Here is a 115,343-nt window from a genome sequence, read left to right as displayed (position 1 = left end):
GCTTCAAACGATGAAAAAGATTTTGAATATTATAAAAATATTACACAATACGCCCAGAGTAAAGGGATGAAATTTAATATTTTAAATCCGGGAACAAGTGTAGACAGTGTGTATATGGAAGGAGATATCGCATCTGTGGTTGTTATACGTGAAACTACATATACAAAGGTTGTAGAAACAACAAATCTCCACCAACCCACTGAATATACAAAAAAAGCACTATTGCTTTATAGCTCAGATCAAGAGAATATGGTACAAAAAGTGTGTAGCTATGCTCTTGAACATAATTTTGAGTATGTTTATGCAACAGATCATGGAATTACCGATGATCGATGGGACTCTTTATCGAGTTATGTCAACGAGCTCGCTGTGTTGATCTCAAAAGGGTGTAAAAATTAAGAAGCAGGTGTAATCCTTGCGCTTATATTATCTTCATTAAATTTAAATTCATAGGTGTTATTCTCTGATGTTGTGTAAGAGATCACCGACTGGTTACATAGATCGGTTTTACCAGAATTTATTCCCTCTTTTAGTATAGAAGGCAAAGTGTTTTTCAAGATCTCTTTATTGGATGCACCCATTGCGTGATCGAGGTTTTTAATAAGTTTACCGTCGACTTGATCTTCACTCTCAATTGTCATAAATGTGTAAGGGCGATCATGCTCTTTAAGATGATTGACATATTCTAACTTATCATCATAAGGTGCTATATATTGATCATATTTTGAATGATACGAAAAATATGATGTTTTTGATTTGTATTTATTTAACATAGTATCCAGATGTGAAGGGTTTGTTAAGTCCCTTATCTCATAGGCAGAATCTGAAAAATGGTTTTTAGATTGAGGATCTTTCGTCCAATGAGTGAATGTATATGACGATAATGTGAAATTTGGATATTTAGTCTTTAGTTCAGATCTGGTAATGTCGTGTTCTTTGCCTACAATATACTTTAGAGGAGGTTTTACGTAGCAAGAGTTGTCTATGATAAAATCAAACGTGTTTGGAGCTAGTTTAGCTAACAAGTTTGCTATATATCCTCCATGTGAGCTACCCATAGCAATGATCGGTGCTTTTTCGATAAGTTCGCCGTAGCCTAAAGATTTTAAATCATATAAAACACTCAGGATGTCTATAGCTTGTAAGATACCGAAGTTCTGGTATTCATTCTTAGCAGGATAAAGAGTAGCGCTGATAATCTCTTCATTATCCTTGGGAAGCGAACGATTTAATGCTAGAAGAATAGACTTAACACTTAAATCGTTTTCATCTAAGATGACATTGTATTTTTGAATGAGATCTATGAGTCTTGCTCCGTCTCTTTCATCAAAACTGATAATAGCACCGTTAGAAGGTCTTGAAAAGATAGCATGATACTCTACAAAAACTGCAAGTAGCCCATACTCCTGCGCAATATGTGTTAAGAGATTTTTCTGATACTCTACGCTCGCATCTTCACCAAATCCGGGAATGACAAATATGATGCCGTTATGTTTGTTGTCTGTTCTATACGAGATATGATACGTGAGCTTACTCTCTCTTTTTATATTTAGCTCAAAATCATCATGTCCGGTAGTTTGAAAGGTTTTAAACTCTACCACATCAACCTCCTATATATTTTCTAAGGAATAATACTATGATTTTTATGAATTAGACAAATAAGCAGGATCTATTAAGCGCAAAGAGTGGTATGAAACTTCTTTGTGGTAAACTTTCAAGAATATCAAGAAAATTAAAAATAAAGAAGTGAATATGGAAAAAATTACAAAAAATACACTTGTATCTATCTCTTTGAAGTTAGCAGATGAGAAGGGTAACATCTTGGATGAGAGTGATGAGGTGATGTACCTTCACGGTGGTTATAATCAGATATTTCAAAAACTGGAAGATGAATTAGAGGGGAAAAAAGTTGGTGATACTTTTGACCTTTTACTCGCTCCTGCAGACGCTTTTGGTGAGTTTAACGAATCTTTAATGGTAAAAGAGTTACTAACGGATCTTCCAGAAGAGATTGCTGTTGGAATGGAGCTTGAAGGTGAAGATGAATCAGTCGTTTTCGTTGTTGAAAGTATAGATGATGAATATGCAACACTGAATGCGAACCATGAACTTGCAGGAATCCCTTTAAGAGTATCTGGTGAAGTTTTAGAGATGGAACACCTTTCAGATGCTGGAGTAGAAGAGATACTCAATATGGAACATGAACACTAGAGTATTTTAACTCCCTTCTTTTAACACAGAATTTTTTATGCTTAAAATTCCTATTTTGGTGATATAATTTCTGCAAAAAATATACGAGGAAAAAGATGGCTAGAACAAGAAGATGGTCTGTTTGTGACGATAGTAATAAATGGGGTGTTGAAAAGAAGAAAAACAAGCCTAAAAAAAGTAAGTGGTCTGTTTGTGATCAAGGTAATAAATGGAGTATTGAAAAAAAGAAAGATTAGTAGTCTTTACGCAACAGAGTATTTATGAAGATATTTTGTTGCGACCAGAGTGTTTTGATTCATACATTTTTTCATCAACTCGTTTCAATAAGCTTTTACGAGATTCATCTTTCTTGTACTCAACAACCCCTAAGCTGATTGTTATATGTCCTACATCTTTGAAATGATGAGAAGCAACAGCATCTCTTATCCTTTCCGCAACTTCCAGAGCATTAGATAAGTTGGAAAACGGTAATAAAATAAGAAACTCTTCGCCACCGTATCGACCTATCTTGTCGATTTCCCGAATTACCCCACTTATAACTTTTGTAGTTTCTTTTAATACATAATCTCCTACATCATGGCCAAAGTTGTCATTTACATTTTTAAAATGGTCAAAGTCGTACATAATTAGGGATAAAAATTCCTCTTTACGTTTAATACGATTGATCTCTTCTTCAATCTGTTTCATGATGGAGTAACGGTTGTATACATCTGTTAAAATATCTGTAGTGGCAAGCTTTTCAAATTCAAGTTTTTTTTGCTGGAGTGCTTTTTCTGCATTTATTCTACTTGTAATATCTTCAAGGATCCCCTCTATCCATAACAGATTGCCTGAACTGTCATGAACAGCATGATCGGCTACCCTTATAAAGCGTTCCTCTTTGCTAATGGGGTGAATAAATGACATCATTGTCAGATCAGTGGTTTGTTTTCCTTGGTAATAGGCATCGAGACTTTTTGCACCTATTTCTATGGAGTCACCGGTCCACTCTAACATATTGTCAAAATTTTTTCCAAGAACATCTTCCGGAGGAGTTCCGAGTATATTCTCCATATTTTTACTAAAGTAGACAAAATTAAAGTCTGCATCCATGCGGTATGCAAAAAAGTTTTCCCCTAAATCTTCAACAATAGACTTATATTTTTCTTTCGCTTCAATAAGATTTTGCTGCTGTTTACGAAATCTTAGATAAATAAAAATGATTAAAAAAACTAAAACAAGAATAATATATATCATTTTATTTCCTAATTATAATTAGAAAACATTATAGCTAAAATAATTAGGAAGTAAAACTTATCGGTTATCCTACTTTATGCATAGGATGCTTGTATGGAGAGGGGTTGAGGGCTTTATAGATTAAGCCTCCGAGCGCAAAGAGTACAACAACTGCTATAATTATTTTTGTTAACATAAAAACACCTTTTTTATATATCACATAAAGACATTATAACAAATTGTTGCCTGAGTAATTACTCTTTTGTTTTAAAATCTGCAGGGTCTTTGTACTCTATGGTAGGTAAAAAGTATGCAGTAAGTAAAAGAACTGTACTAAAGATAGCTACTATCACAAAAGAGTAGTCTGAGAAAAAATCTATGACCTGATGTGCTCCCATGTATGGTCCCATAAACTCTTTGATCGATGGATAAAGAAGTGTAAAAACTGCTCCGCCTGTCATACCCCCGAGAACTCCTACAAAGGCATCAACTCTTCCTTCCGATACCGATACAAAAAAAGCAGAAGGGCATTTTCCAAGAATTACCAAACCGATTCCAAAAATGATGGCACCTACAATAAGCCCCGTAAGAAAAATCGGTTTTATCGAGAAAGTAGCGTAACCGTTTTGTACCAAAAAGTAAAATCCGACACTAGAGAGTGCTACGGTTGTCATTGCCATACGTGGAACCAAAGTGTCTTCAAAGATCATAAATCCGGCCATTTTCTCAAACTTATCTAGCCTTGAGTATAAAATAATAGCTCCGAAAACAAACCCTATAAAAAGCACAAGCCAAACGGAACCGTGGTTGCCGTTTGCCACTATCTCAAACATCTCTATAACTCTATCTATCATTTTTTACAAACCTTTCTTTTATAAAAAAATCTCCCCGTGATTACACCTGTTCCAAGTGCAAATACCGCAAAGATAATGCCGCTTATGGCTAACTGGCTCCCTCCTGAGAGTATATGTCCTGCGTTGCATCCTCCCGCAAGTCTAGCACCGAAAACAAGTAAAAATCCGGCAATGAAGCTCCAAATCATACGTGATTTTACAGAGCTGTTTTTTCGCTCTTTCCAAAGTGTCGGTATATAGCTGATATGAAATGTTTTTGTAACAAACACAGACATAAATAGTCCACCGAAAAATACACCGATCAGCATAACACCTTCCCAAGCTCCCGATTTTTCTATCTCAGCGGTATAGATGTAATTCTCTGCATCGAGTCCAAAAACTACAGTTGAAAGGTAGGCCATACCCGTTGAAGCGCCTATAGGGCGGTCAGCACCTATCTCTGAAAAACTAAAAAAGAATAGCAAACTCATAGCTATTCCACCGATCCACCATGGTATCTGTCTAGGCATAATAACTCCTAATATATTTATTTTGTAAAGTGTAAAGTATTACTTAACGTTTTTGAATTATATATGAAGATACTTAATGTAGTTTGAATAAATAATAGTTTGTATTTTTACTCGTCTTTGATTCACAAATTCCAGCAATAAATTTCACTGAAAATATGCTACACTGATAGATATACAATATATTATAAATGCAGGAAAAGAGTATGATAGTTCCGGAGCATCCTCATTGTGAAACTGTTGAGTCGTTGGCTCAAAAGATGGAAACATCAAAACAAGGGTTAAGTCATTCGGCTGTAGAGAAAAATCTTTCTATCTACGGCTTCAATGAGATTACAGAAAAAAAACATAACCTATTTACACTTTTTTTAGCGCAGTTTAAAAGTCCTTTAGTGTATGTACTCGTAGTTGCTGCCATACTCTCTTTTTTTTTAGGAAATATACACGAAGGGTTGCTTATATTTCTTATTATCCTGATCAATTCATTGATTGGATTTTGGCAAGAAGTCAAAGCGCTCTCATCGATCAAAGCACTTCAAAAACTGACCGAAAGTAAATCACAGGTTAAACGTGAGGATGAAATATTTGCAATCTCATCTTCAGAGCTTGTACCGGGAGATGTGGTCATCTTGTCTGAAGGCGATATTGTGCCTGCAGATATACGTCTTTTTGATACTAACGGACTGGTGATTGATGAATCAATTTTGACAGGGGAATCTGTACCTGTACAAAAAGATGCAAACTTAACATTACCCCAAGAAACACTTCCCTATGAACTTGATAATATGGCACTCTCCGGAACAACTGTTACTAAGGGTAGAGCAGAAGGTTTTGTCATCTTTACCGCTCACAATACTTATCTTGCATCTATTGCAGGCAAAGCAGAGGAAGAATCACCAGAAACACCTTTGACAAAAGCACTCGAAGTTTTTATTAAAAAACATATGGTTATTTTACTTACAATGATCGGCTTTACTGCTATTATTGCCCTTTGGCAAGGAAGAGCGTTAATTGAGGTTATCTACCTCGTCATTGCCGAACTGGTCTCTGCCGTACCGGAGGGTTTGCCTATTGTGGTAACGCTGGTGCTTACCATTGGTGCGATCTCTCTTAGTGTAAGGAAAGTCTATATCCGCCATCTGCCCTCTGTTGAAACTTTAGGAAGTACTACGGTTATCGCATCTGATAAGACGGGTACTATTACACAGGGAAAACTGGAGGTAAAAGATGTTTTCTATCTTCATGAGACCTTTTCACAAACCGTTTCAGCACTTGCAAATGAATCGATAGAGGGGGAGGGGGATCCTGTAGATACCGCTCTTGCTCTGTGGGTAGGTAAAGATTATGACACCATTAGAGAAAAATACCCGCGTGTCAATCTCTATCCTTTTGATACAAAGCATAGATTGATGGCAAGTTCCAACATGATCAAAAAAGAGCATAAGATCTTTGTAAAAGGTGCTTTTGAATCGCTCAAACAGTTTGCCACTAATGAGGATGATTTTGAAGTTCTTGAAAAAGAACACGATAAGTTGGCATCTAATGGTTTAAGAGTTATTGCATTGGGTATCGGGGAACACACAACAGACGATATTGCTAAATGGGAAATTGAGATCGTAGGTCTGATTGGCTTTTTGGATCCTCCAAAAGAGGGTGTTTTAGAGGCTGTTCAAACGGCACAAAAAGCCGGCATCAAAGTGATGATGATCACAGGTGACAATGCTCTGACTGCCGCAGCTGTTGCAAAATCTGTCAATATCTACAAAGAGGGCGATCTGGTTGTTACCGGAAAAGAACTCAACGATATGGATGATGATGCATTAGTGAAAATAGTGCCAAAGGTCACTGTCTGGGCGAGGGTGCTTCCTGAACATAAATACCGCATCGTTAAGATATTGCAAAAAGAGGGAGAGATAGTTGCTGTAACAGGGGATGGTGCAAATGATGTCCCTGCACTAAAAGCAGCAGATTTGGGCATAGGAATGGGAAGTGGTACTGACGCTGCAAAATCTACCGCAAAAATGGTACTTGCTGATAATAATCTCTCTGTCATTGTCGATGCGATCAAGCAGGGTCGTACCATTGCCAGTAATATTCGAAAAGCGATCTATTTTCTCGTTTCAACAAGTTTGGATGAAGTTATTCTCATCACTGCTGCTATCTTAATGGCATTGCCCTTACCGCTTTATCCTGTACAAATTTTATGGATTAATCTTGTTTCAGATAGTGCGCTGGATAAAACCTTCCCCTTTATGAAGGAGGAGGGAGATATGATGAATAGGGCACCCACTAAATTGCACGAGCAATTTTTAGATAAAATACAACTATTACGTGTCCTTTATGCAGCATTGATTATCAGTGCAGGTACACTCTTTATCTATATATGGATGCTGGATCACTACGGTGAAGAAAGCGCAATCTCCACACTTTTTACCGCCTTTGTTATTGCTACATGGATCAACGGATTGCAATCTCTTAAAGAGCATGAGCCGTTTTTAAAAAATATTAAAAAGTCACTACAAATTAATCCCTATATATTTTATGGAATAGGTATAGGATTTGTACTGCAGTTATTCGCGATCTATGTACTTTCAGATCTTTTTCATACACTGCCGCTCAATGAAGAGTCACTTACAATGATCGGATTATTGGCACTATGGATATTCAGTATGATCGAAATTCGTAAGTGGGGTGAATATTTATGGCGAAAACGTATGGATAGCAGAGGATAAATACTGATTTTTAGATATATAATTATTAGTTTATTAGGCAATTTATGGGCACATTAAGTAAAAATAGTTAGTAAAAAGTAAAGTGTTTAGGGGTTTAAAAAGAAGTGGCTCCGGATACTGGATTCGAACCAGTGGCCAAGTGATTAACAGTCACCTACTCTACCGCTGAGCTAATCCGGAATGTATAAAGTTTAATTTTTTTGTGATGGTGGACCCTCTGGGATTCGAACCCAGGGAGGTATGACCCTCGCCGGTTTTCAAGACCGGTGCTTTCGACCAACTCAGCCAAAGATCCACGTATGTTTGAAAGTTTGATTATTTAACTGGAGGTGCCACCCAGACTCGAACTGGGGATAGCAGCTTTGCAGGCTGCGGCCTTACCACTTGGCGATGGCACCAGTTTCAGTTATCATCAATGGTGCCCGGGGCCGGACTCGAACCGGCACAGTATTGCTACCGGGGGATTTTAAGTCCCCTGCGTCTACCAATTTCGCCACCCGGGCATCGTGAGTGCATTCACAGTTTAACAATCTAAAATGGAGCGGGAAACGAGGTTCGAACTCGCGACCCCAACCTTGGCAAGGTTGTGCTCTACCACTGAGCTATTCCCGCAATTTTGTAGTCACTATTTGTTAGTGAGCCGGAATTATATCTTTTTTTTTCTTGTTTGTAAAGAGTTTTTATAAAAAAATTTAAAAAAATTGCAAAAAGATGCTATAATCCCATTTAGATAAACTATATATATAGGGATTTTTTATGAGAAGTGATACTATCAAAAAGGGGTTTGATAAAGCTCCACACCGTTCACTGCTTCGTGCAACGGGTTTAAAAGATGAAGATTTCGATAAACCATTTATCGGAGTTGCAAACAGTTTTATAGATATTATTCCAGGACACTTCTTCCTACAAGAGTATGGCCGCATAGTAAAAGAGGCTATACGTGAGGCTGGTGGTGTTCCTTTTGAATTTAACACCATCGGTGTTGATGATGGTATCGCTATGGGGCACGACGGTATGCTTTATTCACTACCGTCTCGTGAGCTAATTGCTGACTCGATTGAGACAGTTATGAATGCTCACAAGTTAGATGCAATGATCTGTATCCCTAACTGTGACAAGATTGTACCGGGTATGATCATGGGTGCATTACGTGTAAACGTTCCGACAGTATTTGTTTCTGGTGGACCTATGAAAGCGGGACATAAAAAAGATGGAACTCCGATCGACTTAGCAACGGCATTTGAAGCAGTTGGAAAATTTAACGACGGTAAGATGACTGAGGAAGAACTTTACGAGATCGAATGTGAAGCTTGTCCTTCAGGTGGTAGTTGTTCAGGTATGTTTACTGCAAACTCTATGAACACATTATCTGAAGCTATGGGTATTGCACTTCCGGGTAACGGAACTATTTTAGCGATGACTCCGGAGAGAATCGAACTTGTAAAACAAGCGGCTAAACGTGTTGTTGAGATGGCTAAAGCTAATGATCCGAAGTATAACCTTAGAAATGTATTAAATGACAAAGCTATCCATAATGCATTTGTTGTAGATATGGCGATGGGTGGAAGTTCAAATACGGTTCTTCACCTTTTAGCGATCGCAAAAGAGGCTGAAGTTGATTTTGACATTACTAAGATCAACGAGATCAGCCAAAAAGTAGCACATATTGCAAAAATTTCACCGTCATTATCAACTGTACATATGGATGATATTAACAAAGCGGGTGGTGTTAATGCAGTTATGAAAGAGGTAAGTCGCCGCGGTGATGATCTTTTATTCCTTGACAATTCAACTGTAACTGGTGAGACTTTAGGTGAGAGAATTAAAGATGCGGAGATCAAAGATACTTCGATAATTCATACAAATGAAAACGCTTACTCTCAAGTGGGTGGTCTTTCTATCCTTTTTGGTAACTTGGCAGAAGAGGGTGCTGTTGTTAAAACTGCAGGTATTGCACCAAGCATGCGTCAGTTCAAAGGAAAAGCTATCTGTTTTAACTCACAACCAGAAGCGATCACTGGAATTATGTCTCATAAAGTAAAAGCGGGTGATGTTGTAGTTATCCGTTACGAAGGACCAAAAGGTGGACCGGGTATGCAAGAGATGTTAGCACCTACTTCACTTATTATGGGTATGGGACTTGGTGAATCTGTTGCGTTAATTACTGACGGAAGATTCTCAGGTGCTACTCGTGGTGCTTCGATCGGTCACGTTTCTCCGGAAGCTGCTGAAGGTGGTTTAATCGCTTTAATTGAAGACGGTGATGAGATCGAGATCGATGTTGATACGCATAAATTACAATTAAATGTAGATTACGAAATTTTAGAGCAAAGAAGACTTCACTTCAAACCGTACAAAAATGAAGTAAAATCTAAATGGCTAAAAAGATACCAACTGTTAGTATCAAATGCAGCAAACGGTGCTGTTTTAAAAACTGAACTTTAGAAAGGGAAAAAATTGAACGCAATAGCAATAAAACACAATGACGAAATCATAGATTTGCAAACTGCTAAAGAGAAAGGTTTTGAGGGTGAGCAGATTCATCTTGATAACTCTGCGGATTCTTTAGAGGTACTTCGTCATTCAACAGCACACCTTATGGCGCAAGCTATCAAGTCACTCTACCCTGATGCTGAGTTTTATGTAGGGCCAACAGTAAATGAGGGTTTTTACTACGACTTTAAAACATCGGCAGAGATTGGTGAAAGTGATCTAAAAAAGATTGAGAAACAAATGCTCTCTTTCGCAAAGAAAAAGTATGAGATTGAAAAATATTCAATCACAAAAGAGGAAGCTCGCAAGAAGTTTGAAAACGATCATTTAAAACAAGCTGTTCTTGATATGATCCCAAGCGATGAAGTTTCTATCTATAAACAAGGTGAGTTTGAAGACCTTTGTCGTGGTCCGCACTTACCAAACATCGGTCTTATCAGAAACTTTAAACTGACAAAGATCTCAGGTGCTTACCTTGGAGGAGATTCTAAAAACGAGATGTTAACTCGTATCTACGGAATCGCTTTTGCAACGAAAGAGGAGCTAAAAGCATATCTTGATATGATGGCTGAAGCTGAGAAACGTGACCACCGTAAAGTTGGTGCAGAGATGAAGCTTTTCACATTCCGTGAGGAAGTTGGAGCAGGTTTCCCGATCTGGCTACCGGCTGGTGGACGTCTTCGTGCAAGATTAGAATCTTTACTATTTAAAGCACACCGTAAACGTGGGTATGAGCCTGTTCGTGGTCCGGAGATGTTAAGAAGTGATCTATGGATGACATCTGGACACTACCAAAACTACGGTGAAAATATGTACTTCACAAACATCGACGAGATCGAGTTTGGTGTAAAACCAATGAACTGTGTTGGTCATATTAAAGTATATGAAGAGGACTTACACTCTTACCGTGATCTTCCACTGAAGTTTTTCGAGTATGGTGTAGTTCACCGTCACGAAATGACAGGTGCGCTTCACGGACTTTTCCGTGTACGTGAGTTCACTCAAGATGATGCACATATCTTCTGTACGTCTGATCAGATCGAAGAGCAGATCATTGAAGTTGTTGATTTTGTAGATAAGATCATGTCAACTTTCGATTTTGACTACAAAATGATGATCTCAACTAAACCTGAAAAAGCTGTTGGTGACGACGCTGTTTGGGAAACTGCGGAAAACGCACTTAAAACTGCAATGGAGAAAAACTCTCTTCCTTATTCTATAGATGAGGGCGGCGGAGCTTTCTACGGTCCGAAGATCGATATTAAGATCACGGATGCGATCGGACGTGAATGGCAATGTGGTACTGTTCAACTTGACTTTAACCTTCCGGCACGTTTTGAGTTAGAGTACAACGGTGAAGGAAACGAGAAGATCCAACCGGTTATGATTCACCGTGCTATTCTTGGTTCATTCGAGCGTTTCATCGGAATTTTAACTGAACATTACGCGGGTGAATTCCCAATGTTTATTGCTCCGACACAAGTTGCAATCGTTCCTGTAGCAGAAACACATAAAGATTATGCTAAGGTTTTATCAGATAAACTTATTGACATAAATGCCGATAGTGAGATATATGGTAAGAACGATTCTTTAAACAAAAGAATCAGAACAGCGGAAAAAACGCGTGTACCTATGATCGTAGTTATCGGGGATGAAGAGATAGAAAATAGAACTGTTTCTATCCGTGATAGACGTACAAGAGAACAGTACAGTTTAAGTGAGGAAGAGTTCCTTCAACTGATTCAAACTAAAATTAATGAGGTAAATTTTTGAATAAAAAGACAGACCGTGTCATAATGAACGACGATATTCGTGTTCCTGAGGTAAGATGTAACTTAGATGGTGGAGAATCTTTAGGGATAATCTCTACAGATGAAGCAATGGAAAAAGCAAATGAGTTAGGATTAGATTTAGTTCTAATCGCTCCTCAAGCAAAACCACCGGTTGCTAAGATTATGGATTATGGTAAATTCAAATACCAAGAAGAGAAAAAACTCAAGGAACAACGTAAAAACCAAGTGAAAATCGTTGTTAAAGAGATCAAGCTTTCTGTAAAAATTGCCGACAATGATGTAGCATATAAAGTAAAACATGCTAGAGAATTTTTAGAAAAAGGGTATCACGTAAAATTTAGAGTATTTCTAAAAGGTCGTGAAATGGCTCACCCAGAAGCTGCCAAAGAGGTTCTTGAACAAGTGTGGCCAATGGTTGAAGATATTGCAACTATGGAAAAACCACCTAAGTTCGAGGGTCGCTATTACAATATGTACGTAGTACCTAATAAAAAATAATATTTAGACTACAAAAGTAGGGGAAAACTCCTCTGCTTTCTTCCACTTTTTATTCTCATTTTACAAAATCGTAGTATCCTTTAATATTAAACTAACGCAACGTCTAAGGAGATTTAATTATGATAAATATAAAATCATGGTCAATCAGCAAAAAAATACATATCCCTCTTATTCTTTCTATGTTTATCGGAACAATAATTATCATTGTGAATGTTTTTTATTCTATGGCAGACTTAGAAAAAGATGTATACAGTAATGAATCAAAGGCATTAACAACCCTTTTTGATGAGGCACTTGATACAAAGAAAGATATTGGAATTACCAATGCTATTAATATTTCTCAGAACTACAGTGTTATTAAAGCTTTAGAAAATAATGATAGAACAATAGCGATTCAAGGTTTAGAAGATTTTTCTAAAGAGTTTAAAAAAAATACAAAGTACAAAAACATTAAAGTGCATGTGCATGATGCAAATTTACATAGTTTTTTACGTTCATGGAAACCTGAAAAGTACGGTGATGATTTAAGTGGTTTTAGAGAGACTATAAAAAGTGTTAAAGCAAAAAAAGAGCCTCTTGTAGCTATAGAATTAGGGCGAGCAGGGCTTGTACTACGTGGATTGTCTCCAATTATAAACGGTGAAAAATATTTAGGTTCTGTAGAGTTTATGCAGGGGTTAAATTCTATTGTACGATCTGCAAAGAAAAATTATGGTTACGATATAGCAATCGTGATGAAAAATGAGTACCTTTCAATTGCAAGCTCTTTAAAAAATGCAAAAAAAGTTGGAAACTACACACTCGCTGTCAATGAGAAAAATATTGACCCTGCATACCTTTTGGATCTGGAGAATGTTGATTTTACGGGAGATAAAGCATTTACAATTACTGAAAATTACTTTGTAATCTCAAAACCGATTCAGGATTTTTCCGGAAATACAGTCGCATACGCTTTAATTGGTGACAATGTGGCAAATGTAAATAAGGTGATTTCGCAGTCTAAAGATTCTTTACTGAGACAAGTATATATTATCTTAGTTATTGATATTTTAATTTTACTCTTTTTAATAATGGTGATTAAAAGATCTGTGACAGACCCTATAAAGCATTTAGATGTTGTAGCGAGTGAATTGGCACAAGGTGATGCTGATTTTTCAAAACGCTTACCGGTAAACAGCAATGATGAACTTGGACATGCAAGTCAAAGTTTTAATGCTTTTATTGACAAAGTTGAGAAACTGGCAGAAGAAGCGCAAATGAAAGCAAAAGAAGCTGATAATAAAGCGCAAGAGGTTATAGATATTATGGATAAAAGTCAACTCAATGTTGATTTAGCCCATAAAATGATCAAAGGCTCTGTAGATAACTCAAATAATTTACGAACAAGTTTACAAAACAATATTGGTGCAATTAAAGAGGTAAATGCTCTTAATAATGACAACTCGAAAGTAATTGCCGATGTGACATCAACAACCGATGAAGTTATAGATACAATTGCGAACATTACAGAGATGATCGGTCATACAAGGGAATCGTCTGAGCAGTTGACGACTAATGTTCAAGAGATTTCAGCTGTAACGGCTCTTATTAAAGATATTTCAGACCAAACAAACCTCTTGGCATTAAATGCAGCAATTGAAGCAGCTCGTGCAGGTGAGCATGGACGTGGTTTTGCAGTGGTAGCCGACGAGGTTAGAAAACTTGCAGAACGTACTCAAAAAGCAACGGCAGAAGTTGAAGTAAATATCAATATACTTAAACAAAACTCCGTAACTATGGAAGAGAACAGTGAGAAGATTCAAGGCTATGCAGATTCATCTCAGGAGAAACTTGATCAGTTTAGAGATATCTTAGCAAAACTGATAGAGAATGCAAATACTATTAAAGATGAAAACAATATTGTTGAACAAGAGCTGCTGCTTAGTTCAATGAAACTTGATCATATCATTGTGAAAAATAACGGCTACGACGCTATATTTCAACGTAAACCTTCAGATTCTATAACAGATCACACTATGTGTAATTTAGGAAAATGGTATGGTAATGAGGGAAAAAATACATTTGGAAAAAATCAAAACTTTATTCAGATAGAGCAACCGCACCGTGCAATTCACGAAAATATTAAAGAGGTTATGAACCTACTTAAAGATAAAAATGTAGATAATGAAAAAGTTAAAAAGCTATTTGAAGAGATGGAGGGTGCTTCATCTGAGTTATTTAAACTTCTAGATAGATTACATAGAGGATAAACAGAGCAAAATGCTCTGTTAGCAAATACTGCTAAAGAGCAATCTTTGCTTTTAGATCATCTTCGCTTAGTTGCTCTTGATGATATTTTATAACTACAACTTTTTCCGTTTCATTTATAAACCACTCAGCAATATGTTCACTCTCCAAACTTTCCAGTTTATCAAAGTTCACTTCATTTTCAGGTGTAATAAGGTGAGAGTATTTGATAGGGTTTTTCATTTTAATCATAGTAAAAAGAAACCATACCAGACCGATAGCCCCGATAGTCATCCCAAGAGTCTCACGAGAACTTACATCTAAATAAAGTCCTGCAAACGTACCACCAAGGAAAGTCATAAAATACGCAGCCGAATTTGAGATCCCAAGTGCTGCACCTTTTTGGTGTACTTTTGCAAATTTAGAGATCATAGATTGAACCAACGGTTCCATCATATTAAATGCTATAAAGAACATAATAACAGCTGCTACAAATACAGAGCTTGAAGTTGTTAGACCCATCATTAAAAATGAAGCCGTAAAAAGCACAATGCTTACCATAAAGATCTGTTTAGGAATATTTCTTTTCTCACCAAAAACAGCAGCCGGTCCCATTGCTAAAATACCTGCAATCATAGCCGGAACATAAACCATCCAAAGTTCACTTTTCTCCCAGTTAAAACCGTATTCAGGTTTTGTTAGAAATACAGGGATAATAACAAACGCAGCAGTCATTAAACCTTTTTGCATCGCATTGATAATGATCATACCAAGAAGGTTTGGATCTTTTACAATATCTGCAGTTTTTGCATCTTTATGGTAGATATGTTTGATCTTCGGCGGTGTCGGTACCTTTGTAAAAAGGATAACAATAGAGATAACCGCTAAAATAGCAGTGATTAAGAAGATTGTATCGATTCCGAAACTTGATGCCAAAACAGGTCCAAGTGCCATAGCAGCGGCAAAACTCATTGCGATGAATCCACCCATGATAGCCATCGCATGGCCACGAGTTTTCTCTTCAACAAGGTCTGCAATCATAGCAGTAACAACAGCACCGATAGCACCTGCACCCTGTAAAAAACGCCCTAGCATCAACATATAGATATCATCAGAATATGCACAAATAAGTGAACCGATTAAAAAGATAAGCAGACCAAAAAGGATAGTCGGTTTTCTTCCGATCTTATCACTCATAGAACCAAACGGTACTTGGAAAATAGCTTGTGTTAAAGCGTATCCCCCAACGATAACACCCACTAAAAACGGAGTAGCACCTTCTAGGTCGAGTGCATAAACAGAAAGTACGGGAAGTACTAGAAATAATCCTAAAAATCTAAGGAATAAAATCGACGAAAGGGGTAAAACCTTTTTAAACATAATCAATCCTCTTTATAGTATAATTCCGAAATTATATTAGTTATTTATAAATATAAGGAAAAGTTTTGAAACTAGTACTAGCAACATCCAACAAGGGTAAAGTCAGAGAGATAAAAGAGTTATGTAAAGAGTTTGAGGTTGTTCCTTATACAGATCTAATAGAAGCGTTTGAGATCATTGAAGATGCAGATACTTTTAAAGATAATGCATTGATCAAAGCAAGAGCGGTATATGAAGCTCTGGGTGACGAAGATGTAGTGGTGATAGCAGATGACAGCGGCATTAGCGTAGACGTACTTGACGGGGCACCGGGTATCTACAGTGCAAGATATGCAGGCGAAGATGCAAACGACAAAGATAATTTGTATAAACTGATCGAAGATATTAAAGCAAAAGGTGTAACATCATCACCTGCACACTATACGGCTGCGATCGCAATTGTGACAAAAAACAAAGAAAAAACAGTACACGGATGGATGTACGGAACTGCAATAACTGAAGCTATCGGTGACGGCGGTTTTGGATATGATCCTATGTTTATACCTGAGGGGTTTGACAAAACTTTAGGTCAGTTAGATGATAATATAAAAAAAGAGTTGTCGCATCGTTCTAAAGCGTTGAAATTAGCAAGGGTAGTGTTGCAAAATTTATAAAAATCTGCAACCTACTTTTTGAAAAGATTTTTCTATTTTTTCTAATAATGAATGTAAACGAGCGTTACATTTTTTAAGTCTTTGCATAAGATCCTCCTATGTATGTTAGAGAATCAGCAAAATTAGTTCCAAAGTAGTAAAATCACTCCAAAAATGATTCTATAAACTCCAAATGCTACGAAGGTAAAACGCTCTAAAAATTTTAAAAAAAGTTTGATTGTAAGATAAGCTACAAAAAAAGAAACTACAAATCCGACAGCTAAAACTTCCAAGTTTGCCGATGAAAACTCATGATAGTGTTTGAGCAGATCGTATGCAGTAACGGCACTCATTACAGGAAATGCAAGTAAAAAACTAAACTCTGCAGAGGCTTTACGGCTAAGACCTACAAGTAAAGCACCGATGATTGTGGAACCCGCACGGCTAGTTCCGGGAATAAGTGCAAATACCTGAGCAATACCAATAATCATCGCTTTTTTCAGTGAGACTTTTTCGACGTCGTCGATAAGGTGCTGCTCCTGAGGTATGTAAAATTTTTCTACGATTAAGAAGATAATTCCCCCGATAATAAACATCGTTGCTACGACATTTACACTAAAAAGTTCTTTGATTTGATGGGAGAAAAGAAAACCTACAGCTCCGATAGGAATAAATGCTAAAAATACTTTTGTCCACAGGTCGATTTTTTTGATTGTGAACTTCTCTTTGTAGTTTAAAACTACTGCGAGAATTGCAGCAAATTGGATGATCACTTCATATGCTTTAGTAACATTTGTTTGATCGATTCCAAGCAGATCACTTGCAACTATAAGATGCCCTGTTGAAGAGATCGGTAAAAACTCCGTAAACCCCTCTATTATGCCCATTATTATTGATTGAAATATATCCATAGGCGTAATTCTATCATAGGAAAGATACAAAAACTTTTTTCTAATTATAATTTTAAACTTATTTGGATATAATTCGAGGTTTTATTTGTAAACACTAAAATGTAGGAAAATATATGTTACTTTTTACACCTGGACCGACTCCAGTACCACAAAATGTTAGAAATGCGATGGCTGAGGAGACAATCCATCACCGTACACCTGAGTTTGAAGCAATTTTTGAAAAAACTCGTAAACATCTTTTTAACCTATTTAATACTGATGAAGTTATTATGCTTTCATCGAGTGGAACGGGTGCTATGGAAGCTGCAGTTATCAATCTGTGCCATAACACTTTACTCAATGTAAACTCTGGAAAGTTTGGTGAGCGTTTTGGAAAAATTGCCGTAGCTCACGGGCTTAAACAAGTTGAAATCGTAAATGAGTGGGATACACCTGTAAGTGTTGATGCAGTTGTTGAAGCTGTAAAGCAAAATTCAGATATCGATGCTATTGCCGTACAGATAAGTGAATCTGCGGGTGGACTTCGTCATCCTGTTGAAGAGTTGGCAGCTGCTGTAAAAGCCATCAATCCAAACATCATGATTATTGCTGACGGTATTACTGCTGTTGGTGTTGAGAAAATTGATGTAACGAATATTGATGCACTTTTAGCGGGAAGCCAAAAAGCATTAATGCTTCCTCCGGGACTTTCTATTTTAGGTCTTTCAAACGGTGCAATCGAGAAAATCGGTGCGGGACGTGGATATTACCTGAATTTAGCAAGTGAGATTAAAAAGCAAAAGCAAAATACAACTGCTTATACTGCAGCTACTACACTTACTATAGGTTTACTTGAAGTTTTAGAGACTATTGAGGCTGACGGTGGCATTGAAACATTATATGAAAGAACAGCTGTACGTGCAGAGGCTGTAAAATCTGCACTTCAAGCATTAGGTTTACACATATATCCAAAAGTACCTGCAATGTCTATGACAACTATAGATGATGAAAATGCTAATGAGATTAGAAATATCCTAAAAAATGATTATAAAGTGAACGTTGCAGGCGGACAGGATCATTTAAAAGGTAAAATTTTTAGAATTAACCAAATGGGGCTTATTAATGATTACGAGATGAGCTGGGTTGTTAATGCAGTAGAACTTGCACTTGACAAACTAGGTCGTCGTAAATACGATGGAACGGCAAATAAAATTTTCAACGAAGTAACATTTAAGCTAGGTAAGTAATGATTTTAGAACACGAAATACCAAACGGTTCGAAACTTTATTTTGGTCAATCTGCAAAAATAAAACGTCACATCGAGAAAGTAGCGAGTGACGTTTTAGATGCAAAAGAGTATGAAGAGATAGTTACACCTGTTTTTTCATATCATCAACATCAATCGATCGCGGATGAAAGAGAGTTAATTCGTCTTAATGATGAGAAGAATAATGCGCTTTCTCTTCGTGCCGATTCAACTATTGATGTTGTACGTATTATTGAGAAAAGACTCGGCTCTAACACAACTCAAAAGAAGTGGTTTTATATTCAACCGGTTTTTACATACCCGACTACTGAGCAATATCAAGTGGGTGTTGAGTATATGGGTGAGAGAAATCTTGCTTCGGTCCTCAATATCGCAACTGAGATTTTTGAAAAGTTAGAAGTAAAACCGCTTGTACAGATCTCAAATATGAAAATTGCCAAAATAATCAATGGGATGTTTGACGAATTATCGATCGATGATTTTAGACATATCAATATTGATAAGTTTTTATCGCTTGGTATTGAGTGGTTAAATAAACTAGTATATTTACAACATGTAGAGCAGATTGATGAAGTGATTGAAATCGTTCCTGAGCCAATTAAAGTGGAACTTGAAAAGATGAAAGCACTTTGTAAAGATATGCAATATACACATACAGTGCTAGCACCTATGTATTACGCAAAAATGCTTTATTATGATGAGCTGTTTTTTAGAGCAATCGTAAATAACGAAGTGTATGCTCGTGGTGGAAGATATAAAAATGAAGATCTGACTTCTGTAGGTTTTGCAATCTATACAGATACAATTTGTGAAGAATTAAGTAAAGGGAAATAATGAAAGCTGATGTAATTGTAGGAATACAATGGGGAGATGAAGGTAAAGGGAAAATAGTTGATAAACTTGCTCTTGAATACGATATGGTTTGTAGAAGCCAAGGTGGTCACAATGCAGGTCATACTATCTGGGTTGACGGTGTAAAATATGCACTTCACCTTATCCCGTCTGGTGTACTTAACCCTAAAGCTATCAATGTAGTTGGAAACGGTGTAGTACTTTCACCTGAGTCTATCATCAAAGAGATGGAACAGTTTGAAAACTTAGAGGGACGTCTTTTTATCTCTGATAAAGCGCATTTAAACCTTTCTTACCATGCTTTAATCGACCAAGCAAAAGAGCGTCTTAAAGGTGATAAAGCTATCGGTACTACAGGAAAAGGGATCGGGCCGTCTTACTCTGACAAGATCAACCGTATCGGTCACCGTGTAGGTGAACTTTTAGATCCTGAAGCATTATGTACAAAAATTTTAGACTATTTTGCACAAAACAAACCTATCTTTGATGTTATGGATATTCATGCTCCGGCACGTGAGGAACTTTTAGCTGAACTAAACGGTTTTAAAGCGAACCTTGCTCCGTATATTACAGACACAACGCAGATGTTATGGAAAGCGCTTGATGAAGATAATCAAAAAGTTCTTTTAGAGGGTGCTCAAGGTACTATGCTTGATATCGATCACGGTACATACCCATACGTAACTTCAAGTTCAACTGTAAGTGCAGGTGCTTGTACAGGTTTAGGGATCAACCCTAAAGATATCGGTAAAGTTACAGGAATCGTAAAAGCATACTGTACACGTGTAGGAAACGGACCGTTCCCGTCTGAAGACTTAGGTGAAGACGGTGCTAGACTTGGTAAACAAGGGCATGAGTTCGGAACAACTACAGGTCGTGCAAGACGTTGTGGTTGGTTCGATGCAGTTGCAACTAGATACGCTTCACGTTTAAACGGTTGTGATGAACTTGCACTTATGAAACTTGACGTTCTTGACGGTTTCGATGAAGTAAAAGTGTGTGTAGCATACGAATACAATGGTAAAGAGATTGACTATGTACCTGTTGATCTAGAAAACGTTACACCTATCTACAAAACATTTAAAGGGTGGACAAACTCTGTAGGTGTTAGAAAGTTTGAAGATCTTCCGGCTTCTGCACAAGAATATGTAAAAGTTATCGAAGAGGTAGCAAAAACAAAAGTTGGTATAATATCAACATCACCGGAAAGAGACGATACAATAATCTTATAAGGAATTTGCGATGCGGACACGATACAGCTCTTTAGTCAATGTGAAAAAAAACATTATGCAAAAGAGTGAACGTGTTCTCCAAGCAAAAAATGCCGCACTTCAAAATGCCAAAGAAGCATTACAAAACTCTTTAAACGCACTCAACGAGATTCAACCCCCTCAACATGGAATAATTGCCGACTTTCTTTCAAACAGAGCACTTTTAGATTCCGGTCGTTCTGTAATTCATCATAATGAAGAGTGGGTTGCATATGCTACACATGAAGTAGCCGAAGCAAAAGAGCAACTTAAACGTGATATGATAGAATATGAAAAGTATCAATATCTGGAGCTTCAAGAGATAGAGGCGATCAAGAAAAAAGAGAAAATTAAAGAAGCCAAAGAGTTAGATGAGGTGGCGCTCATGACATTTACGAAGAGAGAAAGGTCAGCATAGTGAGATTTTTATTAGTTTTATCGATCTGTTATACATTTATTTTTGGACTAGAAACAAGTGACAGACTTTTTGAATGTACAGAGATATTTAAACAAAGAAAGAGTGAACTCCTTGTTGAACTTGAACGTATAGATGAACAAAAACAAGCATTACAATCTCTCAAAACTGCAACAGAAGCATTATTAAAAGAGAAAGAAACAAAACTGAATCAACAAGAAGAGGAAGTTAATAATAGACTTGATGAGATTAAAAAAAGAGAAAAGAGTATTAAAACAATGCTCGACCGTAATGAAAAAGCATTAGCTGAATTAAAATCGATAAAACTCGGAAAAGTTTCACAAACATTTGCAAAAATGAAACCCGCTGCTGCAGCCAATATTTTGGGAGATATGCAAAAGGGTGAAGCTGTAAAAATCTTGCAATCTTTAAAACCTCAAATTCTTGGAAAAATACTTAGTAAAATGGAAGCAAAAAAAGCTTCGGAATTAACACAACTTTTAGCCGAATAATCAAATTTTTACCTAACTTATTGTAAAATTGCTAAATTTATTAAAGAAGTAGGTCATTCATATGAAAATATCACTAAAAACTATCCCCCATATATCGAATAAAATAGCAATTGATCTAAATAGAAGTGGTGTTGTGACTATGACTAAAGGGCTTGAAGCTGTAGCAAACGAAGCTCAAAAAGTGTTTGAAACAAATGTTAAACAAGAGATGGCGCTTGAAGAAAAAGTAAATGAGATGATTGATGCTAACGAGGAAGAGATCGAGTTCATGTTAGCTGATGAGCGTCAACTTTTCTTTATGATCAAGAAAAAACTTGCTCCTCAGTTTGACGTTATTTTAGATTATGATGAAAGATTTTCAGATATCTCACATAAGATTTTAGACGAACTGTACGAAGAGGATCTGATTCACTTCGATGTATCTGAAAATCGTATCAAAAATATAATTTATAACTCAATTACGTCGTTTATCGCAGATACTTCAGAGATTCAAGATGCTGTAATGGATAAGATCCGTTCGTATAAACGTAAGTTTATCCCTGGGACTGATGAGTTTGAGATTTTATATGAAAAACTTTACAAAGAAGAACTTTTAAAAAGAGGTATGGAGTAAAAAATGGCAGAATTAAAAAAAGTATATATCTATCTTGAGAATGGAACATACCTTGAAGCGAAGAGTTTCGGTGCTTCAAAAACAGAAGTTGGTGAAATAGTATTCAACACTTCAATGACTGGATATCAAGAGATTATGTCTGATCCGTCATATGCAGGTCAATTTGTAACATTTACAATGCCTGAGATCGGAAACGTTGGTGTAAACGATCAAGATATGGAAAGTTTAAAAGCACATTCAAAAGGGATGATCGTACGTAAGTATCAGCCAAGATACTCTAACTTTCGTGCTGAGGACTCTCTGTCTAACTTCTTAGAAAAACACAATGTTATGGGAATCTGCGATATCGATACAAGATTTTTAACTAAGATGTTAAGAGCTGAAGGTGCTATGATGATGATTGCATCGACTGAGATCAGCGATAAAGATGAGTTAAAAAAAGTTCTAGCAAACTCTCCTCGTATCGAAGATGTGAACTACATTGAACAAGTAAGTACAAAAGAAGCATATCAACACACTACAAGTACTTATGCTGCAAGAGAGTTCAAATATGATGATGCTCCAGAGCAACAAGCAAAGATTGCAGTAATCGATTTCGGTGTAAAAAGAAATATCTTAAACGAGATTGTTTCAGCAGGGATTGGTGTTGAAGTTATTCCAAATGACTTTATTGCAGAAGACCTAATTGAAAAATACAACTCTAAGCTTATTGACGGTGTATTTTTATCAAACGGTCCTGGTGATCCGTTAGTACTTAAAAAAGAGCAAGAGCAGATCAAAAAACTGATCGCTGCTAAAGTACCAATGTTCGGTATCTGTTTAGGACATCAACTTCTTTCTATTTCACATGGATACGATACATTTAAATTAAAGTTCGGTCACCACGGTGGTAACCATCCTGTAAAAAATGAAAAAACTGGTTTTGTTGAGATTACTGCACAGAACCATAACTATAATGTTCCGGATAACATTACAGAGATTGCAGAAGTTACACATACAAACCTTTTTGATGGAACAATCGAGGGGCTAAAATATAAAGATGAACCAATCTTTTCAGTACAGCACCACCCGGAATCAAGTCCTGGTCCAAAAGAGAGCAGATACATCTTCTCTGAATTCCTTTCACTCATTAAAAGATAAGTTTATTAAAAAAACTTATCTTTCCCCAAAAGATTAATTATACCTTAACCATTTCTAAAATTTCTAAAGTAAACAAAAAGTTAATAAATTGTTACAAAAATGTTAAGTTTAAGATAATTTAAACATTTGTATTGTTAATATACAGGTGTTAATTGGCTTAATTTTTTAAAATTAAGCTTAATTGCTTTGAATCTTAAGGAGGCTATATATGGAGAATCGTCCATTAGAGTACGACTACACGGTTGCAAAGATGTTTATGCTTACTACAGTTCTTTTAGGATTTGTAGGGATGCTCATCGGTGTAATTTTAGCATTTGAACTTGCATTTCCTAGTATTAATACTATTTTAGGAAGTGGTTTAGCTGAATACACTAACTTTAGTCGTCTTCGTCCACTGCACACTGATGCAGTTATTTTTGGTTTTACATTAAGTGGTATTTTTGCTACTTGGTATTATGTTGGTCAACGTGTACTTAAAGTATCAATGGGAGAATCTAAATTCTTAATGGCTATTGGTAAACTTCACTTCGTGTTATACCTATTAGTAGTTGTTGCTGTTGTTGTATCACTATTCGCTGGTGTAACAACTTCTAAAGAGTATGCAGAATTCGAATGGCCGATTGATATCGCTGTTGTTGTTGTATGGGTACTTTTTGGTATGAGTATTTTCGGTCTTATCGGTATCCGTCGTGAGAAGAGTTTATATATCTCTATCTGGTACTACATTGCTACTTTCTTAGGTATAGCTATGCTTTATCTATTTAATAACATGGAAGTTCCAACTTATTTCGTATCTAACGGAATCGGTGCATGGTATCACTCAGTATCTATGTATGCTGGTACAAATGATGCGTTAGTACAATGGTGGTATGGTCACAATGCGGTTGCATTCGGTTTCACAGTGCCTATCGTTGCTATGATTTACTACTTCTTACCAAAAGAATCTGGTCAAGCGGTTTATTCTTATAAACTTTCTTTACTTTCTTTCTGGGGTTTAATGTTCGTATATTTATGGGCTGGTGGTCACCACTTATTATATTCAACTGTTCCAGACTGGATGCAAACTATGGGTTCAATTTTCTCTGTAATCCTAATTCTTCCATCTTGGGGTTCTGCTATCAATATGCTTCTTACAATGAAGGGTGAGTGGCAACAAGTTGCAGCGTCTCCACTAATTAAGTTTATGGTTCTTGGTTCTACATTCTATATGTTCTCAACTTTAGAAGGTCCGATTCAAGCGATTAAATCTGTTAATGCTATTGCACACTTCACTGACTGGATCGTTGGTCACGTTCATGATGGTGTTCTTGGATGGGTTGGATTTATGATTATGGCTGCGCTATATCATATGGCTCCACGTGTATTTAAACGTGAAATCTATTCTAAAAAATTAATGGCTGCACAATTCTGGATCCAAACTTTAGGTGTTGTTTTATACTTCACTTCTATGTGGATTGCAGGTATCACTCAAGGTATGATGTGGCGTGCTCACGATCAATTTGGTAACTTAGCTTACTCGTTTATTGATACGGTAACTGTTTTACATCCATACTACACTATTCGTGGTGTTGGTGGTTTATTATACTTAGTAGGTTTCGTAATGTTTGCTTATAACATCTACAAAACTATGTCTGCTCGTCCAGTTGAAGAGACTGAGCTTAAAAACGCTTCGCCTATGGGCGCTTAAGAGAGGGAGGATTATATTATGTTTCATTGGTTAGAAAAACACCCGTTCTTATTCGCGGTAGGTGTATTTGTTGTAATCGCTTTTGCAGGTTTAATCGAAATCGTTCCAAACTTTGCACAAGCTTCTCGTCCTGTAGTTGGTACAGCTCCATATTCTACTCTTGAATTAGCTGGACGCCACGTGTATATCAAGAATAGTTGTAATGCTTGTCACTCACAACTTATTCGTCCTTTTAAAGCTGAAACTGACCGTTACGGTCACTACTCTTTAAGTGGTGAGTATGCATACGACAGACCATTCCTTTGGGGTTCTAAAAGAACTGGTCCGGATTTAATGCGTGTTGGTAACTATAGAACTACTGACTGGCATGAACACCATATGAAAAACCCTGAAGAGGTTGTTCCTAAGTCAATTATGCCGGCTTATCCTTGGATGTTTGAAAACAAAGCTGATATAGATACTGCATATGCAGAACAACTTACTGTATCTAAAGTTTTCTCTGTTCCTTATAACAAAGCAGTTCCAACTAAAGACGGTTCTGTAACTGTTAAAATGGGGAAAGATTTAGCAGATGCAAAAGCGATGGCTTTAGAAGAAGCAAAAGTTATTGCAGCTGATATGAAAGATCCAAAAGTTAAAGCAGCTGTAGCAGCTGGTGAAATTCCAGAGATCGTTGCATTAATTGCATATTTAAATAGTTTAAAATAAAGGGTTTAGTGTGGATATTGATACACTTCAGGGGTATGCTTACTTCTTCTTGACAGTATTTTTAACGGTAGGTTTATATGCATATATATACCATTTGTATAAAAACAAAAAAGATGAGTCAGGTGTTGACTATGAAGAGTATGGCAATATGGCACTTAATGATGATATAGATGACACTCCGGTGAAATCTGTATCTGACAAAAAAGATAAATAGGAGAGATATATGAATAAGCTAACGCTTGGGGGAATTATCTTTGCTGCTCTTATGTTATTACTAACATACCTATCTGTTGGTGGTTCTAAGGGTGGACTAAATGATGATATCGTCAACATGCTTGCTGCTGCTGGTGCAGTTGCACTTGTAATAATCACAGTATTTGTTGTTATTAAGTATGTTCGCCAAATGCAAACTGATACTGCTACAGGTGAGCTAGCAGAAGAGTCTTGGGATGATATCGGTGAATATAAGAACCCAGTTCCAATGGGTTGGGCTATTATGTTCATGGGAACTATCATTTGGGGTATGTGGTATTTTGTAGCTGGTTATCCAGTAAATGCATACTCTCAAATCGGTGAGTACAATGAAGATGTAAAAGTACATCAAGATAAGTTTGAAAAGAAATATGCAGATATTAAAGGGAATGAACTTATCAAAATGGGTGAATCTGTATTTATTGCAGAGTGTAAAGTTTGTCACGGTGCAGACGGTAAAGGTTTAGACGGTAAAGCTGCTAACCTACACGAAAGAATCACAGCTGAGAATGTTAAGCATGTAATCGAAAACGGTTCTGCATTTGGATTACTTGGTGAAGGTTCTATGATGCCTAACAGAGATGGTTTATTTAACGCTAACACTAATGCAAACATTACAGATGCAGAGATTGAAGCTGTTTCAAAATATGTAGCTAACGGTATGCAAGGTGAAGGTGCTGACGTTTTTGCTGGTACTTGTGCAATGTGTCACGGTGCTGATGGTAAAGGTGTTGAATATATGGGACCAAACATCGCTGTATTTGATTCTGCTTTAGTTGTTAATGTTTTAGCTCATGGTAAAAAAGGTGCTATCGGTGCTATGCCATCATTTGCTAGATTAAATGACAAACAAAGAGAAGCTGCAGCTGCTTACATTAGTGCAGGATTACCTGATACTGATGATTTAGAAGGAGAATAACATGAATGAGAATAGAAGTGTTTTCGCTCTTGACGGTGTAACAGGTATGTTGATTGCAACTGTACTACTTCTTAGCATTTTAGTGTTTTTAACGGTAAATGCTATTAGTGTTCAAAACGCAAACTCTAACAACTTTTACAAAATTCAAAATGAAACTGAGATCGGTTCTGGTATAGGTTTTGGTGAAGGTCACACTACATCAAAAGCTGAAGACCATGTCGTATCAGTTCCAGTAAAATAGGAAAAGGGGTAGAAAATGGAAAAAGTAATTTCATGGAGCCTTGTAATTATGGCTGCTTATACACTTTATGCTGTTGTAACTCCTAACCATTTATATATTGGCTAGGAAGATTCTTTGAGAATTTTAGCAAGAGGGCTTTTTGCCCTCGTCCTCACAATTTTATTTCAATCACAACTTTTTGCAGAATATTTATATAAAGATGAGATAGTTCATCGTGAACCGTTTACAAAAGATATAGAACTGCTAGGATCTGAACTCTACACAAAAACAGGTATTGCACTTAAACTTGTAATGTTAAAAGAATTACCGAATAAGCAAGATATGTATAAGTATGAACAAGAACTTCTTGCTACATTTAAAGAACCTACAATACTTTTGGTGTTTTCAGAGATGGATGCACAGGTTGATATACAAGTAAATGATAACACTTTATATAAGTATTTTCATAGAGATCAGGTGCTTAGCCCTGTTTCCTCTGCTGTACAGGCTTTTTTAATAGCTATAGTATATGCAGATAGCTGGGAGCACTTTAACAAGCTACGTAAAGATTACGGTGGAACTATTTTACCTCTTTTAGCCGGAAAAGCTAAAGATGAACAGATAGTAGGAAAGTATGCGGCATCAATGTATAATGGTTACCTTGATGTTGCACATCAAGTTGCAACTTCTAAAGGGGTTACACTCGAGAATGATCCTGGTGATGCAAACCAAGAGACATTGTTCTGGGTAAAAGTGTTTTTCTACGGTTTTGTTTTGTATGGTATAGTTCTATATATTAGAAAAAAAATAGAATTAAGAAGGCTGAAAAATGGCGAAACTAAGTAGCGGTAAAATCTGGCCATATATACTTGGCGGCTCGATTACACTAGTTTTCGGAATGTGTGTAGCAACTATTATGGTTACAAGCAAGGCTGATATTCAAGAAAGCAATGCATATATGAGCAAATATCAAGAAGCTGATGCAAGAGCAAACGAGTTTATCAATGCACAGATCAATTTTGATAAAAAATACAATATTGAATATGTAACTGAAAGTATTGGTGTTGATAAACCGCAGATAAAATACAAAGTTACAGATAAAAGTGGAAAGCTAATAGATAACGCAGAGATTATTATAGATATTAGTCGTCCGGAGACTGAAAAGTTTAATCAGCTTTTAGAGACTTTCACAGTACAAGAGGGTATTTATACGTTTGAAGGTGCTACATTTCCAAAAGTTGGTGTGTGGAACATCATCGCTCGTGTGCAAGTTGGAGATGATTATAGATTTTACAACTTAAAAGCAGATACTCGCATAAAAGAGGTATTTGAATTTTAACTATGGATAATAGTACCGTAGTTTTCTCCTCTTCTCGTGCTATTAGGCACGAGCAACTCAAAAACAAAAATCAAACACTTTTTCTTCCTGACTATATAACGATGAGTGAATTTATCTCAAAGTTGTGTATCGTTCAAGGATATAAGTATATCGATGATGACAGTCGTATATTACTGCTTCTGCAGGCTTCTGACTTTCAGGAGTTCTCAAAACTCCAAATAGAGCGTAACTTCTTCACATTTACGAAAAACAGCTCCTATATATTTAAATTTTTTGAAGAGCTGAGTGCCGAGCTTTATGACATCAAAAAACTGCGTGATGCCGACTTGTATGCAGAGTATGAGGAACATATCACCATCTTAGAAGAGCTCTACAGACGTTATGAGCTTTTGTGTGATGAGCAGAAGGTGTTAGACAAGATCTTTTTACCGAAGCTTTACAAGTTTAACACTGCATACGTAAAAGATAAAGAGAGTATAACGATATATCTCGATGGATATCTTACAAATTTTGAGATCTCACTTCTACAACAAGTTGCTACGATCTCGAAACTCAAGATAAAGTTTTTTGCCACACCGTTTAATACAAAAATGCAAGAGCAGTTTGCAGAGTTTGGCTTTGAACTTGAGATAGGGTATGAGTATCTTTTAAATATTTCTACACAAGAGATACTTTCACAAACAAAGATTGAGAAGATCGATGCTATCTCTTGCGAGAGTTTTAGTGAAGATATCTTGCAGGTCGCATTTATTCAAAAAAAGGTGTACGACTTTATACAAAAGGGGTATGAACCTGAGAAGATAGCTGTGATACTTCCGAACGAATCTAAAGCTGAGCTGCTAAAAAGCTTTGATCGAAAATCTAACTTTAACTTTGCAATGGGAACATCTTTTAGAAATTCAAAGATATATACCCTCTTAGATGCAAATATAAAAGCGTTAGAGCAAGATTCACAAGAGAATATACATAGAAGTAAAAGATTCGGCAAAGAGCTCTCAGACGTAATTATAGAGATGTACGGGGCACGTGACAACTTTACACTCTTAGAGGAGTGTTTTTATAAGCTGCGTGAGTTTATAACAGATAAGACGGAGCTGAAGATCTACGACAAAGAGCTTTACACTTTTTTAAAGGTGCTCCCTTTTATGAAAAACATGGGTTCAAAGTCGATTCTGAACCTTTTTATGCAGCGCCTGGCCAAAACAACCATAGATGATGTACGTGGTGGTAAAATAACGGTTATGGGTGTTCTAGAGAGCCGCGGTGTTGCCTTTGATGCTGTAGTAATAGTTGACTTTAACGAGGGGAATGTTCCGAAAAAGAGTGACAAAGATATGTTCTTAAACACTAACATCAGAGAAAAGGCATCACTGCCAACAATGTCTGATCGGGAAAACCTTCAAAAACACTACTACAATATGCTTCTTATCAATTCCAAAGAGGTTGCTATCTCTTATGTGAGTGCAAGCGATACAAATCCGAGCCGTTTTTTAAAGCAGTTGGGGATAAAAGAGAATAAGCTTTACGATGAACATAGTTATGCACAGCTTCTTTTTAGTAAACGTACAGCACCATTTACAGAGTCAAAACCATTTGTAGTGCCATATAGTTTTCATGGGCAAAAACTCTCAAATACAAAACTCAAAACTTACCTAACGTGTAAGAAGAAGTTTTACCTAAACTATATTCTCAAACTCCAAGATCATAAGATCCCAAAAGATATTCCTGAGGAGTATGAGATCGGAGAGCACGTACACCGTGCTTTATGCAATCTCTACACAAAAAAAGATCATTATTTAGATGTTCAAGAGTTGCAACGTGACCTTGAAAAAGAGCTTGATAATGTGTGTGAAGACAGCGAGTTTATCCGTTATCAGATCGCACTGCAAAAAAGGATACTAGGAAAGTTCTGCGAAGTGGAGATAGAACGTTTTAAACAGGGTCAATATGTGTTTAAAACGGAGGAGCCGCTTGAGCTTGAATATGACGGGCTTATCCTTAGCGGTGTGCTTGACAGGGTTGATCAGAGCGAAGAGGGTGTAAGCGTACTTGACTATAAAACAGGTTTCTACACACTTTACAATAAAAACAACGTCACCGAAGCAACGGATTTCCAACTGGAGTTCTACTACCTTTTAGCAACAAAACTCGGACGTGTAAAACAGTGTGCCTTTTACGATCTCAAAGAGGGTAAAGTAGTAGAGGAACTGTTTTTAGAGCAGAAGATAGCACTGCTACAGTCGCATATACAAGACCTGCTACAGGTAGAAGATATAGAAGTCAAAGAGTGTGAAGATCCAAAAGCGTGTCAATATTGTGCGTATAAAATTTTGTGTGATAGAGAGTAGAGATGAGTAATTTTATCAATAACCTAGCCTACGAAGCAAGTGCGGGAAGCGGAAAGACTTTTATGCTTGTTGTGCGTTATCTCTCTTTGCTTTTCAAAGGGGCTGAGGCTTCTAAAATCTTGGCACTTACCTTTACAAACAAAGCGGCATCGGAGATGAGTGAGCGTATTGTGGAGACTCTCGAAGAGCTTGAAAAGAGAGGGGAGCTTGCCGAGATCGCAAAAGTTACCGGTTTTTCCAAAGAGTATCTTTTAGAGCATCGAACACAGATTTTAAAAGAGTTTTTAAATGCAAATACTAAGATCATGACGATTGATAGTTTTTTCACTCACATACTTCGTAAGTTCTCTTTATACGCTTCGTTGATGCCGGACTTTACTACCGCTTCTGCACAACATGAACATAAACTGATGAGCCGTTTTTTATCTGAAGTAAGTGTTGCAAATAAAAGAAATATCTTGATCGATCTCTCTCTTGAATCGAAAAAAAGGGTGAGTGATATCTTTACCCTTTTAAACCAGTTTTACGAGAAAAAAGAGGAGCTAGCAAACTTCTCTTACAGAAAATCGTTCGATAAGAGTTATGAGGCAAAAGCACTTGAAGCATTGTCAAATATTCAAAAGATCGTAGCAGGGTGTAAAGGGGCTTCGGCAACTCTGCAAAAAGCGGTGAATGTTGAGAGTTTTGAAGCACTGATTAGTACCACTTGGGTGTATCAGGAGACTTTGGAGTACTGGGTATTTAAAAAGTGTTATATTCCGGAGATGGATAGCAATCTGCAGGTGATCCAAGAGGCTATACAGGAGTATTTTCGCCAGAAGGAGCAGAACTTCTTTTACGCTTTAAACGAGCTGGTAGAGCTCTATAAAAAATCGAAAAAAGCGCTCTATATAGATGACAGTGAATTGAGCTTCTCAGATGTAACGCTGTTGGTCTATGAGATTCTCCACCGCTTGGATGACAGTGAATTTTTATACTTTAGACTAGATAGCACAATCGAGCATATGCTCTTAGATGAGTTTCAAGATACCAGCATTATCCAGTATGAGATCTTAAAACCGCTTATTAATGAGATCACATCGGGAACCGGTGTCTCGGAAGAGGGAAGCTTTTTCTTTGTAGGGGATGTGAAGCAGTCTATCTATAGATTTCGCGGGGGAGTTTCAGCACTCTTTGGCGAGGTGGCAAAACAAAACTCTACTCAGGTGGACAAACTCCGTGTAAACTACCGCTCACAAAAAGAGGTTGTGGAGTTTGTCAACAATACTTTTCTAGAAAAAATAAAAAACTATACCCCGCAGCTTGTTCGTGCTGAGGCTATGGGTGGCTATGTTTCGATCAAAACCAATGATGAAGTTTTAGATGAGGTGCTTGAGCAGGTAAAACATCTCATGTCGTTAGGTGCCGATCGTGATGAGATTGCAATTTTATGTGCAACAAATGGTGATGGGGAGGCGGTGAAAAACCTTCTTGACGGTAATGGAATAGATGTCGTAACCGAGACGACGACAAAACTTATCAATCAGCGCAGTGTAAAAGCTGTATTGGAGTACCTGAAGTATCTCTATTTTGGAGAGGAGCTTTACAGACATAACTTTTTTGCTTTGATTGGACGTGAGCTTGAGGTGATCGAGAAAGTTGATTTTAGCAGAAATACACTTTTGGATATTATTAAAAATGTTATAGACAAATACCAACTTTTTGAAAACGATTTTCACCTTCTTCGTTTTATGAGTGCCGTGCAAAACTACCAAGATATAGAAGCGCTTCTGTTTGAGTATGAGCGTTTGGATGTCTCGGCTGCTGCAAGTGACATCAGCGGTGTGAGAGTGCTTACTATTCACAAGTCAAAAGGTTTGGAGTATGAGCACGTGATCGTGATGGACAGACTTAAAAAAGCGCCCCCTTCGCGTGATAGCATCATTTACAAATATGACGGTATCAACTTACAGAGTATCTATCTGAGAATAAGCGGCAGAGACAAGATCGATCTTGATTATGCAGAAGCACTTGCACGTGAAAAAGCCCTGATCGAAGAGGATAGTTTAAATGCCCTCTATGTTGCTTTTACAAGGGCACGTGAAAACCTCTTTATCGTGAAAAAAACTAAAGATTCGCTCTTTGATCTTTTAGAGTTGCAAGATGGCTCTTTCGGTGAACTTCGCTGCGAGGTGAAAGAGAAGAAAAAAGAGAAGCAGTACGGGTTATTTCATTTTAAAGATCTCTACTACGGTACACAAGCGGAGATCCTAGCTTTAGAAGATGAAAAAGAGGAAGATCTGGCAAACATCAACTTTGGACTTGCAACGCATTACACTTTGGAGATGTTGGAGTCTTTTGATGAGGTCTCAATAGCGTCTGCTTTAGATATGTGTGCAAACAAGTTTGGATTTGCTCTGGAAGAGGGTGAGTTTAGCGAGATTGAAAGAAGAGTAAGAGCACTTGTACAAAACAAAGAGTTTTTAGAACTGGTTGATGGGAAGTGTCACAAAGAAAAAGCTTTCAAGTACAAAAACAATCTCCGCTACATCGATCTCCTTGTGAAAAAAGAGAACTCATGGGTAATCATCGACTACAAAACGGGTGAACAGTTTGAAGATGAGTACAAAAAACAGGTCAAAGGGTATATGAGAGCCGTGAGTGAGATCACCAACGAAAAAGCTGAAGGGTACCTGTGTTACCTTTTAGGTAACGGAATCAAGCTTAAAAAAGTTTAGGCTTTAATAATCGGCGTAAACGCTTTTGTACTTACGTTGATCGCCTGACCGATGGTGAGATTTTTGATCTCCTCATCACTTACAACCACCTCTACTAGCTGTTGTCCGATCGAGATAATGGCAATATTTATAACATCCACTTTTATGATATCTAAAAGCTCCCCGTCAAAAGAGAACTTTGCACTTCCTGTAGTTTTAAGGAGTATCTCTTTTGGCGAGCCGTCATTTATAACTTTTCCCTCATTTAAAACAATTACACGAGAGGAGAGACGGTAGATCTCACTTGGATCGTGGCTTACCATAATCGTAGTAATATTGAACTCTTTATGGAGTGTGAGTATCTCGTTTTGCAGTTTTGTTCTCATAGCGGGATCAAGTGCGGAGAGCGGCTCGTCAAGAAGTAAAATCTTCGGTCTGCTCATAAGTGAGCGGCAAAGCGCAACGCGCTGTTTTTGTCCGCCGCTGAGTTTATGTGGCAGCCTGTTTTTAAGTTCAGTGAGTTCAGTTACTTCCAAAAGATGCTCTGCAAGGGCTTTGTCTTTGTTTACAAAGAGTAGATTTTCCTCTACAGTCATATTTGGAAAAAGGGCATAGTCTTGAAACACAAATCCGATCTCTCTTTGCTGAGGGGCAAGATTGTTTTTACGATCGAGCCAGATATTCTCATCAACTGTAATATTTCCCTCTGCTTCTTCAAGACCGGCAAGGATTCTAAGCAGTGTAGTTTTTCCGCTTCCGCTTTTACCGCTTAGGGCTATAAACTCACCCTGTTTTATGTGAAGGTTTACATCAAGGCTCATATCTCCCGAAGCACCTTGAAGTTGTTTTGTTATATCTATTTTTACCATTAATGAATACCGATCTTGTTTTGATATCTGCGATTGAAAATATAGACACTTAAAAGTACACAGAAACTGATAAATACCATAATTGCCGAATAGACGTGTGCCATTGAATAATCCATAACCTCTACCATCTCATAGATAGCTACAGATGCAACTTTCGTCTCACCGGGAATACTTCCCCCAACCATAAGTACAACACCGAATTCCCCTACGGTATGGGCGAAGGTTACTATGACAGCGGTAAGAAGTGCCGGTTTGATGTTTGGCAAAGCGACACGTAAAAGAGTTACTGTCTTACTTTTTCCGGCTATATAGCTTGCTTCGATCATGTTTTTATTAAGGCTCTCAAATCCCCCTTGAAGCGGCTGAACCATAAACGGCAGAGAGTAAAAAGCACTTGCAACCACTAGACCGGTAAAAGAAAAAACAAGTTTTATATCAAAAACATCCTCAAAAAATGTACCGATAGGTGAATTGTGTGAGAGTGCTACGAGTATGTAAAATCCTAAAACTGAAGGTGGCAGTACGATTGGTAAAGCGGTTAAACTTTCTAAAAAAGGTTTGAATTTTGAACGTGTTTGTGAAAGATACCAGGCAAACGGTAAGGAGATCAAAAAAAGTACCAATGTCGTAATAGCTGCAAGTTTAAAAGAGAGTATAAACGGCTCTAGATCAAGCTCATATAGTAAGTTCATATTTTATAGTACCGATGAGATAGAGAGGTCACTCTCGTTAATAAGTGCAATAATCTCTTCTCCCTCTTGTAAATTCATCTGTTTTGCTTTGTGTGTTGTAATTAAAGTCTCAAATTGGTAGTCAAAAAAACTAAGTTTAACACTTGTTAAAATCTCTCCAAATTCGATAGATGAGATCTGCGACGGCAACTGATTTGAGATACTTATCTCTTCTGTACACTGCTTAGTTAAAGTAACGTTTGACGGTTTGACGCAGAGTTTTACCTCTGCTCCAATCTCTACTTCATCGCCTAACTCTAAAGAGATCATAGATAGGTTATGCCCTTGAAACGTTAAGTTCACAAGGTGTAAACTTTGTACCGACTGTATATCTATGATCGTTGCGATGAAGTCACTCATAACTGTTCCTCTAAAAAGTGTAGTTAAACTCTAGTCTTGAATCTAAATAGTCAGATGTTGCACTGCTTGGCCCCACAAAGTCTCCGTAACCAAGTCTAACACGGTATTGGAACTCAGGAGCCGATTCTAGGTTTTTAACATACCCGAAATAGTAATAGACTCTGTCTTTTCCGGATTTATCTTGATCACCATCTATGTATAATACAGATGTTTGGATAAATCCATCTTTATAGATACCTGTTTTGTTCGCACCTTTTACAAGCTCAATTCTATAACTTTTTGTATTTGCAGTCCAGTTATAGATCCCCATACTTCTAGTATAACCCGCTGTAGGGAACCCTCTCCATGGAGTTACAAGATCAGCTTTATCTAAGATATTCGTATACCCAAGATTAATTTTGTAGTCACTAACATTTGCTACAACTCTTGCTGCAATCATCTGTGCATCTAGTGAGTTTGGATCTTTATATCCCGTTGTAGTTCCAGAAAGTGCAGCTCCACCTACAGCACCCGCACCGTTATCGAACTGTTGTATGTATCTTACGCCCGGAGTGATTGAAAAACCGTCTAGATTTACTTTGTAGTTTAGTTCACCCATAGCTTGTGATAAAAGTTCAGGTACTGCATACGCAGCAAAATTTACTTGTAGATTTTCTACAGAATTATTTTGTCCATCTATTACAAGTAAAGGAGCCTCTGTATTTTTGTCTGCAGCCTTTAATGCCGTATATGTTAACCCTTTATGCATAGCAGAGTCATCATTTCCATTCCATTCAGGTCTTGTATAAGAAGAGAGGTTTGCATCTCCATACATTAAAATAGAGTGTGAAGTTTGATGGTCACGAAGTTTTTGTTTTGCTAAATATGCAAGTTTGATTTTTGTATCTTTTAAATCTTGTGATTCTAAAACTACACCGTCAAAACTGTTTGGGATCATTTTAGTATCGTTTGATTTTGTATAGAAAGTTTCAACAAGCTGACGACCAACTGTAAGTTTTGTTTTTGAAACTGTGTAAGCGATATTTGCCTGAGCAAAAGCGTATAAAGTTTTACTGCCTGTATTTACATAGTTAAATCTGCTTAATAGGTCTTTTGCCGGTCCGAGTGTATTAATATTGCTTTCATTTTCGCTAAAAAATGCACGAGAAGCATAGCCCCCAACCGTAAAATCGAAACCGTTGTAGTTGGCACTTTTGTAAATAAGACTTGCACCGATAGCATTAACTAAATATGAGTTTTTATCTGAATCGTCGTAACGGTAGTAGAAGTTATTGTTTCTTAATCTTCCGTAGAAATTTCCCTCTTTGAACATATCTTGGATATTTTCTACATTCTTTTGTTGATCAAGATAAACTACTTGACCGTTTGCTTTAATCGCAGATTTTTGAGTCTCTGCCATAAGTGCAGGTGTAGTTAAAAGCCCAAAAGTAAGCGATAAAAGAGTGTACTTTTTTAACATAATATTACTTTCCTTTAATTTTAAATAACAAAATTGATTTCAAATTATACAAAAGTTCTACTGAAATGAACATTATATCTTTTATTACATAACGATGATTTTGTTTCATTTATGGTAAAATTCCAAATCCAAAACTTTTGCCTCAAACATTAAAATCTTATAAAAACCTTAAATTAAGTAGAATATAAGTTTATCCAGCTATACTTCCACCACTTAAAATATAAACTTGAAAGGTTCAAGAATGAAATTTACTAAAATTGCTTCTGCTGAACAAATCGATCAAAAATGGGTTTTGATTGACGCAGAGGGTAAAACATTCGGTCGTTTAATCAGTGAAGTAGCTACAACTCTTCGTGGTAAAAACAAACCATGTTATACTCCAAATATCGACTGTGGTGACTACGTAGTTATCATCAATGCTTCTAAAGTAAAATTTAACGGTTTAGGTAAAATCGCTAATAAAGAGTACCACTCTCACTCTGGTTACTTCGGTAGTACAAAAAGTGTTAAAATGACTGAGCTTTTAGAGAAAAACCCTGAGAAACTATATAAATTAGCTACTCGTGGTATGCTTCCTAAAACTAAGCTTGGTGCAAAAATGCTTAAAAAATTAAAAGTATATGCAGGTGACCAACATCCTCACACTGCACAAATTGCTAAGTAAGGATTGATATATGGCAAATAAAATATATGCAACTGGTCGTCGTAAAAGCTCAATCGCTAAAGTTTGGTTAACTCCAGGTAGCGGTAAAATTACTGTAAACGGTCTTTCTTTAGACGCGTTTTTAGGTGGTCTTGAGGCGAAAAAACTTCGTGTTAAACAACCATTAAACATTACTAAACAAGACGGTGCTGTAGATATCGTTGCTACTACTTTAGGTGGTGGTTTCGGTGGTCAAGCTGACGCTCTTCGCCACGGTATTTCTCGTGCATTAGTAAAATTTAACCCAGAGTTAAAAGCTATCCTTAAACCTGAAGGTATGATGACTCGTGATTCACGTGTTGTTGAACGTAAAAAGCCAGGTAAAAGAAAAGCACGTCGTTCTCGTCAGTTCTCAAAACGTTAATCGTTTTTTCGAGAAAACTTTTCTTACAATCTATCCAGAGTTTTTCTCTGGATACTTTCTTTATTCTTCTAAAATATAAATCACATTTTTTCAATTTTCACTATCTTTAAAAACTTTTGTATATAATGCTCGCAATAAAATATAAAGGTTTAGTATATGAAAAAAGTTTCGATACTCATCGTATTAGTTATTGGTGTTTTAGCCACTTTACCAATCATTGGAAATAAGTATGTCAGCTCTACGATGGATGAAAGAGTTAATGAACTTAAGAACCATGGTTTAGAAGTGAAAGAATCACTAGAAACAAGTTCCTATCTTACAACCTCTAAACACTACGAATTTTTACTTCAAGATTCTGCAAAATTTATAGACTTTTTAAACCAATATGCTACAAACCAAATACCCCCTTATGTAGATTCTTTGATCAACGGTGTAGTAGTCGGTGTAGATGTCGAGCACAGTAATATTCCTTTTTTTAGCACAATAGCACTAGATATCTATCCTATAGATTTTTCTGAAAAAATGATGGAATCTTTGAAAAAAAACGATATAAATTTTTATAAACAGCTTGATAGCTTTCTTGCGACTAAAGGTCTTAGTTACCATATGAACTATCATCTATCAAGTGAGCAATTTGACGGTTACATTAAGGATATTGAACAAACATTCAAAGCAGAAGACGGTACTACGTTAACACTCTTTTTAAACGACACAAAGTTTGATGGAAAAGGGAGGTTGATAGCACCTCAAAGTTCACTTTTTCATATAGGAAAACTCAATCTTAACATTGTAGATAAAAGAGATAAGTTTGTATTTAACGTGGAAAATTTTCAGGGGAGTTCAGATTTTACATCTAAAGCAACTTACAATACGGATCTAAGTGTGAAAAACTTTAAATTTATTGTAGATGAAAAAAATGATGCTCTGTATATGAACGTAAATGACTTCAGTGGAAAGTTTGCTTCTGATGATCAAGGGGAAAAAACTAAACTTTTTGGAACTTCGGCCTTTAAAGAGATGACTATAGAAGGTTCTGAACTTGACTTGGCAGTTAAAGAGTTTAAATATGAATTTGCACTCTCACAACTTGATAAAGAGTTGTTTGATAAACTGCAAACATTAGTGGCTGACCAAAATGTAAAAACAGGTCGTACAACGTCAAAAGAGATCGAGAAGGTGATAATCGATCTGTTCTCAAAAGGTTTAGAGTTAAATATTAAAAATATCTCTGTTGATGATATTATCTATAACAAAACTAAGGAGTATAAAGGGTTTAGTTTTAACTCTCTTGTAAACATTAAAGCAGACCCGGATCTTGCAGTAAAAATGAAACAAATGCCGATGGATGCTTTAAATAACATAGATATGAGTTCTGAACTGGTACTTTCAAAAGAGCTCTATCAAGAGTTGGAAAATAAAGGGCTCAATATATATACATATGCGGAAGTGCAAGAGAATAGTGTGAAGTTTAAATCAACCTATAAAAACGGACAACTTCTTGTGAACGGGAAACCGATTAACTAAATATGAAATTTCTTTTTGCGCTTCTAATCACTTACAATCTTTTCGCATCGACTTTGCATCTTGCAACGTCGGCAAATCCTTCAAGATTAAATCCTCTGCTAGCAACTGATTCAAGCTCGGGAGAGATAGCGGGATTTATTTTTAACGGTCTTGTAAAATATGATAAAGACAACAAAAACATCATTGGAGACCTTGCAAAAAACTACTACTTTAAAGATGATAAAACTTTAGTATTCGAGTTAAGAAAGGGTGTAAAATGGCATGACGGAGAAACGTTCAGTGCTAAAGATGTGTTGTTCACTTACGAGACTCTGAACTCGGACAAGATCTCTTCGCCGTACAGTTCAGGATTTCGTTTTGTAGAGAATGTAAAAATTCTTGACGATTACAGAGTTGAAGTGCATTATAAAAAACCCTATTTTAAAGCTTTAGAGACTTGGATGATGGGGATTATCCCCGAACATATTTTAAAAAATGAAAAAAATATGATGAGTTCCAAGTTTAATACAAATCCGATAGGAACAGGTCCGTATAAACTTGAAAAGCTAGAGTTCTCAAAAGATATAGAACTCAAAGCATTTGATGAGTATTTTGAAGGCAGAGCAAAGATAGATAAAATTGCTTTTCATGTGATCGCAGATTCGATGACAAGTTTTTTGATGTTGAAATCTTCAAAGCTCGATCTCGGCTCACTTGAACCTATGGCGTATGAGAGACAGTTAAACAAAGAGTTTTTTAACAACTTTAATATTTATGAAAAAATTTCACTCTCATACACCTATCTCGGATTTAATCTGCGTGAGAAAAAGTTTCAAAATCCGGATGTGAGAGAGGCGCTCTCTTTAGCGATAGACAGACAGGAGCTGGTAGATATACTTTTTTTTAAACACGCAAAAGTTTGTACGGGACCGTTTCTTCCTGGAAGTGCAGCTTTTAATCCGGATGTAAAAGCACCGAAGCAAGATATACAAAAAGCAAAATTATTGCTTAAAAAAGCGGGCTATGATGCAAACAACCCTTTTACGTTTGAGATAGTAACTTCAAACTCAAGCAAGATCAGACCATATGCGGCAGAGATTCTCCAGCATCAATTAGCTCAGGCGGGAGTTATTGTAAAGCTTAGAGTTATGGAGTGGCAGGCATTTTTAAATACAGTTGTATTTCCACATAAGTTTGATGCCGTACTTCTTGGCTGGGGACTCTCACCGACTCCTGATCCGTATATGTTCTGGCATAGTGATAACGATAAAACAGGTGGATTTAATCTTGTAGGTTACAAAAATAAAAAGATAGATAAGATGATCGAAGAATCTCAGGCTATGGTTGATCGAGAAGCATTGGCAAAAAAATGGCAAGAGATGTTCTCGATCATTACCAATGATAATCCCTATCTATTTTTATATATCCCAAACTCCATAACTGCAGTCAATAAAGATATAAAAAATATAGAGCCTGCCCTTAGCGGAATATGGCACAACTATATCCGATGGGAAAAATAAGAGTTTTTTAATCATAATTTCACTAAAATCGCCGCTTTTAAATGATACAGGGGAAAGAATGAATAAAAAACTATTAGGTAGTTTACTGGTTGCAGGAAGTTTATTGAGTGCAAACGAAGTAAACAGTGTAGAGAAGATGTTTACAGAGGGGAAAGTAAACGCTAACGTAAAATACTACTACATTCAGACAGATAAAGATTTTGCATCGGCTCCGAGTACATCGGCTAATGCAAACTCGCTGGGCGGTAAGTTGACTTATGAAACGGCACAGTTAAAAGGTTTTAGTGCAAAAGCTACTTTTATGACTACAAATGCTTTTGGACTAGATGGTAGTGTTGATACTTCAATTCTAGGAAAAGATAACGGTGTCTATTACAATGATCCAAACAGAGCAGATGACTCTTTCTCAGTACTCGGTGAAGCGTATATCAAGTACACATACGACAATTTAGCATTTACATTTGGTAGAGAGGTAATGCATTCACCGTTAATAGATGCTAAAGAGGTAAGAATGCTTCCTTCTGCCGTTGAGGGTGCGTTTATAGACTACAAATTAAACAATGAGATAGCACTCGGTTTCTCTTACCTGGATAAATTTAAACAAAGAACATCGGATAGATTTACAAATATTGTTGAACATGCTTTGGGTGCAGACACAATGGCAGTAACAGGTTCTGATAATGGGAATGTGTATATGCTTGACGGTATATATAAAACAGATGCACTTGAAGTAAGAGCGTATGAGTATTATGCACCTGATTTTATGAACTCTATCTATGTAGATGCAAAAATTACACATAAATTTGATAATGTTGCAACTACATTGGCTGCACAGTACATCAACCAAATGAGTGTTGGGAATGCGGATGATTATTTTGCGGCAAACCCAACGTATGCTGATGGAAAAATAAATGTAAATGCTTTTGCTATCAAAGCAACTGCAAAAATTGATGAGTCGGCATTCACACTTGCTTATTCAAATGTTTTAAGAGATGAAGGTTCTCACGACTCTTTAGTATTGCCATGGGACGGTACACCGCTGTTTACAAATATGATCACATCAAACGACCTTTTCCAATCTATTTACGGTTCTGCTTTGAAAGCTGACAGTGTGTATATCGGTGGTTCACAAGGGATTAAGATGGCATATGCGCAAGGTTTTGATTTTACAGGTTATAAAGGCTTTTCAACAACTTTTTCATTTTTAAATACTACAAACTCAAGAGCAGGCTTTGATAAAGATCAAAGAGATTACAATGTAGTTCTTGGATATAAATACGATACACATTTCTCTTTAGCGCTTAAAGGGATCTGGGTAGATAACAATACGGGTGCTGACAAAGATGGAAGTGTTACTCAGATCAAACAATTAACGCAATACAGAGTGATTGCAAACTACCAATTCTAATATGATTATACTTTTCGATTTAGACGGAACCCTTATAGATTCAACAGAAGCTATTTTAGAGGGGTTTCACCACTCATTTGACTTGCATAACCATCCACATCCGAGTGATGAAGAGATCAAAGCGTTGATAGGCCATCCTTTGGATGTAATGTTTAGTGATTTAGGTGCACCGCAGGAAAGCATTTGGGATTTTGTAGACTCTTATAAAGAACATTATCGAAAGATATCTACACTTAAAACAGAACTTTTACCACAGGCACGAGAAGCTGTTGAGCTGGCAAGTGAATTTGCAGAGCTCGGCATCGTAACCACAAAAACGGGAAAATACTCTCAAATATTGATGGAACATTTTGGAATTATGGATAAATTTCAAGTTTTAATAGGACGGGAAGATGTTCAAAATCCAAAACCTCATGCCGAACCGATTCAAAAAGCTTTAGAATCTTTTTCAAATCTTAAACAAAAAGATATTTGGATGATTGGTGATACTGAACTCGACCTTATCAGTGCAAAAAATGCTTCTGTAAAAAGTATAGGAGTTTTAAGCGGATATGGAGAAAAAAACACACTAATTAAACACACTTCAACGATATTTAACACCACATACGAGGCAATAGAGTACTTAAAGGGTATAAAATGAAACACTATTACCTTGTAAAGTAATCTATATTATATTATCAAGCTATATTTAAGTGCATCTTTTCTAAAATACTACCATCTAAAAGTATAGAGAAAATCACATTTCTCGATAAAGATTAAGGAGAATTTATGCTAGAAATCAGATGGCATAGTCGTGCTGGTCAAGGTGCTGTTACAGGTGCTAAAGGTTTAGCGGACGTAATTTCTACAACTGGTAAGCATGTACAAGCATTTGCATTCTATGGTTCAGCTAAGCGTGGTGCTGCAATGACTGCGTATAACCGTGTTGATGATGAGATGATTATGAATCATGAAAAATATATGGAACCTGATTATGTTTTCGTGATAGACCCAGCATTAGTTTACACATCTGATGTGACTATTAACCACAAAGATACAACAAAATATATTATTACAACTCACATGACTACAGAAGAGTTAAAAAAGTCTCAACCAAAACTAGCAGATAAAGAAGTTTATACTGTTGACTGTATTAAAATAGCACAAGAGACTATCGGTCGTCCTATTCCAAATACACCAATGTTAGGTGCATTCATGAAGATTTCTGGTATGTATGATATAGAATTCTTTAAAGAGAGTATGCAAAGAATTCTTGCAAAACTACCACAAAAAATTATTGATGCAAATATGATCGCTATTCAGCGCGCATATGACGAAGTAAAGTAAGGAGCGTATAATGGCAAATACAGGTTGGAATGAATTTGAAATAGGAGCTATGTTACGTTCTTTTGACGGTGGTATCGATGATATTGCCGGAACGTTACAAGAAGATCGTAATTATTCACAAAACAACTCTTTCTCTGCATCTGTTGCAGACTGGAGAATTGAAAAACCGGTTTTCAACAAAGACTATTGTATAGATTGTCAATTTTGTTGGATCTACTGTCCAGATATCTCTATTATTTCAAGAGATAAAAAAATGGTTGGTGTAGATATGGACCACTGTAAAGGTTGTGGTATATGTGTTGAGGTTTGTCCAACAAACCCTAAATCACTTTTAATGTTCCCAGAGCACGCAGACGAAGAGACTGAGATTGCTAGATGGCCAGAGAAAGAAACTAAGGAGAAATAGATGGCATTTGATAAAATGGAATTAAGAGACATTGAAGTATGGGATGGAAACTTCGCTGCTGCTCAAGCAATGAGACAATGTCAAATCGATGTTGTTGCTGCGTATCCTATTACTCCTTCTACTCCAATTGTTGAAGGGTATGCAAAATTCTTAGCGGATAACTACGTTGAGGGTGAATTCGTTATGGTTGAATCTGAACATGCAGCTATGTCTGGATGTATCGGTGCTGCAGCTGCGGGTGGTCGTGTTGCTACTGCAACATCTTCTCAAGGTTTTGCACTAATGGTAGAGACTTTATACCAAGCGTCTGGTATGCGTTTACCAATCGTTTTAAATGTTGTTAACCGTGCACTTGCTGCTCCGCTTAACGTAAACGGTGACCATTCAGATATGTACCTTGGTCGTGACTCTGGTTGGATTCAATTAGATGCATACTGTCCACAAGATGCATATGACTTAAACTTCATCGCTTTTAAAGTTGCTGAAGATCACGAAGTAAGACTTCCATGTATGGTTCACCAAGATGGTTTCATGACTTCACATACTGCACAAGGTGTAAAAACTTTAACTGATGATCAAGGGTATAACTTTGTAGGTGACTTTAAACCTATGAATGATATGCTTGACTTTGAACATCCTGTAACACATGGTGTACAAACAGAGGAAGATTGGCACTTTGAGCATAAAGCTCGTCAACACAATGACCTTATGACTAAAGTACTTCCTAAAATTCAAACTGCATTTGATGAGTTTGAAAAGTTAAGTGGTCGTAAATACAACATCGTTGAAGAGTACGATATGGCTGATGCTGATGTAGCAGTTGTATGTATGGGTACTTCAGTTGAAACTGCTCGTGAAGTTGCAACTGAGATGAGAGCAAAAGGTATCAAAGCTGGTGTTGTTGGTATCAGAGTTATTCGTCCATTCCCATTTGAGCAAATTAAAGATGCATTAAAAGATGTAAAAGCTATCGGTGCATTAGACCGTTCATCTCCAAATGGTGCTCCAGGTATGTTATTTAACGAGATTGCAGGTGCATTATTCAATGCAGACACAAATGCTTTACTTTCTGGTTATGTATATGGTCTTGGTGGTCGTGACTTAACAAAGGCACATTTAACTGATCTCTTTACTGAACTTCAAGCAAACGTTGATGCTGGTAAAGTTACAACTCCATTACAACAGTTTATCGGTGTTCGTGGACCGAAACTATCATTTTTATAGGACGTTATCATGAGTGAAATGAAAAAAATTAAAAACTTAAAAGAGTTCTCAACTTCTGCAGACAGATTTGAAGGTGCAAACCTTCTTTGTCCTGGTTGTGCTCACTCTATCATCGTTCGTGAAGTTTTAAATGCTACAAACGATGACTTAGTACTTTCAGCTTCAACTGGATGTCTAGAAGTTTGTACGGCAGTTTATCCGTATACTTCATGGGATGCTTCTTGGATCCATATCGGTTTCGAAAATGGTTCAACTGCAGTTGCAGGTGCTGAAGCTATGCATAAAGCACTTGCTCGTAAAGGTAGACTAAAACAACCTGATCGTAATCCTAAATTCGTATCTTTCGCGGGTGACGGTGCATCTTACGATATCGGTTTCCAATGGATCTCTGGTTGTATGGAACGTGGTCATAACATCATGCACGTTGTACTTGACAATGAAGTATATGCAAATACTGGTGGTCAACGTTCATCTTCTACACCAATCGGTGGTAGTACAACAACTTCACCTGCTGGTCGTGTATCTTACGGTGAAAAACAAAACAAAAAAGATATGGTATCTATCATGGCTAGCCACGGTATCCCATACTCTGCACAAGTTGCTCCAAATAAATGGAAAGACATGGTTAAGAAAATCCAACACGGTTTTGCAGTAGATGGACCGGTATTTATCAATGCTGTTTCACCTTGTACAACTGAGTGGAAATTCGATCCAAAAGATACTATGTACTTAAGTGACTTATCAACTGACTCATTAGTGTTCCCACTGTATGAGATCATTGATGGACATGAGTTAAACATCACTTACCGTCCTAAAAATGTTGTACCTGTTGAAGAGTATTTAGCGGCTCAAGGTCGTTTCAAACACCTTTTCAAAGATGAATATAAACACCTTATCAAAGAGTGGCAAGAGAGAGTTGACAAAAACTGGGCGTATTTAAACCGCCGCGAAGAAGCTAGAGTTTAAGAAACTCATAGCTTCACAGCATCTTGCACTAAACTCTGAAATTGACGTACTTTTAGTACGCCTTCATTCAGAGTTTTGCACAATCTACTGCAAATCAATAAGTTTTTAGATTTCTAACAAACTCCTTCCATTTTTTAATAACTTTTTCAAAATTTTCTTTTTTTCAACTTTTGTATTATAATATAGCAATAGCTCCGAATGTAATGGAGGGTTTTTATGCTAGATATTATTTTATTGCGTATTGCTAAAAGTGCGATCATATCCCGGTTGGATCCCAGTTATAGTTTTGATAAAGAAGCTGTAGTTAAAGAGTATCCCTATTTAGAAGAAGAGGGTGCTTGTTTTGTAACACTTCACTACGATAAACAGTTGCGTGGTTGTATAGGTTCTATCATTGCATATCGTAGTCTTATGGATGATATAGTCCAAAATGCCCTTTCTGCTGCTTTTGGTGATCCAAGATTTTCCCCTTTAAGAGTAAGCGAACTCGATGCATTAGATATTGAGGTCTCCGTCTTAACTCCACCAGAGATAATAACTTACAGTGACTATGATGATCTAGTCTCAAAAATCGTACCGCATAAAGATGGGCTTATTCTTCAAGGGGGAGGATATCAAGGAACATTTTTACCCCAAGTATGGGATGATATTCCAAGACCTGAACAATTTTTAGAACACTTATCGTATAAAGCAGGGGGAAATCCCTCGATCTACCAACAACATCCGACAATGTACAGATATCATGTTGAAGCAATAGAGGAGAGATACGATGCAATATTACCGTTATAAAGATGACCACTCAATCACTTGTGTATTATGTAAACATTACTGTACTCTAAAAGAGAATAAAAACGGTATATGCGGGATAAATTACAATATTAACGGCGAGCTTGTAAATGCTACTTATGGACATCCAAGTGCTTTACATGTCGATCCAATTGAGAAAAAACCGCTATACCATTTTTTACCGGGGAGCAGATCGTTATCCCTTGGAACTGTCGGATGTAACTTTCGATGTCCGTTCTGTCAAAATTATGATATCTCACAAACAACACAAATTAATGAAGCTGTCAATTATTCTCCAGAGGATATAGTTGCTTTAGCACTGGAACACAAAACAGAGAGTATCAGCTACACTTACAACGAACCTACTATCTGGTACCCTTATGCAAAAGATATCGGTGTATTGGCAAAAGAGAAAGGTTTAAAGAACGTATTTGTATCAAGCGGTTTTGAATCGCATGAAGTTTTAGAAGATATGCGTTCATGGGTTGATGCTGCAAATATTGACCTGAAAAGTTTTTCTCATGACTATTATAAAAAAGTTCTCAAAACAAATCTTGACGGTGTTTTGGATTCCCTTGTGGAATTTGCAAAAAGTGAAATCTGGCTAGAGATCACAACATTACTTATTCCGGGAGTTAACGATAGCGATGAGGAGATAAATCAAATGGCAGAGTTTATCTCCTCAAAATTAGGGACAGCTATACCATGGCATTTCAGTGCATTTCATCCCGATTATAAAATGTTGGATACTCCGAGTACCCCGATAGAGACATTACAAAGAGCAAGAGATATTGCACATAAGTATGGGATAAAGTATGTCTATCTGGGAAATGTAATAACTGACGGCTCTACTTACTGCCCTGCATGTGAGGCAAAAGTGGTGCAAAGAGATGGTTATTTTTCAGAGATAGTCGGACTGGAAAATTCTCGATGTAGTAGTTGTGGAGAGTTAATAGAGGGAGTTTGGCAATGAATAGAGAGATGAGTGTCAATGGAAGTTTTTATCCTGCCAATGCAGATGAGATACAAAAATATTTTGAGTATTTTACTAAAATGTACGATGATAAACATAGCTTGCCAAATATAAAAACTCGTACAGTCATAGTGCCGCATGCCGGGTATGTATTTTCTGGATATACTGCAAATATAGCTCACAGAATGCTGGAACATTCGGGGATAAAAAGATTCGTAGTTATAGGCCCGTCTCACAGAGTGGCTTTTCACGGAGTAAGTATGTGTCCGTATGAAAAGTATGATACACCTTTTGGTAGTATAGAGAGCGATCAAGAGATTGTAAACATTTTACAAGAAAAGTTACAACTCTCATTTTTTCCTCAAGCACATCATGAACATTCAACAGAGGTGCAGTTCCCGTTTTTGAAATATTATATACCGGATGTTAAAGTTGTCGAACTAGTGTACTCTAGTGCATATTCAGATACAATTTCCGAGATCATAGATCTGCTCTTAAAGCAAGATGATATAGGTGTGATTATAAGTACCGATCTTAGCCATTTTTATACTCTTGCAGAGGCAAATACTCTTGATCAGGTATGTGTAGAAGCGATAGAAAATTTAGATATTACAAAACTACATCAAGGGTGTGAAGCGTGTGGTATGATAGGTGTCGAGGGGATGATTAAAAGCGCAAAAAAATCAGGAATGGCCGGGCATATCTTAGATTATAGAACAAGTGCCGAGATGAGTCACGATGAGCAAAGCGTAGTTGGATATGTTAGTGCTTATTTCAGCTAATTAATTTCAAAGATCAGAATTATAAATCTAAAACTCGGTAGAATAGCGAAATAAAATCGTATAAAATTAAGGAAAAAATTATGCCATTACTAGATTCATTTACAGTTGATCATACAATTATGCCTGCACCTGCCGTTCGCCGTGCAAAAGGGATGAAAACACCTTCAGGTGATAAGATTACAGTTTTTGACCTTCGTTTTTATAAACCAAATGTCGATAAGATGGACGGAAAAGGGATCCATACGTTAGAGCACCTTTTTGCAGGATTTATGAGAGATCATTTAAATTCAAAAAAAGTGGAAATTATCGACATCTCGCCAATGGGTTGTAGAACTGGTTTTTATATGTCTGTAATAGGGACTCCATCAGAGAAAAAAGTTGCAAAAGCTTGGAGAGAATCTATGGAAGATGTACTCAACGTGAAATCTGAAAAAGATATTCCGGAATTAAATGTATACCAGTGCGGTACATATAAGATGCATTCACTTAGAAATGCAAAGAAAATCGCTGCTGATGTATTAAGTCATAAAATTGGTGTAATGGACAACGACAAGTTGAAATTAAACCTTAAAAAAGTAGGAAAAAAGTAGATGTATGTTTTAGTTCCAATGGATAGTGACGAGGTTCAAGAAGCTTCCCTTGTAAAAGTTGCCGATGCAAAAGTTTGGGCACAGATACTGATCGAAGAGGGTGAAGTAGTAGAGATACTTCACGCCGATGAATTCGATAAGTTTGACAATCTTTCTGAAGCGGTTGTCCTAATAAATGATTTTGAGAACCCTATGCCGTTTTTAGAGTACAACATGATGCCTCTTGTTGCACATACTCAAAGAAGTATCGACGATATAGTTGAAGCTTATCTTTTCCGTGAACTTCACGATATGGCGGTTTAAAGGTTATTTTGATGGAACTCGAACAGTTTCTAGAACTTTTTAACCCGCTGCCTGGTAACTGCTATATGCAGGTTACCACACAGCCCGATCAAACAACAACGGCTCTTGGTGAACTAATGAAAAATGTCAACGGTGAGCTTAGAGTTGTTTACTACACAGAGGATCAGGAACTATTTGATAGCTTAGATGTTGAGAAGAAACAACAAGTAGATAGTTTTGCAAAACCTTTTCGAGCTTTGCCCCGTGATCACGATATGATAATCTTCAAAGATATCTTCAATCAACATTTACGACCCGAGCAGATACTTAAAACTGCCTATACAACCTTAGCAAATGCTGCACATATTATTATTATGGAGAAAAAAGGGACAATGGCTATCGAAGAGACTATAGAGTTACTTGATAAGTTTGAATTTCGTTCACCTAACTATATTGAAAACGTTGTTGAAGGGTACGATCTTGTAATGGCTAAGAAGCTTCATATGTGGGGTAATGGATTATAAAATTTTTTAATTTTATATATGATAGAATTGTTAGACATTAATACAAAGAGAATATATGAACTTCTTCAAGAACACCAAAAATCCTTACATCTTATTTTTTAAAATTTTGGGTTCAATTCTCACTATTTCACTCTTTATATATTCAATTTTTCTTTACAACTCTTATCTTTCAATCGTTCGTGAAACAGACAATCTACTTGATACGGTTTTAAAACAAAAATCAAAAAATATTACAGCTATGCTTGCACATATTGAGATGGACCTTGACTATATGGTTGAGTATGCAGAAAATAAAATAAAAAATGACGACCCTCAATTTACTAAGAAGGTAGAAACTAACTTTTTCCTGTTTGCAAAAAATCATCAGCACTACCAACAGGTGAGATACTTAGATTTAGAAGGAAAAGAGTTAGTCCGGGTTGACAGAATCAACAATCAAGTTGTTAGAAAAAAAGATCTGCAAGATAAAAGTTCAAGATATTATTATATCGAAGCGACAAAGTTACAAAAGGATGAGATCTATGTTTCACCATTAGATTTAAATATTGAATATGGTCAGGTTGAAGTGCCATATAGACCGATGATCCGATTTGCTGAACCGGTTTTTGTAAATGGGATGAAAAAAGGGTATATAGTTGTAAACTATTGTGCAAAAAACCTTTTGGAGGATATTAAAAAGTCAGATGAACATCTAAACAATATATTGCTAAACAAAGATGGATACTATTTGATTGGACTTGATTCAAATAAAGAGTTTGGATTTATGTTTCATAAGGGCGAAAACAGATTTTCAGATGATTATAAAACTGCATGGAATCAGATCTTACAAGGTGAAAAAAGCGTATTGGAATTTGATAATAAATATGCGCATTATCTCACATACGATCCGGTAAGTGTAATCAGCCCAAAAAGATCGATAGCAAGTGATAGAAAGTGGTACTTGATCGCATATCATACATATGAAGGGATGTGTGATGAACTGTGCAATATATTTAAATTAAACCTTATTTTCCTCATACCTCTTGTATTGATAGAAGTTTTTATCTCTTTTATTTTAACTAGATTAAAAATAAGAGATATGAAAGCACAAGAGTCTATTTCAGAACATCAGGACAAGATAGAAAATTTAGTAGATGAACAAAGAGATTTATTGTCGTTATTTGACATCGGTGATTCTACCTTGTTTAAATGGTGTAATGATGAGGAGTGGAGTGTCGCCTATGTATCTAAAAATATTGAACAAATGCTTGGATATACACAAAAAGATTTCTTTACTAAGAGAGTGACATATTTGGACTGTATTTATAAAGATGATTACAACAGGGTCGCTCAAGAAGTTGAGAGTGCAGAACAAAAGAAGCTTGATTTTTTTACACATGAACCGTATCGTATAGTGACAAAATCTGGTGAAGTAAAGTGGGTAGTAGATTATACAGTGGTAAAAAAAGATGAACAAGGCAATATTGAGTACTTTATAGGGTATATATCCGATATTACGCAGATGGTTGATGCTCAGCAAGAGATGCAGCATAAACTTCAGGATGTTATTGATACGCAAAACTCGATAGTAATATTGACTGACAGTAAAGAGCTTAAGTTTGCAAATAAAACATTTTTAGAGTTTTTCGGCTATGAGAAAATGGAGGATTTCCTCAAAAAATATAATTGTATATGTGACAGATTTATAGAACAAGACAGCTTCTTTCATTTAGGTAAGGTGAAAGAGGATGAAGAGAACTGGATTGAAAGTCTTTTAAATCTTAGCGGACGACAAAGGGTTGTATCCATGTTGAACTACAGTGTTGAACCGCACGCCTTTGCTGTTTCCATAAACAATTTCGGTGAGAACGAATATATTGTAAATTTCATCGATATCACAGACAGTATGGTAGAAAAACTCGAACTCAAAAAAGAAGCAAATATCGATGAATTGACGCAGCTTTATAACAGAATCTATTTCAATAAAAATATAGAAAATATTTTACAAGTGAATAAAAAACATGAATTCAAAACGGGAATAATCTTTTTCGATATAGACCACTTTAAAAATGTAAATGATACTTACGGTCATGATGCCGGAGATGAAGTTCTGCAAACAGTTGCAATGCTTGTAAAAAAACATACAAGAATGGATGATAAAGTTATAAGATGGGGTGGTGAAGAGTTTATAGTAATTAGTGCTGTAGAACATGAAGAGTCACTAGCTCAGATAGCGGAACATTTAAGAGTTGTGATTGAGGAGTATAACTTTAATAAAGTTGGTTCAGTTACTTGTAGTTTCGGTTGTCAAATGTATGATGAAGGAAAAGATATTTTAGAGACTATTAAAAAAGCTGATGAGAAGTTGTATTTTGCTAAAGAAAACGGTAGAAACAAGGTTGTGTTATAATGATTATATATAGAAATCTCTCTTTTTAAGGTGTACAATGAAAAAACATATACTCTTCATTCTCATTTTCTCTCTTCAGCTTTTTGGTTTCTCCACATCAAACGTACAGTTAATGTATGGAACTTTTAATGGCAACAGTTATGTTTTTGATACAAAAAACGGTGGTAAGACAACAATTACATTGGAGCATTACAGTGCATTTGAATATGGGGATGTTTATGCGTTTTTGGACTACTGTATTGCCGATGACAGATTTAAATACCATGATGATAAAACAAGTGAGTATGGAGAGTTGTCACCAAGGTTAGACTTAGGTGCACTTACTTCATCGGATTTGAGCTTTTTATTTGTAAAGAAAGTGTTTGCCGCATTTCAATACAACACGGACTTTCATGATTATAAAGCTTACCTATACGGTATCGGAACAGCTTTAGATGTTTACGGATTTGATTTTTTCAATGCAAATCTTTACCAAAAAGATCAAGTACACGGAGATAATGTGTATCAGGTGACACTGTCGTATCAGACAAAAAGTTTTTTCGAACTCTTTTATATCAATGGCTTTACCGACTACACAGAGAAAAACTTATTGAGTCAGAATCAGTTCCTTCACCCTTTTGGCGATAATCTCTCAGCCGGTGTGGAGTGGCATTATTATACGCAAGACCCGGATATTACATCAAATGTGTTCCAGGTGATGCTCAAATACAAATGGTAAACTTTACTTCACACTAAGCTTCATATGTTATATTGAAGGAAATTTTGGAAAGGATTGTATTTGAAACGGATAGTATTTAAAGTTGGAAGTAGTGTTTTAACGAATAGAGATGAAGTAGCAAAAGAGAGGATGTTAAACCTTGTAGCTTTGATCGCAGAAGCGAGAAAAGAGTATGAAGTTATCTTGGTTACTTCGGGTGCAGTCGCTTCTGGATATACGGCACTTAAACTTGATAGAAAAAAAGCAGTAAGTAAAAGAGTATTGGCATCGGTAGGGCAACCTATACTTATGCATAGTTATAAAAATAAGTTTGATATTTTCAATGTCGATATTGCACAGATACTTTTAACGGAAGAGGATTTTGACTCTCGAGTACATACAAAGATTTTTCAAGATATTATAGACAGTGCATTACGCAACGGGATATTACCGATTGTAAATGAAAACGATATTTCAACTATTCCAGACCAGCTTTTTGGAGACAATGATCAACTTTCAGCACATGTTGCACACTATACAAACGCAGATGCACTCATTATCCTTAGTGATATTCAAGGCTATTATGATGCAAATCCAAAAACAAATCCGGATGCAAAAATTTTAAAAGAGGTGAATGAGATCAATGACTCGGATCTTGAACAAGAACACTCTCCAAATAACGAATTCGCAACAGGCGGTATTGTAACAAAATTAAAAGCGGCAAAATATATTATGGATAAAGGTCGCAGTATGTTTTTATGTAGCGGATTTGATCTTAGTGCAGCGAGAGATTTTCTATTTAATAATGAGTATGAAAGCGGAACTCTATTTCAAAAGAAATAGAGTTATAGAAGTTATTCTTCGATTTGCTGTTGTTTGACAAGCTCTTTAAGGGAATGTCTCATATCAACAAATAAGTAAATGACGTAAAACATAACAATAAGATATGCACCTCCACCAATAATAACCCCTAGCCCTGCAAAAAAACTTGTTGTAAACATTGTACTGACGCCACCAATAAGAATCATAGTAGCAAGTAATATGAAAAAAATACTTAGAAGAAGCTCCCCTGAATTTAAAACAAATGAACGTATCATTTTATCCCTTTTGTGTTAAGATATGAATCTATATTATAAAAACTAATCTTATTTTTTTATTAATATTAAAGAACAATAGATAATAATTTTGTGAATGGGTAGGAAATGGGTATATTTAATGATGACAATCATCAATTAGTTTTAAGTGAGGATGGAAGTTATACGGCATATTCTAAAGAGTATGATGAACACTATCACTCTACTAAAGACGGAGCACTCAAAGAGAGTTTTAAAAAGCATATTATTCCCGCTTTTGAGCTTTTAAAAGAGAAAAAAGAACTCCATATCTTAGATATCTGTTTCGGGCTTGGATTCAACACTTTGGTAACACTTTTATACCATCAACAAAACAATTTAGAATCAAAACTTTTTATCTATTCTCCCGAGTTAGATAAAGAGCTTGTACACTCTTTGAAAAACTTTACCTATCCGGAAGAGTTTGAGCCTTTTAAAGAGATCATTGTCAAGTTAAGTGAAACCGGAAAGTATGAAGATGAAAACTTTTGTATAGAGGTGTTTTTAGGAGATGCCAGAGAGTATGTGAAAAAATTTGAAAACAGATTTGACATAGTGTACCAAGATGCTTTTAGTCCATCAACAAACCCTTTTCTTTGGACACAGGAGTATTTTGCAGATATTGCAAAAGCGATGAAGAAAGATGGGGTTTTAACTACCTATTCAATGGCTTTAAAAACACGTTTAGCTCTTTACAGAAACGGTTTTAATATCTATATAAACAGCGGTGAAGATTTTAGGGATGCAACACTTGCCTCTCTATCCGAGCTCAGAGGGTATGAGAAAGTGGATATGGAACATAAAATTAAATGCAACCCGGATGTTGAACCTTTAAGAGACTAGATGAAATCTTTTTTAGCTTTTTTCTTACTTGTTACTTTATCGTTTAGTGCAGAGATAGAAGTACAAGATGTAAGTAAAGCTAATATCAACTCCATTTTAATCTTCTCTTCACAAGAGGGACTTAACTCGGGAATATACCACTTTAACAAAAAAGGGATCTCCCTACATACCTATCATCTACCTTTAAAATACCATTTCCCATCAAATACAAACTGGAACTATTTTATAAATGGGGATCTTAGTTTTAGTCGGGCATATGTAAGTGAACATACTGTAGAACCTATCACAACGGAGATAGCTAAAGATACAAGTATAGAGACCTATATAGGCGGTATTGGCGGAGGCGTAAGATATACTTACAAAGAGGGGTTGAGCAGTACCTTTGGTTTTGAAGTATTATGGTCTCGTACAGGAATAAAAATTGGCCAGATAGATGCCGAGCAAACAGTAAAGAATCTGCTTGATAATAACTTCAATAACCATATAACGTATAAGTTTAAATCAACTCTCGATTATTTCCGCATTGTAAATGATTTTAAAATTTATGCAGATCTACAGTATAGGTTGTATGAGACGAAAACAGACTTCTCTTTTGATCAATTGAGTGACTTTAGGAGTGAGTCTTCGGTGATAAGCATCTCTACAGGTTTTGAAACACCGAGGCTTGTTAATTTAGGTACAAACTATTTTACACTTGAAGGGCGTATCCATGAACACTTTTTATTTGGTACGGTAGCAAATACTACGGCGGTAAATCGCTATACAAGTATGAGTAGTGCACTCTATTTGTATGTGCCGGAGCATCTAAAATATATTGAAAGGTTTTTTATAGAGATAAGTTCTTCCCAATCTGAGGCTTTGGAAGCGTACAATATTGGTATTGGCTTTAGTGTAGATTTTTAGGAGTTAATCACCTCTAAGAACTCTTCTCCGTATTGGGTGTATTTTTTCAGCCCGATTCCGTTTACTTCAAGCATCTCCTCTTTATTTGTAGGCATCTCGTTTGCCAGATGTTTTAGTGTTTTGTCACTGAAGATGATATATGCAGGGACATCAAGTTCATCAGCCAACTCTTTTCTTTTGTCTCGAAGTTTTTCAAACAATTCCCGATCGTAGTCAAACTCCTCTTCAATCTTCTTCGCTTTTTGTTTCTCAAGTACATTGAGTCGTGAGGCTTTGATTGTTACGAGTTGAAGCGACTTTAATACATTGACGGCTACATTTGTCAGTTTAAGTGATTGAAACTCCCCAAGGGTGATAATACCAAGCTCTAAAAGGCGCTCCACGATCACAAACCACTCTTTTTTGCTGAGTTGTGAGCCGATGCCGTAAACCGAGAGTTTATCAGCTTTATTGGCTAAAAGCTTCTGCTCTGTTGAACCGCGAAGTACATCGATGATGTAGTTTTTTCCAAATGTCTGCTCGGTTTTGTAGATACAGCTAAGAAGCATCTGTGCCTCTTTTGTTATGTCTCGGCTTTCATCATCACTCAAACAGTTTTCACAGCGATCGCCGCACTCCTCGATCGAGTCTTCAAAGTAAGAGGCGAGTTGTTGATGGAAACAAAGCTCACTCGTTGCGTACTTGTAGATAGTATCTATCTTTTCGCCGAGGTGTTCTTTATATCTCTCATCGGTTATCTCATCAAGATAGCGTTTATGTTGCATAATGTCACCGGCATTAAACAGCAGTAATACTTCCGAGTTTTCCCCATCACGTCCTGCACGTCCTATCTCCTGGTAGTAGTTCTCCAGAGATTTCGGCAGACTCATATGCACTACAAAGCGAATGTCGGCTTTATCGATCCCCATTCCAAATGCAATAGTCGCCACCATAATATTGACACGATCATTGACAAAGAGTTTAAAGTTCTGCTCCCGTATATGTTGCGGAAGTCCTGCATGGTAAGGGAGTGTTTTATATCCGGCCTGATTGAGCTGGCTGCTTAGATCTTCCGCTTTTTTTCTGGAACTTACATAGATGATTCCCGATTCATTCTCATGATTCAGCAGAAAGTTTTTTAGCTGAGCCTGTCCGTTTGAGATCCGTCGCTGAGCCGAGATAAAAAGGTTTTTACGAAAGATCTTCCCTTTGAGCAGCAGCGGATTTTTAAGTTGCAGTTCTCTTAAAATATCCTCTGTTACATGGTTGGTTGAGGTAGCTGTAAAAGCCGCAATGGTAGTGGAGGGAAAGTTGTTTTTTAACTGTCCTAAAGAGCGGTAATCATCACGAAATTCATGTCCCCACTGTGAGATACAATGCGCTTCATCGATCACGAAAAAGTTGATGTTGATATTTCGAAGAATCTCTAAAGTGTGCGGATTGTTCAGTCTCTCGGGTGAAAGATATAAAAACTTTAACTTATTGGCATAGAGATCGCGAATAGTCTCTTCAATCTCTTCAAAATTTTGAGCCGATGAAAACATAGCTGCGGGGATATCTTGTGCATGAAGTGAAGCGACCTGATCTTGCATAAGTGCGATCAGAGGCGATATAACAATTGTTACACCGTTCATCATCATAGTTGGGAGTTGATAGACTAAACTTTTTCCCCCGCCTGTTGGAAGGATCATAAGGAGATCGCGACCATTTAGAATGGCATCTACGCCTTCCTCTTGCAGTTCTCTAAAGCTGTTATGCCCAAAGAACTCTTTTAAAACCTGTTGCTTCATCTAGTAAAGTGCAGTTATGGAATCAACCTTATCCCAAGTAAGATCGTGAGCTGAGGTTTGGTGTTTCATGATGTGGGCTATATAGCGTGCAAACATATCGGTCTCAACATTTACACGTGAGCCTTTTTTATAGTTTTTAAAGAGTGTCTCTTTCATCGTATGTGGAATGATAGTCAGACGAAATGAATCAGCGAAAACTTCATTGATCGTAAGGCTTACACCATCGATCGTGATCGAGCCTTTTGGAACGATGTAGGGGATGAACTTTTTGTCGAGTTTGATGAAAACATCGTAAGAGTTTCCATTGTCTTTTACTTCAGAAACTTCTCCGATCGTATCGACATGCCCTTGAACAATGTGCCCTTCAAAACGATCACCCATCGCCATTGCAGGTTCTATATGTACTTCGTTTTTGTAGTTTTCGATTGCTAGAAGTTTTTGGCTCTCCGGGCTTAGTTCTACACAAAAGCCGTCATGAGAAGTTTCAACTACCGTTAAACAAGCCCCATTGATCGCAATAGAATCACCAAGTCCGGCTTTGTGTTTTGCACGGATGCACAGCTTGCTTCCTACAAAACTTTTAACAGTTGCAACTTCTCTGATTAGACCTGTGAACATACTTTCCCTTTTTTTTACTTGCCCCTAAAGAGGCTTTTAGATTTTTTGGCAACTTTTTGAAAGGCTCAGACCGAAGGGAGGATTTGACCTTGAAAAAAGTTGTTAAAAAACCGAACCCTAAAAGACTATCTTTCCGTCTTCTTGAAGACCTTTAATGATCTCTTTTGCACGTTCATGCCCTTTGTAAGCAGCTTTACGGCAATAATCAAGTGCTTTATCGTGATCTTGTTCACACCCGATCCCTTGATCGTATAACAGACCTAAGTTGTAAAGCCCTTGTGCTAAACCACCCTCAGCAGCGCGTGAGAAACAGATGAAACATCTTGCATCGTCTTGCGCAACACCCTGACCGTCTTTGTAGAGTGAGCCAAGATTGTTAAAAGCTTCTAGATGTCCGCGTTTTGCCGCTTCTTCATACCAAAAAGCCGCTTCTGAATAGTTCTGAACACATCCAAGACCACGCTCTAACATAAGTGCCGTTTCGTATTGCGCCTGTGGAACTTCACGAATAGCAGCTTCCATGAAAAGCTCGTGTGCTTTGAATTGGTCGTGCTCAACACCGCCTAAACCGTTTGCATACAAAATACCGAGGTTAAAAAGTCCATAAGGTTGTTTTGCATCAGCCGCTTTTGTGTAATACTCAAGTGCTTTTGCATCGTTTTGTTCACAACCTTGTCCCATCTGGTACATATACCCGAGTGATGCCTGTGCGTTTGGATCGCCTTGTTCTGCTAAATCACTATATAGTTTAAATGCCGTTTCATAATCTTTTGCATTATAAGCGTTGTGTGCGTTTTGTATCATTTCTTTTCATTCTCTGTTCGTATATTTTGTCTAAAGGTGGTTTGATTCCCTTTAGCATTTGCTTTTGCTTTTCTAATTTTTTCTAGCAGGTTCTCTTTTGTTTCGAGTCTGTTATCTCTTAGTTCAAATTCAGTCATACCGTCAATCTCGGCATCGTATTCTAGAATTTCCGGTTTATAATCTTTAAATAAATCATCACTCATCTTAAAAACCCTAATTAGTTTAGTATTTATTATGCAAATGATACTTAAAAATGATAAAATTCCATTTAAAATTAATGTTTAAGTATGATTTAGAACCAATACTTCATATCAGTATTTCTTCTAAATTGTACAATGAGGGTGCTTATGGAATATGATGTAATCGTTGTCGGTGGTGGTCACGCAGGTATAGAAGCTGCATTTGCCGCTGCTCGTATGGGAAATAAAACTTTAATGGTTTCGATGTTGGCTGAGAATGTTGGAGCTACTTCGTGTAACCCTGCCGTAGGTGGACTTGCAAAAGGACACTTGGTTCGCGAGCTAGATGCTCTTGGCGGTGAGATGGGGCTTATCACTGATGAAGCGGGTATACAGTTTCGTATTTTAAACCAGACAAAAGGGCCTGCAGTTCGCGGTAGCCGTGCTCAGATCGATATGGACAAGTACCGTGTGATCGCTAGAAACAAGGTACTTCACGAGCCAAATCTGGATCTTGTACAAGAAACGGTTGAGTCTTTAATTATCGAAGATAACGAAGTAAAAGGTGTGGTTACACAACTTCTAAATGAATACAGAGCAAAAAAAGTGATCATCACTTCGGGAACTTTCCTAAACGGTGTAATCCACATCGGTGAGACGAAACAGGTTGGTGGACGTTTCGGTGAGAATGCATCTGTGGGTTTAAGTGCATCGCTAAAAGAAGCTGGGCTTACTATGGACAGACTAAAAACGGGAACATGTGCGAGAATCGACAGTTCAACGATCGACTTTTCGGTAATGGAGGAACAAGGCGGGGATGAGCTGCCAAATCCTTTTTCGTTTAGAACAGATCGCGAAGAGTTTAGAAAAACAAAAAAACAACTTCCATGTTTCATAGCTTATACAAATGAAGAGACACACAACATCATCGAGTCAAACTTCTACCGTGCACCGTTATTTACAGGTCAGATCGAGGGTGTAGGGCCGAGATATTGTCCATCTATTGAAGATAAGATCAACCGTTTCCGTGACAAAGATAGACACCACCTTTTCATAGAACCACAAACTGCGGACAATACGGAAGTATATGTAAACGGTATGAGTACATCGCTTCCGCCAGATGTTCAGCGTGATATGATCCACTCTGTAAAAGGGATGGAAAATGCGAAGATCGTACGTTATGGATATGCTATTGAGTATGACTTTGTTGATCCGAGAGAATTAAAGCATTCACTTGAAACAAAGAAGATCAAAGGGCTTTATTTAGCGGGTCAGATCAACGGTACGACTGGGTATGAAGAAGCGGCGGCTCAAGGGATGATGGCAGGTATAAATGCAGGACTTTCACTTCAAGGAAAAGAGCCTTTAGTACTTCGTCGTGATGAAGCGTATATCGGTGTTTTAATTGACGATCTTGTAACCAAGGGTACTAAAGAGCCGTACAGAATGTTTACGTCTCGTGCAGAGTACAGACTTCTTTTACGTGAAGAGAGTGCAGATACAAGACTTTCTCACTACGGGCATGAGTTAGGTCTTTTAGATGATGAAACATATGCAAAAGTACAAAAGAAAGATCAAGAGATCAAAGAGGGGTACAAGCTTTTAGAGGAGACTCGTTTTACTCCAAATAAAGAGTTCAATGCACTTCTAGACTCTATGGGTGAAGAACCGATCAAAGATGTTTCAACGGCACAACAACTTGTAGCGCGTAAAAGCTTCGACATCGAAAAGATGATCAAAATCGTTCCTGAACTTGATAAGTATGACGAGTACATCAAAGAGGAGATCCTTGTTGAGGGGAAATATGCCCGCTATATCGAGAAACAGAGTGAAGAGATCGAGAAGATGAAAAAATATCTGAAGATCAAGATCCCTGATAACTTTGACTTTACGAAAGTAAGCGGTTTAAGCAAAGAGATCCAAGAGAAACTTGCAACATTCAACCCGCCTACATTACAAGCTGCAATGAACATCAGCGGGATTACACCTGCAGCTATTGAGATACTTCACATCTACATTAAAATGGAAGCTAAAAAACAATAAACTAGGAGAGTAGTCATACCTCTCTCCTGAAATATTTTATGCTTTATCACATCTGAAAAAATCAAGTTTTTGTTCAAGAGTGATCGCATCATGGGAAAGATTGTCTGATATCTCAGAAACTGTTTTGACCTCTGTACGATTATCTTTCGACATATCTGCTATTTGTGAAACTTTTTCTATGACATCTCTGATTTGTTGAGTCATTGCTTCTGTATTTTGAAGGCTTTGTTGGCTTACATCTACATTGACTACAAGTGAATTCATTGCCGTATCTATACGTTTTTCAATCTCTTCGCTTCTTTGTGAAAGAGTTCCTATATCTTTTGCATTTGATACCATCATTTCCGAAGCATCTGATATTGCCTGAATCACTATGCTGATGGTTGCATTGATCTCGCTTAGACTTTTTTGTGTACGTTCTGCAAGTTTTCTCACCTCGTCTGCAACCACGGCAAATCCACGTCCGTGTTCACCGGCACGTGCTGCTTCGATCGCTGCATTGAGTGCTAGCAGATTTGTCTGATCTGCTATGTCAGAGATGATGGATAACACTTCGTTAATACTTTTTGCATCAGAAGTAAGCTGATCGAAATGGCTACTGAGTTGAGAGCTTAGTTCTGTTGAGACTTGAACATCTGTTGCTATATGTTCGGCAATCTCACGTACACTTGTAAGTTCTTCTTGCGTCTCTTTAGATGTATTTAAAGAATCAACAGCAAGACGTATGGTTTCATCTAATGATGAAGCTATGTTGGATGCGGTTGTGTTTGTATCGATCGCTAAAGTATCTGATTTGTTGAGTTGTTCTGTAAGTGTGTGAGCTGCATTTTTTAGAGTATTTGTAAGACCTACAGTCTCTTTTGTTATATGTTTTGTCCCTGCAATCGTGTCTTGAATTTTTTCTATAAAACGGTTAAGGAAATTGCTTGCGATCCCTATCTCATCATATTTATTTTGAATCGGAAGACGTTTTGTAAGATCCCCCTCACCATCGGCGAGATCGTGAGAAACCTCGCTGAGTCTGTCTATAGGCTTGAGAATAGTGATACCCGTAGAGTAGTTAATCGCGATCAAAATTCCTACGAGTATTGAACCCAGGATAGCAAACCATAAAAAGAAAGTATTTTTTAGATCGTCGTAGTAGTCAGCTTTGTTAACACCTGGAATGACCCATAGACCCCATTCTGGAAGATAGCGATACCCCACAATTTTCTCCTGACCCGTTGTTGCCGATACATATTCAAAAATGCCCCCTTTTTTATCGTTTCTGATATGATCAACATAATCTTCACCTTTGAGTGATTTTCCCTCTTTTTTCGGATGTACTATAAGTTTCCCTTCCTCATCTATCATATACACGTATCCGCTTTTCCCGATACTGATGTTATGTACGGCATCTTTGAAATTTTTGTGTTTGTAGGCTTCAGAGTCGACTTGTGATATATGATGCATCATTTGCTCTAGCGAATCGGCTATAGTATTGATGTCATTGTTCATGATCGTTTTGATCGACCCCATAGCAATAAAATAAGCTACAACGACACTTATAAAGATAGCTATGACGGAGGCAAAGAGATTGAAGATATATTTGCCTTTAATGGTTCTAAGAGAGTTGATAATAAACATTTATATTTCCTTTTATGATTTTTACATTAAGTATTTTTGCACATAAGTGTTGCATCTATGTTGCGGCCATTGAAAAACTTTGAAGCGAGGTATATACGGCACCGCCAGGATGGCGTATCTCACTTTGCATTAACTCCGGTGTTGTTGAAATGCTGCCGAGTTCTTCATCTTTATAACTCGCGACCATCTGTTTAAAACCCTCTATATCTGTAATACTTTTCACTCTCATAAGGGTGACATGGGGTATAAACTCTTTTGTCTGTGGCAGCGAGAATTCTTTAGCGATAGCCTCGCTCAAACTCGCGAGTCCCATCACTTCGCTTTTTATATATAATATTTTATTTTTTTCAAAATAGCCCAAACCTGACAAATGTAGTTCCGGTACGGGGGTAATTAACGGCGGCAGCTTTTCAAGGAGCTCTTCTATGGTGAACTTATTTCCGAAATAGTTGAGCGTAATATGCAGATTTTCCTCCGCTACCCATCTCCCTTTTAGAAGCCCTGAAAAATCGGACTGTATTTTGTCATAGTCGTATAGTTTGGCTTTTAAAGCTAAAAATAGAGGTTTCATACCCTTTGCACTTTCGAGATAGTTTATTGACCCATTATAGCAAAAAATTACTCTGATTCTTTTTTTTTAATATTCTACAAAATATAAAAGATCAAGTATAATATCACCTTCATAAAAGGCACGAAACAAATGAATAATGAAAAACAAATTATCGATCTGTTGTCGCAAATAGGGAAGCTGCTTTTACAACACGGTGCAGAGACTGACCTTGTTGAAAGAAGTATTAAAAAAGCTGCATCGAACTTAGAGTATCAAGACCTTGAAATACTTATTCTTCCAAATGTGATTTTACTTAGTTTACCATCTAACGGAAAGGTTTACAATACTAAGCTGCAAAAAGCAGAGAGACAAGACGTAAACTTCTCTGCACTGGATAAAGTAGAATCTATGGTTGAAAAGATAAACCCAACAACCAATATTGCAGAGTTTATCAATCAACTCAAAGAGGAAAATAGTTTAAGCCCTATGTACCCATATTACCTGCGAAATATCATGGCTGGTATCGGGTGTGGTTCATTCAGTTTACTTTTTGGCGGTGACCTTTATATCTTTATTAGTACTTTTATAGCTTCATATCTAGGGTTTTATCTCAACGGTTTTTTGTTAAAACGATATTTTAATCCTTTCGTTGTTATCATTGTCGTCTCTTTTGTCACGACAATAATTTCCGGTTTTTTAACTCTTCATAATGATATATCGCATATTGCAATCTCATCATCAATACTATTTTTAGTTCCGAGTGTTGCGTTTATAAATTCAGTAAACGACCTTACTAAACGACACTATACAACGGGGCTTATAAGAGGATTAAGAGGAGTGATAATTTCATCTGCTATAGCGATAGGGATATCTTTGGCGTTAAATATTTTAGGTGTGGAGAAATTTCTATGATACTTGATATTATCATCGGTTTGTTTGTTTCATTGTCTTTTGCAATTCTTTTCAATGCTCCCAAACGTTCATTAATCCCTATCGTTGTTCTTGGGATTGGAGCTGTATTTATTAGAAAATATATGTTGTTTTATGGATATAGTTTAGAGTTTTCAACTTTTGTGGCAGCATTTTTCATAGGCTCTGTAGGTATATATTTCTCTAACAAACAAAGTGTTCCTGTTTTAGTCTATGCAATTAGCAGCTCAATAGTCCTAGTCCCTACAATCAATGCCTATAAAGCGATGATGGGATTCATACAGATATCTACCCATCAAATTACCAATCAGGAGGTCATTATTCAAACTATGCATTATGGACTCAGAACATGGCTGATGTTTGGTGCTATTACCATTGGAATTGTACTGCCTACACAGTTCATTAGTAAATATAGATTTAAAATACTTTAATAATCGGATTCTTTTTTTAGTTTCAACATTAAGGTATGGAGTTCAGTTATATCTTTTTGAATCCCTAAAAAGTATTTGAGTTCTAAAGTGTGTTTATCGAAAATAGGGGATATTTGCACTTCATTATAGATCAGATTCCCGTTTTTATGATAGTTACGTAAAACTGCAACTACTTCTTTTTGGTTTCTAAGAGCTTCTTTGATCTCATCTCGAGCACTCTGATCTCTGTCCTCACCTTGTAAAAACCTGCAGTTTTTCCCTATAACCTCTTCAGGGGAGTATCCAAACATACTTGCAAAAGCTTCATTTACGTAAATAATGGGATTATCGGGTTGATTTGGGTCGGTAATAGTAATACCGTTTTTCGCTTGATCGAGAATATCTAAAAGGTACTCTTGGAAATCTGGAGTCGGTTCTCTATATTTTTCTAAAGAGTAAAATCCCCCATAGTGATTAATAATATTGAGACAAGGTAGTTTATTTCTTAAATTACTAATAAGAGAACGGATAGCTTTGTTTGTAAACTCTTTTGAGTCATCTTTAAATACAAAGTCAAATATCTCTATGTCTTTAAGCGGTTTACCCCTATAGTAGATGAATAACTTTAAACAACGTGTTTTATTTTCAGATAGAGGTATTACAACACGATCAAGATAAACAACTTCCTGATGCGGGTCCCAATAACAGTTTTGAGCAAGTTTTATAAAGTTTCTTTCTTTCATAAAGTGATTGTAACACAAAAGTTTCTAAAAGTGTCCAAGAAGTGTCTATCACTTTTTTGTAATATATGAAATAGTAACTAATAGTGCTTAAAACCCCTAAATTATAGGGCTTTTTGTGTGAACCTTTTTTATTTGGAAGTTCTTTGGAACATATTTTTAAATAGATCCTTTATAATGCCTAAAATATTATTTTCTGTGTGTTAACTGAATAAAACAGTAGATTTCTTTTTCTTGATCTAAATCAAGAATTTTAGAAGATAAAGTTGTTAACCTAAAAACTATGATAGAGAATAGATAAGGAGTATAAATGGGTGAATATGTATTAAAAAGCGATGACTTTTTGGTTTCCCAGACAGATGAAAAGGGGATCATATTATTTGCGAATGATGACTTTTGTAAAATAGCCGGTTATACACTTGAAGAGCTTGTAGGTAAAAATCATAACATTGTTCGACATCCCGATATGCCTAAGGCTGCGTTTAAAGATTTATGGAGAACCGTTCAACGAGGAGAAGTATGGACAGGTTATGTAAAAAACAAAACAAAAGATGGCGGTTATTATTGGGTTTTTGCAACTGTCTATCCAATGAAGGACCCTGCTACAAAGAAAACACTCTATATGTCTTGTAGAAGAAAACCCTCAGAAGCAGAGATAGAAGCTGCCGAAAAACTTTATAAGACATTGGATTAAGGATATTTAGATGAATAGTATGCAAAAAAATATAGCTATAACAGTAATGTTTATACTTACACTAGGCTCTTTATTCTTTGTTGAGTCAAACATCATTCAAGCGGTTTTAACGGTTGTGACTTTTATTTTAGTTATTGCCCTCTATTGGCAGAGAAGTAATAGTTCAAATGATATACTCGAAAACAAACGCTTAGAGTTGTTAGAACTGATGGAGTTTAAAAGAAATCAGGTTGATATTAATGAAAATGCAATGCATAAAGCGGAACAAAACTTCAATAAAATCATAAAAAGATATCAAAATGCAGTTCTGAAAGATACAAGGGTTGCAGGAGAGATGGTTTTACTTGCCGATAAAGTTGCAAAAGGACATTATTCATGTCGTATAGATGCAGATACTGATACTCCGTATGTACACGTGCTTAGAAACAGTATGAATAATATGCTGGATGCTTCAGAGCAAAACTTAGATAATGCGATAAATACACTCAAACAGTTTTCGCGAGGAAGTTTTCAAGCCCGCAGTGAAGTGCATGTTGAAGCAAAAATGGCCGAGCTTTTAAACAATGTGAACTCTTTAGGGGAAGCGCTGGAGACTATGCAGCAAAAAAATGAGGATTCTAACAAACAGATTATAGAATCGGCAAATACCTTAAACAGTACGATTGAAAACATTACTAATACAACTATAGTAGACTTTAAAAACATGATTCACGATATTGTGGAAAGGATTCATAATGTTTCTCAAAAAGAGAACGAGATGGTGGGTGCTTTACAAGAACTCGTGCAAAATGCCAATGAAACAAAAGTTATTTTAGAGACTATAGGTGATATAGCAGAACAGACAAATCTACTTGCATTAAACGCTGCGATCGAAGCTGCACGTGCAGGTGAACACGGTAGAGGTTTTGCAGTCGTTGCCGATGAGGTAAGAAAACTTGCAGAGCGCACGCAAAAAAGTTTAGCCGAAACTACGGCAACTACAAATGTTCTTATTCAGTCAATTTCTGATAGTTCAGATTCTTTAAATAAAAATGCTGACGATGTTAACAGCATCTCTGACGATATTAACGGTGTTAGCAATAAAATGGATGAGATTATCGATATTTTAAATAAATTGAATGATTAAAAACAAAGCGTTCTCAAATTGTTGTAAAATAACTTTATGAAAACGATAAAATTTGAAAACAAAGAGATAATTCCAAGCAAGATAGTGTGCATAGGGCGTAACTATGTTGAACATATCTATGAACTTGGCAATGAGATTCCTGAATCTATGGTGGTTTTTAACAAGCCCCATTCTGCACTTTCAAAAGAGCTTTACTATTTTAGTGAAGATACCCGGTTTGAAGGGGAGATCTGTTTTTTGATCGAGAGCAAACAGATATCCGGAATCGGTTTTGGACTTGACCTTACAAAGGCGGATATTCAAAACAAGATGAAAGAGAAAGGGCTGCCGTGGGAGCGTGCAAAAGCGTTTGACGGCTCGTGCGTTCTTGGACATTTTGTAGAGTTTAGAGGGGATGTGAGACAACTCCGTTTTGAGCTTTATATAAATGATGAACTGCGTCAAGAGGCAACATATGATCTTATGATCTACAAACCAGACGTGATGATCGAAGAGATCGATAGTTTCATGAGCTTAGAAGACGGCGATATAATTATGAGCGGTACACCAAAAGGGGTCGGTAATTACGAAGTAGGGGATCTCTTTAAAGGTGTGGTTTACTACAAAGATAAGGTGTTGGTAGAATCTTTTTGGAGAGTTAAAAGCCTTTAAAGTCACCATTTTGTTTCTATTTCATTATCTTTGATCGACTACACTTGTTGCATACCTTTATGAAACAGGAAACAAAGATATGAATAAAAAAATAATAATTTTTACAGTATTACTAACAAATATCACTTTCGCTTATGCTCTGCCGGTTGAGGTAAGAGTAACAAGTGAAATCTCCGAGAGTAGAAAAAGTTCTGAATCTTTAGCGAGCATGAGTATTGAAGCACTTCATGAAAGAGGTCTTGAAAAAGATGCTGCACAGAAGAAAGTTTTAAAATCTCTAAAACACGGTGAACATCTAAGTCACATTATGGCGCAAAATATTATGAAGCATTTTGATGAGATAGAGCATAACGATATCGTTTCACATATCTCCGATGCTGCTTTGTTTGGAAAAAGTGTTGATCTAAGCTCATATGAGCATCTCATCTCATTTGCACAAAAAACTAAAAAAATGGTTTTAGATCAAGGGAGTTTAGAAAAGCTTGAAAAGATCTCCCTTGAAAATAAACGTTTTGTAAATTTAGCCTAAATACTGTGCAAACTGCTGTTCAACACCTTTTGGATCGTGAGTAAGTCCCTCTTTGATCATTTTAGCAAACTCGTCAGGATAGATCTCCTCTTGATCTGCTGCAAGTGCCGAGATGATCTCCTCAGCGATAGAAGCAGGTGAGGCTTTAGGCATACCTTCATCCGGTGTCATTTTAGTATCTATCGGTCCAGGTAATACTTCTAAAACACTTATCCCTTTTAAACGCATATGTCCTCTAAGTGCTTGTGTTAATGAATGCAATGCACTTTTAGAAGCAGAGTAAAGCCCCATAATAGGGAAATTACATAGTGCTAAAATAGATGTAATGTTTACGATAGCACCGTTTTCATTGATCTTGTCCGCTAAAAGTTGTGTTACTTTTAATGTCCCTTGAACATTGACCGTAAAATCGCTGTTATCGTTTTCAAAGATTGTTTTACCGCTGTTAACACCTGCATTGTTAATAAGCAGATCAATCTTTTCAACAGATGCCAAGTTCTCTTCTAACATTGCATGATCGCTCAAGTCTAATTGAATAACTGAAATTCTATCTGATAACTCTTCTAAAAAATGGTTACTTTGTAAATCTCTTACTCCGTAATAAACCTTTGCTACGTTGTTGTCTAATAAAGCTTTTACGATAGCTTTTCCTAAACCACCATTTGCACCTGTAACTAAGGCTGTTTTATTTGTTAAATCCATTTTATTTTCCTCTTTGTCATTTCGTGTTAAGCTTTGAAAGTATAGAATAAAATATAAATTATGTCAACTAGGTTTACAATGTCTTTATGCTTTTTATCATTAGAAACAGGAAAAATTTTTAACAAGGTGATCTTGCAAAGGTTGCAGGAAAAGGGCTTTGATGGGCTTAGCGAAGCTTTGATTACACTTTTTCCGTACATCGATCAAGCACAAAAGATCTCGAGCTCGGAACTCTCACGCCAAGTAGGCTATTCAAGACAAGCGATGCACAAAAACATCAAAAAACTTGAAGAGCTTGGATATATTACTCATAAGTTGGAGAATCAAAAAGAGAAAATGATCTCTTTTACTTCAAAAAGTGAAGAGCTGATGCAAGAGGCAAATAAGATCATAGAAGAGATCGAGAATGGTTTGAGTGAACTTATAGGTAAAGAGGAACTGGAAAACTACAAGAGTAACCAAGCAAAAATTTATGCCTCGCTAAACTCTTTATTGTGATGAGAACTTACCCCATAGGGTAAAGAATCTCATTGTGTACCGCATCACACGCTGCAAGTATCTCATCGTTTAATATAATATCCATCGCATCTAGCGCAGGGTCTAATTGCTCAGGTGTAGTTGCACCGATGATCGTAGATGCCACAAAGTCAAACTGTTTTGACCAAGCCGTTGCAAGAGTGACCGGATGTAGGTCAAAGTCTGCCGCAATTTTCAGATATTTTTGCGTTGAAGCAAGTGTTTTGTCATTTAAAAAGCGATGTGCCATAGTTCTGAGTCTTGAATTTGGAGATTTTACATAGTTTGCAAATCTTCCGTGAACATCACCACCTTGATTGTATTTACCGCTTAGTACTCCGCCTGCAAGAGGTGAATAAGATAAAAGCGAGATCTGCTCTTTACGTGCAACGGTTGCAAGTTCATCCAAGAAACGGCGGTTTAAAAGTGAAAAGTTGTTTTGGACCGATTGAAATCTTGCATACCCTTTATGCTCCGATGTCATAAGTGCTTTTGTCGTGCCGTAAGCTGTATCGTTCGATGTCCCGATGTAGCGAACTTTTCCCGCTGTTACAAGACGATCAAATGCTTTTAGACTCTCTTCGATAGGCACAACAGTATCGGGCCAGTGCATTTGGTAGAGATCGATGTAATCAGTTCCGAGTCTTTTTAAACTCCCCTCAATCCCACGTTCAATATGAAAACTGTCAATTGCAGTAAGTCCGTGACGAACAGGTGGCGTATACCATCCATTTGCAGCTCCTGCTACTTTTGAAGCGAGTATGATACTTTCACGCGGTTTTGTTTTGAGCCAGCGTCCGACAATCTCCTCTGTAAGACCTGCTAGTTTTGCATTTGGCGGGATAGGATAAAGTTCTGCAGTATCAAAAAAGTTTACGCCTCGATCATACGCTTTATCCATGATCTCAAAGGCTACTTTTTCATCGGGTGTTTGAGTACCGAAAGTCATGGTACCCATACATATAGGACTTACTCTTAGACCGCTTTTCCCAATATATCTATATTCCATTATTATTTTCCTTTGGATATTTTTTATTTTTTGATTATTATATCAAATATAGTACGTTAGAAACAGTTACTAAGAAAGGGCGTATATGCACATCAAATATATTGGACCAAAACCGTTGATCTCTCATACGGGGATCACTTTCGACAGAAACAAAGAGGATAAATTTGTATATTTAAACATTGCCGTACAGTTTATAAAGGCAATAGACCATGAATATTATGAGGATAGAAAATATATTTATAACATGAGCAGTCCCCGTTTATCTAACGATCAGCTTGAAGATGAGATCAAAAAATGTTGTAAAAATTATCAGCAGTTGGTAGATCATCAGGAGCACACTATTGAAGATGAGGTAGATGAGGAGCTTGAGCGCGCACGTGAAAACCTGACACTGAACTCTATTGAAAGGGAAGTGTTAGAGAATAATATCCGTATAATGCATGACTATCTCATACAACGCTCGATTAATAAGGCTGTATATTACTGTGTTATAGAGAGATTGGCGGAGCTTGTAAAAAAAGATAATCTTGATTATATCGTAGCTCCGATGTTTGAAACTTTTGTCCATGTATTGCATTCTGTAGAAGGGGTACTTGCTGAACAAAAATTTCCAATAGATACAAATTTGGAGATCTTCGAAGAGAACTCACAGCTGTTTGTTAAACTAGATATCATCAATCACTAACGATATGGAAAAGTTTTTAAAAGAGAGTGAGTATGTTGATTTCTCAGAACCAAGCGTAAAAGCACTGGCACAAGAACTTTCTCAAGGTTTAACAGAGGATGAGGAGATTGCAAAAGCCTGTTTTTTATATGTACGAGATGAGATCCATCATAGCGGGGACTATAAAGATGAGGTTACAACATATAAAGCAAGTGACGTTTTAAAATACAAAACGGGCTGGTGTTATGCAAAGAGCATTTTACTTGCAGCACTTTTACGGGCAAACGGAATCCCTACGGGGTTTTGCTACCAAAGACTTTCATGCTCTGAATATGTGCCAGATATCTATTGTCTTCACGGGCTCAATGCTATATACTTGAAAAAGTACGGCTGGTACAGAGTCGATGCACGGGGAAATAAAGAGGGTGTAGATGCACAGTTTATTCCGCCAAAAGAGCAGTTGGCATTTGAAGTACAACCTCACGAGTACGATATGGACGAGATCTATGATGAGCCTCTCGATGTTGTGATCGAGGCTTTGCAGAAGTATAAAACTTATGATGAGATGATTCATAATTTTCCGGATATTAAAGGGTAAAATATATTCACAAACAAGAATCTTTTTTATTAACAAATGTTAATGACATTCTATGAAGGATTGAGTTAAAATATTTTTCAAAAAAGAAAAAGGCTACCTATGAAACTTAAGAATATTTATCAAACACAATTTTGTAAAGTAGAATATCTTAAAGAGTATAATGGAGTGTTTTGTATTTGGCAAGGATTTTGTCAGGGAGATGAATATAAAAAACCTTTGGAGTTTGGACTAAAACTGCTTGAAGAGTATAGTGCAGATACCTGGATTACAGATACTGCAAAGGGGTTTGAAAATACTACAGAGGATACTACGTGGTTAATAGAGGAGTTTATTCCGAAAGTTCAGAAAAGTTCTTGTGAGCGAATAATCTTTTTGATCGATAAACAAAGCCCTTTACAAGATGAAATAAAAGCTCAAGAGAAGATTTTATCGCAATATTTTGAAGTACAACTGCTTAGTAAACTCTCAGAATACGAAAGAAGATGGAAGTATGAAATTGACGATGTAGATTTTCATGAGCTTTCATATCTGTATAAAATAGCACCGCTTGGTGAGAAAAAGCCTGATGATTTAAAAACTGTTTTTTCAAATAGCCGTTATAAATGTTTTTTGTATGAAAACGGTATGCTTATAGCAGTAGGCCGAGCACTTGCCGATGGAATTGATGCCTCATATATCTGTGATGTAGCAGTAGATCCAGAGTATCAGGGTAAAGGATTGGGAAAAGCAGTTGTAAATAAACTGTTAAAACTGAGTGAAGGGCATAAGAAAATTATTTTATATGCTTATCCGGGGAAGGAACCTTTTTATACAAGACTAGGATTTGCCAAAATGAATACGGCAATGGCTATTTTTAAAGATCAAGAACAGGCTTTTGAGTGGGGTTTGGTAAGTAGGGTTGAAGACTTAGATTAAACACACGTGTCAAATTATGGTATATTCCATTTTCAAAAGAAAAAAACTCAACAGGTAATTAGCTAAACAATGAAACAAAACATAAAAAAAATTATTGAAGTTGGAATAGACCAAGAAACAGATTCGTGGTTATCTGGAAAGATAAAACTTGTAAACATCATTTCGCTTTCAAATTTTACATTTATACTGAGTATGATTCTCTTTGATCTCTTTATAAACAAAACCCACTATCTCTCGATCGTACTTGTCGGAGTCAGTCTTGTTATGTTGGTTCCCTATTATTTAAACTACAAAAAACAGTATATTGCCTCACGGATCGTTTTTCTTACTTTTGCCTATATATCTATTTGTTTTTTAGCTATCGTATTTGGTAAAGAGTTTTATTTTCAGTACTATTTAGTGCCGGGTGTCGGTATGTCTTTGATCTTTTTCAGAGATGAGATAGGAAAGAAAAAGTGGTTGTTCACATTTGCGGGGATACCGTTATGGATATTTTTGGAGATCTGGTTTGCAAACTATCCTGCTTTAATTACGCTTGATGGAGAGTATGTAAGTATTATCTCATATTTTAGTAGTTTTCTTATTTTTGTGACGGCAATTTTGATGTTTGGAACTTTTACCCATGAGAGTGACAAACAACTCAAAAACATCTCTATTATGAATAACAAGTTGAAACATTTGGCACACATAGACCCTCTGACAAATCTTTATAACCGCCGTTTTGTAAATGAACAGATGGCTTACCATTTTGATATAGTCAAGAGTCAAAACAGTTTTCTGGGCTTAACGATGTTTGATGTAGATTTTTTTAAAAAAGTAAACGATACTTACGGACATGATGCGGGTGACAAAGTTTTACAAATGATCGCTAAATTAGCAAAGGAAAATTTTAGAGAAACGGACTTGATTGGAAGAATAGGTGGTGAAGAGTTTTGTATTGTTTTTACAAATACAAATGAAGATAACGTTTTGAAAATAGTTGAGAGATTTCGTAAAGCCATTGAAGAACAAACCGTCTTTTATGAAGAAAAAGAGATCAAGGTTACATCTAGCTTCGGCATTAGTTATATCTCTAAAGAGATTAACAGTTTTGAAGAACTATTTAAAAATGCAGATGAAGCATTGTATGAAGCCAAAAGAAGCGGAAGAAACCGTATTTGTGTATATAAAAGTTAAAAGTGTTTTAAATAGAGATGCAAAAAGTTTATAGAAAAAGTGAAGTCCATACATTCTGTCATACTAAACACCCATATGAGCCTTTCAACATTGCAGAGGCAAAAACACTGATCGTCGGTAATACTCCTCCTGCTCGTTTTGCAAAAAAAGAGTTCCAGGAAGGGGATGTAGATTGGTATTACGGCAGTCGATATAATGCCTTTTGGAACATACTGGAACAGAGTTGTAAATGTGAACAGCCGTTAAGCACAAAAGAGGAGAGACAAAACTTTTTCTTAGAAAATGAGATTGGGATTTTCGATACGATCGAAGAGTGCAGCCGTGCAAAAGGGTGTGGGGCAAGTGACGGTGATCTTTACAACATTGTTCTGCTCGATGTATTGACACTTCTAAAACAGAACAAACACAAAATGATTCGCCTTTTTTTCTCAGGACGTTTTGTAGCCGAACTTTTTCAAAAAGCAACAAAGACTAAGTTTGACTTGCGCTCTCGAGAAATGCAAAAAATTGAATTAGATAATAAGATGCTTGAACTCACAATTCTTTACTCCCCTTCGCCATCTTGGGCAAGAGGTTTGCCTGAGGCAATCAGAAAAGACCCGAAGAAAAACGAGATACGACTAGAGCAGTATAGACATATTTGTAAATGTTGAAAACCCGTTTTTAGTTATCTTCGATAGGACGGTAAGGGCTTTCGTGTCTAGCAGCTTTAAAGCCGTAGTTTACAAAAGCATGGAGCGTTTCATCATGGCGTTTTATCAGTTCACAAATCTTCTCATCATCTGCAGTGAGTGTCACTTTGATCCCGTCATCAAGCATAGTAGAGTTCATTTGTATCTGCTCTCTGTGATCAAAAAGCTCAATAAAGAGCGGGTCCCATGAACGAATAGCTCGATTACCATCAAACCTTTTTTTCATCCCCATGGCATGTTCTTGGAGTATTTTTATGAGGTTTTCATCTTTAGAGGGGATTCGGGTAATTGTCTCGATCCCATTTTCTAGTTCTGTGGTTGTGCGCTCTATCTCTGTATGACGCTCTAAAAGTTCATGATAAAGTTTTTCGTCTGCTAAATGTGCAGCATCTCTACCGCCTCTGCCTCTTTGAAAAACTTTTGCCTTTTTAAATTTTGTAAAATCCACTGCCACTCCTTTTTACGAGCAATCATTGTAGTGCAAGAGTGATTAAAAGCCTATAAACTTGTTACACTTAGTGTGTTATTATTGTAAGTGAATAGTATATTTAAAAGGTGGTTGCTTGAAACGATATTTACTTTTTGGTTTTTCTATATTTAGCTATCTTTTTTCAATAGCGACCTTGTCTCTTTTGATCTTGTGGGTCTATCCGTGGGGTTTTCTCCCTCACTATATAGATATCGGTATCGATTCATCTGTATGGTATGCAGTAATGTTTGATGTCGGATTGTTACTTCTGTTTGGATTGCAACACTCATTAATGGCGAGAGATTTTTTCAAAGAAAAGATTCTGGCAAAATTTCCTCACTCTTTTAAAACATCACTTTACGGGGTGGCTTCGGCAATCTGTCTGTTTTTACTCATCTATTTTTGGCACCCTATAGATATTTTAATATGGGATTTTAACGAAGGTTTTTTCTTTTGGTTTTTGACGGCTGTTTATTTGTTTGGATGGTTTTTTGCTTTCATATCTACCTTTTTGATCGATCATTTTGAGCTTTTCGGACTCCATCAGGGGTATAGGGTTTTTAAATCTATTCCCGAACCAGAGAGCTGTTTTCAAACAAAGTTTTTTTATAAATATGTCCGTCATCCAGTACAGCTTGGAACACTCATAGGGCTTTGGGCAACTCCGAGCATGAGTTACGGGCATCTTTTAATGAGTGTCGGCTTTACTGTTTATGCCGTCATAGGGCTTTATCTAGAAGAGAAAAGTTTAGTGAAAACCTTTGGAAATGAGTATAGGGATTACCAGAAAAAAGTACCTTTTTTGATCCCGTTTACAAAACCTCATAGTTAAATTTGTATACAATAACTAAATATAAGGAGTTACGATGAAAAAAATTATCTTAATGCTACTAGTGAGTGTTTCTTTCGCATTTGCAGAAGGTTTTACACTTCATAGCGATGAGTTTAGCGGACAGTTGAGTAATGCACAGGTTTTTAACGGTTTTGGATGTACGGGAAAAAATATTTCTCCGTCACTGAACTGGGAAAATGCCCCTAAAGGGACAAAAAGTTTTGCGATCATGATGTATGACAAGGATGCTCCAACAGGCAGCGGATGGTGGCACTGGATCGTTGTGGACATCCCTAAAGATCTAACAAGTTTAAAACAAAACAGCGGTAATGTAGCTTTAGACCTTATGCCAAAAGGTGCACTTCAAATAAAAACAGATTACGGTGTAAGCGGTTTTGGCGGTGCATGTCCACCTGTAGGTCACGGTTCTCATCAGTATGTAATTACGATATATGCTTTAGATGTAGACACACTGGGAGTTAAAGCAGATGCATCACCTGCGCTTGTGGGATATATGGTAAATGCACATACAATAGCAAAAGCTTCTGTTGTAGCATATTTCAGCCGTTAAAATAAAAAGGGGAGCTTATAGAGAAGTACTTATAATATTATGGAGTCGGCATGAACCCTGTAAAAGTAGTCAGAGAAAAAACAAAAAAATTAACCGATTTGCCAAATATCGGTACTTCAATTGCCAAAGAACTCGAATCTATCGGCATAAAAACTCCCGATGATCTTAAGGGAAAAGATCCTAAGAAGCTTTACGATCTTTTGTGTGAACAAAAAGCTTCCAGACAAGATCCGTGCGTACTCGATGTCTTTATGTCAATCACAGACTTTATGGAGGGTGCCGAGCCGAAAGTGTGGTGGGCATACACAGATAAGCGAAAAAAAAGATGGAAATTCTAATCTTTTAAACTTAGCAACAGGGGAGTAGTTTTCGTTTTTCATATCTCCTATAATACCGCTAGCTTTTAAAAAGAGGAGAGTCAATGACAACTCAGGAGAGTTACATACGCAGTGTATATAAAGTGGTTTTTTTCATTGAAAAAAATTACGCTGAAAACCTTACACTTGAAGAGTTGTCGACTGTCGCAGGGTTTTCAAAATATCATTTTCATAGAATTTTTAAATCTGTCATGGGTGAGAATGTAGGCGACTACATACGAAAAATTCGTCTGCAGAGTACAATTGTAAAATTTAAGATGGATAAAAACATTACTCAGATAGCTATGGAAAGCGGTTATGAAACTAACGCCTCTTTTTCAAAAGCGTTTAAAAAACGGTTTGGGTTTACTCCAAGGGAGTTTGCTAAAAAACTAGAGATAAAAAAAGGAGCGGTAATGGTAACACCAAAAATAGTTGAAACAGAACCTATAAATGTTCTTTTTGTGAGAGCAAGAGGCGAGTATATGAGTTCCGCAGACACAGCTTGGAAAAAGATGGTAGAGTATATAACAAAGCATAATCTTTTTTTAGATGTAGCAATAAGATACGGGATCTCTCATGACAATCCAAATGTGATCGAGGCTGAAAATTTACGCTATGACGCCTGCGTGGAGTTTAAAGAAAAATTACCGAATATTGAAGGCGAGATAGCACATAAGCAGATTGCAGGGGGAAAATATGCCGTATTTACGCATAAAGGAGCTTATGCAAAGCTTGGGGAGACTTTTGCAGAGATAGGGACATGGATTGTAACAAACGGCATAGCTTTACGCGATGAACCACAAGTACAAAAATATATGAACCTTGATCCAACAACTCTACAGGAAGAAGATCTTCGTACAGAGATCTATGTGCCAATAATTTAAGCATCTATTCATTTGTTCATATGTTAGAATAAAACATATTTCTCTATAAAGGGGAAAGGATGTTAGCAGAGAATATAAAAGCGATTTTATGCGATATCGGCGGGGTATTGTATGTCGGTAATGAGCCGATCGAGGGTGCCATTGAAGCCGTGAAAAGGATAAAACAGAACTATCCGATCCGTTTTCTTACAAATACGACACAAAAAACAGGTCCGCAGGTTGTAGAAAAACTGCGCGGACTTGGGTTTGAAATAGATACAGAAGATGTAATAACGGCACTCGATATGACGAAGATGTTTTTAGAAGAGCAAAAAAGCAATGCCGACTTTCTTCTTACCGACAACGTAATGGGATTTTTTGACTCACTGAAAAACTACGAGAAAAAATATGTAGTTGTCGGTGATGCGCAACACAACTTCAGCTATGAAAACCTCAATCATGCTTTTCGTACTTTGCTCAAAGGGGCAAAGCTTGTAGCTGTGGCAAACAATCGCTATTTTAAAGATAGTGATAATGAACTGAGTATGGATGCTGGGTGTTTTGTGAGTGCTTTGGAGTATGCCAGCGGGCAAAAAGCAGAGGTGTTAGGCAAGCCGTCCAAAGAGTTTTATGAACTTGCCTGCCAATCTTTAGGGGTAAATCCGTCTGAATGTATAATGATCGGCGATGACATCGAGGGTGATATACACGGTGCACAAAATGCGGGCTTGCAAGCAGCACTTGTGAGAACAGGTAAGTTTCATGAGTCTGATCTGCAAAAAGGTATAATTCCTGATCTGATTTTAGATTCGATAGCAAGTTTATAAAAGGATTGAGCAGAATGATTTTGTATATACACGGTTTTGGAAGCAGCGGGCAGGGCGGTAAGTCCAGATTGTTTAGAGAGTATTTTAGAAGTAAAGGTGAAAAGTTCTTAGCACCTTCACTTTCGTTTATCCCGGAACTTGCGATCTCAACTTTAGAGGAGATTATAGAGGTGTGCAAAGATGAGGAGATCACTTTAATGGGCTCATCGCTTGGCGGCTACTATACGATCTATCTGAGTGAAAAGTACAACCTCAAAGCAGTTCTCATCAACCCTTCGATCAAACCCTATGTAACACTTAAAAAAGTGCTGGGAAACAATGCAAGTTTTTATAACGGCAACTGTTCGTTTAGCTGGGACGAAGAGCAGGTTGAGAGTTTGAAAAAATTCAGCGTAGAGGTGAACAACAAAGAGAACTATTTTCTTCTGGCAAGAAAAGGGGATGAGGTGTTGGACTATAAAGAGGCTGAACAAAAACTCTCAGGAGCAAAGATGATCATCGAAGATGGCGGTGATCACGGCTTTTTAGATATTGACAGACATTTTGAAACTATTTTGGAGTTTATAAGAGAGTAGAGTTACCTACACTGGGTAAGTCCCTCTTTAAAGCAGTCGCTGTAACGTTTTGCTGTCTCTATCCTCTCTTTTGTTTGCGGGTGTGTTGAAATATACTCGCTAAAGTGCTCCTCTTTAAGACTTTGCATCCTTTTAGTAAGATAGCAGTTCATTCTCTTCATAATAGTAGCAAAGGCGATCGGATCGATGCGGTTTTTGAGCATCAGGTCAAAGGCAAAGCGATCGGCATCACTCTCATGTTCCCGTGAATACTGAAGATTTAGAAGCATTGAACCAAGCCCCACTCCCATATCCGCAAAACCGTTAAGATCACCCAAAGCAACCATTACGCTCACAGAGATAAAAGTACCCTCGATTAGCATCTTGAGCGAATCCCTGTGTACAATGTGTCCCACTTCATGATATATGATGGAATCAAGCTCCTCATCACTGCTGCACAGCTCAACAAATTTATCGGTAAGTATAATCTCACCGGAGGGTAGCGCCATCGCATTTGGAATAGAAAGGTTTCCATCTTGTAAAAGCCGGAAGTTGAGGTGATAGTTAAAGTGCTCTTTTTCTGGCAAATTCGGAAGCAGGTCGGTTTGGAAATGTTTACGAATATCTTCTTGCTGCGCTAATGAGATTTTTGAGGGTTTAAAAAGGTACTTATCAAGAGCATCCATCGTATGTTCACTTAAAACTTCGTTTGTTTTCAGCGGCAGGGCGTAAGCTATTTTCTCGCTAAAGTAGGGTATACCTTTATCTACAAATATATAAATACTTACGATAAGGATCACGATAGAGATTAATACCCAATGGAGATTCGATTCTAGTGAATGCAAAAGACGGTTTGCTCTTTTATGTTTTGTAAAAAGGGTATCTATAAGATCGTGTTGATCACAGGTAAATATGGAACCATCTTCAAGAGTGATTTTTCTTGTAATATTCCCCAGTCTGTCATCGAGTTTTAAGTGCTCAATCAGACCGCTGTAGTGCACTTTTTCATCTATAATGAGTGTGTAGTTTTCTGCATCTGTTTGTAAGATAGCGCTATGTTGCGTAGCGCTATCTTTTGCATACCAGTAACCATTTAGTTGCATCTTCCTAGAAACCTAAACCAACATCAATATCGAACGCATCACCTATCTGATCTCCGAGTGAAGATGTCTGTGTCTGGTTCTCTGAGATATATTTATCAAACCCTGTTGACGTGTCTACATAGGTATTAGCAAGTACTATTTTTGCGATTCTCACCTTTGCCCAAGGCGCTCCAAATCCTAACGTAAGAAGGATAAGAAAAAAGTTTGAAACCGTTACCCACATAAACGGTAAAGCTTTGAGTGTAGATGAAAAACCGATACTCTCATCAAAAAGAGTGTTCTTATAAATATATTCACGGTTTGCGGCAAATGAGTACGCCATCGTAGCAACCATTACAAGTATCATTCCTCCGTAAATGGCACCGATTAAAGCCACAATAACTCCGGAGTTTTGCGGATCACCGTTTTGTTTCATGCTTGCTGATATCTCCTGCATAGTCTCTACACCTATAAATGTTGCAGTAAATACACCTACAGCAAGAAAAAGAGCAATGGTAAGTGCGAGGCCTATACCCAGAGTTTTTGCAGTGATTTTCATAAACTCTTTGAGCTCAATAGTAGTGGAAAATTTTCCTTGTCCGTAACTCGCGTTATTTATGTAAAACTCCGAATTTCTTTTTTTCAAAAATGCGATTGCGTAGATCATAAAAAAGAAAATACCGACAAGTCCTATAAGACCAACAGCTATATGGAGTGCAAACAATAAACCAACTGCAAACATAACAAAGATAAAACCAATATAGAGCCCCATAGGGTAGAGTAAAAAGTTCAAATAAGCATCCGAGAAGTTTTTCTCAAAACTAAAACGGACGTTTGAGAAGCTTGTCATTTTGAGATTGAACATCATACTTTTAACGATCACCCAAGGGATCAAAACAAACAGACCAAGAAGAAATAAGGCTGCTGCAGGTGGAAAAAATTTGGTAAAGATGACGTAGATGATGAAGAGTACCAGTGCTATAAGGTAGCTGAAAAAGAGTTGTTTTCCTACTGCATGGTATTCGAAATTACGATCTCCTAAAACAGAATTTCCGTAAAAGTATCTGTTGCGTCTTACCTTTGCCCAAGGGTAGTAAAGCCCTAATGTCAGGACAATAAGTACAAGGTTTACTATCCATATTTTGAAGTACTCAAAGCCGCTTCCTTGAAATTTTAAGGGTTTCATATTGCTCTCCTAAAACATTTAAAGTTTTTGAGTGTAGCATAAAAATATTTAATTTTGTTTTTATTAATTATCTTTGGCAAGCAGTTTGGTTAAATTGAGTCTAAAAGTTGTCCCTTTATTGAGCTCACTTTCTATCTCGATCTCCATACCTAATTCTTGGGATAATTTATTGACAATATGCAGACCTATCCCTATCCCTCGTTCATGCTCTTTATAAAATCTGTCAAATATCTTATCCGGATTTTTTATCCCTTGCCCGGTGTCTTTGAAGGTTAAAACACCTTTTTCATAAGTGACAAATACCTCTCCGTTTTCTTTGTTGTATTTTGCAGCGTTTGAGAGGAGGTTGTCTACAATGCGCACAAAAGAGTCTTTATGGGTGTTGAGCTGTTGGGTTGTGAGTGAGGGATAAAAACGGATTGTCGAAAAATTGTTTTCGAGCATTGCTATTCTCTCCTCTACAACCTCTTTTAGGTCAAAAACCTCTTTTTGGCTAGAGTGACTTTTTAGGTATGCACGCAGATTTGCCTGCAGGTTCAAAATGTTTTGTACCGCATTTTCTATACGTGTAATCTTCTTTGACTCACCAAACTCGCTTTTTAACATAGAGGTGTTGAGTCTGAGTGTTGAGAGGGGTGTGTTAAAGTCATGGAGTATATCTTTTACAAACTCCTCTGTCAGTTTGAGAGCATCTCTTAGCGGTGCCAAAGTGTAAAAAGCAAAAAGAAGAGAGAGTAACAGTACTATGATCACTACGAAGAAAAACTCCAGTAAAAGTTTGTTTTTTAAATTTTCAAGTTCTTTTTCATATTTACTTTTTTGCAGATAAATTTTCAGAGCATTTTTTTGTGAACCGGGAATGAGGAAGTAGGAGCTGAGCTTATCATCCTCTTTGTGAAGTTTATAGAGCTGCTCCTCTTTGAGCGGTGCAAAATCGAATTGATATTTTGTGCATTGAAGATTAAAGCTGCACACCTTCATCTCAGACAAGATAGTTTCGTCAAGTACGGTGATATCTTTTTTGTATTCAAAGAAAAAAAGTGCGCCAAGGAGGGTTGTGATCGAGAGAAAAAAGAGTAAAAAACTTCTAATAAGTGCTTTGAGTTCAACTTTTTTCAACTATGTATCCCACCCCGCGAATATTTTTTATAGCTAAGCCCGTTGTTTGTTTGAGTTTGTTTAACGCTACCCGCAAAGCCGTATCGGACGGCTGTGTCAGTTGATCGAGCAGGATTGTTTTATCAATCACCGAGCCTATGTTGTGCATAAAGAGATCACATAATCTCTCCTGCACCTCACCTAGTTGTACAATTGTATCATCTTTGTAAAGTGTTTTCGTATCCGGGAAAAATTTTAAATTTTTGTACGAAATAGCTTTAGTGGTTTGTGCAAGTTTTGCTTTGACTCTTATGAGAAGCTCTTCTGGGAAAAACGGCTTTTTCAGATAATCATCCGCTCCAATCTCAAAAGCTTTCGAGATAGAGTTTAGATCAATCATTGCACTGATAAATATAGTCGGTGTAGTATCGTCTGCATTGCGTAAACTTTCTAGCAATTCAAGTCCGTTCATATCCGGGACATTGATATCGAAGACATAGAGTTCGTACTTGTTATCATAACTGGCATCGATTGCATCGTTGCCGTTATGAACAAGCTCAACACTGTATCCGTTCTCCTCAAGCAGTTCGGCAAGGGTAGATGCCAGTTCTCTGTCATCTTCAAGGAGCAGTATATTTTTTTTCATAATCTTTAGCCTAAAAAAAGTATCCCAGTTTTACAGCAAGATAGCTTTGACTCGCACTGTCGCTAATCCCGTAAGCATACGAAAAAGTTGAGAACCAGTTTTTGTCTATACTGTAGTATCCGTAGAGCGATGCAGTTTTAATATCTTCTGCACCCACATAGATACTGTCACTAATATTGTATGCACCGCTTAGGTATAACTTACTTGTAACATTATATCCAACACCGGCACTGTAACCATTTGTATCTTGGTATGTCACATTGAGTGTAGCATCACTGTAATCATCATCGTTGATCATTGTATATGTATAGCCGCCAAAAAGATTATATTTATCTATTTTGTAGCTGAAGTTAATACCTGCCATGTAGTCTGTGTTGTTATTGTTTAATGATGTATCGTAAGTCGGCAGTATAACCCCTGCTGAAAATCGGATCGTAAGTGGTGAAGTCGGTACTATCTGATAGGCTGCACCAATAAACGAATCGTTTAATCCACTCTCGCTATATCCGTCAGCTTGCGTTGTAAATAAAGATGTCGAAGCTTGGAATGAGAAATTTTTATAGTAGTAATCAGCTTGAAAAGTAGTTGCAAGAGTGTCTGTCTTATTTATAGTAGTATAGTCTGAGTTTGTATAGCTGAGTCCAACTATAACATCATAGTGGTAATCGGGAATAACGGAACTTTTACTACAACCGTTGATATCTACAAGATCTGTAAAAGGTGTATTTGGACATTTGTCTTTAGCATCACTTACCCCATCCATATCGGAATCAAGTGCATACAGGCCACTTGTTAAAAATAATAATAGAGATAATGAGAATATTTTTTTCAATTTTGCTCCTTTTGAGTAGGTCGCCCAAAGGCGACTCTGTTTGGTTGCATAGACTTAACGGCCACCCATCATATTTGTAGGATTACTTGTTGGCGTCATATTGTCCGGCATCTGTTGGCGGTACTGATTTCCGATACGGTTTTGATTCATGTTCTGAATTTTTAACATCTCCTGAGCTTGTTGCATCTGCATCTCTTGTTGTGCATCTGTTTGTTCTTCAGAGTTTGTACGCATTCTTTGTTGTAGTTGTGAGAGTGCTTCTTCTCTTTGTTCTTGATTCATGTTTGCAATACGTAACTTAAACTGGTTCATAAGTCTCACACGCTCTTGCTCAGGTGCTGTTTGAATCTCTGTAATTTGCTCATCAATCGTAGTAGTGTCATCTACTACAACATCTTCTGCAAAACTTAATGTTAAACCACCTAGCAAAGCTAGCGTTAATAGTGTCTTTTTCATTTGTGACTCCTTATTTTGATGGTGGTAGTATGACACAGATGTGTTAGCAAAGTGTTAGCAGATGCTCACTTTGTGTAACGAGTTTATCCTCTTGCGTCATTTTGTTTTAAAATTATCTGTTTTTGTTCTCTTTGTTACTCTTTATTGTTAGAATAGTTTCCATGAAGAGAGAAACGCTTGAGCAGAAGATAAAAATTACCAACGATATAATGTTTTACATCTATACAAATATTGATACAGATATAAACATGGATGAACTTGCAAAAAATTATGGAATCTCTAAGTTCTATATGCATAAAATTTTTAAAGAGGTGTTTGATCGAAACATCTATGAGACGATCAAGTCGATTCGTCTTCAAAAAGCTTCTAACCTTTTGCTTACAAACAGATACTCTACGATCTCTGAAGTAGCCAATGCGTGCGGATATTCCTCTCAAACTTCATTTATACGTGCTTTTAAAGAGCGTTTTTCAATGACGCCAAAAGTGTGGAGAAAAGGTGGATACCTGGAGTACTCCAATAAAATTGTCGATCACTCTTTAAAAATCAGAAATTCGATCATCACTTTGGATAATTTTGATCACCTTGAACCTCAAATAGTAAAGATGCCGGAGATGCAGGCATACTACATACGTCATCAAGGGTACAACGATGCAATCCGTCAGACCTGGCAGAAGATCCAAACATGGATCTATACAAACCAGCTTGAAGAACATCAACAGATAAGTCTGTTTCACGACAACCCTTCTATTACATCACTTGAAGATTGTCAGTATGTTGCTTGTGTAGTTGACAAGGAAAATAAAGTACTTGAAAACAACAGATTGCCTAAGTTTACTATAGCAAGCGGCGTCTATGCAAAGTTTACTTTAGAGGGTGCATGTGGTGATCTCCTGCGTTTTATTCAATGGCTCTACCTCGAATGGTTACCGAGAAATGAGTATGAGACAACTACAAAACCCCCTTATGCAATCTATAGACAAAATAAGTATCTTACAGAAGATGGAAACTTTGATCTAGACTTTTACCTCTCTATAAAATATTAGATTAAACTATAAAGTGTAATATTTCGTATCTATATATAATGGAAGCGAGATAGAAACATGAAGACGTACTATTATGTGCATACGGGTCATAGAATAGGGCTCGACAGATTCCGCAGAGCTGCTGCGGTTCTTAGCTGTTTAGATAGTGACATTACTCTTTTATGCAGTGATTTTAGAATAGCACAAGAAGCAAGAAATTTTGGAATAGATAAAGCCGTAGGGATCGATGTTGTCAGAAACATAGCAAACATTGCGCAAAAAGGTGACCAGCTGATACTCGATTCGGCAGAAGTCAACCCGATCATGCTTGAAGATATGAAGAATTTCTTCTCTAAACTCTATGTGATGAAAGCTGATGAGATAGTTATTGCTCAAAAATATTTTGAAGAAAAAGAGAAATCGGTAAAAATCTCTTACTTCTTCGGGGACGATGATTATGAAAAAGATTTGATGAATCAGTTAAGTTTCGTTAAAGATTTAAATCCCCATCTGCAACTTGGATACTACTACTTCTTAGATTACGAAGATGAATTGCAAGAAACTTTTAAAAACTGTTTCGAGTTTGATGAATATGATGAGATGATTATGCAAAGTGAGATCCTTATCACTGCTTCTCCACAAGCTGTACTAGAGTCTTTAGCTGCCGGAGGAAAGCCTGTATACATACAACGAGCTGATTATCCTGAGGATTTTAACGAGAAGTTTGAGGAGCTAAATATACCAATCGTAATAGGCTACGACAAAAATAAGTTAAATGAGATAATTCATCACATAAATGAGATAAATTATGGTAAAATCGCTTCCGATTGCAACAAGTTTGCAGGTTTTCTAAAAGAAAACTTAATTTTATAAATAATTAAAACTTATTTGGTATATAATAAGATTTGAAAATTCACAAGAAAGTGAGCGAAAATATGAAAGATAGTAGCCGTAGAGGTTTTATGGGAAAAGCATTCGGTGCTGTTGCGGGAGTTGGCGCTGTTGCATCGCTTTATGCAATGAAAAAAAGTTGGGATCCACTTCCGAGTGTAAAAGCAGCTGGTTTTACAACACTTGATATGTCAGCATACAAAGAAAATGAGCTAGTAACAGAGAAATGGCGTGGTAAGCCAATCTTCGTTTTAAAATATACGGCAGATATGTTGGCAAAACTAACAGAGAAACAAAAAGCTCGTAGCATTATGATCAATGGAGAGGGGTACTTAGTAAACCTAGGTCTTTGTACACACCTTGGTTGTATCCCAAGTTACAATCCAGATGATAAATCTTTCCTTTGTGCATGTCACGGTGGTACGTATGATTATTCAGGTGATGTTACAAAAGCTCCACCACCGCGTGGTCTTGATATTCCTCCATTTAAAGTAGAAGGTAACACACTTGTACTTGGTGAAGAAGGACCAGAGTATCAAAATATGAAAGCCAATGGCGTAACGCTGTAATTTAAGGGGAGAAAATGGCACATTTTACAAAAGCAAAAAGCCTACACGACTGGTTAAACCAACGTTTAGCAGTAGATGCTGTTCGTCGTGTAATGGCTACGGAATATTGGATTCCGAAAAATATTAACTTTTTATGGGCAATGGGTATGATCCTTGCGGTGACTTTTGGTTTACTGTTAGTATCTGGTATCTTCTTGCTTATGTATTATCAACCAAATGTTGCAACTGCATTTGACAGTGTAAACTACACTATCATGAACGAGGTTGAGTTTGGTTGGTTATGGAGACATGTACACGGTGTTGCTGCATCGGTAGTATTTTTAATCATCTATATCCACATGTTTACAGGTATCTACTACGGTTCTTACAAGAAGGGTCGTGAGATGATCTGGATCTCAGGTATGTTATTGTTCGTAACTTTCTCTGCTGAGGCGTTCTCAGGTTATATGCTTCCATGGGGACAAATGTCTTACTGGGCTGGTATGGTTATTACTAATCTTTTTGCAGGTGGTTCATTACATGCTGATGGTTTAGTTGAATGGATTCGTGGGGATTATGTACCTGCACAAGCGTTCTTAAACCGTTTCTTCATGTTACACGTACTTTTATTACCATTGGCAATTTTAGCTCTTATCGGTCTTCACTTTGCTGCGCTTCGTATCCCTCACGTTAACAACCAAGACGGTGAAGAACTTGATTTTGAAGCAGAAGCTGCAAAATATAAAGCTGGTGACAAAGCCGGTTCAAAAGTTATCGCGTTTGCTAACGACTTTATGTCTAAAGATATGATGGTAGTTGGAATTTACTTAGTATTTTTCTTTTACTTAGTGTTCTTCCATTATGACTTTGCTATGGACCCTGTAAACTTTGACCCTGCAGATGGATTAAAAACTCCGGCACACATCTACCCTGAGTGGTATTTCTTATGGTCATATGAGATTTTACGTCCGTTCCCGACAGATCCGGGTCTAATCGCGTTTGGTTTTGCACAGGTTATTTTCTTCTTATTACCGTTCTTAGACAGAAGTCCAAATGCTGTTCCTGCAAGTCGCAGAGGATTATTTAACATTTGGTTCTGGGTAATGCTTGTAGATATGATCGTTCTTACTGCAATGGGTAAACTACCGCCAGAAGGTATCTTTAGTACTATCGGTTTAGTTGCGGCAATCACATTTATTGTATTGTGGATAGCTTTACCGTTTATTACAAAAAAAGAGAAAGAGTTATAGGAGAATATGATGAAAGAACTTAAAATATTAGCAGTTGTAGTATTCTTTACTCTTGTAACTTACTACTTAGTTGAGCCGTTCGCACACTCTCAAATGCATAAGCATATCGAGAGTGAAGGGTTTGCATATGAAGATTTAGCAGATGTAAACTTAACGGATGCAAACGTAACAAACGGGCAAGAGCTTGTAATGGGTGCGGGTGCATGTCTTGGATGTCACTCTATGGAAGTAGCTGGTATGCCGGCACCTATGGATCCTGTAACTGCAGCTCAGAGTTATGGTGTAAACCCACCTGATTTATCAAATGCAGGTGCGGTATATGATGCTAAATTTCTTGCATCACTTATTAAAAATCCTGCTCATGCTTTAATTGTTGAGCATAAGTTTGATGCCGAAAAAGGTCAAATGCACCCAATGGTACCGTTTTATGGAGCTGGGGGTGATTTAGATAAAGAAGTAGCTGATATGGTTGCATATTTACAATCTGTGGCAGTGAAAAAAGAGGACTTGACTGCTGAGCAAGCATATGAATTAGCTTGTGGTAGATGTCATGCAAACCACTATGCAGGTTGGACACAAATGGGTAAAACTCCAGTGTTCAAAAAAGAGCAAGATGAGTTAAAATACAAAACTCAGGTACTTGACTACCAAGACAGCTTAAAAGCATATATGGGTAAATTACCACCGGATTTAAGTATCTATATCCGTTCACGTGGTGCACACTACATTGAAACATTTGTAGAAAACCCACAAAACTACCTAAAAGGTACTGCAATGCCACGTGTTGGTGTAAATGAACACGCAATGGAGAAAGTTATCGAGTATCTTGAAGACTCTGGAGATGCAAAACGTGTTGAAAGAGAAGAGGTTGGTAAAAACGTAATGATCTACATCATTATCTTTGCAATCTTCGCTATTCTTTGGAAAAAAGCTATCTGGAGAGACTTACATTAATCTAATAGCAAAATGAGCTAAGCTCATCTTGCTTCGCTTCGACCGCTCAGGTCACTGAAGCTTGCCCCTTTTTAGGGGCAGATTTTCTTCCTTCTTCATAATCCATTTTAAATTTTAAAATCGACTTTACATTCTGCAAGTTAGCTTTTGCTATAATGCGCGCATGAGATTTAGAGATCTAAAAAAACAGAAAAAAAATCAGCAAAACAAACAAGAGAAAAAGCAACTCAATTATGCAAAATACTCCGACAAGGTCAAAGCATTAATCGTTGATATGTTTATGATCTATGCACCTATACTTTACTTTATAGCATATGTTGTAATAGGTTCAAAAGAGGAATTCCAAGCTTCTCAGTTGGCACCTTTTATTGCCGTGTCGATCTACGGCGTGATCTATGCAGTACTTGTTGCTAAGTTTGGACAGACACCCGGGAAAAGAGCATATTTGATTAAAGTTGTTGATGATAAAACACATGAGAATATCTCTTTTTTTAGGGCTGTATGTAGATTTGTGATGTTTTTATTCTCTGCGACAATCCTTTTAGGATTATTAACTCCTTTTTATAGAAAAGATAGAAAAGCACTGCATGATATAGTGTGTGGTACAATCGAAATAGAAGTTAAGCAATAAATATATTATTTTAGGACAAAGTAAATGCTAGTAGATAGCTATGATAGAGTAGTTGATTATATCCGTGTATCGGTTACTGAAAGATGTAATTTCAGATGTAACTACTGTATGCCGGAAAAACCCTTTTCATGGGTGCCAAAAGAGAACCTTTTAACATTTGAAGAACTTTTTGAGTTCTTACGAGTTGCAATAGATGAGGGTGTAAAAAAGATCCGTATCACAGGTGGTGAACCACTTTTACGTGAGGATCTGGATAAATTCATTAAGATGATCTATGATTATAAACCTGATATCGATCTTGCTATGACAACAAACGCCTTTTTATTAAAAGGGGCTGCACAAAAACTTAAAGATGCAGGGCTCAAGCGCATCAATGTAAGTATTGATTCACTCAAACCTGAAGTGGCTCAAGAGATAGCACAAAAAGATGTACTGAAAAATGTGTTAGACGGTGTCGACGAAGCGTTAAAAGTAGGTTTGAAAGTAAAAGTAAATATGGTTCCTATGAAAGGGATCAACTCTGATGAGATTTTAGATTTGTTAGAGTATTGTAAAGACCGCAATATGACTATTCGTTTCATTGAATATATGGAAAATAAACATGCCCAAGAAGATATTCAAGGTTTAAAATCTCCAGAACTGTTGAGTATTATCAAAGAAAAATACAGTTTTGAAGATGAAGGGTTTGACGGTCATTCACCATCACACTACTATAAACTTGAAGATGGGTATGAGTTTGGAATCATCGAACCGTATGAAGATGACTTTTGTAAAAAGTGTAATCGTATCCGTTTAACTGCTGAAGGGCATTTGATCCCTTGCTTGTATTTTGATGAAGCGATGAGCATTGCAGAGTTTGTAAAGCGTGGCGATATTAAAGGTGCTGCACTCGTTCTTAAAGAGGTTGTGAAAAACAAACCTGAGAAAAACCGCTGGGGTGGAGAGGATGATGAAGTCTCAACTCGCGCATTTTATGAGACAGGTGGATAATGTTATACCTCGTTGAACATTTTTACTCCATCCAAGGGGAGGGTCGCTACCTTGGTACTCCTAGCCTTTTTTTCCGTTTTGGCGGATGCAATATGAAGTGTGAAGGGTTTGGATGTAAAGAGGTTGCCGAAGATGGTACAGAGGTATTAGGGTGTGACACTGTTTATGCCGTCAATAAAGAACATTTCTCCCATGCTTGGATCGCAATAGATTCGGCACAGCAACTTTTGAATATATTTGACCTTTATGATTTGCCTCAGGGTGTCGATGTAGTACTAACGGGCGGAGAGCCTTTGATCTATGCAAATGATGAAATTTTTGTAGAGTTTTTGGAAAAACTGGTAGCAAACAATCATCGTATTACATTTGAAACAAATGGGACGATAGCGGTTGATTTTGAAAAATATCCGGTTTACAAAAAGTGTGTATTTGCACTCTCTGTTAAGTTGGAAAACTCTGCTGAACCACTCTCTAAAAGGGTGCGTGGCGGTGTTATTAACTCAATTGCTACATATTCGAGAGATGCTTTTTTTAAGTTCTCTATCGATGAAGATTCGATCAATATGGCTTTGGATGATGAGATAGAGCAGATCATTGAACATGCTCCTCAAACAGATGTTTATTGTATGCCTTTGGGTGGAAATAAAGCAGATGTAGAGAAAAATACTCTTGCCTTAATTGAGTACTGCAAAAATAAAGGTTATAATTTTAGTGATAGGCTGCACATCCGTATCTGGGATGAAAATAAGGGTGTGTAGTTTTAACTGCTTTATCACTTTATTAAGAAGAGCAAATCCTCCTTTCGGTCTGAGTCCTCTTAATAAAGCGCTAAAGCATTGAATTTAGAAGGTGTAAAAGAATGATTATCCGTAAACTATTCAAATTTGAAAACGCACATATTGTTCGCGGATGTTCAAGTGTGAAATGTCGCAGTTCGGTACATGGACACTCTTATAAAGTTGAAGTTTTATTTGAATCAAACTATTTGGATAACGGACAAATGGTATATGATTTTGGTTTGATGAAACAAAACATAAAAGACCTTGTAGAGTCCTTTGACCACGCGATCACTTTATGGAGCGGCGATAATCCCGAGTATATAGCTGACATGAAAAAACACTCAGATCGTTGGGTAGAGCTTCCTCTTTCACCTTCAGCTGAACAGTTTTCCCGTATTATCTTTTTTCTTATAGATAAGTTGTTTGGATTAACCAAAACAAAAAATGGTGAAAAAGAGGTAAAACTTCATAGTGTGATCGTACACGAAACAGATACAGGATATGCACAGGCGTTTCGTGAAGATGCATACAATGAACAAATGGGTATAATAGAGCTAGAGAAGATTGTATTTTCGGATGCAGTAGTTGAAAGTTTTAACGATACTGCTTTATTTGAAAAATTAAAAAATGGTGTAGAGTTTATAAATCCGGAGTCTGTATAATGGAACAAATGTACGCGATGGGTGTCAACATCCACTCAATCGGAATTTTACTACTTATATTTGCAATTATTATGAACATCGTACTTTTATATCAAGCAGAAGATTCTGAAAAATATAAACGTTTACGATCAGTTTTTTTACTGCCGCTCAACTCGATGTTAGTAGCTGCTGCCATTTTTACAGGCACTATTATGATGGCTGCAAAACATCTTGATTTTACCCTTGAAAACATTCTTATGATAATCGTTGCAATCACTTTAATCGTCAAAGAGGTGAGACGCTCAAAAGCTCTAAAACACGTAGATGACGATGAATTTATCGACTTTGTAGTGTATAAACAATTTGCTTTTAAAATTATGTATTTTGAATTTTTTATCGTTGTTGCAATCTCAATATGGATGTGGTTTTTCTCATGATTTTTATATATGAAGAGAATGCGGGAAAAGAGCGTTTTACGATCAAGGGTGAGTTACACAAGTATCTTGTAAAAGTGCGCCGTCATAAAGAGGGTGATACACTTGGATTCAGGCGAAAAGAGGCTCCTGAAATGCTTTACATCTATAAAGTTGTTTCAGTTGACCCGCGCTCACTTGAAGTGGCATATCTCGGTGAAGAGATTAATGAAGTAAAAGCGAAAAAAGAGTTGCATATCGGATGGTGTGTAATCGATTCTAAATCAGTTGAGAAGGTACTTCCGAGTTTAAACGAGATTGGGGTGGAGAAGATCACTTTTATCTACTGTGATAGAAGCCAAAAAAACTTCAAGGCTGACTTTAACCGTTACGAAAGAATTATAGAAGCTTCCAATCAACAATGCGGCAGAAGTGATTTTATGGAGTTTGCAACGGCAAAAAATCTTCAAGAGTTTTTGAGTGAGAATCCAGATACGAAAGTGTTTGATTTTTGCGATAATGTTTTAGAAGACGATGCCGACTTTTCTACTGTACTTATCGGTTGTGAAGGTGGTTTTTCCAAAGAGGAGAGAGAGTTTTTAAGCACATATGAAGTGTTTAGACTCGATACTCCGTTAGTATTGCGTTCTGAGAGTGCGGCCCTGGCTGTTGCTTCAAAGATACTATTGTAATATTTTTGATTTTTTGGTATAATCCCATTTCCAAAAATCCGCCCCCATACGGATTTAAAAAATATATAACTGTTCGTACTTTGACGAATAGTAAAAGGCAAATTAGATGAAAAAAAATCTTCACCCAGAATTAGTTGACTGTACAGTTAGTTGTGCTTGTGGTAACAGCTTTGTTACAAAATCTCAAAAACCAGAGATGAGAATTGATATTTGTAATGAATGTCACCCATTCTTCACAGGTTCTGAGCGTAATGTAGATACTGCTGGTCGTATCGAAAAATTCAACGCAAAATACAAAAAATAATCAAGAAAATATCTTGTTAACACTTGTTCCAACTCCGATTGGAAACATTGGCGATATATCACTTAGAGCGATTGAAGCTTTAAGTGAAGCCGACATCCTTCTTTGCGAAGATACTCGCGTTACAAAAAAACTTATCCACATTTTAAAAGAGCGTTACAATACTCAGTTTGACAAAACACAGGAGTTTATCTCTTTACATTCCCACAATGAACAATCTTTTGTTGAAAAACTAGAACCATCTTTTTTTGAGCAAAATGTTGTCTATGTAAGTGATGCAGGGATGCCCGGCATTAGTGATCCTGGGCAGGTACTGGTAGATTACTGTATAAAAAACTCTGTTTCATATGACATACTGCCGGGAGCAAATGCAGTTCTTACTGCTTTTGTCGCGAGTGGATTTGTAGAGACACAGATGCTGTTTTTAGGTTTCTTAGACCATAAAGGTGCATCACGTGCAGCGGGTCTGAATGAAGCGCTTCATAACGGCTATACGACTATTTTATACGAATCACCTCACAGGATAGAGAAACTCCTAAAAGAGATCGCAGAGAGTGAGCCTGCGAGGGAGCTTTTTATAGCCAAAGAGCTGAGTAAAAAATTTCAAAGATATTTACGCGGAACGGCAAGTGAAATTTTAAAAACATTAGACGGAAATTTTAAAGGGGAGTGGGTTGTCGTAATCAAAGCGGGTGAAAAACAAAACAGCTCTGCAATTACCCAAAAAGATATCCTTGAATTAGACCTTCCAAAAAAAGTGCAGGCAAAACTTATAGCCAAAATTACAGGTGAAAATACAAAAGCCTGCTACCAAAGATTGATGCAAAGTTAATTAATTTCACTAGAACTCTTAAATATTAACACTAATTAAAAAAGTTTTGCTAAAATACCCCCATGTTAATTTATGCAAAACAACCAATATACTATCTTATCGATCATTATCCACACAAGATTAAGACACTTTATCTTGCACGTGAACTTGACAAAAAAGAGTATTCAAGACTTATGAAAATGGGATTCGAAATAAAAAGAATTCCGAACGAAGCTGCTGTAAAGATGAGCAAAAATGCAAATCATCAGGGCTTTTTGGCTGAAGTTGAAGACTACCAACTTCATGATTATAAAACATTCCTTGATAAAGATTTTATCGTTGTTTTAGCAGGACTTACCGATATCGGTAATATTGGTTCGATTATACGTAGTGCATATGCTCTAGGCGTTGATGCCATAGTTGCTTGCGGAGTAAAAAAACTACCGATTGAACCTATATTACGTACTAGTACGGGGGCGTTAGTTGATATCCCTTTTGCAATCGAGCATAATATTCATAATGTACTCAATGATCTAAAAATGTCCGGTTTCAGTACTTATGGTGCAGATATGGGTGGTATTGACATTCGTGATGCTAAGATCACTAAAAAAAGAGTATTGGTATTAGGGAGTGAGGGGGAAGGTCTCAGCGGCAGAGTTTCTTCAAAACTTGATAATGTTGTGAGTATTAAGATGTCACACGATTTTGATTCTTTAAATGTGAGTGTGGCAGGTGCTATTTTAATGGATAGGATGAGATATGAATGAAGGTTTAGCAAAACTACGTGCGATAGGTGCCCAAGCGATTTATGAAAAAACCCATATTCCGGCAGGACATGTTCAAGCTATTTTACATGAGAGTTATGACGGTCTTAATAAAATACAATTTACAGGTTTTATATCAATATTAGAACGTGAGTACAATCTTGATCTGAACTCTGTGAAATTAAAAGGGATAGCTTACTTTGAAGGTGAGAGAGAGGTAAGCGAAGATGATAGTATCTTCGTGCAGATACAGCCTAAAAAAAGTCATAAAGCACTCTATATTATTATTGCTGTTGTAGTTTTTCTAGTATTTTTATTTACATTCTACGCTGATTCAAAAGAGATGGCAAAACCTGTTGTTAATGAGAATGAAATTATCCAAAAAGTTAAAGAGAAAGTTGTTGAAGAGGTAAACAATTCAGACGTTCAGGAAAACAATGACAGTGTCGTAGAAACAAATACAACTGCACAGGAGATAAACCTTCAAGAAGAAGTTGTTCCTCAAGAAGAGGTTGTTGAAAAATCGTTTGTAATTAAGACACAGAGAAAACTTTGGATAGGCTACATCGAACTTGATACAAATAAAAAGCATCAAACTGTTTTCAAAAAAGAGTTTAGTCTTGATCCTGCTACAGATTGGTTGATCACTCTTGGACACGGCTATGTTGATTTTGAGATCAATGGAAAAGAGTATAGTTATAAATCTGAGAAAGGCCTCAAGTTTGTTTATAAAGACGGAGATTTTAAACCTATAACTCTTGAAGAGTTTAAAAGATTTAACAGAGGATATGTATGGTAAAAAATCTTCTTTTAGTTTTTCTTTTTCTAGGTAATTTATATGCCCAAGAGGCGGGTGATAAAACTATCGCTACTCCTGCAGAACTTTTAAGTGCAAAAATACAAGGGTTTGTATCTGAGGCGACGTATAAACAAAACCTAGACTTTATCAATGCCGTATTTGACCCAAAAAGTGCTTATTTTAAAAATGACAGGGTTGATTCGGTAAAAGTGATTCAGACACTGCAAGATAACGGTTTATTAAACCTGTTTTTCGAGACTCCCCAAGAGATAAGACTCAACTTTAGAACAAACGGTTCACCGATCTTTTTTGTAAAGATTATCGGCGATACTTTAAGCTCTTTAGGCTACTACAAATATGTTACTGTAGCTTCTACAAGAGATGCTTCGGAGTTTATTTGGAGTATAAATCTAACATCTGAATATGCAACTGATCCTTTACTATTGCAAAAAGAATTAAAGAAAAAACTATGCGAGATTGTAGATATTCAAAGAGACAATGCAAAAGAGTGGTCTTATCTTATAGATATTTCACATGCTAAATTAAATGTAGAACAATTAGAAAACGGGAAACAAACAGTTCGCAAACGTTCATTATATGAACATTGGTTTGATGTTTCAAAGATTAAAACATTAGACGTACAAAGTAGTTCAAGAAACCACTGGTACCCGTATATTGCGTATTATGACAGCTCTTTACACCTTTTAAAAGTGATCAAAAAAGAGACAATATATAAGGGACTTTATTTAGAAATTCCTAAAAATGCAAACTATATGAAAATCTCAGATCTTTATACTTTGAAAAATATCAAAGACGAATTGATCTTTTACCCAAAAGGCTCAAGATAATTCTAAACAAATTTTGCTAAAATATCGTCAATATTTTTAGAGGGCATTAAAATGTTTGACGAGTTTAAATTTAATAGAGTTGAAAGACTTCCTAAGTATGTGTTTGCTGAGGTAAACGAGATAAAAATGGCAGAGCGCCGTGCAGGAAAAGATGTAATTGACTTTTCTATGGGAAACCCCGACGGTGACACGCCTGAACACATCCGTGAAAAGCTGGTAGAATCAGCCCAAAAAACTAAAACACACGGATACTCTACATCAAAAGGTATTCCTAAACTACTTCAAGCTATTGCAGACTGGTATGAAAGAAGATACGACTGTAAACTTGACCCTGAGACTGAATGTGTAGCTACAATGGGTTCAAAAGAGGGATATGCTCACCTAACGTATGCGATTACAAATCCAGGTGACGTAGCAGTTGTTCCGGACCCTACATATCCTATCCATGAATATTCTTTTATTTTAGCGGGTGGAAATGTTATTAAATTCGGAATTGAATTTGACAAACACTATCGTCTTGATGAGGACAAATTTTTTGAGAACTTAGAGAAAGTTTTCAAAGAGAGTTCTCCAAAACCAAAATATGTGCTTGTAAACTTCCCGCATAATCCGACTACTGCAACAGTTACACAGGAGTTTTATGCAAGACTTGTAGCTATGGCAAAAGAGAAAAGATTTTACGTAATCTCTGATATCGCATATGGTGATATCACTTTTGACGGTTATAAAACACCATCAATTATGAGTGTACCGGGTGCAAAAGATGTAGCGGTTGAATCTTTCACACTAAGTAAATCATACAATATGGCTGGATGGCGTGTAGGTTTCTTTGTAGGAAATAAAAAACTTATCGGTGCACTGCAAAAAATTAAATCGTGGTTAGACTACGGTATGTTTACACCTATTCAGGTGGCGGCAACCGTAGCACTAAACGGTGATCAGCAATGTGTAAGAGATATCACTGAAAAATATAATCACCGTCAAGAGGTGCTTATAGAAGCGTTTGAGCGTTCAGGATGGCATATAGAGAAAAATGAAGCGAGTATGTTCAGCTGGGCAAAAATTCCGGATTGTGCTGCACATTTAGGCTCTTTAGAATTCTCAAAACGTTTACTTGTTGAAGCAGGTGTAGCGGTAGCTCCGGGAATCGGTTTTGGAGAGTACGGTGAAGGGTATGTTCGTATCGCACTTATCGAAAATGACAACCGTATTCGCCAAGCAGCAAGAAATATCAAAGAGTTTTTAAAACAGTTTGATGGATGTAAGGATAATAAGTGATCAAAGTCGGAATCATAGGTGTTGGAACTGTAGGAACTAGTGTAGCGAATATCTTAAAGGACAATGCAGATGTGATTTCAGCTCGTGCAGGGCATGACATTGTTGTAAAAAGCGGTGTTGTTAAAAATCTTGCTAAAGACAGAGGTTTAGATATTATCTTGACTGATAACGTTGATGATGTCCTTAATGATGATGAGATTGACGTTGTAGTAGAGCTTATGGGCGGCGTTGAAGAGCCGTTTGAAGTTGTAAAACGCGCACTAAAATCGGGTAAAGCGGTTGTAACTGCAAATAAAGCTCTTTTAGCTTACCACAGATATGAACTTCAAGAGATAGCACAAGATTTAGCGTTTGAGTATGAAGCGAGTGTAGCGGGTGGTATTCCAATCATTAATGCGCTTCGTGACGGTCTTTCTGCAAATCACATAGAATCTATGATGGGTATCATGAACGGTACTTGTAATTATATGATGACAAAGATGACGAACGAGGGTGTTGACTATGATGCAATCCTTAAAGAGTCACAAGAGTTAGGGTATGCTGAAGCTGATCCGAGTTTTGATGTAGGCGGGTATGATGCTGCACACAAGCTTCTTATTTTAGCTTCAATTGCGTATGGAATCGATGCAAAACCAGAGGATATCTTGATCGAGGGTATCGAGAATGTTACTCAAGATGATATCTCTTTTGCTAAAGAGTTCGGGTATGCGATCAAGCTTCTTGGAATTGCTAAAAAAACAGGAAGTGAAGTTGAACTTCGTGTACATGCATGTCTGATCAAAAAAGATGAGATGATTGCAAAAATCGACGGTGTAATGAACGGTATCTCTGTTGTAGGAGATAAAGTTGGTGAGACACTTTACTACGGACCGGGAGCTGGCGGTGATGCTACAGCTTCAGCGGTAGTTGCAAATATTATTGATATTGCAAGAAGCGGGAAATCACGTCCAATGCTTGGATTTGACCGTCCTATGGAAGGTAAAGCACTTACTCTTAAATCTGTAGAGCAGATCGAGTCAAAATATTATCTTCGTATAAACGTAAGTGACAAAGCAGGTGTACTTGCACGTGTTACAAAACTGTTTGAAGATAACAATATCTCAATTGAGACTATTCTACAGCGCCCTGCAGATAACATCTCTGCAAACCTACTTATCTCAACGCATATTGCTGTTGAAAAAGATGTGCAAAAAATGATCAAAGATCTTGAAGCACAAGAGTTTGTACATGTAAAACCTGTAATGATCAGGATAGTATAATTTACACATGAAAATTTTAATTACTGGAGCGAGTTCAGGTTTAGGTGCCGAACTTGCACGCCAGTATGCAGAAGAAGAAAACGAACTTATACTTCTCGCACGAAGAGAAGACAAACTGCAACAACTCCAACAAGAATTACTTCCTCAATGTAAAGATATAAAACTCATTATTGTCGATGTAACACACTTTAAAGAGCTGCAAGAGCAACTACGTACCATAACGGCTTTAGATATGGTTATTTTAAATGCAGGTATCTCATTAGGTCATTCCCATACACAAACACCTACAATAGAAGAGTTTAAAAATCTGTACAATGTAAATGTTTTATCAAATCATGCAATCTTAGAAGTGCTCTTACCGATTTTTACAAAACAAAAATCTGGGAAGATCGTATTTATCTCATCATTAGCATCACTTTTCTCTATGCCGAGTTCTAAAGTGTATTCATCATCAAAAAGAGCTTTAAACGCTTATGCTGAGGGGTTGCGATACAAGTATACCCCAATGGGGATAAAGGTGATCAATATTTTGCCTGGATTTATTAAAAGTGAACTTACCGATAAGAATGATTTTCATATGCCGTTTTTGCTGGAAACGAAAGAGGGAGTGGCAAGGATAAAAAAAGCGATCCAGAGAAATAAAACAGAGTATGCTTTTCCTCGTAGATTTTATTATTTTATCCGCTTTTTAAATCTTTTGCCGACGTTTTTAAGTCAAATTATTGTAAATATTTTTAACGCGCGATAGGGATATAAGCATACCCTTCGCTTTGTTTGTTTATAAGTCCTATAGTGGAGTTAGGAACATAGTTCATAAAGCTATAAATATCGTTTTTTTCAAGCTTCTTCGCTTTACGCCCCACTTCACACATATAAAACTCAACTTCGTAAGTATCTGTAAGCGATTCGAGTCTTTTAGCGTATTCACTTTGTTTAGCTGCTAGGGCAGCATCATTTTTATATTGAGTGTTTTGTAAGTTTTTTACAAATAACTTGTAAGCATCTCCATGGATAACTACAGCAACCTGAAGCTCTTGCAGTTTCCCCTCATAATAATTTTTTTGGTGCACTATACCTGAGAGAATCTTTTTCTCAAATACATTTAGATCACCGCTTGTAAAATCAAATACAACTTTTTTTACAGCTTCATCAGCCATTATTGATGTGATGAATGCAAAAAGTAAAACAATAATTTTTTTCATTTTGACAACCTATTCTGTAATGTCTTTTAAAATTTTCTCAAAATCGTGCTGTGCTTTCATAAGCTCTTTGTGTGCTGCATCGTCTGTTACATGTGCGCTGCTTAGCCAGTTATATACTGCAGGGAATCCCATAACTATTGTATCTTTCCCTTTCTCTTTATACAGTACTGTTGTACAAGGAGCAAAAGCGGCAGCTTCCGGACGAGTTTTTGCAACAGTATATATTACAGGAAGTTTACAAATAGAGTAAGACTCGTAAAAATCAAATGGAGATTCTGCATCTTCATTTAGTACTCCCAGTTCATAGTCANATAGAGTAAGACTCGTAAAAATCAAATGGAGATTCTGCATCTTCATTTAGTACTCCCAGTTCATAGTCAAGTGTAGCAGGAACGATAAAACCTTTTGGTGCAAAATTGCTCTCTAAAGACATCTTGATCTCCTCTTTTGCATCGTCAAATTCATCAGCATCATCAAGCTCATACTCATAAAGCGTAACAAGGTCACGATTCTCTTTTAAAGAGTCTTCGCTCATTGTATGTTTTGCATTTGGTAGCGCTTGTGTGATACTTTTGATTGCACTTTTCTCAATTGCTTTTAAAAGATCGTTGTTGTTGATACCGATGATTTTTGCCTGTGCCTCAGATGTTAAAATACTTACATGGAGTGAAGTATCATCATTAGCTTGGTAGATTCCAACACCCATAGGGATAAATACACCTGCTTTAGGAAACTTTTTAACAAGTTTATCTGCAAGTTTTGGTTCAACTACCGTCATAAGATTAAAAACTTTAAAGTCGCTCTTTTGAAACTGTTTTTTAAACGGTCCCGTCATATCGTTGTTAAGAGTTACTGTAAAGCCATTCTTTACAAAGCTCTTTTCGATCACTTTAGGAGTCAGTGCTCCAGACTTATTATCTACACTAAAGAGATGCAGATCACCTTGTGCCATAAGTGAGATAGCACTTAGCAGTAATACAACTATCTTTTTCATTGTTTATCCTTTTAATTGTTAGGGAAAGTGTAACGATTGAGTGTAAAATTAATGTAAAACTATAAACTCTTGTTTTTATTCCTAAACTCTTGAGAGTTTTAGAGAATTTAAACTTTTAACATTTTCAACACTTTGTGGAATACGGAAATCATATCATTGCTAACTATGCTCCAAAAGTAAGATATTGTTGAATTATAAAGTGTCTAGTTTATAGGGGGCATTCCAATATTAACTCCTGTGTTAAGAAATATTGATACTCTTACTTAATTCATAAACAACTGTCAACTTAATCAAAAAATACTAAGTTTCTGAAAATGAAGATCTATTTTTCTTATAATTAAACCATTAAATAAAAAGGAATTAAATGAAACTTAGTATATTAGATAAAATAATAGTTATAATTGTTGTCGTTCTATTCATTGGAGCATATTATACTTATCCTATCTATAGCCTAGAAACAGGGTATGTCAAAAATGTAGATGATATTGCTACAAGAGCAGCAGAAGCAATAAGTGAACCTTACAAATATACTTATAAGTAATAGAAATATGAATATATTAAATTCAACAATAAAGGAAAGCCATGAAACTTTTAACAAAAAGTATAAACTTATAGGATAACGAGGATGTATTAATGAATATTTATATTGATGAAGCAGGTTCTTTTGTCAAACCTGAACAAAATAAATGTGCAATATCAACTGTAGGTGCATTAATTCTACCGGAAAATAAAACGAAAATCATCTTTTCAAAGTTCGAAGCTCTAAAAAAGAAATGGGGCTTTGCAGATACTGAAATTAAAGGGAGTCAACTCGATGAATCTCAGGTAAATAGTGTAATTGAAATGCTTTCAAAATATAATGTTATGTTTGAAGTTGTAGCTATTGATATGAATCTTGAAGAGAACGATATTACGACAGAACATAAGTTAAATAGAGCGCAGAAACTGGTTGATTCCATAACTGAAGAGTTTAATGAAAATTTGATTCAATATATTCATAATACGAAACAAGAGATTGAGTCACTTCCCAATCAACTATATGTACAAGTAACTTTGACAATTGAACTTTTAATACAAATATTTCAAAAAACAACATTATATTATTCATTGAGAAAACCAAAAGAATTAGAAAATTTCAAATGGATGGTTGATGCAAAAAATATGAATATGACTACTTCTGAAAAGGTTTGGTCTGAACTAATTTTACCACTAGCCCAAACAAGATCTTTTGAAGAACCATTAATGATGCTCAATGAAGGTGACTATAGTTATTTTTTTAAAAATCGAACTAGAGGTGAGATTCCAGAGTATTTGATTCCACATGTAGGTGAGAGAGATCCGAATGATTTCTCTGAACTTAATTCTGTTTTTTCTGATATAACATTTGAAGATTCCAAAAATAATCTTGGAATCCAATTAGCAGATATTTTAACTACTGCAATTCGTAGAAGTATGAATGGAAACTTACAAAAAAATGGTTGGAAAAACTTTGGAAAAGTCATTGTAATGGGAAAAAAACAATCTATTACACTTAGAAGCATTAGTGAAGAAGCGAATCCTGATAAATATGAAACTAAACCGCCATACAATGAAGTTATAGGAGATTTAAATAAGACTACAAAGTCTATATAAACTATTAGAATTATACTGATATTCGTTATAAGAAAGAGACATAGATGGAATCAATAAATAAAAAGTTGAATGAGTTCAATGCTTCATTTCAACTGCAAGTGTATCAACGAGAAAGAATGAATGTTGGTGAACCTGATAAAGTTGAAGGATTAACTAGTTTACAGAAATATGAACTAGCTCTTAACCAAGATTTTTTATATATAAAGGATTATAGAGAGTTGAAGGATAGTTTTTTACCCTGGATTGATCCAGAGGCATTTAATATATCCGGAGAAGAACTTGTAAGTTATTTCAAGGACCGGCTTACTACACAATGTTCCATCGATCGAATTTATCTTTTCAATGAACTAATATTGAATTTTTGCGAACAAAAAGAGAAACGCTCTGCAGCTCAAGGCACATTAGAATCTTCAAGGAAAGTTCTTGAATCTAAAATAGCCAATGATGATCAGCTGGACTTACTATTAAAACTTTTTGCTAGATATATTGCCATCTCTGAAAAATACAAGCTCAATGATGAAGAGTTTGTTCAGAGCTTTGCAGGAAACCTGTTTTCAAGTATAAACATAGAAGAACATTTTTATTACACTCTCAACTTTTTCAAGCACATTTTTAATAGCTACAAAAACAAAATGTTTTGTTATCAGCAGCTCGTTGATGTGCTCAATGAGTTTTCTAGTTCATCTGATAAACAGCTTTTGAGTAAAAGTAGAGACCTTCAAACCACTCATGCAGCAAGATTGGCACAAGTTTATGAAAAAATAAATGATCACAAACTAAAGAATTATTTTTACCAAAAAGAGATTGATAATACTTTAGAACGTTGCCAAGAGATTACAAACAGTAATGCAATGATAAACCAGTCTGTAGTGATGGAAAATATAGAATATGCTAGAAAAGCAGAGTCCTACAAGTTAAAAGAGCTAAAGGTTTTGTTTAAAAAGTTTGCAGATTATATTGCAGAACATTATGATGAGTTTTTTCAAACTATTTCATATGATGATATGAACAAAGACCTTCGAGAATTTTACGAAGGTGCAGAAGAGGAACTTATGCAGGAAAGCTCTGTTGAGGAAAAACTCGATTATTTGCTGTTTTATTTATTTCACACAACTTACTACTCCCCTCAGTATGAAAAACACAAAAAAGAGGAACAACAAAACGGTTGTAGCATAAGTGATCTCTTTACACCAAACAGAATAGATCTAAAAGGGTACTCTTATGCCCCTAAAGACCAGGCTTTATTTTCATATTTTAATATGTTTGATTCACTTTATAATGACTTATTCCTATATTTAGATTATAAGTTCAATTGGATTGTCGAGTCTGCTGCTCTTCTGAAAGAGGACGTAAAGAATCTTGAAAACATAAACGATTTTAAAATGCAGTTTACAAGAGCAATAGAATCTTTTTGCGATCAGAAATATATGGAATTTATGTATATTTCACCGACATTAATTGAAGTGTTACTCAAACAATATCTTTACCAAATTAACGGAGATATTCTTGGTGGTAGAACAGAATTAGTGGAAAAAACACTTAACCAAATAATTGATGAATTGATAGATGATGAGAATTGTTATATTGATAAAAATATACTCCGGTACATATCTTATATTATGGTAGAAAATGCAGGAATGAATATGCGAAATAACATACTACATGGAAATTATAAAGATGGATATTTTCATAAAAAACAAGCAATGTATTTATACACTATTTTGATTTACCTGATTCGATATTTTGCAAATGATCAAGATTGATAAATAAAAAATTAGGCATAGATATAGCGTTATATATTTTGGATTTTTAGATAACTCACAATTTGTAAAAGATGAATTTTTGTCTTTAGATAGTCCTTATTTTTATAAATTTTGTTAAGAAATCATACAATTCTTTTTAGAGAAGAACTTAACTCATATATTGTAGGTTTTGGAACAATACTATAAATCATTGACGTAATTTAAAGCAGATTACGGGACGATGTATATCCAACCCTCTTTTACACGTTCTGTTATTTCGACAATGCCTGCTGTTACAATTTCAACATCATCGATAAGTTCCTCTTTTTTAATATGTTTTGTTTTCATAGTGTTTTCACACGCTACAAACTCAACATCGTATTGTTGTAGTGCATCGATACGTACAGCAATATCTTTCTCTTTTTTAAGTAAAGCTCTGAGTCCATGATAGTAGGCAACTATTCTCATATGTACTTTTTCCGGACCATAATATTTCAAAACATTGTTGGCAGAACTCAGTACATGATGAATGGTTTCATCATCCCCTCTGTTTATTGAAAAGACAATTTGTCTAGGTTCCATGATCGAAGGTGCCGGCTCTGCAAAGATAGTGTCTGCATAACTAACTACCTGAAGTAAAAAAATAAGTATAATTGTTCGTATCATTTGATCCCCTTTGTTAAATCTTTAAAGTCTTGTATATTCCAAGAACCAGGAATTTTTTTTATTATTTTACCTTGCCCATCCAAAAAAAAGAACGTAGGGGTGAACGTTACAGTTTGATTGATGGGCATGGCATCGGTGTCAAGATTGATTTTAACCGGTATAAATCTTTGTGCAATCCACTTAGCCATTGTATCATCTTGAAATACTTTTTTTTCCATGTCAATACAGTAGTGGCAGTCCGTTCTCATCACATCAAGCATGATTGGCTGATGTGTCTGTTTTTGGATCTTTAGTGCTTGGTTGTAGCTTACCCATTCCAGTGCTTCTAGTGAAGTACCTAAGAGTAGTAATGACACAAAGAGTTTGCTTATTCTTCCCATTCTAAAGTCCTATACGCTGTTTCAACATTTTGTCTATGGAGCACATCATACATTGCGATATCTTTGAACTTCTCCATCACAATACTATTAACGGCATCATCAATTCCCAGACCCTCATCAAGAGCAGAAACTAACTCCTCTTTGAGTGTTACGAGATATTCATATGTTATATCTATTGAGTGTTTATCTACCAGTGAGCCGTGCCCGCCTATAATATAAGTATAAGTTCCCTCTTTCATCTTAGAGAGTTCCTCGATCCAACGATTTATATTACCGTCACGAAGTGAGGGCACTCTGTCATTAAAAACAAGGTCACCTGCAAAAAGAGCAGATTTGCTTGGAATGTAAACTAAAAGATCACTGCTTGAGTGAGCTTTGTCGTGTACACGACTGAAAATCACTGTTTTTTTGTTGATAGTAAGTGTTTGTTTGTCTTCTACAAAGAGATTTGGAAACTCCTGAGTAGTGTTCTCATAAGCCTCTTTTGTAACGTTTCTTTGCATTCTTGTTACTTCAACTTTCGCTTCATTTTTAAACTGTGCAGAACCGATGATATCTACACCTAATTTTTTATAGTAACTGTTTCCTAACCAATGGTCATCGTGTGCATGTGTATTGATCACATATGCAATAGGTTGATCCTTGATTGTTTTCATTACACCGTATACCTCTTTTGCATAGTTGTATGTCGGTCCACTGTCAATAACAAGGTAACTTTCGCCCATATCTACAAAGCAAGAGTTTACCATGTTACCGTTGTTATCTTTGTTTATTGCCTGCGGCGCACCAAAAAAGCAGTAGATTTCACTACTTACCTTTTGGGGTTGAATTTTATATTCAAAAGCAAGGAGAAGGGGGATGAAAATTAAGTTTAGCACCACAAGCAATAATTTCATAAGATATCCTTTTTAAAATAGGTAGTTTAACTCAAAACGGTATTCGTTGTAAGAGTCTTTGTCTGTACTTCCAACTCTATCATCTGCATTTACCATACCTACACGTACTTTAGCATAAAGATCAGGAGTGAATTTTTCAATTAGATCGACATGTAAGATGTTGCTGTCAGCTTGCACACCTGCAGTTTGTTTTGCTTCATCAAAGTCTTGCATTGCATAACGTACCATTGCAGTAAGTCCCGGAACCATTTTCGCTTTACTGAAGTCATATTTTACTTCTGCAGCAGTTGTTTTAGTATTTGCATACCAGTTATACTGAGCCATTGCACGAGTATATCCACCAGTCGGGAATCCACGCCAAGGTGCTACGATATCCGCTGCATCTTCAACCGCAGAGTAAGCGATTTGGGCTTTTAAAGGACCTTTTTTAAGTACTAAACGAGCCATAGCGAGTGAAGAGTCCAGTGAAGCCGCATCTTTATAGCCATCAACATTACCTGTTTGACCCGCTAAACCACCTTTTAGACAAGCACCTCCGATTTCACCACCGCCGTTATCAAACTGCTTCATGTAACGTACACCCGGTGTTAAAGAATACCCGTCACCTAGATCAACTTTATAGTTTAATTCACCAGTTAATGATGAAATAACACCAGGAACACCACCGTAAGTTACATCAACTTGAAGGTTTTCAATTGACTTGTTTTGTAAATCAACAACGATGAGATCATGCTCTGTATCTTCACCCGCTGCTTTAAAATTTGTAAAACTTAAACCTTTGTGTACAGCTGAGTCATCATTACCGTTCCACTGTGATTTATTAGCTGTGTCTCTATCATCATAAGTAAGCGGATCATGGAATGTTGTATGATCACGAAGCTTCTGTGTTAAGAAATATGCACCGCGAATTCTTGTTTGTGGAAGATCTTTGTTTGCAACTACAAGACCGTTAAATGTATTTGGAATCATTCTTGTATCATTTGATTTTGTTAAAAACGATTCAAAAATTTGACGACCAACTCTAACAGAGGTTTTTGAAATATCGTATTGAAGATACGCTTGTGCAAGTGAAGCCATTGACCAGTCACCTGTAGTAAAAACATTGTAACGGCTGAATGTATCTTTACCTGCTTTTGTATCACCTATATCAGCCTCATCTTGGCGAAGAGATTCAAATGGAGAGTCAGAGTAGTATAAACCTGCAGTTGCACTGAGGCCTTCATATGCAGCAGTTTTATAGATCATAGAACCACCGATACCAAACGCTTTATTATCTGAATCTACATCTTTCCAATCCCATTTGAATGCATTCATTCTTAAACGGCCGTAAAATACACCATCTGTAAAAGCCTCAGTAATACTATTTGCAGTTCCAGGAAGTACATTGTATACCTCCATCATGTTCCCTTTTAGTTCACGTTTTGGTTTTGCATCATCTGCTGAAGCAGCTACAAAAGCACCACAAGTTAATGCAGCAATTAGACTCATTTTTACTAATTTCATATTATAATTCCTTTGTTGTTTTTCTTAAACACAAATGAAAGTGGCAGCTGCAACTGCCGCTTTCACACCTAACAGCCTCTAGAGCCTTTTGTAGGACATCCGCAGTTATAATCTACGAGTGTTACATTCCCCTCATTACTAACATCAACCACTTTTTGACGTTTCACATAATCTCTTACAACGTCGTATACAGGTCTGATCTTATCTTTACGTAAGTTGGCTCCTGCATTTTGTAAGTTCCCTCCCCATGAAGAAACTACATAAGTTTTTTCTAGATCTATTGGTTTACCTCCTACTTTAAGATTCGATATTCTTTGACCCGCTTTATTTGCTACGGCAATACTGTAAGTAACACCGCCTAAACGACTCATATCTCCACCTTGTTGGTAAAGAGGATTTGCATTAAATACATTATCTGCAATATCTTCTAGTAATGTAGCGATTTTTGCACCCTTTAACTCAAATGTATAAACATTCGGGTACGTGATACCACACATCTCGTAAACGTTTTCCATTAAGATATCATCACCTGCTAAAACGGTAGTACCCCATCTATAACCCGGTGTGAATGAGATGTCACATTTCATTTCATCCATGATCGCATCGTTGATCAGCTGATCAAATGTTGAGAAGAAAGTATCTCTTTTGTATAAAATGTTTTTTGTCTGACCTAGAACTTCATTGAATTCTGCTTCAAACGGTTTGTAAAGCTCATCGATCAGTTTTACACCTTCTGGATCTGCAGGGATCATATTTGAAGCGATAGGAACCAGTTTGTACTCATATCCGTTTACTTTTCCATCTTTTGTATCAATGTCTAAACGACCAATATATTTCCCGTGACTACCTGCGATTACGATTACCGTACCGTTGATAGTGATAGGTTTTGGTGAAGGGTCATGTGTATGTCCACTTAAAATAAAGTCGATACCGTGAACTTTACGAGCTACCTCTTGATCCACGCTGAAACCGTCGTGTGATAGTACAACTACACAGTCAACTTTATGCTCATCTCTTAACTCATTTACATACTCTTGAAGCGTATCAAGTCTTAAACCGAAACTCCACCCTTGTGTAAACTCTTTAGGGTTCGCAGTTGAAGTGAACGGGAACGATTGACCGATAATACCGATTTTTGCTCCGCCACGCTCTTCAATAGTGTATGGTTCAAAAATTAGTTCTTCATACTCATCCGAGAATGGATCGTCTCCGATAATGTTTTGAGAAATAAATTTCGCATCAAGTTGCTCGATCAGATTTTTTACTTGCTCTTTACCGTAAGTAAATTCCCAGTGACCAACCATTACGTCAACACCAAGATAGTTTTGTGCTTTAACGATCGCTTCACCGTCAGTTTTAAGCGCAACACCAGTACCTTGCCATGTATCACCCGAGTCTAAAAATAAAACATTTTCATTCCCACGCTCTGCACGTACACGATCTAGGTATGTTTTCATATGTGCAACACCACCCATTTTCCCGAACTTTTTAGCTAGTGCTTCAAAGTCGATATATGTATCGAAATACGCATCAAGGCTACTTGGTTCAAGTCCGTAGTGCTTTGCAAATGCTTCACCACATAAGAATCCCGGAGTACCAACTAGATTAGGAGCTGAGATCAAAGTTGACGGCTCTCTCCAATAAAGCGGTTTTATATGGGCATGCAGGTCACACATATGCAGAAGTGTTACATTCCCTTTTGCATTAAAGTCATAGATATCTTTTAACGATATCTGATTTGGTGTTTTTAGTGCTGAGGTAGTACAACCTGCAGCAACAGCACCAAGACCAAAAATGGCTGCAATATGCATAAAGTCTCTTCTAGATATTTCCATTTTTTACCTTTATCTTTTTAAACCGGGAATAGCTATCTCACTATCCTTAGCTTTATCAGTCAGATACACTTCCAGTGCTACCATCTCTTTAGAACCGAGAGGGATAACGGCTAAAAGTGCATTTTGCATACATCCTTGAAAACGACGTTGCAATGTTCTTAGAGATGACTTTGTCATTCTATATGCCGGCCATGTAGCTGCTGCTGCATTTCCCGGATGACCAAGCTCTGGAAGAGGTTGTGTACGTAAAACCGTACCTATAATATCCGGAGAATGGCAAGAGTAACAAGCCAGTCCACGCCCACCGCGTTTTGTCATGAAAGTTTTTTCACCAAGCGCATAAGCTTCTTTCATTTGCGGGTTTGCATTTACATCGATATTGATTTTTTCACCGTTAGCAAGAGATTTTATATATGCTAATAGAGAAAACATCTCTGCACTTTTAAGTGTATAAGGCTTTTTCCCTTGATCGTGCATCATTGCCTGAACAACTTGGTCAAGTCCAACAACCATGTCGAACTTCTTTATATAACGAGGAAATCCCGCTATGTATGATGGAAGATTATCTTCGCTTACACCAAGATACTTTGCAAATGCAGCATCTCCGCCTAACTCTTCCATATAACTTTCACCGTCTGCAACCATAATGTCTGCAGGATTGTTTTCCGACATCTCTGCATACATTGCGCGGTCTGCATCGCTCATTGCAAACTGTTCACCACCAAAAGATAATGAAGAGAGCATTGCAATACTAAGAGCTATTTTAATACCTGTTTTCATTTGATTATCCTTTTGGCTTAATCTTTTTAGTTGTCTCGTGAACTTCACCAGTGTTATCTGTATATGTAATAGTAAGGTTACCTTTACCGTTAATCTTCATGTATGTTGTAAATACCGGATTAACTGAAAGTGATTCCCAAACAGTCATGTTTGTGATCTCTTTACCGTTGTAAACAAACTTTACACTGTTAATGTATTTTGCAGGGATGATCTCTTTTGTTTTTTTATCTTTCCCCATTCCTGTATCCATTGGGTGCATTACCATGAAACTAACTTTAACTATCTCACCGTCTTTATATCTTTTCGGTTTAATTTTAATGAGTGATTTTCTTTCTGCCATTGTTTTTTCCTCTTTTTTTATCTTTTTAAATTATGTATGTATGGTTAGAATCAACCACAACCACCGATAGTAACTTTTACATTTTGTGAAGCTATAAGGAATTCACCGTTACTAAGTTCTACTACAGCAACAACATCTTGAGTACCGCCTAGTTTAATACGAGTAGAAAACATAGCTTTACCGTTTGCCGGTGTTAAATTAACATCGATACAACGAGAGTTTCCGTTTTTAGTATTTAAAACATGGATACTTTTTACATAATCATTTTCAGTCATTGGAGACTCAACATTTACAGTTACAGGAACAACAGCTCCGTTTTCTGCAATCTCAGGAACTTTTAGCGATACTTTATTTGATTTTTTCGGAGTTTTTCCGTTTGTGATCGCATTAAGTGCCGTTTCGTAACTCATCTTGTTTGGACTTACCGGCTTTGCATCTGCTGCAAAACTCATTACCGGCATTACTGCCGCAACTGCTGTTACGCTTCCTATTTTTTTAAAAAAATCTCTTCTTTGCATATTCTTTCCCCTTTATTTTTTTTCAGACATGATGTATGATGTAATATCACATATCTCTTTTTCTGTAAATAACTTTGTTGTTAAGTTAATAGTCATGTGTGTGTTTGGATTATCAATACGAGCATCAGCAATTTTTTGATAAACAAATTGTGCATCTCTTGCACCAGTGTCTATAATATACTCTTTGTATTTTGTTAAATCCGGACCGATGTTTCCAGCCCCTTTAGCCCCTTCAATATTGTGGCACGCTACACAGTTTCCGTACTGTTTTTCCGAACCGTCACTATTTTTTCTGCTGAGACCTTTGGGTGGGTTTTGTTTGGCTTTTTTTCCATTAAGATTATGGAAAATATATTCACCTCTGGCAATTGCATCCGAATCAGTAGTTATACAACCTTTGGGCATTGTATAAGCTGTTGCAGGTGCTAGTAAATCTTTTTCTATCAGTTTACTTGCATCAGGATGTTCAATAATCTTGCTGTAATCAGCAGCAAAAAGTGAAGCTCCGACAAGTAACGAAGTGATTACTGCTTTATTCATTCTTGTTCCTCCTATATATTTTCGAGGACAAGTTTAACTAGCGAATGTAAAATGAATGTAAAATTAGATTTTTTTATGTAGAGATGATGGAAAGATGTATCTAAAAAGGCTTCCCTTCTTCGGTGTAGAGGTGATTTGAAGCTCTATATTTTCTTCGTTAATAATAGATTTTACTATGTTTAGACCTATACCGAAACCGCCTTTGTTGTTGTTTTCTCTATAATATCTGCTAAAAATTTTTTCAACTTTTTGGATTCCTACACCGTAATCTTGAAACTCTAATATGCATGTATCGTTTTGTAGATAGAGGCGTATTTCGATTTGAGAGTTATCATAAGAGTATTTGATTGCGTTGGATATATTGTTGTCTATAAGTCTTTGTAACTGTTTATCATTCATATAAATAGTTCCGCAATCTCTTAAAGAGGAGTTAATAGTTATATCTTTCATAGCTGCTACTTCCTCGAAGTACTCTATCCTCTCTTGTAAAAACTGTTTTAGATTTAAATCTTTTTTCTCATAGTTGAGTCGCTCATGTTTGATAAGGTAATCCATATCGTTATAGATATTTGAGAGTACTTTTGTAGCGGCTTTCATTCTTCTGAGATATTTATTTTGTTCATACTTTCTGTTGTATAAGTCAATATTTACATTTATGATAGCCAGAGGGGTGTTGATCTCATGCATAGAATCTTTAATAAAAGTATCGAGTTGCTGGTTGAGTCTTTGAAAAGGTTTTGCAAAGGTTTTTAAGAAAAAGATACTTGAGATAAAAATCAAGATAACTATACTTGTCAGAATTAACAGTACTTTTTCATATACGGGTGCAAAAGAGATTGTATTGTGCAGTACGAGATAATGTGCACCGAAGTATCTCTCTTTTGGAAGTTTTACGACAAGAAAAGCCTCTTGATTGTTTAAATAATACCCTTTTTTAAAGTAAGGCATCGGTTTTTTGATGAGGGTAAATATGGGCTGAAAGTTTTCACCGTATAAACCGGAATCAAAAGTTGTAAAACGTGGATACTCAAAGTAGTCATCTGCTTGGTCATACTCTTGCATAGCTTGAATAACAAGTAAAGATTTTTTTTTCAGAGAAAGCTCATTCTGGATAGAGTAGATGTTTTTCATGTATATAGTATAGTAAACAAGCGGTGCAAGTAAAATAATACTTACAAGCGTTGTATAGATGAGTGCGTACTTTGCCGAATACTTGTTATCGTTCAATGATATATCCTAATCCACGTCTATTTTGTATGATATCTAGCGGAAGTTTCTTTTTGAGATTATTGAGTTGTACCCTAATGGTTGCAGGTTCAACATACTCACCCCATACTGCATCTTGAAACATCTGTGTAGATACAATGGCATTTTTATTTTTGATCAGTACCTCAAGAAGGTCTTTCTCTGTTTTACGTAAAACTATCTCTTCATCTTTATAGGTTAGCTTCGCTGTTTTTAAATTGTAGACGAGCTCAGGTCCCAGTTCTATAGTCGAGCCTTGATTTTGTAAATAAGAAGCTAAGGCCTGTTCTATGCGCAACTCTAACTCTTGTAAATCAAAAGGTTTTCTGATGTAATCGCAACAACCTCGTCTGTATCCCTCTTTTAAGTCGTCAATATCTGTCATCGATGTTAGGAAGATGGCCGGGATATTGATATTTTCCTCTTTTAGTTTTTTAAGGAGTTCAAAGCCGTTGATCGAAGGTACATTTACATCCAAGAGTAAAATGTCGTAGCTTTTATCGTAGACAGCATAATAGGCATCACTTCCATCGGTAAAGCCGTCCACTTCATACCCTATATCTCGTAAAAACTCCTCTATACTAATGCGGAGTGAGTATTCATCTTCTAAAAGTAAAATGTTCATTTTATTTTCCCATCTATTTTTTTAATCGTTCTTCTGTTCAACATCATCTGTATCAACTCATCTTTAGAGTATTTATCAAATTTATCGTAAGCTTCATCAAAAAATATAGCCCTGTCTTCTCTGTCGATTACATCTTTGAATTGCATAAGAGAGTTTGCAGAGTACTCTTTATAACTGTTCTCTTGATAATTCTCTTGACGAACTACGTCATATAAATTACTTCGGGTGATGTTGATAAGAAAAGAGATGTCATCTTCAGGATTTCTAAAATATTCCAGATATTTTTCCGGTAAAACAAAAACAAATCCCCCTATGGTTTGTCCGTTACCGTCTTTCATGTTTTCATAAAAGATGTAGTTGCCGTCTTTATATACTACACCGCTTAGTTTTAACTCTTTAAAGTCGATTTTTTTAAGTGTTTGGATATGGGAGTAGTTGTAGTTCCTGTTTGAGAGGATATAGTTTCCGATTGTCAGATTTTCCATCA

127 protein-coding genes and 5 tRNA genes (2 of these 132 running past the window's edge) are annotated in these 115,343 nt (G+C 36.6%); 87 read left to right on the top strand and 45 right to left on the bottom strand.

Annotated elements, in window-relative coordinates; all coding sequences use genetic code 11:
• A protein-coding gene (locus QWY88_RS08010; protein WP_304545868.1) for a spherulation-specific family 4 protein crosses the window boundary here: on the top strand, positions 1-399 show its end. The gene continues 399 nt to the left of window position 1, outside the view; the window shows 399 of its 798 coding nt (coding positions 400-798); its start codon lies beyond the left edge, outside the window; it ends in the stop codon at positions 397-399.
• Here QWY88_RS08010 and QWY88_RS08005 read toward each other — a convergent pair.
• Positions 396-1,601 (bottom strand): DUF2920 family protein, encoded by a 1,206-nt coding sequence (locus tag QWY88_RS08005; RefSeq protein ID WP_304545867.1) that lies wholly within the window; start codon positions 1,599-1,601, stop codon positions 396-398. The two genes, QWY88_RS08010 and QWY88_RS08005, sit on opposite strands and share 4 nt — an antisense overlap.
• A gap of 151 nt (positions 1,602-1,752) precedes the next feature.
• On the opposite strand from QWY88_RS08005, the gene QWY88_RS08000 reads away from it, so the two are divergent.
• Both QWY88_RS08000 and QWY88_RS07995 read left to right on the top strand, forming a co-directional pair.
• Entirely contained in the window at positions 1,753-2,211 is a 459-nt protein-coding gene (locus QWY88_RS08000) for an FKBP-type peptidyl-prolyl cis-trans isomerase (protein ID WP_304545866.1), read from the top strand.
• A gap of 95 nt (positions 2,212-2,306) precedes the next feature.
• A complete protein-coding gene (locus QWY88_RS07995; RefSeq protein WP_304545865.1) occupies positions 2,307-2,447 on the top strand; it encodes a hypothetical protein in 141 nt (46 codons plus the stop codon).
• A 22-nt stretch (positions 2,448-2,469) separates the two neighbouring features.
• On the opposite strand, the gene QWY88_RS07990 is transcribed toward QWY88_RS07995, so the two are convergent.
• The 3 genes from QWY88_RS07990 to QWY88_RS07980 all read right to left on the bottom strand — a co-directional run bounded on the left by QWY88_RS07990 (position 2,470) and on the right by QWY88_RS07980 (position 4,789).
• Positions 2,470-3,447 carry a sensor domain-containing diguanylate cyclase gene (locus tag QWY88_RS07990; protein WP_304545864.1) on the bottom strand — a complete coding sequence of 326 codons (978 nt, stop codon included), beginning with the start codon at positions 3,445-3,447 and terminating at the stop codon, positions 2,470-2,472.
• A 233-nt stretch (positions 3,448-3,680) separates the two neighbouring features.
• Complete coding sequence (locus QWY88_RS07985; RefSeq protein WP_304545863.1) at positions 3,681-4,280, bottom strand: YeeE/YedE thiosulfate transporter family protein; 600 nt, start codon at positions 4,278-4,280, stop codon at positions 3,681-3,683.
• Positions 4,277-4,789 carry a YeeE/YedE thiosulfate transporter family protein gene (locus QWY88_RS07980; RefSeq protein ID WP_304545862.1) on the bottom strand — a complete coding sequence of 171 codons (513 nt, stop codon included), beginning with the start codon at positions 4,787-4,789 and terminating at the stop codon, positions 4,277-4,279. The genes QWY88_RS07985 and QWY88_RS07980 overlap by 4 nt, the downstream gene beginning before the upstream one ends.
• 203 nt (positions 4,790-4,992) lie before the next feature.
• Between QWY88_RS07980 and QWY88_RS07975 the strand changes: the two genes are divergently transcribed.
• Positions 4,993-7,518: a cation-translocating P-type ATPase gene (locus tag QWY88_RS07975; RefSeq protein WP_304545861.1), complete on the top strand. Its 2,526-nt coding sequence runs from the start codon at positions 4,993-4,995 to the stop codon at positions 7,516-7,518.
• Positions 7,519-7,623: 105 nt separating this feature from the next.
• On the opposite strand, the gene QWY88_RS07970 is transcribed toward QWY88_RS07975, so the two are convergent.
• From QWY88_RS07970 to QWY88_RS07950, 5 genes are all read right to left on the bottom strand, one after another.
• Positions 7,624-7,698: transfer RNA gene (locus tag QWY88_RS07970), tRNA-Asn, on the bottom strand.
• Positions 7,699-7,724: 26 nt separating this feature from the next.
• Positions 7,725-7,813: transfer RNA gene (locus tag QWY88_RS07965), tRNA-Ser, on the bottom strand.
• A gap of 29 nt (positions 7,814-7,842) precedes the next feature.
• A tRNA-Cys gene (locus QWY88_RS07960) sits at positions 7,843-7,916 on the bottom strand.
• Positions 7,917-7,934: 18 nt separating this feature from the next.
• Positions 7,935-8,021: transfer RNA gene (locus tag QWY88_RS07955), tRNA-Leu, on the bottom strand.
• Positions 8,022-8,055: 34 nt separating this feature from the next.
• A tRNA-Gly gene (locus QWY88_RS07950) sits at positions 8,056-8,130 on the bottom strand.
• Positions 8,131-8,274: 144 nt separating this feature from the next.
• Here QWY88_RS07950 and ilvD point away from each other — a divergent pair.
• From ilvD to QWY88_RS07930, 4 genes are all read left to right on the top strand, one after another.
• Complete coding sequence (gene ilvD, locus QWY88_RS07945; protein WP_304545860.1) at positions 8,275-9,963, top strand: dihydroxy-acid dehydratase; 1,689 nt, start codon at positions 8,275-8,277, stop codon at positions 9,961-9,963.
• A 12-nt stretch (positions 9,964-9,975) separates the two neighbouring features.
• Positions 9,976-11,784 carry a threonine--tRNA ligase gene (thrS, locus tag QWY88_RS07940; protein WP_304545859.1) on the top strand — a complete coding sequence of 603 codons (1,809 nt, stop codon included), beginning with the start codon at positions 9,976-9,978 and terminating at the stop codon, positions 11,782-11,784.
• A gap of 23 nt (positions 11,785-11,807) precedes the next feature.
• Complete coding sequence (infC, locus tag QWY88_RS07935) at positions 11,808-12,302, top strand: translation initiation factor IF-3 (protein WP_304546022.1); 495 nt, start codon at positions 11,808-11,810, stop codon at positions 12,300-12,302.
• A gap of 119 nt (positions 12,303-12,421) precedes the next feature.
• Positions 12,422-14,551, top strand: a complete 2,130-nt coding sequence (locus tag QWY88_RS07930) for a methyl-accepting chemotaxis protein (protein WP_304545858.1) — start codon at positions 12,422-12,424, stop codon at positions 14,549-14,551.
• 31 nt (positions 14,552-14,582) lie between these two features.
• Here QWY88_RS07930 and QWY88_RS07925 read toward each other — a convergent pair whose 3' ends face one another.
• Entirely contained in the window at positions 14,583-15,908 is a 1,326-nt protein-coding gene (locus QWY88_RS07925) for an MFS transporter (protein ID WP_304545857.1), read from the bottom strand.
• 65 nt (positions 15,909-15,973) lie between these two features.
• On the opposite strand from QWY88_RS07925, the gene rdgB reads away from it, so the two are divergent.
• The gene (gene rdgB / locus QWY88_RS07920) at positions 15,974-16,561 is read left to right on the top strand and encodes an RdgB/HAM1 family non-canonical purine NTP pyrophosphatase (protein WP_304545856.1); all 588 of its coding nucleotides are present in this window, start codon (positions 15,974-15,976) and stop codon (positions 16,559-16,561) included.
• A gap of 122 nt (positions 16,562-16,683) precedes the next feature.
• On the opposite strand, the gene QWY88_RS07915 is transcribed toward rdgB, so the two are convergent.
• Entirely contained in the window at positions 16,684-17,451 is a 768-nt protein-coding gene (locus tag QWY88_RS07915; protein WP_304545855.1) for an undecaprenyl-diphosphate phosphatase, read from the bottom strand.
• A gap of 113 nt (positions 17,452-17,564) precedes the next feature.
• Between QWY88_RS07915 and QWY88_RS07910 the strand changes: the two genes are divergently transcribed.
• The 16 genes from QWY88_RS07910 to QWY88_RS07835 all read left to right on the top strand — a co-directional run bounded on the left by QWY88_RS07910 (position 17,565) and on the right by QWY88_RS07835 (position 33,669).
• On the top strand, positions 17,565-18,677 hold the full coding sequence (locus tag QWY88_RS07910; protein WP_304545854.1) for a pyridoxal-phosphate-dependent aminotransferase family protein: 1,113 nt from the start codon (positions 17,565-17,567) through the stop codon (positions 18,675-18,677).
• Entirely contained in the window at positions 18,677-19,531 is an 855-nt protein-coding gene (locus QWY88_RS07905) for an ATP phosphoribosyltransferase regulatory subunit (protein WP_304545853.1), read from the top strand. Before QWY88_RS07910 ends, QWY88_RS07905 begins: the two co-directional genes overlap by 1 nt.
• The gene (locus QWY88_RS07900) at positions 19,528-20,781 is read left to right on the top strand and encodes an adenylosuccinate synthase (RefSeq protein ID WP_304546021.1); all 1,254 of its coding nucleotides are present in this window, start codon (positions 19,528-19,530) and stop codon (positions 20,779-20,781) included. Before QWY88_RS07905 ends, QWY88_RS07900 begins: the two co-directional genes overlap by 4 nt.
• A 10-nt stretch (positions 20,782-20,791) precedes the next feature.
• On the top strand, positions 20,792-21,217 hold the full coding sequence (locus tag QWY88_RS07895; protein ID WP_304545852.1) for a flagellar export protein FliJ: 426 nt from the start codon (positions 20,792-20,794) through the stop codon (positions 21,215-21,217).
• Entirely contained in the window at positions 21,217-21,726 is a 510-nt protein-coding gene (locus tag QWY88_RS07890) for a MotE family protein (protein ID WP_304545851.1), read from the top strand. Before QWY88_RS07895 ends, QWY88_RS07890 begins: the two co-directional genes overlap by 1 nt.
• A gap of 61 nt (positions 21,727-21,787) precedes the next feature.
• Positions 21,788-22,339: a DUF507 family protein gene (locus QWY88_RS07885; protein ID WP_304545850.1), complete on the top strand. Its 552-nt coding sequence runs from the start codon at positions 21,788-21,790 to the stop codon at positions 22,337-22,339.
• A gap of 3 nt (positions 22,340-22,342) precedes the next feature.
• Entirely contained in the window at positions 22,343-23,479 is a 1,137-nt protein-coding gene (gene carA, locus QWY88_RS07880) for a glutamine-hydrolyzing carbamoyl-phosphate synthase small subunit (RefSeq protein ID WP_304545849.1), read from the top strand.
• Positions 23,480-23,687: 208 nt separating this feature from the next.
• Complete coding sequence (gene ccoN / locus QWY88_RS07875) at positions 23,688-25,166, top strand: cytochrome-c oxidase, cbb3-type subunit I (RefSeq protein WP_304545848.1); 1,479 nt, start codon at positions 23,688-23,690, stop codon at positions 25,164-25,166.
• A gap of 18 nt (positions 25,167-25,184) precedes the next feature.
• Positions 25,185-25,874, top strand: a complete 690-nt coding sequence (ccoO, locus tag QWY88_RS07870; protein WP_304545847.1) for a cytochrome-c oxidase, cbb3-type subunit II — start codon at positions 25,185-25,187, stop codon at positions 25,872-25,874.
• Between the two features lie 10 nt (positions 25,875-25,884).
• Positions 25,885-26,088, top strand: a complete 204-nt coding sequence (locus QWY88_RS07865; protein ID WP_304545845.1) for a cytochrome c oxidase, cbb3-type, CcoQ subunit — start codon at positions 25,885-25,887, stop codon at positions 26,086-26,088.
• A 9-nt stretch (positions 26,089-26,097) separates the two neighbouring features.
• Complete coding sequence (locus QWY88_RS07860; protein ID WP_304545843.1) at positions 26,098-27,045, top strand: c-type cytochrome; 948 nt, start codon at positions 26,098-26,100, stop codon at positions 27,043-27,045.
• A gap of 1 nt (position 27,046) precedes the next feature.
• The gene (locus tag QWY88_RS07855; protein WP_304545842.1) at positions 27,047-27,286 is read left to right on the top strand and encodes a DUF4006 family protein; all 240 of its coding nucleotides are present in this window, start codon (positions 27,047-27,049) and stop codon (positions 27,284-27,286) included.
• A gap of 114 nt (positions 27,287-27,400) precedes the next feature.
• A complete protein-coding gene (locus QWY88_RS07850) occupies positions 27,401-28,111 on the top strand; it encodes a 3-dehydroquinate dehydratase (RefSeq protein ID WP_304545840.1) in 711 nt (236 codons plus the stop codon).
• A complete protein-coding gene (locus tag QWY88_RS07845) occupies positions 28,095-28,604 on the top strand; it encodes a FixH family protein (RefSeq protein WP_304545838.1) in 510 nt (169 codons plus the stop codon). The genes QWY88_RS07850 and QWY88_RS07845 overlap by 17 nt, the downstream gene beginning before the upstream one ends.
• A gap of 2 nt (positions 28,605-28,606) precedes the next feature.
• Positions 28,607-30,952, top strand: coding sequence for a PD-(D/E)XK nuclease family protein (locus QWY88_RS07840; RefSeq protein ID WP_304545836.1), 2,346 nt, complete (start codon positions 28,607-28,609; stop codon positions 30,950-30,952).
• A 2-nt stretch (positions 30,953-30,954) separates the two neighbouring features.
• Positions 30,955-33,669 (top strand): RecB-like helicase, encoded by a 2,715-nt coding sequence (locus QWY88_RS07835; protein ID WP_304545835.1) that lies wholly within the window; start codon positions 30,955-30,957, stop codon positions 33,667-33,669.
• On the opposite strand, the gene QWY88_RS07830 is transcribed toward QWY88_RS07835, so the two are convergent.
• From QWY88_RS07830 to QWY88_RS07815, 4 genes are read right to left on the bottom strand one after another with little or no spacing between them, the layout of a single operon-like run.
• Positions 33,666-34,517 (bottom strand): ABC transporter ATP-binding protein, encoded by an 852-nt coding sequence (locus QWY88_RS07830; RefSeq protein WP_304545834.1) that lies wholly within the window; start codon positions 34,515-34,517, stop codon positions 33,666-33,668. The two genes, QWY88_RS07835 and QWY88_RS07830, sit on opposite strands and share 4 nt — an antisense overlap.
• Positions 34,517-35,209 carry a molybdate ABC transporter permease subunit gene (modB, locus tag QWY88_RS07825; protein WP_304545832.1) on the bottom strand — a complete coding sequence of 231 codons (693 nt, stop codon included), beginning with the start codon at positions 35,207-35,209 and terminating at the stop codon, positions 34,517-34,519. The genes QWY88_RS07830 and modB overlap by 1 nt, the downstream gene beginning before the upstream one ends.
• 3 nt (positions 35,210-35,212) lie before the next feature.
• Complete coding sequence (locus tag QWY88_RS07820) at positions 35,213-35,608, bottom strand: TOBE domain-containing protein (RefSeq protein ID WP_304545830.1); 396 nt, start codon at positions 35,606-35,608, stop codon at positions 35,213-35,215.
• Positions 35,609-35,618: 10 nt separating this feature from the next.
• The gene (locus QWY88_RS07815; protein WP_304545828.1) at positions 35,619-37,067 is read right to left on the bottom strand and encodes an OprD family outer membrane porin; all 1,449 of its coding nucleotides are present in this window, start codon (positions 37,065-37,067) and stop codon (positions 35,619-35,621) included.
• Between the two features lie 241 nt (positions 37,068-37,308).
• Between QWY88_RS07815 and rplM the strand changes: the two genes are divergently transcribed.
• The 19 genes from rplM to proB all read left to right on the top strand — a co-directional run bounded on the left by rplM (position 37,309) and on the right by proB (position 54,353).
• Positions 37,309-37,731 (top strand): 50S ribosomal protein L13, encoded by a 423-nt coding sequence (gene rplM / locus QWY88_RS07810; RefSeq protein WP_193113437.1) that lies wholly within the window; start codon positions 37,309-37,311, stop codon positions 37,729-37,731.
• 10 nt (positions 37,732-37,741) lie between these two features.
• A complete protein-coding gene (gene rpsI / locus QWY88_RS07805; protein WP_304545825.1) occupies positions 37,742-38,134 on the top strand; it encodes a 30S ribosomal protein S9 in 393 nt (130 codons plus the stop codon).
• Between the two features lie 156 nt (positions 38,135-38,290).
• Positions 38,291-39,658: a YdgA family protein gene (locus tag QWY88_RS07800; RefSeq protein ID WP_304545824.1), complete on the top strand. Its 1,368-nt coding sequence runs from the start codon at positions 38,291-38,293 to the stop codon at positions 39,656-39,658.
• 2 nt (positions 39,659-39,660) lie between these two features.
• Positions 39,661-41,157 (top strand): peptide-binding protein, encoded by a 1,497-nt coding sequence (locus tag QWY88_RS07795; RefSeq protein ID WP_304545822.1) that lies wholly within the window; start codon positions 39,661-39,663, stop codon positions 41,155-41,157.
• A gap of 58 nt (positions 41,158-41,215) precedes the next feature.
• Positions 41,216-42,565 (top strand): OprD family outer membrane porin, encoded by a 1,350-nt coding sequence (locus tag QWY88_RS07790; RefSeq protein WP_304545820.1) that lies wholly within the window; start codon positions 41,216-41,218, stop codon positions 42,563-42,565.
• Position 42,566: 1 nt separating this feature from the next.
• Entirely contained in the window at positions 42,567-43,205 is a 639-nt protein-coding gene (locus QWY88_RS07785; RefSeq protein WP_304545816.1) for an HAD family hydrolase, read from the top strand.
• Positions 43,206-43,333: 128 nt separating this feature from the next.
• Positions 43,334-43,891, top strand: a complete 558-nt coding sequence (locus QWY88_RS07780) for a pyruvate flavodoxin oxidoreductase subunit gamma (protein ID WP_304545815.1) — start codon at positions 43,334-43,336, stop codon at positions 43,889-43,891.
• Between the two features lie 10 nt (positions 43,892-43,901).
• Positions 43,902-44,297 (top strand): 4Fe-4S dicluster-binding protein, encoded by a 396-nt coding sequence (locus QWY88_RS07775; protein ID WP_193113431.1) that lies wholly within the window; start codon positions 43,902-43,904, stop codon positions 44,295-44,297.
• Positions 44,298-45,521 (top strand): 2-oxoacid:ferredoxin oxidoreductase subunit alpha, encoded by a 1,224-nt coding sequence (locus tag QWY88_RS07770; RefSeq protein WP_304545811.1) that lies wholly within the window; start codon positions 44,298-44,300, stop codon positions 45,519-45,521.
• A 9-nt stretch (positions 45,522-45,530) separates the two neighbouring features.
• The gene (locus QWY88_RS07765; protein ID WP_304545809.1) at positions 45,531-46,487 is read left to right on the top strand and encodes a thiamine pyrophosphate-dependent enzyme; all 957 of its coding nucleotides are present in this window, start codon (positions 45,531-45,533) and stop codon (positions 46,485-46,487) included.
• A 216-nt stretch (positions 46,488-46,703) separates the two neighbouring features.
• Entirely contained in the window at positions 46,704-47,276 is a 573-nt protein-coding gene (amrA, locus tag QWY88_RS07760; protein ID WP_304545808.1) for an AmmeMemoRadiSam system protein A, read from the top strand.
• Entirely contained in the window at positions 47,257-48,246 is a 990-nt protein-coding gene (gene amrS, locus QWY88_RS07755) for an AmmeMemoRadiSam system radical SAM enzyme (protein ID WP_304545806.1), read from the top strand. The genes amrA and amrS overlap by 20 nt, the downstream gene beginning before the upstream one ends.
• On the top strand, positions 48,243-49,028 hold the full coding sequence (amrB, locus tag QWY88_RS07750; protein ID WP_304545804.1) for an AmmeMemoRadiSam system protein B: 786 nt from the start codon (positions 48,243-48,245) through the stop codon (positions 49,026-49,028). Before amrS ends, amrB begins: the two co-directional genes overlap by 4 nt.
• Before the next feature lie 80 nt (positions 49,029-49,108).
• Positions 49,109-49,618, top strand: coding sequence for an S-ribosylhomocysteine lyase (luxS, locus tag QWY88_RS07745; protein ID WP_304545802.1), 510 nt, complete (start codon positions 49,109-49,111; stop codon positions 49,616-49,618).
• A complete protein-coding gene (locus QWY88_RS07740) occupies positions 49,619-49,921 on the top strand; it encodes a hypothetical protein (protein ID WP_304545800.1) in 303 nt (100 codons plus the stop codon).
• Positions 49,922-49,932: 11 nt separating this feature from the next.
• Complete coding sequence (locus QWY88_RS07735) at positions 49,933-50,424, top strand: hypothetical protein (RefSeq protein WP_304545797.1); 492 nt, start codon at positions 49,933-49,935, stop codon at positions 50,422-50,424.
• A gap of 55 nt (positions 50,425-50,479) precedes the next feature.
• On the top strand, positions 50,480-52,813 hold the full coding sequence (locus QWY88_RS07730; protein WP_304545795.1) for a sensor domain-containing diguanylate cyclase: 2,334 nt from the start codon (positions 50,480-50,482) through the stop codon (positions 52,811-52,813).
• Positions 52,814-52,850: 37 nt separating this feature from the next.
• Positions 52,851-53,531 carry an outer membrane protein OmpK gene (locus QWY88_RS07725; protein WP_304545793.1) on the top strand — a complete coding sequence of 227 codons (681 nt, stop codon included), beginning with the start codon at positions 52,851-52,853 and terminating at the stop codon, positions 53,529-53,531.
• Positions 53,532-53,591: 60 nt separating this feature from the next.
• Entirely contained in the window at positions 53,592-54,353 is a 762-nt protein-coding gene (gene proB, locus QWY88_RS07720; RefSeq protein ID WP_304545791.1) for a glutamate 5-kinase, read from the top strand.
• Between the two features lie 11 nt (positions 54,354-54,364).
• Here the strand turns inward: proB and QWY88_RS07715 are convergent, their stop codons facing one another.
• Positions 54,365-54,607 carry a hypothetical protein gene (locus QWY88_RS07715; protein ID WP_304545789.1) on the bottom strand — a complete coding sequence of 81 codons (243 nt, stop codon included), beginning with the start codon at positions 54,605-54,607 and terminating at the stop codon, positions 54,365-54,367.
• 105 nt (positions 54,608-54,712) lie between these two features.
• Here QWY88_RS07715 and QWY88_RS07710 point away from each other — a divergent pair, with 105 nt between their 5' ends.
• Both QWY88_RS07710 and QWY88_RS07705 read left to right on the top strand, forming a co-directional pair.
• Positions 54,713-55,465, top strand: coding sequence for a tRNA (5-methylaminomethyl-2-thiouridine)(34)-methyltransferase MnmD (locus QWY88_RS07710; RefSeq protein ID WP_304545787.1), 753 nt, complete (start codon positions 54,713-54,715; stop codon positions 55,463-55,465).
• The gene (locus QWY88_RS07705; protein ID WP_304545785.1) at positions 55,466-56,368 is read left to right on the top strand and encodes a hypothetical protein; all 903 of its coding nucleotides are present in this window, start codon (positions 55,466-55,468) and stop codon (positions 56,366-56,368) included. It begins immediately after the preceding gene.
• On the opposite strand, the gene recQ is transcribed toward QWY88_RS07705, so the two are convergent.
• The 4 genes from recQ to QWY88_RS07685 form a co-directional block, all read right to left on the bottom strand.
• The gene (gene recQ, locus QWY88_RS07700) at positions 56,365-58,137 is read right to left on the bottom strand and encodes a DNA helicase RecQ (RefSeq protein WP_304545783.1); all 1,773 of its coding nucleotides are present in this window, start codon (positions 58,135-58,137) and stop codon (positions 56,365-56,367) included. The genes QWY88_RS07705 and recQ overlap by 4 nt on opposite strands.
• Entirely contained in the window at positions 58,138-58,755 is a 618-nt protein-coding gene (gene ribE / locus QWY88_RS07695) for a riboflavin synthase (RefSeq protein WP_304545781.1), read from the bottom strand.
• A gap of 117 nt (positions 58,756-58,872) precedes the next feature.
• Positions 58,873-59,559 carry a tetratricopeptide repeat protein gene (locus QWY88_RS07690; RefSeq protein WP_304545779.1) on the bottom strand — a complete coding sequence of 229 codons (687 nt, stop codon included), beginning with the start codon at positions 59,557-59,559 and terminating at the stop codon, positions 58,873-58,875.
• Complete coding sequence (locus tag QWY88_RS07685; RefSeq protein WP_193113414.1) at positions 59,556-59,762, bottom strand: hypothetical protein; 207 nt, start codon at positions 59,760-59,762, stop codon at positions 59,556-59,558. Before QWY88_RS07685 ends, QWY88_RS07690 begins: the two co-directional genes overlap by 4 nt.
• A 144-nt stretch (positions 59,763-59,906) precedes the next feature.
• Between QWY88_RS07685 and mnmG the strand changes: the two genes are divergently transcribed.
• Entirely contained in the window at positions 59,907-61,781 is a 1,875-nt protein-coding gene (gene mnmG / locus QWY88_RS07680; protein WP_304545775.1) for a tRNA uridine-5-carboxymethylaminomethyl(34) synthesis enzyme MnmG, read from the top strand.
• Between the two features lie 36 nt (positions 61,782-61,817).
• Here the strand turns inward: mnmG and QWY88_RS07675 are convergent, their stop codons facing one another.
• The gene (locus QWY88_RS07675) at positions 61,818-63,407 is read right to left on the bottom strand and encodes a methyl-accepting chemotaxis protein (protein WP_304545773.1); all 1,590 of its coding nucleotides are present in this window, start codon (positions 63,405-63,407) and stop codon (positions 61,818-61,820) included.
• 55 nt (positions 63,408-63,462) lie between these two features.
• Positions 63,463-63,978 carry a 2'-5' RNA ligase family protein gene (locus QWY88_RS07670; protein WP_304545772.1) on the bottom strand — a complete coding sequence of 172 codons (516 nt, stop codon included), beginning with the start codon at positions 63,976-63,978 and terminating at the stop codon, positions 63,463-63,465.
• Between the two features lie 129 nt (positions 63,979-64,107).
• On the opposite strand from QWY88_RS07670, the gene QWY88_RS07665 reads away from it, so the two are divergent.
• On the top strand, positions 64,108-64,869 hold the full coding sequence (locus tag QWY88_RS07665) for a threonine/serine exporter family protein (protein WP_304545770.1): 762 nt from the start codon (positions 64,108-64,110) through the stop codon (positions 64,867-64,869).
• Positions 64,866-65,318, top strand: a complete 453-nt coding sequence (locus QWY88_RS07660) for a threonine/serine exporter family protein (RefSeq protein WP_304545768.1) — start codon at positions 64,866-64,868, stop codon at positions 65,316-65,318. Before QWY88_RS07665 ends, QWY88_RS07660 begins: the two co-directional genes overlap by 4 nt.
• On the opposite strand, the gene QWY88_RS07655 is transcribed toward QWY88_RS07660, so the two are convergent.
• Positions 65,315-66,040 (bottom strand): PAS domain-containing protein, encoded by a 726-nt coding sequence (locus tag QWY88_RS07655; protein WP_304545766.1) that lies wholly within the window; start codon positions 66,038-66,040, stop codon positions 65,315-65,317. The genes QWY88_RS07660 and QWY88_RS07655 overlap by 4 nt on opposite strands.
• Before the next feature lie 307 nt (positions 66,041-66,347).
• On the opposite strand from QWY88_RS07655, the gene QWY88_RS07650 reads away from it, so the two are divergent.
• The 4 genes from QWY88_RS07650 to QWY88_RS07635 all read left to right on the top strand — a co-directional run bounded on the left by QWY88_RS07650 (position 66,348) and on the right by QWY88_RS07635 (position 69,037).
• Positions 66,348-66,731 (top strand): PAS domain-containing protein, encoded by a 384-nt coding sequence (locus tag QWY88_RS07650; protein WP_304545764.1) that lies wholly within the window; start codon positions 66,348-66,350, stop codon positions 66,729-66,731.
• Positions 66,732-66,741: 10 nt separating this feature from the next.
• The gene (locus QWY88_RS07645; RefSeq protein ID WP_304545762.1) at positions 66,742-67,857 is read left to right on the top strand and encodes a methyl-accepting chemotaxis protein; all 1,116 of its coding nucleotides are present in this window, start codon (positions 66,742-66,744) and stop codon (positions 67,855-67,857) included.
• A 36-nt stretch (positions 67,858-67,893) separates the two neighbouring features.
• Complete coding sequence (locus QWY88_RS07640) at positions 67,894-68,508, top strand: fumarylacetoacetate hydrolase family protein (protein WP_304545760.1); 615 nt, start codon at positions 67,894-67,896, stop codon at positions 68,506-68,508.
• A gap of 79 nt (positions 68,509-68,587) precedes the next feature.
• Positions 68,588-69,037 (top strand): hypothetical protein, encoded by a 450-nt coding sequence (locus QWY88_RS07635; protein ID WP_304545758.1) that lies wholly within the window; start codon positions 68,588-68,590, stop codon positions 69,035-69,037.
• Here QWY88_RS07635 and QWY88_RS07630 read toward each other — a convergent pair.
• Entirely contained in the window at positions 69,029-69,739 is a 711-nt protein-coding gene (locus tag QWY88_RS07630) for an SDR family NAD(P)-dependent oxidoreductase (RefSeq protein WP_304545757.1), read from the bottom strand. The two genes, QWY88_RS07635 and QWY88_RS07630, sit on opposite strands and share 9 nt — an antisense overlap.
• 78 nt (positions 69,740-69,817) lie before the next feature.
• On the opposite strand from QWY88_RS07630, the gene QWY88_RS07625 reads away from it, so the two are divergent.
• Complete coding sequence (locus QWY88_RS07625) at positions 69,818-70,237, top strand: MarR family winged helix-turn-helix transcriptional regulator (protein WP_304545756.1); 420 nt, start codon at positions 69,818-69,820, stop codon at positions 70,235-70,237.
• A 7-nt stretch (positions 70,238-70,244) separates the two neighbouring features.
• Here QWY88_RS07625 and QWY88_RS07620 read toward each other — a convergent pair whose 3' ends face one another.
• On the bottom strand, positions 70,245-71,264 hold the full coding sequence (locus tag QWY88_RS07620) for an aldo/keto reductase (RefSeq protein WP_304545755.1): 1,020 nt from the start codon (positions 71,262-71,264) through the stop codon (positions 70,245-70,247).
• A gap of 85 nt (positions 71,265-71,349) precedes the next feature.
• On the opposite strand from QWY88_RS07620, the gene QWY88_RS07615 reads away from it, so the two are divergent.
• The 5 genes from QWY88_RS07615 to QWY88_RS07595 all read left to right on the top strand — a co-directional run bounded on the left by QWY88_RS07615 (position 71,350) and on the right by QWY88_RS07595 (position 75,270).
• Entirely contained in the window at positions 71,350-71,949 is a 600-nt protein-coding gene (locus QWY88_RS07615; RefSeq protein ID WP_304545753.1) for a hypothetical protein, read from the top strand.
• Between the two features lie 4 nt (positions 71,950-71,953).
• On the top strand, positions 71,954-72,526 hold the full coding sequence (locus QWY88_RS07610) for a transglutaminase-like domain-containing protein (RefSeq protein ID WP_304545751.1): 573 nt from the start codon (positions 71,954-71,956) through the stop codon (positions 72,524-72,526).
• 99 nt (positions 72,527-72,625) lie between these two features.
• Positions 72,626-73,441 (top strand): GNAT family N-acetyltransferase, encoded by an 816-nt coding sequence (locus QWY88_RS07605; RefSeq protein ID WP_304545749.1) that lies wholly within the window; start codon positions 72,626-72,628, stop codon positions 73,439-73,441.
• A 69-nt stretch (positions 73,442-73,510) separates the two neighbouring features.
• Positions 73,511-74,617, top strand: a complete 1,107-nt coding sequence (locus tag QWY88_RS07600) for a GGDEF domain-containing protein (RefSeq protein WP_304545748.1) — start codon at positions 73,511-73,513, stop codon at positions 74,615-74,617.
• Between the two features lie 17 nt (positions 74,618-74,634).
• Positions 74,635-75,270, top strand: coding sequence for a uracil-DNA glycosylase family protein (locus QWY88_RS07595; RefSeq protein ID WP_304545746.1), 636 nt, complete (start codon positions 74,635-74,637; stop codon positions 75,268-75,270).
• Positions 75,271-75,280: 10 nt separating this feature from the next.
• On the opposite strand, the gene QWY88_RS07590 is transcribed toward QWY88_RS07595, so the two are convergent.
• A complete protein-coding gene (locus QWY88_RS07590; protein ID WP_304545744.1) occupies positions 75,281-75,757 on the bottom strand; it encodes a hypothetical protein in 477 nt (158 codons plus the stop codon).
• Between the two features lie 115 nt (positions 75,758-75,872).
• On the opposite strand from QWY88_RS07590, the gene QWY88_RS07585 reads away from it, so the two are divergent.
• The 6 genes from QWY88_RS07585 to QWY88_RS07560 all read left to right on the top strand — a co-directional run bounded on the left by QWY88_RS07585 (position 75,873) and on the right by QWY88_RS07560 (position 79,805).
• Positions 75,873-76,610, top strand: coding sequence for a methyltransferase family protein (locus QWY88_RS07585; RefSeq protein ID WP_304545742.1), 738 nt, complete (start codon positions 75,873-75,875; stop codon positions 76,608-76,610).
• Between the two features lie 34 nt (positions 76,611-76,644).
• Positions 76,645-77,181 (top strand): YbhB/YbcL family Raf kinase inhibitor-like protein, encoded by a 537-nt coding sequence (locus tag QWY88_RS07580; RefSeq protein ID WP_304545740.1) that lies wholly within the window; start codon positions 76,645-76,647, stop codon positions 77,179-77,181.
• Positions 77,182-77,231: 50 nt separating this feature from the next.
• Positions 77,232-77,519 carry a helix-hairpin-helix domain-containing protein gene (locus tag QWY88_RS07575; RefSeq protein ID WP_304545738.1) on the top strand — a complete coding sequence of 96 codons (288 nt, stop codon included), beginning with the start codon at positions 77,232-77,234 and terminating at the stop codon, positions 77,517-77,519.
• Between the two features lie 83 nt (positions 77,520-77,602).
• On the top strand, positions 77,603-78,424 hold the full coding sequence (locus tag QWY88_RS07570; protein WP_304545736.1) for an AraC family transcriptional regulator: 822 nt from the start codon (positions 77,603-77,605) through the stop codon (positions 78,422-78,424).
• A 59-nt stretch (positions 78,425-78,483) separates the two neighbouring features.
• Complete coding sequence (locus QWY88_RS07565) at positions 78,484-79,230, top strand: TIGR01458 family HAD-type hydrolase (protein WP_304545734.1); 747 nt, start codon at positions 78,484-78,486, stop codon at positions 79,228-79,230.
• 14 nt (positions 79,231-79,244) lie between these two features.
• Positions 79,245-79,805: a YqiA/YcfP family alpha/beta fold hydrolase gene (locus QWY88_RS07560; protein WP_304545732.1), complete on the top strand. Its 561-nt coding sequence runs from the start codon at positions 79,245-79,247 to the stop codon at positions 79,803-79,805.
• Positions 79,806-79,807: 2 nt separating this feature from the next.
• On the opposite strand, the gene QWY88_RS07555 is transcribed toward QWY88_RS07560, so the two are convergent.
• The 6 genes from QWY88_RS07555 to QWY88_RS07530 all read right to left on the bottom strand — a co-directional run bounded on the left by QWY88_RS07555 (position 79,808) and on the right by QWY88_RS07530 (position 85,084).
• On the bottom strand, positions 79,808-80,887 hold the full coding sequence (locus tag QWY88_RS07555; RefSeq protein ID WP_304545730.1) for a M48 family metallopeptidase: 1,080 nt from the start codon (positions 80,885-80,887) through the stop codon (positions 79,808-79,810).
• Positions 80,888-80,891: 4 nt separating this feature from the next.
• Positions 80,892-82,052 (bottom strand): YjgN family protein, encoded by a 1,161-nt coding sequence (locus QWY88_RS07550; protein ID WP_304545728.1) that lies wholly within the window; start codon positions 82,050-82,052, stop codon positions 80,892-80,894.
• A 63-nt stretch (positions 82,053-82,115) separates the two neighbouring features.
• On the bottom strand, positions 82,116-83,171 hold the full coding sequence (locus QWY88_RS07545) for a sensor histidine kinase (RefSeq protein ID WP_304545727.1): 1,056 nt from the start codon (positions 83,169-83,171) through the stop codon (positions 82,116-82,118).
• Positions 83,158-83,796: a response regulator transcription factor gene (locus QWY88_RS07540; RefSeq protein WP_304545724.1), complete on the bottom strand. Its 639-nt coding sequence runs from the start codon at positions 83,794-83,796 to the stop codon at positions 83,158-83,160. Before QWY88_RS07540 ends, QWY88_RS07545 begins: the two co-directional genes overlap by 14 nt.
• Before the next feature lie 10 nt (positions 83,797-83,806).
• Positions 83,807-84,628 carry a porin family protein gene (locus QWY88_RS07535; RefSeq protein ID WP_304545722.1) on the bottom strand — a complete coding sequence of 274 codons (822 nt, stop codon included), beginning with the start codon at positions 84,626-84,628 and terminating at the stop codon, positions 83,807-83,809.
• A 54-nt stretch (positions 84,629-84,682) separates the two neighbouring features.
• Positions 84,683-85,084, bottom strand: coding sequence for a hypothetical protein (locus QWY88_RS07530; protein WP_304545720.1), 402 nt, complete (start codon positions 85,082-85,084; stop codon positions 84,683-84,685).
• Positions 85,085-85,245: 161 nt separating this feature from the next.
• Between QWY88_RS07530 and QWY88_RS07525 the strand changes: the two genes are divergently transcribed.
• The 19 genes from QWY88_RS07525 (at position 85,246) to QWY88_RS07435 (ending at position 100,706) form a co-directional block, all read left to right on the top strand.
• Positions 85,246-86,130, top strand: coding sequence for an AraC family transcriptional regulator (locus tag QWY88_RS07525; RefSeq protein ID WP_304545718.1), 885 nt, complete (start codon positions 85,246-85,248; stop codon positions 86,128-86,130).
• Between the two features lie 57 nt (positions 86,131-86,187).
• Complete coding sequence (locus QWY88_RS07520; protein ID WP_304545716.1) at positions 86,188-86,982, top strand: hypothetical protein; 795 nt, start codon at positions 86,188-86,190, stop codon at positions 86,980-86,982.
• A 62-nt stretch (positions 86,983-87,044) separates the two neighbouring features.
• Positions 87,045-87,569, top strand: a complete 525-nt coding sequence (petA, locus tag QWY88_RS07515) for a ubiquinol-cytochrome c reductase iron-sulfur subunit (RefSeq protein ID WP_304545714.1) — start codon at positions 87,045-87,047, stop codon at positions 87,567-87,569.
• 14 nt (positions 87,570-87,583) lie between these two features.
• Entirely contained in the window at positions 87,584-88,798 is a 1,215-nt protein-coding gene (locus QWY88_RS07510; protein ID WP_304545712.1) for a cytochrome b, read from the top strand.
• A gap of 9 nt (positions 88,799-88,807) precedes the next feature.
• Positions 88,808-89,752 (top strand): c-type cytochrome, encoded by a 945-nt coding sequence (locus tag QWY88_RS07505; protein ID WP_304545710.1) that lies wholly within the window; start codon positions 88,808-88,810, stop codon positions 89,750-89,752.
• A gap of 163 nt (positions 89,753-89,915) precedes the next feature.
• Positions 89,916-90,383, top strand: a complete 468-nt coding sequence (locus tag QWY88_RS07500) for an RDD family protein (RefSeq protein ID WP_304545709.1) — start codon at positions 89,916-89,918, stop codon at positions 90,381-90,383.
• A gap of 24 nt (positions 90,384-90,407) precedes the next feature.
• Positions 90,408-91,373: a GTP 3',8-cyclase MoaA gene (gene moaA / locus QWY88_RS07495; RefSeq protein WP_304545706.1), complete on the top strand. Its 966-nt coding sequence runs from the start codon at positions 90,408-90,410 to the stop codon at positions 91,371-91,373.
• On the top strand, positions 91,373-92,131 hold the full coding sequence (locus QWY88_RS07490; protein ID WP_304545704.1) for a 7-carboxy-7-deazaguanine synthase QueE: 759 nt from the start codon (positions 91,373-91,375) through the stop codon (positions 92,129-92,131). The genes moaA and QWY88_RS07490 overlap by 1 nt, the downstream gene beginning before the upstream one ends.
• A 101-nt stretch (positions 92,132-92,232) precedes the next feature.
• Positions 92,233-92,814 (top strand): 6-pyruvoyl trahydropterin synthase family protein, encoded by a 582-nt coding sequence (locus tag QWY88_RS07485; protein ID WP_304545702.1) that lies wholly within the window; start codon positions 92,233-92,235, stop codon positions 92,812-92,814.
• Positions 92,814-93,230 (top strand): hypothetical protein, encoded by a 417-nt coding sequence (locus QWY88_RS07480; protein WP_304545700.1) that lies wholly within the window; start codon positions 92,814-92,816, stop codon positions 93,228-93,230. Before QWY88_RS07485 ends, QWY88_RS07480 begins: the two co-directional genes overlap by 1 nt.
• Entirely contained in the window at positions 93,227-93,898 is a 672-nt protein-coding gene (locus tag QWY88_RS07475) for a 16S rRNA (uracil(1498)-N(3))-methyltransferase (RefSeq protein ID WP_304545698.1), read from the top strand. The genes QWY88_RS07480 and QWY88_RS07475 overlap by 4 nt, the downstream gene beginning before the upstream one ends.
• Positions 93,899-94,004: 106 nt before the next feature.
• Positions 94,005-94,202, top strand: coding sequence for a 50S ribosomal protein L31 (rpmE, locus tag QWY88_RS07470; RefSeq protein WP_304545696.1), 198 nt, complete (start codon positions 94,005-94,007; stop codon positions 94,200-94,202).
• Positions 94,203-94,215: 13 nt separating this feature from the next.
• Complete coding sequence (gene rsmI / locus QWY88_RS07465; RefSeq protein WP_304545694.1) at positions 94,216-95,031, top strand: 16S rRNA (cytidine(1402)-2'-O)-methyltransferase; 816 nt, start codon at positions 94,216-94,218, stop codon at positions 95,029-95,031.
• A 62-nt stretch (positions 95,032-95,093) separates the two neighbouring features.
• Entirely contained in the window at positions 95,094-95,777 is a 684-nt protein-coding gene (gene rlmB, locus QWY88_RS07460; RefSeq protein ID WP_304545692.1) for a 23S rRNA (guanosine(2251)-2'-O)-methyltransferase RlmB, read from the top strand.
• Entirely contained in the window at positions 95,770-96,573 is an 804-nt protein-coding gene (locus QWY88_RS07455; protein WP_304545690.1) for a hypothetical protein, read from the top strand. Before rlmB ends, QWY88_RS07455 begins: the two co-directional genes overlap by 8 nt.
• Positions 96,567-97,421 (top strand): hypothetical protein, encoded by an 855-nt coding sequence (locus tag QWY88_RS07450; protein WP_304545688.1) that lies wholly within the window; start codon positions 96,567-96,569, stop codon positions 97,419-97,421. Before QWY88_RS07455 ends, QWY88_RS07450 begins: the two co-directional genes overlap by 7 nt.
• 51 nt (positions 97,422-97,472) lie before the next feature.
• A complete protein-coding gene (locus tag QWY88_RS07445) occupies positions 97,473-98,699 on the top strand; it encodes an LL-diaminopimelate aminotransferase (RefSeq protein ID WP_304545686.1) in 1,227 nt (408 codons plus the stop codon).
• Positions 98,696-99,958: a homoserine dehydrogenase gene (locus QWY88_RS07440; protein WP_304545684.1), complete on the top strand. Its 1,263-nt coding sequence runs from the start codon at positions 98,696-98,698 to the stop codon at positions 99,956-99,958. The genes QWY88_RS07445 and QWY88_RS07440 overlap by 4 nt, the downstream gene beginning before the upstream one ends.
• A gap of 7 nt (positions 99,959-99,965) precedes the next feature.
• A complete protein-coding gene (locus tag QWY88_RS07435) occupies positions 99,966-100,706 on the top strand; it encodes an SDR family NAD(P)-dependent oxidoreductase (protein ID WP_304545682.1) in 741 nt (246 codons plus the stop codon).
• Here the strand turns inward: QWY88_RS07435 and QWY88_RS07430 are convergent.
• Positions 100,693-101,160 (bottom strand): DsrE family protein, encoded by a 468-nt coding sequence (locus tag QWY88_RS07430; protein WP_304545680.1) that lies wholly within the window; start codon positions 101,158-101,160, stop codon positions 100,693-100,695. The two genes, QWY88_RS07435 and QWY88_RS07430, sit on opposite strands and share 14 nt — an antisense overlap.
• Positions 101,161-102,518: 1,358 nt before the next feature.
• Between QWY88_RS07430 and QWY88_RS07425 the strand changes: the two genes are divergently transcribed.
• From QWY88_RS07425 to QWY88_RS07415, 3 genes are all read left to right on the top strand, one after another.
• Entirely contained in the window at positions 102,519-102,695 is a 177-nt protein-coding gene (locus QWY88_RS07425) for a hypothetical protein (RefSeq protein WP_304545678.1), read from the top strand.
• 92 nt (positions 102,696-102,787) lie between these two features.
• Positions 102,788-103,786: a DUF3800 domain-containing protein gene (locus QWY88_RS07420; protein WP_304545675.1), complete on the top strand. Its 999-nt coding sequence runs from the start codon at positions 102,788-102,790 to the stop codon at positions 103,784-103,786.
• A gap of 44 nt (positions 103,787-103,830) precedes the next feature.
• On the top strand, positions 103,831-105,549 hold the full coding sequence (locus tag QWY88_RS07415; protein WP_304545674.1) for a DUF4209 domain-containing protein: 1,719 nt from the start codon (positions 103,831-103,833) through the stop codon (positions 105,547-105,549).
• A gap of 210 nt (positions 105,550-105,759) precedes the next feature.
• On the opposite strand, the gene QWY88_RS07410 is transcribed toward QWY88_RS07415, so the two are convergent.
• The 12 genes from QWY88_RS07410 to QWY88_RS07355 form a co-directional block, all read right to left on the bottom strand.
• On the bottom strand, positions 105,760-106,194 hold the full coding sequence (locus QWY88_RS07410; protein ID WP_304545672.1) for a DsrE family protein: 435 nt from the start codon (positions 106,192-106,194) through the stop codon (positions 105,760-105,762).
• Positions 106,191-106,574, bottom strand: a complete 384-nt coding sequence (locus QWY88_RS07405) for a DUF255 domain-containing protein (RefSeq protein WP_304545670.1) — start codon at positions 106,572-106,574, stop codon at positions 106,191-106,193. The genes QWY88_RS07410 and QWY88_RS07405 overlap by 4 nt, the downstream gene beginning before the upstream one ends.
• Positions 106,562-107,470 carry an MBL fold metallo-hydrolase gene (locus tag QWY88_RS07400; protein WP_304545668.1) on the bottom strand — a complete coding sequence of 303 codons (909 nt, stop codon included), beginning with the start codon at positions 107,468-107,470 and terminating at the stop codon, positions 106,562-106,564. The genes QWY88_RS07405 and QWY88_RS07400 overlap by 13 nt, the downstream gene beginning before the upstream one ends.
• Positions 107,471-107,482: 12 nt before the next feature.
• Positions 107,483-108,973: an OprD family outer membrane porin gene (locus QWY88_RS07395; protein ID WP_304545666.1), complete on the bottom strand. Its 1,491-nt coding sequence runs from the start codon at positions 108,971-108,973 to the stop codon at positions 107,483-107,485.
• A 68-nt stretch (positions 108,974-109,041) separates the two neighbouring features.
• Positions 109,042-110,808: a thiosulfohydrolase SoxB gene (gene soxB / locus QWY88_RS07390; RefSeq protein ID WP_304545664.1), complete on the bottom strand. Its 1,767-nt coding sequence runs from the start codon at positions 110,806-110,808 to the stop codon at positions 109,042-109,044.
• Between the two features lie 9 nt (positions 110,809-110,817).
• A complete protein-coding gene (gene soxA, locus QWY88_RS07385; protein ID WP_304545662.1) occupies positions 110,818-111,588 on the bottom strand; it encodes a sulfur oxidation c-type cytochrome SoxA in 771 nt (256 codons plus the stop codon).
• Positions 111,589-111,592: 4 nt separating this feature from the next.
• A complete protein-coding gene (gene soxZ, locus QWY88_RS07380; RefSeq protein WP_304545660.1) occupies positions 111,593-111,928 on the bottom strand; it encodes a thiosulfate oxidation carrier complex protein SoxZ in 336 nt (111 codons plus the stop codon).
• Positions 111,929-111,978: 50 nt separating this feature from the next.
• Positions 111,979-112,446 (bottom strand): thiosulfate oxidation carrier protein SoxY, encoded by a 468-nt coding sequence (soxY, locus tag QWY88_RS07375; RefSeq protein ID WP_304545658.1) that lies wholly within the window; start codon positions 112,444-112,446, stop codon positions 111,979-111,981.
• A 12-nt stretch (positions 112,447-112,458) separates the two neighbouring features.
• The gene (gene soxX, locus QWY88_RS07370; protein WP_304545656.1) at positions 112,459-112,986 is read right to left on the bottom strand and encodes a sulfur oxidation c-type cytochrome SoxX; all 528 of its coding nucleotides are present in this window, start codon (positions 112,984-112,986) and stop codon (positions 112,459-112,461) included.
• 63 nt (positions 112,987-113,049) lie between these two features.
• The gene (locus QWY88_RS07365) at positions 113,050-114,213 is read right to left on the bottom strand and encodes a sensor histidine kinase (RefSeq protein ID WP_304545654.1); all 1,164 of its coding nucleotides are present in this window, start codon (positions 114,211-114,213) and stop codon (positions 113,050-113,052) included.
• On the bottom strand, positions 114,203-114,856 hold the full coding sequence (locus tag QWY88_RS07360) for a response regulator transcription factor (RefSeq protein WP_304545652.1): 654 nt from the start codon (positions 114,854-114,856) through the stop codon (positions 114,203-114,205). The genes QWY88_RS07365 and QWY88_RS07360 overlap by 11 nt, the downstream gene beginning before the upstream one ends.
• Positions 114,853-115,343, bottom strand: the final stretch of a protein-coding gene (locus QWY88_RS07355; protein WP_304545650.1) for a cache domain-containing protein. 604 nt of this gene lie beyond the right edge of the window; the window shows 491 of its 1,095 coding nt (coding positions 605-1,095); its start codon lies off the right edge, out of view; it ends in the stop codon at positions 114,853-114,855. The genes QWY88_RS07360 and QWY88_RS07355 overlap by 4 nt, the downstream gene beginning before the upstream one ends.

Source organism: Sulfurimonas sp. hsl 1-7 (genome assembly GCF_030577135.1).
In the GTDB taxonomy this organism is placed as follows: domain Bacteria; phylum Campylobacterota; class Campylobacteria; order Campylobacterales; family Sulfurimonadaceae; genus Sulfurimonas; species Sulfurimonas microaerophilus.
The sequence above is the reverse complement of the archived record's forward strand: the minus strand, read 5'-3'. Positions and strand labels throughout refer to the sequence as shown.

Bases quoted from the DNA above. Each gene is read 5' to 3' on its own strand.
- QWY88_RS08000 (WP_304545866.1), top strand. From the start codon at position 1,753: ATGGAAAAAATTACAAAAAATACACTTGTATCTATCTCTTTGAAGTTA.
- QWY88_RS07995 (WP_304545865.1), top strand. From the start codon at position 2,307: ATGGCTAGAACAAGAAGATGGTCTGTTTGTGACGATAGTAATAAATGG.
- QWY88_RS07990 (WP_304545864.1), bottom strand. From the start codon at position 3,447: ATGATATATATTATTCTTGTTTTAGTTTTTTTAATCATTTTTATTTAT.
- QWY88_RS07985 (WP_304545863.1), bottom strand. From the start codon at position 4,280: ATGATAGATAGAGTTATAGAGATGTTTGAGATAGTGGCAAACGGCAAC.
- QWY88_RS07980 (WP_304545862.1), bottom strand. From the start codon at position 4,789: ATGCCTAGACAGATACCATGGTGGATCGGTGGAATAGCTATGAGTTTG.
- QWY88_RS07975 (WP_304545861.1), top strand. From the start codon at position 4,993: ATGATAGTTCCGGAGCATCCTCATTGTGAAACTGTTGAGTCGTTGGCT.
- ilvD (WP_304545860.1), top strand. From the start codon at position 8,275: ATGAGAAGTGATACTATCAAAAAGGGGTTTGATAAAGCTCCACACCGT.
- infC (WP_304546022.1), top strand. From the start codon at position 11,808: ATGAACGACGATATTCGTGTTCCTGAGGTAAGATGTAACTTAGATGGT.
- QWY88_RS07930 (WP_304545858.1), top strand. From the start codon at position 12,422: ATGATAAATATAAAATCATGGTCAATCAGCAAAAAAATACATATCCCT.
- QWY88_RS07925 (WP_304545857.1), bottom strand. From the start codon at position 15,908: ATGTTTAAAAAGGTTTTACCCCTTTCGTCGATTTTATTCCTTAGATTT.
- QWY88_RS07915 (WP_304545855.1), bottom strand. From the start codon at position 17,451: ATGGATATATTTCAATCAATAATAATGGGCATAATAGAGGGGTTTACG.
- QWY88_RS07910 (WP_304545854.1), top strand. From the start codon at position 17,565: ATGTTACTTTTTACACCTGGACCGACTCCAGTACCACAAAATGTTAGA.
- QWY88_RS07905 (WP_304545853.1), top strand. From the start codon at position 18,677: ATGATTTTAGAACACGAAATACCAAACGGTTCGAAACTTTATTTTGGT.
- QWY88_RS07895 (WP_304545852.1), top strand. From the start codon at position 20,792: ATGCGGACACGATACAGCTCTTTAGTCAATGTGAAAAAAAACATTATG.
- QWY88_RS07885 (WP_304545850.1), top strand. From the start codon at position 21,788: ATGAAAATATCACTAAAAACTATCCCCCATATATCGAATAAAATAGCA.
- carA (WP_304545849.1), top strand. From the start codon at position 22,343: ATGGCAGAATTAAAAAAAGTATATATCTATCTTGAGAATGGAACATAC.
- ccoN (WP_304545848.1), top strand. From the start codon at position 23,688: ATGGAGAATCGTCCATTAGAGTACGACTACACGGTTGCAAAGATGTTT.
- ccoO (WP_304545847.1), top strand. From the start codon at position 25,185: ATGTTTCATTGGTTAGAAAAACACCCGTTCTTATTCGCGGTAGGTGTA.
- QWY88_RS07860 (WP_304545843.1), top strand. From the start codon at position 26,098: ATGAATAAGCTAACGCTTGGGGGAATTATCTTTGCTGCTCTTATGTTA.
- QWY88_RS07855 (WP_304545842.1), top strand. From the start codon at position 27,047: ATGAATGAGAATAGAAGTGTTTTCGCTCTTGACGGTGTAACAGGTATG.
- QWY88_RS07845 (WP_304545838.1), top strand. From the start codon at position 28,095: ATGGCGAAACTAAGTAGCGGTAAAATCTGGCCATATATACTTGGCGGC.
- QWY88_RS07840 (WP_304545836.1), top strand. From the start codon at position 28,607: ATGGATAATAGTACCGTAGTTTTCTCCTCTTCTCGTGCTATTAGGCAC.
- QWY88_RS07835 (WP_304545835.1), top strand. From the start codon at position 30,955: ATGAGTAATTTTATCAATAACCTAGCCTACGAAGCAAGTGCGGGAAGC.
- QWY88_RS07830 (WP_304545834.1), bottom strand. From the start codon at position 34,517: ATGGTAAAAATAGATATAACAAAACAACTTCAAGGTGCTTCGGGAGAT.
- modB (WP_304545832.1), bottom strand. From the start codon at position 35,209: ATGAACTTACTATATGAGCTTGATCTAGAGCCGTTTATACTCTCTTTT.
- QWY88_RS07820 (WP_304545830.1), bottom strand. From the start codon at position 35,608: ATGAGTGACTTCATCGCAACGATCATAGATATACAGTCGGTACAAAGT.
- QWY88_RS07815 (WP_304545828.1), bottom strand. From the start codon at position 37,067: ATGTTAAAAAAGTACACTCTTTTATCGCTTACTTTTGGGCTTTTAACT.
- rplM (WP_193113437.1), top strand. From the start codon at position 37,309: ATGAAATTTACTAAAATTGCTTCTGCTGAACAAATCGATCAAAAATGG.
- rpsI (WP_304545825.1), top strand. From the start codon at position 37,742: ATGGCAAATAAAATATATGCAACTGGTCGTCGTAAAAGCTCAATCGCT.
- QWY88_RS07800 (WP_304545824.1), top strand. From the start codon at position 38,291: ATGAAAAAAGTTTCGATACTCATCGTATTAGTTATTGGTGTTTTAGCC.
- QWY88_RS07795 (WP_304545822.1), top strand. From the start codon at position 39,661: ATGAAATTTCTTTTTGCGCTTCTAATCACTTACAATCTTTTCGCATCG.
- QWY88_RS07790 (WP_304545820.1), top strand. From the start codon at position 41,216: ATGAATAAAAAACTATTAGGTAGTTTACTGGTTGCAGGAAGTTTATTG.
- QWY88_RS07785 (WP_304545816.1), top strand. From the start codon at position 42,567: ATGATTATACTTTTCGATTTAGACGGAACCCTTATAGATTCAACAGAA.
- QWY88_RS07780 (WP_304545815.1), top strand. From the start codon at position 43,334: ATGCTAGAAATCAGATGGCATAGTCGTGCTGGTCAAGGTGCTGTTACA.
- QWY88_RS07775 (WP_193113431.1), top strand. From the start codon at position 43,902: ATGGCAAATACAGGTTGGAATGAATTTGAAATAGGAGCTATGTTACGT.
- QWY88_RS07770 (WP_304545811.1), top strand. From the start codon at position 44,298: ATGGCATTTGATAAAATGGAATTAAGAGACATTGAAGTATGGGATGGA.
- QWY88_RS07765 (WP_304545809.1), top strand. From the start codon at position 45,531: ATGAGTGAAATGAAAAAAATTAAAAACTTAAAAGAGTTCTCAACTTCT.
- amrA (WP_304545808.1), top strand. From the start codon at position 46,704: ATGCTAGATATTATTTTATTGCGTATTGCTAAAAGTGCGATCATATCC.
- amrS (WP_304545806.1), top strand. From the start codon at position 47,257: ATGCAATATTACCGTTATAAAGATGACCACTCAATCACTTGTGTATTA.
- amrB (WP_304545804.1), top strand. From the start codon at position 48,243: ATGAATAGAGAGATGAGTGTCAATGGAAGTTTTTATCCTGCCAATGCA.
- luxS (WP_304545802.1), top strand. From the start codon at position 49,109: ATGCCATTACTAGATTCATTTACAGTTGATCATACAATTATGCCTGCA.
- QWY88_RS07740 (WP_304545800.1), top strand. From the start codon at position 49,619: ATGTATGTTTTAGTTCCAATGGATAGTGACGAGGTTCAAGAAGCTTCC.
- QWY88_RS07735 (WP_304545797.1), top strand. From the start codon at position 49,933: ATGGAACTCGAACAGTTTCTAGAACTTTTTAACCCGCTGCCTGGTAAC.
- QWY88_RS07730 (WP_304545795.1), top strand. From the start codon at position 50,480: ATGAACTTCTTCAAGAACACCAAAAATCCTTACATCTTATTTTTTAAA.
- QWY88_RS07725 (WP_304545793.1), top strand. From the start codon at position 52,851: ATGAAAAAACATATACTCTTCATTCTCATTTTCTCTCTTCAGCTTTTT.
- QWY88_RS07715 (WP_304545789.1), bottom strand. From the start codon at position 54,607: ATGATACGTTCATTTGTTTTAAATTCAGGGGAGCTTCTTCTAAGTATT.
- QWY88_RS07710 (WP_304545787.1), top strand. From the start codon at position 54,713: ATGGGTATATTTAATGATGACAATCATCAATTAGTTTTAAGTGAGGAT.
- QWY88_RS07705 (WP_304545785.1), top strand. From the start codon at position 55,466: ATGAAATCTTTTTTAGCTTTTTTCTTACTTGTTACTTTATCGTTTAGT.
- recQ (WP_304545783.1), bottom strand. From the start codon at position 58,137: ATGAAGCAACAGGTTTTAAAAGAGTTCTTTGGGCATAACAGCTTTAGA.
- ribE (WP_304545781.1), bottom strand. From the start codon at position 58,755: ATGTTCACAGGTCTAATCAGAGAAGTTGCAACTGTTAAAAGTTTTGTA.
- QWY88_RS07690 (WP_304545779.1), bottom strand. From the start codon at position 59,559: ATGATACAAAACGCACACAACGCTTATAATGCAAAAGATTATGAAACG.
- QWY88_RS07685 (WP_193113414.1), bottom strand. From the start codon at position 59,762: ATGAGTGATGATTTATTTAAAGATTATAAACCGGAAATTCTAGAATAC.
- mnmG (WP_304545775.1), top strand. From the start codon at position 59,907: ATGGAATATGATGTAATCGTTGTCGGTGGTGGTCACGCAGGTATAGAA.
- QWY88_RS07675 (WP_304545773.1), bottom strand. From the start codon at position 63,407: ATGTTTATTATCAACTCTCTTAGAACCATTAAAGGCAAATATATCTTC.
- QWY88_RS07670 (WP_304545772.1), bottom strand. From the start codon at position 63,978: ATGAAACCTCTATTTTTAGCTTTAAAAGCCAAACTATACGACTATGAC.
- QWY88_RS07665 (WP_304545770.1), top strand. From the start codon at position 64,108: ATGAATAATGAAAAACAAATTATCGATCTGTTGTCGCAAATAGGGAAG.
- QWY88_RS07660 (WP_304545768.1), top strand. From the start codon at position 64,866: ATGATACTTGATATTATCATCGGTTTGTTTGTTTCATTGTCTTTTGCA.
- QWY88_RS07655 (WP_304545766.1), bottom strand. From the start codon at position 66,040: ATGAAAGAAAGAAACTTTATAAAACTTGCTCAAAACTGTTATTGGGAC.
- QWY88_RS07650 (WP_304545764.1), top strand. From the start codon at position 66,348: ATGGGTGAATATGTATTAAAAAGCGATGACTTTTTGGTTTCCCAGACA.
- QWY88_RS07645 (WP_304545762.1), top strand. From the start codon at position 66,742: ATGAATAGTATGCAAAAAAATATAGCTATAACAGTAATGTTTATACTT.
- QWY88_RS07640 (WP_304545760.1), top strand. From the start codon at position 67,894: ATGAAAACGATAAAATTTGAAAACAAAGAGATAATTCCAAGCAAGATA.
- QWY88_RS07635 (WP_304545758.1), top strand. From the start codon at position 68,588: ATGAATAAAAAAATAATAATTTTTACAGTATTACTAACAAATATCACT.
- QWY88_RS07630 (WP_304545757.1), bottom strand. From the start codon at position 69,739: ATGGATTTAACAAATAAAACAGCCTTAGTTACAGGTGCAAATGGTGGT.
- QWY88_RS07625 (WP_304545756.1), top strand. From the start codon at position 69,818: ATGTCTTTATGCTTTTTATCATTAGAAACAGGAAAAATTTTTAACAAG.
- QWY88_RS07620 (WP_304545755.1), bottom strand. From the start codon at position 71,264: ATGGAATATAGATATATTGGGAAAAGCGGTCTAAGAGTAAGTCCTATA.
- QWY88_RS07615 (WP_304545753.1), top strand. From the start codon at position 71,350: ATGCACATCAAATATATTGGACCAAAACCGTTGATCTCTCATACGGGG.
- QWY88_RS07610 (WP_304545751.1), top strand. From the start codon at position 71,954: ATGGAAAAGTTTTTAAAAGAGAGTGAGTATGTTGATTTCTCAGAACCA.
- QWY88_RS07605 (WP_304545749.1), top strand. From the start codon at position 72,626: ATGAAACTTAAGAATATTTATCAAACACAATTTTGTAAAGTAGAATAT.
- QWY88_RS07600 (WP_304545748.1), top strand. From the start codon at position 73,511: ATGAAACAAAACATAAAAAAAATTATTGAAGTTGGAATAGACCAAGAA.
- QWY88_RS07595 (WP_304545746.1), top strand. From the start codon at position 74,635: ATGCAAAAAGTTTATAGAAAAAGTGAAGTCCATACATTCTGTCATACT.
- QWY88_RS07580 (WP_304545740.1), top strand. From the start codon at position 76,645: ATGAAAAAAATTATCTTAATGCTACTAGTGAGTGTTTCTTTCGCATTT.
- QWY88_RS07575 (WP_304545738.1), top strand. From the start codon at position 77,232: ATGAACCCTGTAAAAGTAGTCAGAGAAAAAACAAAAAAATTAACCGAT.
- QWY88_RS07570 (WP_304545736.1), top strand. From the start codon at position 77,603: ATGACAACTCAGGAGAGTTACATACGCAGTGTATATAAAGTGGTTTTT.
- QWY88_RS07565 (WP_304545734.1), top strand. From the start codon at position 78,484: ATGTTAGCAGAGAATATAAAAGCGATTTTATGCGATATCGGCGGGGTA.
- QWY88_RS07560 (WP_304545732.1), top strand. From the start codon at position 79,245: ATGATTTTGTATATACACGGTTTTGGAAGCAGCGGGCAGGGCGGTAAG.
- QWY88_RS07555 (WP_304545730.1), bottom strand. From the start codon at position 80,887: ATGCAACTAAATGGTTACTGGTATGCAAAAGATAGCGCTACGCAACAT.
- QWY88_RS07550 (WP_304545728.1), bottom strand. From the start codon at position 82,052: ATGAAACCCTTAAAATTTCAAGGAAGCGGCTTTGAGTACTTCAAAATA.
- QWY88_RS07540 (WP_304545724.1), bottom strand. From the start codon at position 83,796: ATGAAAAAAAATATACTGCTCCTTGAAGATGACAGAGAACTGGCATCT.
- QWY88_RS07530 (WP_304545720.1), bottom strand. From the start codon at position 85,084: ATGAAAAAGACACTATTAACGCTAGCTTTGCTAGGTGGTTTAACATTA.
- QWY88_RS07525 (WP_304545718.1), top strand. From the start codon at position 85,246: ATGAAGAGAGAAACGCTTGAGCAGAAGATAAAAATTACCAACGATATA.
- QWY88_RS07520 (WP_304545716.1), top strand. From the start codon at position 86,188: ATGAAGACGTACTATTATGTGCATACGGGTCATAGAATAGGGCTCGAC.
- petA (WP_304545714.1), top strand. From the start codon at position 87,045: ATGAAAGATAGTAGCCGTAGAGGTTTTATGGGAAAAGCATTCGGTGCT.
- QWY88_RS07510 (WP_304545712.1), top strand. From the start codon at position 87,584: ATGGCACATTTTACAAAAGCAAAAAGCCTACACGACTGGTTAAACCAA.
- QWY88_RS07505 (WP_304545710.1), top strand. From the start codon at position 88,808: ATGAAAGAACTTAAAATATTAGCAGTTGTAGTATTCTTTACTCTTGTA.
- QWY88_RS07500 (WP_304545709.1), top strand. From the start codon at position 89,916: ATGAGATTTAGAGATCTAAAAAAACAGAAAAAAAATCAGCAAAACAAA.
- moaA (WP_304545706.1), top strand. From the start codon at position 90,408: ATGCTAGTAGATAGCTATGATAGAGTAGTTGATTATATCCGTGTATCG.
- QWY88_RS07490 (WP_304545704.1), top strand. From the start codon at position 91,373: ATGTTATACCTCGTTGAACATTTTTACTCCATCCAAGGGGAGGGTCGC.
- QWY88_RS07485 (WP_304545702.1), top strand. From the start codon at position 92,233: ATGATTATCCGTAAACTATTCAAATTTGAAAACGCACATATTGTTCGC.
- QWY88_RS07480 (WP_304545700.1), top strand. From the start codon at position 92,814: ATGGAACAAATGTACGCGATGGGTGTCAACATCCACTCAATCGGAATT.
- QWY88_RS07475 (WP_304545698.1), top strand. From the start codon at position 93,227: ATGATTTTTATATATGAAGAGAATGCGGGAAAAGAGCGTTTTACGATC.
- rpmE (WP_304545696.1), top strand. From the start codon at position 94,005: ATGAAAAAAAATCTTCACCCAGAATTAGTTGACTGTACAGTTAGTTGT.
- rlmB (WP_304545692.1), top strand. From the start codon at position 95,094: ATGTTAATTTATGCAAAACAACCAATATACTATCTTATCGATCATTAT.
- QWY88_RS07455 (WP_304545690.1), top strand. From the start codon at position 95,770: ATGAATGAAGGTTTAGCAAAACTACGTGCGATAGGTGCCCAAGCGATT.
- QWY88_RS07450 (WP_304545688.1), top strand. From the start codon at position 96,567: ATGGTAAAAAATCTTCTTTTAGTTTTTCTTTTTCTAGGTAATTTATAT.
- QWY88_RS07445 (WP_304545686.1), top strand. From the start codon at position 97,473: ATGTTTGACGAGTTTAAATTTAATAGAGTTGAAAGACTTCCTAAGTAT.
- QWY88_RS07435 (WP_304545682.1), top strand. From the start codon at position 99,966: ATGAAAATTTTAATTACTGGAGCGAGTTCAGGTTTAGGTGCCGAACTT.
- QWY88_RS07430 (WP_304545680.1), bottom strand. From the start codon at position 101,160: ATGAAAAAAATTATTGTTTTACTTTTTGCATTCATCACATCAATAATG.
- QWY88_RS07425 (WP_304545678.1), top strand. From the start codon at position 102,519: ATGAAACTTAGTATATTAGATAAAATAATAGTTATAATTGTTGTCGTT.
- QWY88_RS07420 (WP_304545675.1), top strand. From the start codon at position 102,788: ATGAATATTTATATTGATGAAGCAGGTTCTTTTGTCAAACCTGAACAA.
- QWY88_RS07415 (WP_304545674.1), top strand. From the start codon at position 103,831: ATGGAATCAATAAATAAAAAGTTGAATGAGTTCAATGCTTCATTTCAA.
- QWY88_RS07410 (WP_304545672.1), bottom strand. From the start codon at position 106,194: ATGATACGAACAATTATACTTATTTTTTTACTTCAGGTAGTTAGTTAT.
- QWY88_RS07405 (WP_304545670.1), bottom strand. From the start codon at position 106,574: ATGGGAAGAATAAGCAAACTCTTTGTGTCATTACTACTCTTAGGTACT.
- QWY88_RS07400 (WP_304545668.1), bottom strand. From the start codon at position 107,470: ATGAAATTATTGCTTGTGGTGCTAAACTTAATTTTCATCCCCCTTCTC.
- QWY88_RS07395 (WP_304545666.1), bottom strand. From the start codon at position 108,973: ATGAAATTAGTAAAAATGAGTCTAATTGCTGCATTAACTTGTGGTGCT.
- soxB (WP_304545664.1), bottom strand. From the start codon at position 110,808: ATGGAAATATCTAGAAGAGACTTTATGCATATTGCAGCCATTTTTGGT.
- soxA (WP_304545662.1), bottom strand. From the start codon at position 111,588: ATGAAAACAGGTATTAAAATAGCTCTTAGTATTGCAATGCTCTCTTCA.
- soxZ (WP_304545660.1), bottom strand. From the start codon at position 111,928: ATGGCAGAAAGAAAATCACTCATTAAAATTAAACCGAAAAGATATAAA.
- soxY (WP_304545658.1), bottom strand. From the start codon at position 112,446: ATGCAAAGAAGAGATTTTTTTAAAAAAATAGGAAGCGTAACAGCAGTT.
- soxX (WP_304545656.1), bottom strand. From the start codon at position 112,986: ATGAATAAAGCAGTAATCACTTCGTTACTTGTCGGAGCTTCACTTTTT.
- QWY88_RS07360 (WP_304545652.1), bottom strand. From the start codon at position 114,856: ATGAACATTTTACTTTTAGAAGATGAATACTCACTCCGCATTAGTATA.